The organism is Cupriavidus necator (assembly GCF_040578825.1).
Taxonomy (GTDB): Bacteria; Pseudomonadota; Gammaproteobacteria; order Burkholderiales; family Burkholderiaceae; genus Cupriavidus; species Cupriavidus necator_E.
Window position 1 is genome coordinate 1 of sequence record NZ_JBEFLI010000012.1, and the last position, 109,562, is coordinate 109,562.

Below are 109,562 nucleotides of genomic sequence, written 5' to 3' on the forward strand. Positions count from 1 at the left end.
GGAGTGGTCGGGGCGGTAGGTCTCCCGGCTTGCGGATAGGGGTCTCCGCTTGATGTGGTTCCCAGGGCCCTTGAAGGCTCCCGGTCGCGGCCTCATCTTCGAATACTCCGCCTCCTCCCCGCACCATGCCCCCTCGCACCACGATCCTCAGCGCCGCCTTCGTGACGGCACTGCTGCACGCCTATATCGGCCTGCGGCTGTTGCCCGCGATGCCAGTGCCGATGCTGGTCAAGGCACTGGCCGTGGCATGGCTGGCGATTTCCTGCGCGCTGCTGCCGGCCGGCCTGCTGGCGCGGCGCTTCAGCCAGCCGTGGTCGGACCGGGTTTCGTGGATCGGCATGCTGGCAATGGGGTTCTTCTCATCGTTGCTGGTACTGACGCTGGCGCGCGACGTGGCGCTCGGCGCCGCGTGGCTGGCCGGCAAGCTGCTCAACTGGCAGGCCCCGGGGCTGGTCGCCGGCAGCGCTGTGGCCGTGCCGCTGGCCGCACTGCTGGTGACGCTGGCGGGCTATATCAATGCCCGGCGCCTGGCGCGCGTGGTCGAAGTCGACGTGCCGGTGGCTGGCCTGCCCGAGGCCCTGCACGGCTTCACCATCGCGCAGATCAGCGATATCCACGTCGGGCCCACCATCAAACGGCCCTACATCGATCGCATCGTCGATCGCGTCAACAGCCTGCAGGTGGATGCAGTGGCCATCACCGGCGACCTGGTCGACGGCACCGTGCGCGAGCTGTCCGCCCACACTGCGCCGCTGGCGCGGCTGCAGGCGCGCCACGGCGCCTACTTCGTCACCGGCAACCATGAGTACTACGCCGGTGCCGGTCCATGGATCGAAGAACTGCGCCGGCTCGGCCTGCGCGTGCTGATGAACGAACACGTGGTGCTGCAGCATGAGGGCCACGCGCTGGTACTGGCCGGCGTGACCGACTACTCCGCCGGCCGCTTCCACGAAAGCCATCGCAGCGACCCGCACCGCGCCATCGCGGGCGCTCCGGCGCAGGCCGGCGTGCGCGTGCTGCTGGCACACCAGCCACGCACCGCGCCTGCGGCGGCCGAGGCGGGCTTCGACCTGCAGCTCTCGGGCCACACCCATGGCGGGCAGTTCTGGCCGTGGAACCTGTTCGTGCCGATGCAGCAGCCGTACACCGCGGGGCTGGTGCGGCATGGCTCGCTGTGGGTGTATGTGAGCCGCGGCACGGGGTATTGGGGGCCGCCGAAGCGGTTTGGCGCGCCGTCGGAGATTACGCGGGTGAGGTTGGTGCGGGCGTGAGACTAACGCGCGCTGACGGTTTGCTCCCCTCTCCCGCGTGCGGGAGAGGGGACCGGCCTGAGTCAGCTCAAGCGATATCGCAGCCCTCCACAGCAATAAAAAAACCAGGGCCCGCAGGCCTGGTTCCCTTTCGCATTCAGCAGCGAATCACCGCGCAATCGGCTTATACCGAATCCGCTTCGGCTTCGCCCCTTCCTCACCCAGCCTGCGCTTCTTGTCCGCCTCGTATTCCTGGTAGTTCCCCGGGAAAAACTCCACATGCGAGTCCCCTTCGAAGGCCAGGATATGCGTCGCGATCCGGTCCAGGAACCAGCGATCGTGCGAGATCACCATCACGCAGCCCGCGAACTCCAGCAGCGCGTCTTCCAGCGCGCGCAGCGTTTCCACGTCGAGGTCGTTCGACGGTTCATCGAGCAGCAGCACGTTGCCGCCGGCGATCAGCGTCTTGGCCATATGCAGGCGGCCGCGTTCGCCGCCCGACAGCGTGCCGACCTGCTTCTGCTGGTCGCCGCCCTTGAAGTTGAAGCGGCCAATGTAGGCGCGCGACGGCGTCTCGTACCTACCCACCGTCAGGACGTCCGCGCCGCCCGAGATTTCCTCGAACACGGTCTTGGTGCCGTCGAGCGCATCGCGGCTCTGGTCGACGAACGCCATCTTCACGGTCGGCCCGATCTTGATCTCGCCGCTGTCCGGCTGTTCCTTGCCGGTCAGCATGCGGAAGAACGTCGATTTACCGGCGCCGTTGGGGCCGATGATGCCGACGATGGCGCCCGGCGGCACCTTGAAGCTGAGGTTGTCGATCAGCAGGCGGTCGCCGTAGCCCTTGCTGACGCCGTCGAACTCGATCACTTCGTTACCCAGCCGCTCACCCACGGGGATGAAGATTTCCTGGGTTTCGTTGCGCTTCTGGTATTCCTGGCTGTTGAGCTCGTCAAACCGGGCCAGACGCGCCTTGGACTTGGCCTGGCGGCCCTTGGGGTTCTGGCGCACCCACTCCAGTTCCTTGTGCAGCGCCTTCTGGCGGGCCGATTCGCTGGCCTCTTCCTGCTTCAGGCGCGCTTCCTTCTGGTCCAGCCACGAGCTGTAGTTGCCCTTCCAGGGGATGCCCTGGCCGCGGTCCAGTTCCAGGATCCACTCGGCGGCGTTGTCGAGGAAGTAGCGGTCGTGGGTCACGGCCACCACGGTGCCGGGGAAGCGCGTGAGGAACTGCTCGAGCCAGTCGACCGATTCCGCATCCAGGTGGTTGGTCGGCTCATCCAGCAGAAGCATATCGGGGCGCGACAGCAGCAGGCGGCACAGTGCCACGCGGCGCTTTTCACCGCCGGACAGGTGCTCGATCTTCGCGTCCCACGGCGGCAGGCGCAGCGCGTCCGCGGCGATTTCGAGCTGCAGCTCGACATTGTTGCCGTCGCTGGCGGCCAGGATCGCTTCGTACTTGGCCTGGTCGGCGGCCAGCGCGTCGAAGTCAGCGTCCGGCTCGGCATAGGCCGCGTAGATCTCGTCGAGCTTCTTGCGCGCCTCGAACACGCCGCCAAGCGCCTCTTCCACCGACTCGCGCACGGTTTGCTCGGGATTGAGCTGCGGTTCCTGCGGCAGGTAGCCGATGTTCAGGTTCGGCATCGGCGTGGCTTCGCCCTCGATTTCCTTGTCGAGGCCGGCCATGATCTTGAGCAGCGTGGACTTGCCCGAGCCGTTCAGGCCCAGCACGCCGATCTTGGCGCCGGGGAAGAACGACAGCGAGATGTCCTTCAGGATGTGACGCTTGGGCGGAACGATCTTGCCCACGCGGTTCATGGTGAAAACGTACTGTGCCATGGGTGCGTGTTGGAGGGTTGTGCGGGAATGGCGGGAGTGTATCAGGCACGGTCGGGAAGATAGGGCATGCCGCGGCGGCTCCGGCCGGATTCCGCCCCCGCCGGTACAATGCCAGGTTTGACTTGCCGCCGATTTATTTCTCAAGCATCGCCATGAGCAAACCCGCCCTGACCCTGAAGTTCAAGTGCAAGAAGTGCACCAAACCCGTCACGCTGTATCTGCAGAAGACGTCCGCGTGCTCGCACATCACCCCGTACCAGGGCTTCTGCAAGTGCGGCGAGATGATGCGCCACGCCACCGGCGACAAGGACGCGGTCGAGTCCTTCGTCAACTCGCTCGACAATAGCTGGATGCATCACCACCATCACCACCACTGAGGCGGACAACGTCGTGCAGCAGACGTGGCAGCCCGCCGGCAAGGACCCGATGCGCTTCCTGGGCGGCTATCCACCCGGCGTGCTGGAACAGGTGCGCGAACTGATCGCCGCCGGACGCCTGGGCGACCATCTGGCGCGCCGCTACCCCGGCCGCCACACGGTACAGACCGACCGCGCGCTGTACGAGTACACCACCGACATCAAGCAGGAATACCTGCGCAGCGCGCCGCCGCTGCACAAGGTGGGCTTCGATGCGCGGCTCGATTCCGCGCAGCGCGCGCTGGGCCTGCATACCGCGATCTCGCGCGTGCAGGGCGGCAAGCTCAAGGCCAAGAAGGAAATCCGCGTGGCTGCGCTGTTCAAGGATGCGCCGCCGGAATTCCTGCGCATGATCGTCGTGCACGAGCTCGCCCACCTGAAAGAAAGCGAGCACAACAAGGCCTTCTACCGGCTCTGCGAACACATGGAGCCGGGCTACCACCAGCTTGAGTTCGACACCCGCCTGTGGCTGGCGTGGCGCGAGCTGGAGAAGCCGGGGACGGAGGCCGTCCCCGCACCGGCAATTACTTCTTCTGCCGCGGATCGTCGGCCGGATTGACGAAATGGAAGGCCCGCGGGCCGGCAATCTCCGTCCGCGCGATGACCTCAGTCGCAGGCGTAGCGATAGCTGCCATCCAGGTATGCCGGCATGACCAGAGTGCGCAGGTTCGCGGCCTTCGCCCCCGCACACAGCGCATTGCGCTGGGCCACGGTCTTGTACTTGGACCGGTATTCGATGTTGAACACCGCCTTGCCCTGGCCAGTGAAGGCCGAATAGGCATCGCACTCCTGGTACTGGTGGCACGACTCATTGATGGCGAAATCGAATTCCGCCGCCAGCACCGGCACCTGTCCCACATCGTTCTTCAACCCCACCGCCAGCCCGCGCGCATGCGCCTCGGTTGCCAGGAAGCGGTTGTAGTCGAGCTGGGTCTCGGCCGTCAGCGGCAGGCCGGGGCTGTTGGTATAGGCGTCCACGTTGTCCGGATCGACCGCATCGCAGCCCTTGCTTACCGCCAGGTCCATGCGTGCCTGCATGATCTGGCGCACGTTGGCCGAGCGCGTATCGAGCCAGCGCTCGCCCGCCCAGCCGGACAGCGGTGCGCCCATGTCGGCGGCGGTGAACTGGTTGTAGTCCGGCCGCCAGTCCTCTGCGCTGCCGGCGGAGAAATAGCAGATCACGCGCCGGCCCTGCGTCTTGAGCGTGGCAATGGTGGTCGTCGGCGTGTCGAACAGGTCGATGTCGTAGGCGACCACCGCGTAGCTGGTATTGAGCCTGCCGGTGAGCTGGATCTGCCAGGTGTCGGTGATGGCCGGCACCCAGCGCGTGGTGGCGCTGGTGGTGGTTGCCGTGACGGCGTACTTCGGTGTCGTGGTTGCCATCGTTGACGCCGATGGCGACACCATCTCAGTCTGTTCCCCGTCCCCGCCGCAGCCGCCCAGTGCGGCGGACAGCATGACCCCGGCAAGCGCAGCATATTTGCTTTTCATTTTCTCTACCCTTCCCTGTCGTGAATCCCGAGCAAAATCGGCGGCCTGTGTTGTCCCTGCTGCGTAGCCGTTGGCCTGCCGATACGGTTCAAGCACGTTAGCAGATTCCGGTGAAGGTTTGCCATGCCCCGTCGGATGAGTCGGGACCACTGTTAGCGGCGCAACACAGACAAATGGGCTACGGCATCTGGATGGTTCAGAAGTAGCCGGACCGTTCTGTGGGCTGCTTCGTCATAGCGCGCGCTGATGTGTGGGGAACAGCGTCTGCACGTTGTTTAAGTGCTCGGCTATTTCTTGGCGGAGTCTGAAGGATGCACGGCGAAGGGATGCGGCGGAAATGCTGCGAGGTTACCTCTGCGTTCCGGGGGCTGATATGGGCGTGGAGGGGAATCGACAGATTGGCGCGGCGTGGGACGTAGGAAAACAGACGTGAGCCATTGCCAGGAAACGTTGGCGATATCGCCGGCACGCTGGAACGGCGACGCGCAAATCGACAAAATTATCGAAATAGCCACGGTTACCGTTTTGTGCCTACAATTGCCGCATAACAACCTGCCTGACCGCGTCGCACCGGGTCCGCGACAACCAGCCGCTGTCAGCGCAGTTACTGAACGGGCAATAAGAGCAATAAAGCATGGCCACGCTGATTCCCGCGCCGGGTTCGGTCACTTCGCGCATGACCAGTGGAGAGAGACGCTTCGCCGAGCGTCTGGAGACGAAACTGGACGACGACTACCTATGTTGGTACGACGTCGCCATCGGCGAGAAAACCAGACACCCCGATTTCATCGTCTTCCATCCCAGCCGGGGTCTGTTGGTGCTGGAGGTGAAGGACTGGCGGCTGGATACCATCCGGGAGATTGATCAACGGGATGTCACGCTACTGACGGATCGCGGGCTGGTGCGGGAAATGAACCCGCTCGAACAAGCTCGGCAGTACATGTTCTATGTCACCAACCTGCTGCAACGCGACCCGCAATTGGTGTGGCCCAGCGGGTCACTGAAGGGAAAACCCTTTTTTCCCTACGGCTGCGGCGTTGTTCTTTCCAACATCACCCGCTCACAGTTCGACAAAACCAACCTCGGTGACGTCCTGCCACCACATCTGGTGATCTGCCAGGACGAGATGTACGAGACAGTCGACGCAGAACACTTCCAGCAGCGCCTGTGGGAGATGTTCCCGGTCAAATTCACCTTCAAGCTTTCACTGCCGCAGATCGAGCGGATTCGCTGGCACCTGTTCCCGCAGATCCGCATGCCGGAGCAACGTGCCCTCTTTCCCGAAGACGCCGCCGAGCCGATGGATATGCCCGACATTCTGCGCGTCATGGACCTGCAGCAGGAACAACTGGCTCGCAGCCTGGGCGAGGGGCATCGGGTCATCCACGGCGTCGCTGGCTCCGGCAAGACGATGATCCTCGGCTACCGGGCGGAGCATCTGGCAAAGATCGTCGCTCGGCCAGTTCTCGTGCTTTGCTACAACAAGACTCTCGCCGCCAAACTGGCGGCGACAATGATCGAGAAAGGCATCGAAGAGAAGGTCCACGTCTACAACTTCCACGCTTGGTGCTCGCGGCAGTTGGAGGCGTACAACATCGACCGTCCCAAAGGCAGGCCCAGTGATGCACTCTTCGAGGAGATGGTGAATCGGGTCATCCTGGGTGTGGATCGCAAAGCCATCCCCGCAGGACAGTACGACGCCGTGCTGATCGACGAAGGCCATGATTTCAGGCCCGAGTGGTTCAAGCTCGTTGTCCAGATGGTCAATCCGGAAAGCAATTCGCTGCTGGTGCTTTATGACGACGCGCAGTCCATCTACGGCGGTGCGAAGAAGCGTGGAATGACCTTTGCCAGCGTCGGCATTCAGGCGCGAGGACGCACAACGATCCTTAAGCTGAACTATCGCAATACCCAGGAAATTCTCGCCGTGGCGCGTAATTTCGCGGATGAATTGCTTCTGCCGACAAATACCGCCGAAGACGAAGCGCCGACCGTACAGCCCGTAGGCGCTGGGCGTCCGGGGGCGAAGCCGCTGTTGATCGAGATGCCAACCCTGGAAGCCGAGGCGGAACGTATCGCGCAAATCCTGACAGACGAAAACCGCGCGGGCACGGCGTGGTCAGAGATGGCGGTGCTCTATCGCCATTGGGACACCGTAGGTAGCGTCACCAGTGTGCTGACCCGCAAGGGAATCCCATTCGAATGCCCGCAAATCTCCAAGCGATTCACACCTGGCGCTGACAGCGTCAAAGTGATCACCATGCACAGCAGCAAGGGCCTGGAATTTCCACTGGTATGTATTCCCGCCACGGGCATGCCGCATAAGCATGACGAATCGGACGAGGATGAGGCGCGGTTGATGTATGTGGCGATGACGCGGGCTACCCGGCAATTGGTGATGACGTTTGGCGAGGGCTCGCGTTTTGCCGGGAAGCTGCGGGACGCGGTAGGAAGGCTACAGCGATAGGCCTTTCACAGGCCTGTGGTGTCACGGCAGCCTGCAAGGACCAAAACGAAACGGCCTCCCAATTGGGGAGGCCGCCTGAATTATGGTGCCGGCTGCAGGACTCGAACCCGCCACCTGATGATTACAAATCAACTGCTCTACCTGATGAGCTAAGCCGGCATGTCTGGTGCAGACCGCGATTCTACTGCATCGCGGCCTACTTTGGGATGGCTTACTTCACCACCTTCAACGCGGGCTTCTTGCCGCCGATGCGGGGCACCGGAGGCGGCGTGTCGTCGTCGCCAGGACCGCTGTCTGCTGTGGTGGTAGCTGGCGACTCGGCTTCGACGGAAGACAGCTTGGGCGGCGGATTATTTTCGCGCTCAGTGGCCGCCTGCGTTTCCGGCAGGCTGCGCTCGACCGGGAAGGCCATGCCCTGTCCGTTTTCACGCGCATAGATGGCCAGCACGTTCTCAACCGGCACGTCGATCTTGCGCGAGACGCCGCCAAAGCGCGCACTGAAGGTGATCCATTCGTTGCCCATATCCAGCCCGCTGGTGGCGTCGAAGCTCACGTTCAGCACGATCTCATTGTTCTTCACGAACTCGCGCGGCACGTTGGTATTGGCGTCGACGAAGACGGCGATGTACGGCGTGAAGCCATTGTCCGTGCACCATTCGTAGATGGCGCGGATCAGGTAGGGCTTGGTGGAGGTTTCAGGCATTGTGCTTCCAGTGCGCCGTGGCGGCCCGATGGCGGATGCCTTCGGGCCGGTGCCGGTTAGCGGCGCATCACCTTTTCGGACGGGGTGAGCGCTTCGATGTACGCGGGACGGCTGAAAATGCGCTCAGCATACTTCAGCAGCGGCGCGGCGTTCTTCGACAGCTCGATGCCGTAGTGGTCCAGGCGCCACAGCAGCGGCGCGATGGCGACGTCGAGCATGGAGAACTCTTCGCCCAGCATGTACTTGTTCTTGACGAAAATCGGTGCGAGCTGCGTCAGGCGGTCGCGGATCGCGGCGCGGGCGCGTTCATGGTTCTTTTCCGCGGCCTTGCCCTTTTCGTTTTCCAGCACGTAGACGTGCGTGAACAGTTCCTTTTCGAAGTTGAACAGGAACAGGCGGGCGCGGGCGCGCTGCACCGGGTCGGCCGGCATCAGCTGCGGGTGCGGGAAGCGCTCGTCGATGTATTCGTTGATGATGTTCGACTCATACAGGATGAGATCGCGCTCGACCAGGATGGGCACCTGGCCGTACGGGTTCATCACCGAAATATCTTCGGGCTTGTTGAACAGGTCGACGTCGCGGATTTCAAAGTCCATGCCCTTTTCAAACAGGACAAGGCGGCAACGCTGGGAAAACGGGCAAGTCGTGCCCGAATACAACACCATCATGGTTTGGATTCCTTGGGCTTAGCCGAAGCAGGGTCGGACGGTAAGGTCAGACATTCTGCCAAAATCGGGGACCGAAAAGCAAATAAGTTGCAAACAACGCACTTCTAAGTGCGTTCACTCGCAGTATCCAAAGAGAAAAGGTCAGAGCGGTGCTGCCTTCGCAACGTCCGCATCTGACCTTTTGCCGTACGGCCCTGGCTTCGGGCCGCTGACCGCGGCTTACTTGATGTCCTTCCAGTACGCGGCGTTCAGGCGCCAGGCGAAGACGGTGAACACGCCCAGGAACAGCAGCACCCAGACGCCCAGGCGCTTGCGGTGGTTCTGCGCGGGCTCGGCCATCCAGTCGAGGAAGCCGACCAGGTCGGCGGTGGCCTGGTCGAACTCGACCTTGTTCATCTTGCCCTGGCTCAGTTGCTCGAAGCCGGCGAACTTGTGGACCTTCTCGCCATGCTCTTCCACTTCGGTGAACTTGGCGGCGCGCTGGCCCTGCAGTTCCCACAGCACGTGCGGCATGCCGACGCTCGGGAATACCAGGTTGTTCCAGCCGGTGGCGCGGCTGTCGTCACGGTAGAAGGTGCGCAGGTAGGTGTAGAGCCAGTCGTCCCCACGGGCGCGCGCGATCACCGACAGGTCGGGCGGCTGCGCGCCGAAGAAGGCCTTGGCTTCCTTCGGCTGCATGGAGATGGTCATGGTCTCGCCGACCTTGTCCGCGGTGAACAGCAGGTTTTCGCGGATTTGGTCATCGGTCAGGCCGATATCCTTGAGCCGGTTGTAGCGCATCATCGACGCGCCGTGGCAGTTCAGGCAGTAGTTGACGAACAGCTTGGCGCCGCGCTGCAGCGACGACAGGTCGGCGGTGTTCACCGGTGCCGGCTCCAGGGGGAAGCCTCCCTCCGCAGCCATGGCGGGCGCGCCGGCAAAGCAGGCGCCGGCCAGCGCGATGATCGAAAGCAGCTTTTTCATCTTGTGTCCTTGTGCTCTTGTCGGGGTTCGCTTCGCTCAGTGCGGGTGGAACGTGACACGCTCCGGGACCGGCTTGAACTCGCCGACACGGCTCCACAGCGGCATGGTCAGGAAGAAGGCGAAGTACAGCAGCGTACCGAGCTGCGACACCTTCTCACCAACCGGCGACGGCGGTTGCACGCCGAGGTAGCCGAGTACCAGGAACACCACCACGAAGACGATCAGGATGGTCTTGTGGAAAGCGGGACGATAGCGGATGGACTTGACCGGCGAGCAGTCCAGCCACGGCAGGAAGAACAGGATCACGACCGAACCGCCCATCACCAGCACGCCCCAGAACTTGGCGTCGATGAAGTAGAAGCCCACGGCCAGGATCACCGCGATGGCGATGGCGCTGATCTTCACGCGTGCGTCCTTGCTGCGCAGGAACACCAGGCCGAGCAGCAGCGCGAAGAACACCCACAGGATCGGCAGGAAGCTCGACGTGGTGGCGCGCAGCATCGAGTAGTACGGCGTGAAGTACCAGACCGGCGCGATATGCGGCGGGGTCTTCAGCGGATCGGCCGGGAAGAAGTTGTTGTGTTCCAGGAAATAGCCGCCCACTTCCGGGAAGAAGAAGATCACGGCCGAGAAGAGGATCAGGAAGCCGCCCACGCCGAACAGGTCGTGCACCGAGTAGTACGGGTGGAACGGGATGCCGTCCAGCGGGATACCGTTCTCGTCCTTCTTGGCCTTGATCTCTACGCCGTCGGGGTTGTTCGAGCCCACTTCGTGCAGCGCGATGATGTGGGCGATGACCAGCGCCAGCAGCACCAGCGGCACGGCGATCACGTGGAACGAGAAGAAGCGGTTCAGCGTCGCGTCGCTGACCACGTAGTCACCGCGGATGAACAGCGACAGGTCCTGGCCGATCACGGGAATCGCTGAGAACAGGTTCACGATCACCTGGGCGCCCCAGTACGACATCTGGCCCCAGGGCAGCAGGTAGCCCATGAAGGCTTCCGCCATCAGGCTCAGGAAGATCAGGCAGCCGAAGATCCAGACCAGCTCGCGCGGCTTGCGGTACGAACCGTACAGCAGGCCGCGGAACATATGCAGGTAGACCACGACGAAGAAGGCCGAGGCGCCGGTCGAGTGCATGTAGCGCACCAGCCAGCCCCACGGGACTTCGCGCATGATGTATTCCACGCTGGCGAAGGCCACCGGAATGCCGGCGGCGTTCAGCGTGGCATCCGGCTTGTAGTTCATCACCAGGAAGATGCCGGTGACGATCTGGATCACCAGCACCAGCAGTGCCAGCGAACCGAAGAAGTACCAGAAGTTGAAGTTCTTCGGCGCGTAGTAGCGGGAGAGATGATCTTCCCACAGTTGGGTTGCCGGGAAGCGGGCGTCGATCCAGCCCATCAGGCCGGTCGTCTTGACTTGTTTTTCGGCCGCCATGATCAGGCTTCTCCTTTCTCGTCCTTGCCGATCACGATCTTGGTGTCAGTCAGGAACTGGTAGGGGGGAACATCGAGATTCTGCGGAGCCGGCTTGTTCTTGAAGACGCGCCCGGCCAGGTCGAAGGTGGAGCCGTGGCAGGGGCAGAGGAAACCGGGATCGGCGCCGAGCTGGGGATTGGCACCGGAAGCGAAGGGGCCCGAAGGCGAGCAGCCCAGGTGGGAACAGATGCCCACCACCACCAGCACTTCCTTGTGCTCGGGGCGGGAACGGGTTTCGTTCTTGCAGTACTCGGGCGTCTGCATGGTGAACGGGATTTCGGAATCGGGATCGGCGACTTCACCGTCCGTCTTCTTCAGCGACGCAAGCTGTTCCTCGGTCCGCCGCATGATCCAGACGGGCTTGCCCCGCCATTCGACGGTCATCATCTCGCCCGGTTTCAGCGCGCCGATATCCGCCTCGACTGGCGCACCCGCGGCCTTGGCCTTCTCCGATGGTGCAAACGTACTGACGAAAGGAACCGCTACCGCTACGCCTCCGACGCCGCCAGCGACGGATGTCGCGATCAACCAATTGCGGCGACCTTTATCCACGCTCTTCACGTCTTGCTGGTCACTCATTCCAAACCCCAGGGGAAGTCAATTTAGATTTTGCGTCAACCATAAAGTGTACCTTAGACACCTGCGCGCTAGATAGGCGGAAAATGCCACGAGCATGCGCGATAATCGGACACGCCGGCCGGCAATCCGCCTCCGTGCTTGCTTTCCGGGCAGTGATGCGGCAGGCTTCCCGCTTGAAACCGTTCATCGCTAGCAACAAGAAGGAGAACCCCAATGGGCATGATCTCGGAATTCAGGACCTTCGCCGTACGCGGCAACGTGATCGACCTGGCAGTCGGTGTGATCATTGGCGCGGCCTTCGGGAAAATCGTGGATTCAGTGGTCAATGACCTGATCATGCCATTAGTGGGCCGCGTTATCGGCAAACTGGACTTCTCCAGCATGTTCATCACGCTGGCGGATCCGCCACCCGGGACCCCGATGACGCTGGATGCCTTGAAGAAGGCCGGCGTACCGGTTTTTGCCTACGGCAGTTTCCTGACCATCGTTGTCAACTTTCTGATCCTGGCCTTTATCATTTTCCTGATGGTGCGCGCCTTCAACAAGATGCGCGCCCAGGAACCGCCGCCGCCGCCCGTCGCCCCGCCCGAGGAAGTGATGCTGCTGCGGGAAATCCGCGACAGCCTCAAGACGCGCTGAACTTCGCTGTCTGCCCCCGGCATCGCGAGCAGACACCGGAAGATAAAACGGCCCTGAAGGGGCCGTTTTGTTTTGCGTCAGACAGGATTCGGAATATCGATGAAAGTATGGCGCAGGCCGAAGCGCTGGGCCACATGATCACCGAGCGAGCGGATGCCGTAGCGCTCGGTGGCGTGGTGGCCGGCGGCCAGGTAGGCCACGCCGCTCTCGCGTGCCAGGTGCGTGGTCTGTTCCGAGACCTCGCCGCTCAGGTAGACATCGACACCCGCCGCGACCGCAGCGTCGAAATAACCCTGCGCCCCGCCCGTGCACCAGCCAATGGTGCGTATCATCTGTTCAGGATCACCGATGGCCAGCGGCTCACGGCCGAGCACGCCGCCCACGTGCGCGGCCAGCGCCGACAGCGGCATGGGCGCGGGCAGCGTGCCGGTCCAGCCGAGCTGGTCGTCGCTGAAGCGGCCCGTCGGCGTGAAGCCGAGTTGCAGGCCGAGTTGCGCGTTGTTGCCGAATTCCGGGTGATTATCCAGCGGCAGGTGGAAAGCGAACAGGTTGACGTCGGCGCCCAGCAGGCGCTTCAGGCGCGCATGCTTCTGCCCGACCACGCGCGCATCCTCGTTTTTCCAGAAATAGCCATGATGGACGAGGATGGCGTCGGCGCCCGCTTCGATCGCCGCATCGACCAAAGCCAGGCTGGCCGTCACCCCGGTGACGACGTGAGTGACGTCCGAGCGACCTTGCACTTGCAGCCCATTGGGACAATAGTCCTTGTAACGGGGAACTTCCAACAGGTCGTTCAAGTACAATTCAAGCTCTTTTGTTTTCATTTTCTGCTCAAAACTCCAATATGTTGCGGCGCTTTTGGCTGTTCTTTGCCCAGGCTGTCACCGTAGTGCTGGCGGTCTGGTTCGTCGTGGCAACGCTCAAGCCTGACTGGCTGCAGAGGGGGCGCGTCGCGGTCCAGTCCGGTTCGCCGATCGTGGCGCTCAAGGAAGTGGTTCCCGACATCTCCGGCCCTGCCGCCGAAGGGTCGTACAGCGGGGCCGCGCGGCAGGCCATGCCGGCGGTGGTCAATATCTTTACCAGCAAGAACGGCGCCAAGCGCTCGCCCAATCCGCAGGCCGAGGATCCGTGGTTCCGCTTCTTCTTCGGCGACCGTCTGCCCGAGCGGCAGGAGCCGGTGTCGAGTCTGGGTTCGGGGGTAATTGTCAGCGCCGAGGGTTACATTCTAACCAACCACCACGTGGTGGACGGCGCCGACGAGATCGAAGTGGCGCTGACCGATGGCCGCAAGGCTAACGCCAAGGTGGTGGGCTCGGACCCGGAAACCGACCTGGCGGTGCTGAAGGTGACGCTGAAGGACCTGCCCGCGATCACGCTGGGCCGGCTGGAGAACGTGAAGGTCGGCGACGTGGTGCTGGCAATCGGCAATCCGTTCGGCGTCGGCCAGACCGTGACGATGGGTATCGTCTCGGCGCTGGGTCGCAGCCACCTGGGCATCAACACCTTCGAAAACTTCATCCAGACCGACGCGGCGATCAACCCGGGTAACTCGGGTGGCGCGCTGGTCGATGCGCAGGGCAACCTGCTGGGCATCAACACGGCGATCTACTCGCGCTCGGGCGGCTCGCTGGGGATCGGCTTTGCGATTCCCGTGTCGACCGCCAAGCAGGTGATGGAATCGATCATTTCCACCGGCAGCGTCACGCGAGGCTGGATCGGGGTCGAGCCGCAGGACATGACGCCCGAGATCGCCGAGTCCTTTGGTCTCGATGCCAAGGAAGGCGCACTGATCGCCGCTGTCGTGCAGGGCGGGCCGGCCGACAAGGCGGGCGTGAAGCCCGGCGATGTGCTGACCAAGGTGGATGGCCTGTCGATCACCGATACCACCGCGCTGCTCAACGCGATTGCCCAGCTCAAGCCTGGCGTGGACATCAAGATGACGGTGATCCGCCGCGGCAAGCCGACGGACCTGACGGTTACAATCGGCAAGCGTCCGCCGCCGCCGCGCAGGGCGTTGCCGTTTGACGAAGAGGATTGAGGCCGGCAGCGCCTGGCCTTGATGCAGAAAACCCGCCGACACCGGCGGGTTTTTTTGTATGCGGAATGCTGGCGAAGCGTAAGCGCTAGATTCACCACGCAAATTTTGCGCTTACGGCGAAGTGAGGATGATGCCGCTGTTATAGACGCTAACCTTGGTCGAGCATCGCCCCCGTCCGGGCAGTAATCCTGGACAGGGCAACGAGTCACCAGACGTACGCCTCACCCGAACCATCACGACCGGGGCGCGGCAGGACGGAAGTCATCCTGTGAGGACACAGCTACCTGACTCTGCGGCAGCGCCTCGCTGCATCGATCCGCATTGGCAAGAGGCTACGCTGCCACTTCCCGTAACCCACCCCGCGCAAACGCCAGGCTCCAGCCTGTGCCGCACCCCAGACACGACAAAAGGCCGGCATCCTTGCGGATGCCGGCCTTTTGATTCAAGCCAATCTTAGGCGAGCTTGCGCTCGCGTCAGATTAGAACTTGTGGCGGATACCGATCACAGCACCGAACTGGTCCTTGCCCGGCTGGACATTCGTCACAGCGGCCGAGGTGGCGGTAGCCGGCGAGTTGAAGCCGCCAACGCCCAGGGTCGAGCCGTTGTCGTTCAGAGCGTACGACAGCGAGGTGTACACGTCGGTACGCTTCGACAGCGCGTAGTCGGCCGTGATCACGAATTGCCACGGATCTGCATCCGTCTTGCGGAAGTCTTGGTAGTAAGCAGCGCCCGACAGCGAGAACGCCGGGGTCAGCTGGTAACCCAGACCCAGCCAGTACAGGTTCGAGCCGGTGTTGGCAGCCGGAGCGCCCGGCAGGGACGCGCCTTCAGCAGCCTTGGCCCAACGGTAGCCAGCGTACACCTTGGCCGGGCCGAAGGCGTAGTTGGCACCAACCGAAGCGCGGCGGATGCGCTGACCGCTTTGGTCAACAAGCGCAGCGCCCGTGCCGGTCGAGCTGCCGTGGATTTCGTCATACGCAGCACCGACCGAGAACGGGCCAGCTGCATAGCTCAGCAGGGCGCCGTACTGTTGGCCGCGGCGGAATGCGCCGGCGACTTCCTGGCCGTTGTTGTTGAAGCTGTAGAACGCCGACGCGGTCAGGCCACCGAAGGTGCCGATGTACTTGACGGTGTTGTCAGCACGGCTGGCGAATTCCGGAGCGATGCCAGTGATCGAGTAGCGGGTCGAGATGGCCATCGGGTCGTATTGCAGACCGAAGTCATACATCGAGGTCTGCTGACGGCCCAGCAGCAGCGAACCGAACTGGCTTTGCAGACCGACGTAAGCTTGACGACCGAACAGGCGGCCATCCTGACCCGAACGGCCGGTGTCGACTTCGAAACCGCTTTCGAGGACGAACACGCCCTTCAGGCCGCCGCCCAGGTCTTCAACGCCACGCAGACCCCAGCGCGAACCGGACTGGTTGCCCGACGTCATGCGGAACAGGTTGTCGCCGCTGGCGCCGGAGTTGCTGTTGTACTCGAGGCCGGCATCGACCACACCGTACAGGGTTACGCTCGATTGGGCATACGCGCCACCAGCGGCCAGAGCGGCGACGGCAGCAGCAAACAGTTTCATCTTCATATCGACACTTTCCTTGTCAACTGATTGGGAAATCTTGGTTGCCCAAGTGCTTGGGCGACGTATTTACATTCACGTCTGCTGCGTATTATGTGCCAGCCCCCCCGGCCGTCAGAAGGCTTTTTCGGCGTAAACCATGCAGACCGACGGTTTTTGTTGTGATCGAACAACAGGATTTGCAGAAAAAATCCCCGTTTTGGTGCAGAACGGGGATCTGGAGGGAGCGGTGGACCTGCCTCAGTCGAATTAGTCCGGCTGAGTTTCCCCTGAAGCGGCGGACTCGGCAGCCGGTTTGCCAATGAAACGAGCCAGGATCAGCCCAAGTTCATAGAGCGCCACCAGCGGGATCGCCAGCAGTAGTTGCGACAGCACATCCGGCGGGGTCACGATGGCCGCGATGATGAAGGCTCCGACGATCACATACGGGCGGATCTGCTTGAGCTTTTCCAGTTCCACCACACCGAAGCGCACCAGCACGATCACCACCACCGGCACCTCGAAGGTGATGCCGAAGGCGAGGAAGGTGGTCATGGCAAAGCTCAGGTATTTGTCGATGTCGGTCGACATGTCCGCCCCGAGCGGCGCGTTGTATTGCGCCATGAAGTGGAACACGGTCGGGAACACCAGGAAATATGCGAACGCCACACCGCAAAGAAAGAGGATGTAGCTGCTGGAAACCAGTGGCAGGATCAGCCGCTTCTCATGCTGGTACAGGCCGGGCGCGACAAACTGCCAGACCTGGTACAGCACCCAGGGCAGCGCGATCAGAAAGGCCACCAGCAATGTGACCTTCATCGGCACGAAGAACGAGCCGGTGACGTCGGTCACGATCATCTTGCCGCCCTTGGGCAATGATTGCATCAGCGGCGCGGCAAACAGGTTGAAGATCACCGGCGCCCAGTAGACCAGGCACACGAACACCAGGATGATGCCGGCCACCGCCTTGACCAGCCGCTGGCGCAGCTCGATCAGGTGGGAAATAAAGGTTTCCTGCTGCGATTCGTCTTGGGGATCGGGGGACCGGGTGTCGCTCATGGCGTGGACCGCTCAGCCGTGCTGGCTGGCAAGGTGGAATCGATGGCGCCACTCGGCGCGGCGCGGGTGCGCGCGCACGACGGCGGCGGCCGGGATGCAGGCCGGCAAGGTATCGCCGCTGGCCATGCTCACTCGAAGAAGGAACGGGATGGCCGGGTGGCCGGGCGATGGCGCTTCACGCGCGCGGCGCCCGACTGCACCCAGACCCGGACGTTGTGCTGGCGCTTGAACCACAGCGGCCGCGCACCCTGCTTGACGCGCCAGCTCTTGCGTCCGTTGTGCGCCTTGTGCGCCGCGTCCCAGCTTGGTACGAAACTGTCGCCGGCACTGCCCGCGCCGACGCCCTCGGTACGCGCTTCCGCGCCGCCGAACGCCTCGTTCAGCGCCTGGCTCTGCTCGCTGACTTCCTTGTGGATGGTGCGCTCGACGTCGCGGGCCGCATCCTCGAATTCGGTGCGCATCTTGCGCAGTTCATCAAGTTCAACCTCGCGGCTGACTTCCGCCTTGACGTCGCTGATATAGCGCTGGGCGCGCCCGACCAGGGCGCCCACCGTACGGGCGACCTTGGGCAGCCGCTCAGGACCGATCACGATCAGTGCCACGGCGCCGATCAGCGCCAGCTTGGAAATGCCGAGATCAATCATGCGGACACGTCATGCGGACAACATGCGAAGAACAGCGGATGCGCGCACGCGCAGGCAACCACGTTTGCGAAAAGGAAATAACGCACCGCCCGATTACTGCTGGCGGGACTTTTCCTTGGCGTCGACGTCGATGGTCGTGGAGTCGCGCAGTTCCTTGGCCTGAGCCGGCTGGGCCGACTGAGCCGACTGGGCTGACTTGTCCTCGCCGTCCTTCATGCCGTCCTTGAAGCCCTTGACCGCGCCGCCCAGGTCCTGGCCCATATTGCGCAGTTTCTTGGTGCCGAACACGAGCATGACGATCACCAGCACGATCAGCCAGTGCCAAATGCTAAACGAACCCATTTCTTGCTCCTGATGAAGCCTCGGGCGCAATCATATATGCCCGGACCCGTTGTTCCGTCCCGTTATTGCCGCGCCGGGCGACGGTTGCCGGCGCAGCATCCGCCCGTGGCGTTGCCGCCGCGGACGCTCCCATGCTAAAAGCTGCCGGTCAGGGCAGCGGTCCCTTCCACTCGTGGCGCGGCCCACCCAGCACATGGAGATGCAGGTGGTAGACCTCCTGGCCGCCGTCCGGGCCAGTGTTGATCACCGTCCGGAAACCGTTGGTGCAGCCTGCCGCACGCGCCAGTTCAGGCACCTTCAGCATCATTCTAGCAAGCAGCTCCCCTTCGCCGGCGCCGCAATCGGCCAGCGAGTCGACATGCGACCTGGGAACGACCAGCAAGTGTACCGGTGCCTTGGGATGGATATCGTGGAAGGCCACCATGTCGTCGTCTTCGTAGACTTTGCGCGACGGTAGCTGGCCGGCCACGATCTTGCAGAAAATGCAATTATCCTGAGCGTTCATGAAATTTTCATTGCGATGGCCCAGGCACCCGATGCCACATCCGGGTGCCCGGCCTGACCGGCATCAAAACTGCTGATCCGGGTACATCGGCTTGCTGTCGTTCAGGTACAGCCAGCCTTTGACGATACGATACAGCATCCACAGCGACAGCACGGCCCACACGGCAAAGGCCAGCGGCATCAGCACCACCGTGGCGAACAGTATGCCGCCCAGCACGCCCCACACCACCGACCACCAGAACGAGCGGATCTGCCAGGCGAAGTGCGACGCATATAGTGAGCCGCGCGCGTCGTCGCGCTTGACGTAGTCGATCACGATGGCGATCAGCGCGGTGATGCCGCCGGTCAGCCAGAAGATCGCATACAGCGCATACAGGATGTGCAGCAGCTTGCGCAGGCTGCTGAGCTGTTCGCCGCTGGGAGTGGTGACTTGCCCGGTGTAGTCATTCGCCATATTCGCCCTTTATTTAGAGCCCGCCTTGCGGCAGGCGGAAGACCGGCCGGCGCTTCCCGCCGCGCTAGTCCTTGCGTCGGGCCTTTTCTTCCAGGCCGGACAGTCCTTCGCGCCGCGCCAGTTCGTTGACCACATCGGCCGGCGTCAGCCCGAAGTTTGCCAGCAATACCATGGTGTGGAACCACAGGTCGGCCACTTCATAGACCACCTTGCCGGCTTCGCTGCCGCTCTGTCCGGCCGCGCGCGCATCCTTGGCGGCCATCACGGTCTCGGTGGCTTCCTCGCCGATCTTCTTCAGGATGGCGTCGTCGCCCTTGCTGAACAGGCGCGCCACATAGGACTTGTCGGGATCACCGCCGTTGGCAGGCTTGCGCGATTCCAGCACTTCGGCCACGCGTGCCAGGACGTCAGTGCTGCTCAATGGGGTATCGCTCATGACTTGGTGTAGATATGGGCGGGATCCTTCAGCACCGGCTCGACCGTCTGCCAGTCGCCCGCTTCCGCATCGCCCTCGAACTTCTGGAAGAAGCAGGAATGGCGCCCGGTATGGCAGGCGATGCTGTCGACCTGCGTGACCTTCAGCAGTACCACGTCTTCGTCGCAGTCCAGGCGGATTTCATGCACCTTCTGCACATGGCCGGACTCCTCGCCCTTGTGCCACAGGCGCTTGCGCGAGCGCGACCAGAACACGGCCTCGCCCAGCTCGACGGTGCGCTGCAGCGCGTCGCGGTTCATGAACGCGAACATCAGCACGTCGTTCGAACCGACTTCCTGCACGATCACCGGCACCAGCCCGTTATCGTCCCACTTGACCTTGTTGAGCCACTTCTTTGCCATGATCAGATCCGCACGGGAATGCCCTCGCGGGCCATGAATGCCTTGGCTTCGCCCACGGTGTACTCACCGTAGTGGAAAATGCTGGCGGCCAGCACCGCATCGGCGCGGCCCTGGGTGATGCCGTTGGCGAGGTCCTGCAGGTTGCCGACGCCGCCCGAGGCGATCACCGGCACTGGCACGGCATCGCTGACGGCGCGCGTCAGTTCCAGGTCGAAGCCGCTCTTGGTGCCATCGCGGTCCATGCTGGTCAGCAGGATTTCGCCGGCGCCGCGCGTGGCCATTTCACGCGCCCATGCCACCGCATCCAGCCCGGTGGGCTTGCGCCCGCCATGAGTGAAGACTTCCCAGCGCGGTGCTTCGCCCGGGGCGGAGCTGCGTTTGGCGTCGATCGCCACCACGATGCACTGCGAGCCATAGCGCGCGGTCGCATCCGACACCAGCTGCGGATTGGCGATCGCCGACGAGTTGACACTGATCTTGTCCGCGCCGGCATTGAGCAGGCGCCGCACATCCTCGACCGTGCGCACGCCGCCCCCCACCGTCAGGGGGATAAACACCTGCGAGGCCACGTCCTCGATGATATGCAGCATCAGGTCGCGCCCGTCGCTGGTCGCGGTGATATCGAGGAATGTGATTTCATCAGCGCCCTGCTCGTCGTAGCGGCGCGCGATTTCCACGGGATCGCCCGCATCGCGCAACTCGACGAAATTGACGCCCTTGACCACCCGCCCGTTCGTGACGTCCAGGCAGGGGATGATACGTTTGGCTAGCATGAGATTCCTTGTCCATCGCCCTGGCCGCCGCTTCGTGAGAAACGGCGGGCCAGGCGTTGGCTACGCCCGCGGCGCGTTGGCTTACTGACCCTCGCGCAGCTTGTCCGCACGGGCCTGCGCGGCGGCAAAGTTGAGATCCCCGGAGTAGATCGCGCGGCCGCAGATGACGCCTTCCACGCCCTCTGGCTCGACCGCACACAGGTTGTCGATATCGGCCAGGTTGGACAGGCCGCCGCTGGCGATCACCGGGATCGACATCGACTGCGCCAGCTTGACGGTGGCATCGATATTGATCCCCTGCAGCATGCCGTCGCGGCCGATATCGGTGTAGATGATGGCCTCGACGCCGTAGTCTTCGTACTTGCGCGCCAGGTCCACCACCTCATGACCGGTCAGCTTGCTCCAGCCGTCGGTGGCCACCTTGCCGTCGCGGGCGTCCAGGCCGACGATGATATGGCCGCCGAACGCCGAGCAGGCATCCTTCAGGAAACCGGGGTTCTTGACCGCCGCGGTACCGATGATCACGAACGACAGGCCGTCATCCAGCCAGCGTTCGATGGTGTTCAGGTCGCGGATGCCGCCGCCGAGCTGCACCGGGATCTCGTCGCCGACCTCGGCGATGATGGACTTGATGGCCGCCTCGTTGCGGGGCTTGCCTACAAACGCGCCGTTCAGGTCCACCAGGTGCAGGCGCCGGGCGCCCTGCTCTACCCAGTGACGTGCCATGGCGGCGGGATCTTCGGAAAAGACGGTGGCCTGGTCCATGTCGCCTTGTTTGAGGCGTACACATTGACCGTCCTTCAGGTCGATGGCCGGAATGAGCAACATATGCGTGACGAGCGTGGTTGAGTATTAGAGAGTGAGCGAGACCGGCACTGCCGGTCAGGTCAGGTCGATCATCGAGCGGAAACTGGTCAGTAGAGTATGGTCAGTGAACGGTCGAATGATCGGTCGAAAAAAGCGAATCGGGTATCCGTCGTGCCTGGATCGCGCCGCGCGATCGGGCGGCGCTTCAGGGGTTCCAGTGGACGAAGTTCCGGTACAGCTGCAGGCCCAGGGCCGCGCTCTTCTCGGGGTGGAACTGCGTCGCAAAAATATTATCGCGCGCTACCGCGCTGGTAAATACGACTCCGTATTCCGTTTCGCCGGCGACATGGGCCGGGTCCTGCGCCTGCACATAGTAGCTGTGGACGAAATAGAACCAGCTGTCGTCCGGGATACCGGCCCACAGCGGGTGCGGCTTCGCCTGACGCACCCGGTTCCAGCCCATCTGCGGCACCTTGTAGCGCGAGCCGTCGGGCTGCGTCATGCCGTCCAGCGCAAAGCGCACCACCTGGCCGGGCATCAGGCCCAGCGCTGGCGTGCGGTCCGCACCAGCACGACTTTCGGTGCTGAACTCGAACAGCATCTGTTCGCCAACACACACACCCAGCATCGGCTTGCTGGCAGCGGCTTCGACCACCGCCTGCTGCAGCCCGGAAGCGCCCAGCGCCGACATGCAGTCCGGCATCGCGCCCTGGCCCGGCAACACCACGCGGTCCGCGCCGCGGATGCCTTCGGGCGCATCCACCACCCGCACGTCCGCTTCCGGCGCCGCGGCACGCAGCGCCTGCGCCACCGAGCGCAGGTTGCCCATGCCGTAATCCACAATTGCTATGGTAGTCATGATTTCAAAACAGGCAACAATGTCTTCAGCCCGTCCACAATGAATTCCACGGCCAGCGCCGACAGGATCAGCCCCATCAGGCGCGTGCCGATATTGATGCCGGTGCGGCCAATCACCCGGGCAATGGGGTCGGCCGCGCGAAACACCAGGTACACCACCGCCCCGATCACCACGCCCAGGCCGACCAGGATCAGCAACTGATACCAGTGCTGCGTCTTGCCGGCATAGACAATCACCGTACTGATCGAGCCCGGCCCGGTCAGCAGCGGCAGTGCCAGCGGCACCACCGCGATGCTGGACTTTACCTCCGCCTCGTCCTCTTCTTCCGGCGTGGCCCTGCTGCGGCCGGTCTGCGCGTTCAGCATGTTCATCGCCATCATGATCATGATGAGCCCGCCTCCCACCTGCAGCGACGCCACCGAGATATTGAAGAACTCGATGATCTGCTGCCCCAGCAACGCCGACACCGCCACCACGATCGCCACCGAGACCGACGCGATCTTGATGGTACGCAGTTTTTCCGCTTCGCTCTGCTGGCTGGTCAGGCTGATAAAGAACGGGATCGCCCCGATCGGGTTGATCAGCGCCAGCAGCGAGATAAACGACTTGAGCGTATCCATCGGTTGCGGTTTCGCCAGCGACGCTGGCGGATTCAGCCTGTGGGCCTGGAAAGGTCAGCGGGCGCCGCAACCAGCCGGCACGCCTACGGTTATTCGGAGTGGTCGAATGTGTTGTCGATACGTCGGCAATCGCCTCAGAGCGTACCCTTGGTCGACGGGATCGTGTTCGCCGCACGCGGGTCCAGCTCCACCGCCATGCGCAGTGCCCGGCCAAAGGCCTTGAACACGGTTTCGCACTGGTGGTGGGCATTGATGCCGCGCAGGTTGTCGATATGCAGGGTCACGCCCGCATGGTTGACGAAGCCGCGGAAGAACTCGATGGTCAGGTCGACGTCGAAACTGCCCACGCGCGCACGCGTGAACGGCACGTGGAATTCCAGGCCGGGGCGGCCGGAGAAGTCGATCACCACGCGCGACAGGCATTCGTCCAGCGGCACGTAGCTGTGGCCGTAACGGGTGATGCCCTTCTTGTCGCCGATGGCCTTTGCCACGGCCTGGCCGAGCGTGATGCCCACGTCTTCCACCGTATGGTGGTCGTCGATATGCGTGTCACCGGTGGCTTCGACCTCCAGGTCGAACATGCCATGCCGGGCGATCTGGTCCAGCATGTGGTCGAGGAACGGCACGCCGGACGCCAATTTCTGGCGGCCGGTGCCGTCGAGATTCAGGGAAACGCGGATTTGCGTTTCCGAAGTATTGCGGGTGACCTCTGCAACACGCATGGTGTTAATCCTGCAGCGACGCTGCGAATGCCTCAAGGAACTGCGCGTTTTCTTCGGGCGTGCTGACCGCGACGCGCAGACAATTGGCCAGCAACGGGTGCATTTTACTCACGTTCTTGATCAACACCTTGCGCGCCAGCAGCCGCTCGAACGTCTGTGCGGCATCCGGCACGCGCGCGAGCAGGAAATTGGCGGCGCTGGGGAACACCGTCACCCCCGCATGCGCTGCCATGCCTTCGGCCACGCGGGTGCGTTCGTCGCGCAGTTGGGCGGCCTGTTCGTCCAGCACCGACACGTGCTCCAGCGCGAACAGCGCGGCGGCTTCGGTCAGCACGTTGACGTTGTACGGCGGGCGCACCTTGTCGAGCTGCGACAGCCATTCCGGCGCGCCGGCCAGGTAGCCCAGGCGGATGCCGGCCAGGCCCAGCTTGGACACGGTGCGCATCACCAGCAGGTTGCCGAAATCCGCCAGGCGCGGCATCCAGCTTTGCTGCGCGAACGGCTGGTAGGCCTCGTCCACCACCACCAGGCTGTTGCAGACCTCGCCCTGGGCGGCGCGGACGATGGCCTCCATGTCGGCGGCGTCGAACAGGTTGCCGGTGGGGTTGTTCGGGTACGCCAGGTAGATGATGGCAGGCTGGTGCTCGGCCATCGCGGCCAGCATGGCGGCGCGATCGAGCGTGAAGTCCGCGCGCAGCGGCACGCCGACGAATTGCAAGCCGGCAAACTGCGCCGACATTGCGTACATGACAAAGCCCGGCACCGGCGCCATCACCTTGGCGCCCGGCTTGGCCGCCGCCAGCGCCAGCATGCTGATGATCTCGTCCGAGCCATTGCCGAGCAGCACATCCATGCCGGCGGGCACCTGCATCACGGTCTTCAGCTTGGCGCGCAGCGCTTCGCTGCTGGGCACCGGGTAGCGGTTCAGCGCGACCTCGCCCAGGCGCTCGGCCAGTTCGCGGCGCAGCTCGGGCGGCAGCCGGTACGGGTTCTCCATCGCGTCGAGCTTGACCAGACCGTGCGAATCCGGCACGTGGTAGGCGCCCATGGCGCGTACGTCGTCACGGATGATGCGTTCGATCAGGGAGGGCTCTACGGCTGACATGGGAACTCCTAAGTTGGCTGCGTTATCACGCAGCGTGGGTCAGTAGATCAACTGCGTTTGTTGAAGCGATATTCCGCGCTGCGGGCGTGGGCCTGCAGGCCTTCGCCGTACGCGAGTTCGGCGGCGATCTCGCCGAGCATCTGTGCCCCGCCCGCGCTCACTTCGATCAGGCTGGAACGCTTCTGGAAGTCATAGACGCCCAGCGGCGACGAGAAGCGTGCGGTGCGCGAGGTCGGCAACACGTGGTTGGGACCGGCGCAGTAGTCGCCCAGCGATTCGCTGGTATAGCGGCCCAGGAAGATGGCGCCGGCGTGGCGGATCTTCTCGCTCCACTGGCGCGGGTTCTCGGCGGAGATCTCGAGGTGCTCCGGCGCGATCGCGTTGGCAATCTCGCAAGCCTCCTCCATGTCCCGGACCTTGATCAGCGCACCGCGGCCGGAGATCGACGCGGCAATCACGTCGCGGCGCGGCATGGTGCCGAGCTGGCGCTGGATGCTGGCTTCGACGCGGGCAATGTATTCCGAGTCCGGGCACAGCAGGATCGACTGCGCCAGTTCGTCGTGCTCGGCCTGCGAAAACAGGTCCATCGCCACCCAGTCGGGGTCGGTGGTGCCGTCGCAGATCACCAGGATCTCGGACGGGCCGGCAATCATGTCGATGCCGACGGTGCCGAACACACGCCGCTTGGCCGCGGCCACGTAGGCGTTGCCCGGGCCGACGATCTTGTCGACCTGCGGCAGCGTCGCCGTGCCATAGGCCAGCGCGCCGACAGCCTGCGCACCGCCGATGGTGAACACGCGATCGACGCCGGCAATCTGCGCGGCCGCCAGCACCAGCTCATTGCGCACGCCGCCCGGCGTGGGCACGACCATGATGATTTCCTTCACGCCAGCCACGCGCGCCGGGATCGCATTCATCAGCACCGAAGACGGATACGCCGCCTTGCCGCCCGGCACGTAGATGCCGACGCGGTCCAGCGGTGTCACCTTCTGCCCCAGCATGGTGCCGTCGGCCTCGGTGTATTCCCAGCTATGGCTGCCGCATTCGATCTTCTGCTTCTCGTGGTAGGCGCGCACGCGTGCGGCGGCGGCCTCCAGCGCGGCGCGGCGCTTGGGCTCGAGGTCTTCGAGCGCGGCTTCCAACTGTTGCTGCGACACCTCCAGCGCGCCCATCGATGCCGCTTGCACGCGGTCGAAACGCTGGGTGTATTCCAGCACCGCGGCATCCCCGCGCGCCTTCACGTCGGCGAGTATCTGCGCCGCGGCGCGGTCGATGGCCTCGTCCTCGCCGGCCTCGAAGGCCAGCACGTGGCGCAGCGCATCGGCAAAGCCCGGCTCGCTGGAATCAAGCCGGCGGATCGGCAGGTTTTCCATTTCGGTTGCGTTCATGACTTCCTTCCTCTCAGGCAGCCCGGCCTCAGGCCAGCGCCGCCGAAGCGCGTTCGAATGCGTCGAGAATCGGCGCGAGCCGCTCACGCTTCAGTTTGAGCGCGGCCTGGTTCACCACCAGCCGCGACGAAATTTGCACGATCTCTTCCACTTCGACCAGGTTGTTGGCACGCAGCGTACTGCCCGTGCTGACCAGGTCGACGATGGCATCGGACAGGCCCACCAGCGGGCCCAGCTCCATCGAACCGTACAGCTTGATCAGGTCGACGTGTACGCCCTTTTTCGCAAAATGCTCGCGCGCGGTCTGCACATACTTGGTGGCTACCGCCAGGCGCGCGCCCTGGCGCACCGCGTTGGCGTAGTCAAACCCGGCGGGCACCGCCACCGACATGCGGCAGCGGGCGATATTCAGGTCGATCGGCGCGTACAGGCCGGCCATGCCGTTTTCCATCAGCACGTCCTTGCCGGCCACGCCGAAATCCGCCGCGCCATATTGCACGTAAGTCGGCACGTCCGAGGCGCGCACGATCACCACGCGCACGGCGGGATCGGAGGTCGGCAGGATCAGCTTGCGCGAAGTCTCCGGGTCTTCGGTGACCTGGATGCCGGCGGCTTCCAGCAGCGGCAGCGTCTCGGTAAAGATGCGGCCCTTGGACAGCGCCAGCGTGAGCTGGTTGGGCGAAGCGTTGAAAGTGGGGCTCATCGGGCGTCGGTCCTCGGTGCTCAGGCAATGCGGCGGATCTTGGCGCCCACTGCAGACAGCTTGTCTTCCATGCGGTCGTAGCCGCGGTCCAGGTGATAGATGCGGTCGATCACGGTTTCTCCGTCAGCCACCAGGCCGGCGATCACCAGGCTGGCCGAGGCACGCAGGTCGGTGGCCATCACGCTGGCACCGGACAGGCGCGCCACGCCGTTGACCACCGCGGTATTGCCTTCGACCGCGATGTCGGCGCCCAGGCGGTTCAGTTCCTGCACGTGCATAAAGCGGTTTTCGAAGATGGTCTCGGTGACGCGCGCGGTGCCTTCGGCCACGGCATTGAGCGCCATGAACTGCGCCTGCATGTCGGTCGGGAAGGCCGGGTACTCCGAGGTGCGGAAGCTGACGGCCTTCGCGCGGTGCGGCATCGCCAGCCGGATCCAGTCCGCGCCGGTCTCGATGCGGGCGCCGGCCTCGCGCAGCTTGTCCAGCACCGTGTCGAGGATGTCGGGCTGCACGTTGCGCAGCACCAGGTCGCCCAGCGTCGCGGCCGCGGCGCACAGGAACGTGCCGGCCTCGATGCGGTCGGCGATCACGCTGTGGCTGGCGCCATGCAGGCGCTCGACGCCCTGCACCACCAGGCGGTCGGTGCCGATGCCGTCGATCTTCGCGCCCATCTTGACCAGCAGGTGGGCCAGGTCGGTCACCTCGGGCTCGCGCGCGGCGTTTTCCAGCACGGTCTCGCCCTCGGCCAGCGTGGCGGCCATCAGCAGGTTCTCGGTGCCGGTCACGGTGATCATGTCGGTGACCACGCGCGCGCCCTTGAGCCGCCGGGCCCGCGCATGGATAAAACCGTGTTCGATGGTGATCTCGGCGCCCATCGCCTGCAGGCCCTTGATGTGCTGGTCGACCGGGCGCGCGCCGATGCCGCAGCCGCCGGGCAGCGACACGCGGGCTTCGCCGAAGCGCGCCACCAGCGGACCGAGCACCAGGATCGAGGCGCGCATGGTCTTCACCATCTCGTATGGCGCTTCGTAGGAACTGACGCTCCCGCCGTTCAGGGTCACGCGCGCGCCGTCGAGCTCGGCCTGCATGCCCATCTGGCGCAGCAGCTTGAGCGTGGTGCGCACGTCCTGCAGGTTCGGCACGTTATCCAGCGAGATGGTGTCGGCCGTCAGCAGGCCGGCGCACAGGATCGGCAACGCGGCGTTCTTGGCACCCGAAACGCGGATTTCGCCCTTCAGCGGGCCGTTGCCGTGGATCTGGAATTTGTCCATGTTTTGTTTTCTGGAGCCGGGCACACGCCCGGCGTCATTGTTCTTTTGCGCCGCGCAGTCGTTGCAGCGGCGCATGTGGCGAGGCTTACTTGCCCTCGCCTGCCTGCCATTCAGCGGGCGTCAGCGTCTTCATCGACAGCGCATGGATCTCGGCGCGCATGCGGTCACCCAGCGCCGCATACACGCGCTGGTGGCGCTGGATCAGCCGCTTGCCTTCGAACTCGGCGCTGACGATGGTGGCAAAGAAGTGCTGGCCGTCGCCCTCGACTTGCAGATGTTCGCAGGGCAATCCTTGGGCAATGTAGTCCCTGACTTGTTCCGGTGTTGGCAGCATGGGGGTTCTCTTCAGGCTCTCACTTCATGTATGGGGCGCTGCGGCTCAGTGGCGCAGCTTGTATCCGGACTTCAGCAGCCGCAGCGCCAGCGCGGCCAGCACCACGAAGGCCGATCCGACCACCGCCAGGCTGAACAGCGGCGACACGTCCGAGACGCCGAAGAAGCCATAGCGGAAGCCGTCGATCATGTAGAAGAACGGATTGGCATGGGATACCGCCTGCCAGAAGGCGGGCAGCGAATGGATCGAATAGAACACGCCGGACAGGAAGGTCGCCGGCATGATCAGGAAATTCTGGAACGCGGCGAGCTGGTCGAACTTCTCGGCCCAGATGCCGGCGATCAGGCCCAGCGTGCCCAGGATGCCCGCGCCCAGCAGCGCAAACACCAGGATCCAGCCGACATTGGCGAAATGCAGGTTGGCAAACCACGCCGTCACCAGCAGCACGCCCAGCCCCACGGTCAGCCCCCGGATCACCGAGGCCACCACGTAGGCGCCGAACATCTCCCAGTGCGACAGCGGCGGCAGCAGCACGAACACCAGGTTGCCGGTGATCTTGGACTGGATCAGCGACGACGAGCTGTTAGCGAACGCGTTCTGCAGCACGCTCATCATCACCAGGCCGGGCACCAGGAAGGCGGTGTAGCTGATCTGGTCGTAGACCTTGACGCGGTCTTCCAGCACATGGCCGAAGATCAGCAGGTACAGCACCGCGGTCAGCACGGGCGCGGCCACGGTCTGGAAGCTGACCTTCCAGAAGCGCAGCACTTCCTTGTACAGCAGGGTGCGGAAGCCTACCAGGCCGCCCACCGCCATCGGCGCCAGGTGCGCGTCGTCCAGGATTTCGATATCGCCGGGTTGCTTCATGCCGCGGCCTCCATGGCCGGGTCGGGCAGCGCGCCGGGCATATGCCCCTCCCGGCGCATGATCTGGACAAACACGTCTTCGAGGTCGGCCTTGTTGATTTCCATGTCTTCAATGTCACACCCTGCTTCGCGGCAGGCGGCCAGGATCGGCTCCACTGCCTCGTAGCCCGACAGCCGCAGCCGCACCGCGCGCTCGCCGGGGGTGGACGGCATGCGCAGCGGTTCCAGCGCCGGCGGCAGGCCGCCGCGCGCAAAGGTCAGCACCAGTTGCAGGCCGGCAAACTGCGTCAGCAGGTTGCTGGTGCGGTCCAGCGCCACCACTTCGCCGAACTTGAGCATGGCGATGCGGTCGCACAGCGCCTCGGCCTCTTCCAGGTAGTGCGTGGTCAGGATGATGGTGTGGCCTTCGCGGTTCAGGCGCGAGATGAACTTCCAAAGCGTCTGGCGCAGCTCAACGTCGACGCCGGCGGTGGGCTCATCCAGCACGATCACCGGCGGGCGGTGCACCAGCGCCTGCGCCACCAGCACGCGCCGCTTCATGCCCCCCGAGAGCTGGCGCATATTGGCGTCCGCCTTGCCGGTCAGGTCCAGGTTGGCCATGATCTCGTCGATCCAGTCGTCGTTGCGCGTGAGGCCGAAGTAGCCGGACTGCAGCCGCAGCGTCTCGCGCACCGTGAAGAACGGGTCGAACACCAGCTCCTGCGGCACCACGCCCAGCATACGCCGCGCCATCCGGTAGTCGGACACGACATCGTGGCCGAGCACACTGACGCGGCCCGAATCGGCGCGGTTCAGGCCGGCGAGGATCGAGATCAGCGTGGTCTTGCCGGCGCCGTTGGGCCCGAGCAGGCCGAAGAATTCGCCGCGTTCGACGGTGAAGCTGACGCCCTTGAGCGCCTGCAGGTTGCGGTAGCGCTTGCGAACGTCGTGGATTTCAATGGCTTTCATGGCCGATTGTTTATGGCGGGTACGCCTTTTTTGTGGGGCGGCCACCTGGAAATGGGGAGCAACTGCGGGCCCTGGCTACCCTGGCCCGGCATGGTACGGACCGGGATGGGCGGGGGATGGGCGAACAACCGGGAATTATAGGGGATGCGGGGATGGTCCCGCTTGGGTCCACTCGATCCACCTCGATCCCCGTTCGGGCGCGGCGGCCGCGCCAGGCAGCCGCCGGGGCATCGCTGGCGGCCACCATGACGGCGAGCCGGCGATGCCGGATCAATGTCGGTGGTGGTGTCCCGGTTGTTGTCCGGGCTGGGCGAAGGCCAGTTCGATGTCCGACTCGGCCTCGGGCGCCTTGGCGCGCGCGGCGCCCGGCGTCAGGCCGAGCAGGCCATCCACGCCGTACAGGCTTGCCAGTTGCGACAAATCAGCCGGCACGCCGCGCAGCGACAGCGCCAGGTTGCGTGCCGCGGCGGCGCGATGCCAGGCCAGCAGCACTGCAACGGCGGCGGAATCCACCTGGGTCAGGCCGGTGCAGTCCACCTGCACATCGCCCTGCGCGACGCGCGCCAGCCCGTCGCGCAGCACGGCGGCGGCGTTCTGGTTGGTCAGCGAGGTGCCCAGCGAAAGCATGGATGCGTTTGGTGGCCTGAGGGAGAAAGGGAGAAGCAAAACGACGGCTCCCGCACTTTGGCGGGAGCCTGTGCCGCGAACGGCTATTGTAGAGCAGATCGGCACGCCGTGCTGCATCGCAGCGGGATGCCGACGGAGGTGGCTCAGCTCTTGGCGTTGGCGAGCTGGCGGTTGCGGTCCTGCAGCGTCTTGATCACGCCCTCTACGCCCTGCTGGCCAACGATGGTGTTGAAGCTGCCCTTGTAGGCCTCGGTCAGCCACGCGCCCAGCACGTTGATGTCATACAGCTTCCAGCCTTGCGCGGTCTTCTCCAGGCGGTAGTCCATCTGGATCGGCTCGCCCTTGTTGATCACCTGGGTGCGGATGGTGGCGTCAGTGTCTTCAGGCGTGCCGCGGTAAGGGCGGTACTGCACGGTCTGGTCGCGGATCTGGGCGATGGCGCCGGCGTAGGTGCGGATCAGCAGGGTCTTGAATTCTTCGGTGATCTGCTTCTGCTGCTCGGGCGTGGCCTTGGACCAGTTGCGGCCCATCGCGATCTGCGTGGTTTTCTGGAAGTTCGCGTTGGGCATGATCTTCTGCTCGACCAGCGCCGTGATCTTGGCGATATTGCCGGCCTGCATGTCCTTGTCGGCCCTGACGGTCGACATCACGTCGTTGACCAGCACCTTGATCAGACCGTCCGGGGTAGCCGCGTCCTGGGCCGGGGCCTGGGCGTGCGCCGCGCCTGCGAAGGCAATGACGGCAAGGAAGGGGACCAACAGTCGCTTTAGCATGGATTTTCCTTCTTTATCAAAAACGTATCTCGCCGGGGGACGAACCGGCCGGCGCTGCCGGTGGCGGCGTGGGGCCTTGCGGTGATTGGAACACAGGCGCCAGCCATAGGTTGCAGCCGCACGGGCATTCCCCGCCACTTCAAAACAAATTGTTTCAGCCCTCACAGGGCATTCACAGCCTGGCGCAGGCCCTGTCCGGCCTGCGCCACCAAGGCGTTCAGCGTATCCGGATGATGCCCGGCATGATGCGCTGCATCGGCTCGACCGGCGGCACCGGCAGGCTCTGGCTTTCCGGCTGCAAGTCGCCGGCAGGCGCTTGCTGCTGCGGCGCCGGGGCGGGCGCTGGTGCCGGAGCTGCAGCGTCTGCAGGCGCCTGGGCGGGAGCCAGTTCGCCTGGCGCGGCGGGCGCAGCGGGCGCAGCCGGCACGGTAGGCGCGGTAGGTGCCGGAGGTTCCGAAGGTGCTGCAGGTCCGGACGGCGCCGCGGGCTGCTCGCCCTCGGCCGGAGCCGGCGCCGCATCGGCGTCGGCATCCTCGTCGCCATCCGGCGGGTTGCCGTCGTAGACCAGGTACTGGCGCCGCTGCAGGTAGGAATCGCGCAGGAACGAGTACTTGTCCAGCGCGGCCTGCTCCAGCAGGTTGCTGGCGCCCAGCAGCTGCGCCCGGCCGGCCACGACGCGCACGCCGGTCAGCGAATTGCGCAGCGACACCGGATACAGGTAAGCCGTCGGGTCGAACTGGCGGTCCACCAGCATGCCGCCGGTGTCGCGTACCGTGCTTGGCCCGAACAGCGGCAGCACCAGGTACGGCCCCGTGGGCACGCCCCACACGCCCAGCGTCTGGCCGAAGTCTTCCTTGTACTTGGGCAGGCCGGCCGGGGTGGCGATATCGATCAGGCCGCCGATGCCCAGCACGGTGTTCATCGCCACGCGCATCGAGTCTTCCGCCGCGCGCGTGGGCTTGCCCTGCAGCAGGTTGTTCGCCGCCGAATAGACATCGCTGATGTTGGAGAAGAAGTTCTCCACCGCGCGCTGCACCGGCGTGGGCATGTAGTCGGCGTAGAGTTCGGCGACCGGGCGCAGGATGCCCTTGTCGAAGTCCTCATTGATCTTCGCGACTTCGCGGTTGAACGGCTCCAGCGGATCCCTGGGATTGGCGTTCGGGCCCGTGGCGCAACCGGCAAACACGGTGACGGCAAAGGCCGCGGCCAGCAGCCTGGCCGCCGGGCGGCGCGCCGCGCTGCCCGGTTTGTTGGATGGCGCAGCGCTCATTTGAGCTCCCCGCCGGGCGCGGGCGCGCTGGCGCCGGGGGCCGAACCGCCGCCGCTGCCGCCGGCATCCGCCGCCTTGTTGTACAGGAACTGGCCGATCAGGTTTTCCAACACCACGGCCGACTGCGTCATGGTGATGCGCGCGCCGTCGGCCAGCATGGCGGTGTCGCCGCCGGCTTCCAGGCCGATGTACTGCTCACCGAGCAGGCCCGAGGTCAGGATCTTGGCCGAGGTGTCCTTGGGGAACTGGTAGCGCTTCTCCAGGCTCAGCTCGACGGTGGCCTGGTAGGTCTTGTCATCGAAGCGGATCGCCGCCACGCGGCCGACCACGACGCCGGCGCTCTTGACCGGCGCCCGCGGCTTGAGCCCGCCGATATTGTCGAAGCGCGCCTGCACGCTGTAGCTGTCCTGGAAGGAGAAGGCGCTCATGTTCCCCGCCTTGAGGGCCAGGAACAGCAGGGCCACGAACCCCGCCACCACGAACAGCCCCACCCAGAAATCGAGTGCGTTCTTTTTCATTGGAATCTCTTTCTTCAACCCGTTATGTCTTGTCGCTGACTTGTTGTGTTCTCGTCTTATTGCTGACATCGCCCGCGTCAGTTGCTGAACATCAGCGCGGTCAGCAGGAAATCCAGCCCCAGCACGGCCAGCGACGCGAGCACCACGGTGCGGGTGGTCGCGCGCGAGACGCCTTCCGGCGTGGGCTTGGCTTCGAAGCCCTGGTACAAGGCAATGAAGGTCACCGCAATGCCGAAGATAAAGCTCTTGATCACGCCGTTGAGCACGTCGGCGCGCACATCGACGCCGCCCTGCATCTGCGACCAGAACGCGCCTGCATCCACGCCGATCAGCTGCACGCCGACGATATAGCCGCCGAGGATACCCACCGCGCTGAAGATCGCCGCCAGCACCGGCATGGCAATCACCCCCGCCCAGAAGCGCGGCGCGATCACGCGCTGCAGCGGGTTCACCGCCATCATCTCCATCGCCGTAAGCTGCTCGCCTGCTTTCATCAGTCCGATCTCGGCGGTCAGCGAGGTGCCGGCGCGGCCCGCGAACAGCAGCGCGGTCACCACCGGCCCGAGCTCGCGCACCAGCGAGAGCGCCACCAGCAGCCCGAGCGCCTGCTCCGAACCGTAGCGGTTCAGCGTGTAGTAGCCCTGCAGCCCCAGCACGAAGCCGACAAAGAGCCCCGACACCGCGATGATCACCAGCGACAGGTTGCCGACGAAGAAAACCTGGTCGGTCACCAGCCGGAAGCGGCGCAGCAGTGCCGGCGACAGCCCGAGCAGCGCGAGGAACATGCGCGTGGCATGGCCCACGCCCGACACGTTGCGGCGCACGGCCGCGCCGATGGTAGTGAAGAAGCCGATCACCGCGCACCTCCGGCAAAGTCCTCGGCCAGCGTCGGCCCCGGGTAGTGGAACGGCACCGGGCCATCGGCCTCGGCATGGACGAACTGGTGCACGAACGGGTCGGTGGAAGCGCGCAGCGCCTCCGGCTCGCCCTGGGCGGCAATGCGCCCGTCGGCAATGAAATAGACGTAGTCGGCGATCTGGAAGGTCTCGTGCACGTCGTGCGAGACGATGATCGTGGTCGCGCCGAGCGCGTCGTTGAGACTGCGGATCAGCCGCGCGGTCAGGCCCAGCGAGATCGGGTCGAGGCCGGCGAAGGGCTCGTCATACATCAGCAGCGCCGGATCCAGCGCGATCGCCCGCGCCAGCGCCACCCGCCGCGCCATGCCGCCCGAGATCTGCGACGGCATCAGCTCGCGCGCGCCGCGCAGCCCGACCGCGTTGAGCTTCATCAGCACCAGGTCGCGGATCATCGAATCGGGCAGGTCGGTATGCTCGCGCAGAGGAAACGCCACATTATCGAACACCGACAGATCCGTAAACAGCGCGCCGAACTGGAACAGCATGCCCATCTGGCGCCGCACTGCGTACAGGCCCTTGGTATCCAGCGTATGGATATCGGTGCCGGCAAAGCGCACCGCGCCCGACTGCGGGCGGACCTGGCCGCCGATCAGGCGCAGCACCGTCGTCTTGCCACAGCCCGAGCCGCCCATCACCGCGATCACCTTGCCGCGCGGGAATTGCATGGTCAGGCCGGAGAGGATCGGCGTGCCGTGGTCCGCGTAGGCGAAATCCACCGCATTCAGTTCGACGAGGTTTTGGGAAGATTCGGTCACGTTGGCACCGGTCGGGACAGGGGCGCATTATAAGGTGTACTACCTAGCCCTGCTGGCACCCGTGTGTCTCCCGCCACATCGGATTCTGACGCCGTGGCGGGCTCAGCCCCTTCCGAGCGCAACCTGAGAGGATTCTGAGCCGTCGCGGCTCATCGCTGCTGGGACTGCGCCACGTCCCGCAGGATCACCTGCCACTGGATCGATTCGGAGCGGATGGCCGTGGCAAAGGCCTCGGGCGAGTCGCGCAGCGGCGTCAGCCCGGCGGCCAGCAGCCGGGCGCGCACCTCGCGCTCGGCCATCACGCCGTCGAGCTCCACCGCCAGCCGCGCCACGATCGCGCGCGGGGTCTTGGCCGGCGCCATCACGCCGAACCAGGACGCGGCGGCATAGCCCTCCAGCCCCGACTCCTGCAGTGTGGGCACCAGCGGCGCCAGCGGCGAGCGCGCCATGCCGGTCACGCCGACCAGCCGCAGCGCGCCGCTGCGGATATGGCTCTGCACCGCCGCGAACGAACAGAAGCAGGCGCTGATGCGGCCGGCCAGCATCTCCTGCACCACCGCAGCCTCGCCCTTGCCGGTGACCAACGGTACGCCGTTGCGGATGCCGTGCACCGCGTATTCCGCGTACAGGTGCGACGGACTGCCCGGCTGGCCGTAGCCGTAGCTGTACGAGCCCGGGCTGGACCTTACCGCCGTCATCCACTGCTCCGGCGTGCGCATCGGCAGCCGGGCATCGATGACGAGGAACAGCGGCGTGGTGGCAACCCGCGCCACCGGCGTGAAATCGCGCACGACGTCATAGGGCACCGGCTCGAGCCCCGGCTGGATCAGCATATTGGCCTGGTGGAACAGCAGCGTGTGGCCATCGGAGCTGGCCTTGGCAACCACATCGCCGGCGGTGGTGCCGGCGGCGCCCGGGCGGTTGTCGACCTCCATCGGCACGCCGAGGCGCGCCGACAGGCGCTCTGCCAGCATGCGCGCCACGGCGTCGGCCACGCCCCCGGCCGGGAATGGCACGATCAACCGCATCGGCCGCTCGGGGTAGGAGATGCTGCGCTCCAGTTGCGGGCCGGCATGGGCGGTCGCGGCGGGCACCGCGAGGGCCAGCGTGGCACACCCCAGGGCATACAGGCACAGGAAAGGTTGGAGCCAGCGCCGGACCACGGCCCAGACGGCACGCTCCGACGCAAGCGCATTACCTCGCCAAAGCCGCGACAGATTGCGCACTTCGGGCATCAATTTCCTCCGGCCGGACTCCTGAGGAGAACGGCGAACGGGTTCTGCGGAAAAAGGATTTGCGAGGCGGTTTCCGTTAATCGTTTTAGAAAATTGTAAGGACTATGCGAAGGGCACCACAGGCACGTAAACCATAGCCGGGAGAACCCTGAAGGCTTGTGCAGGCTTGCCAAAAGCGCCATCGCCCCGGGCACGGGCGACCCGCATTTATCGCCCGATATAATCGCGTGATGTCGAATTTCACCGTGCGGCCGATGGTCACTGCCGACCTGCCGGCCGTGCTGGCGGTGCAGGCCAGTTGCTATACCGGGGTATTGCTGGAGAGCGAAGCCGCGCTGGCAAGCCGGCTGGCGCTGTCCCCGCAGACCTGCTTTGTTGCGCCCGACCCGCGCCATCCCGGCGCCGTCGCCGCTTATCTGTTTACGCATCCCTGGCCAGAGGCCGGCCTGCCGCCGCTCGATGGTGTGCTGGACGATCGCTGGCGCCGCGCGGCCGCGCCGGACGCGCTGACGTGGTTTGTCCATGACATGGCGGTGGCCCCTGCCGGGCGTGGCGCCGGACTGGCGCCCCGGCTGTACCAGGCGGCACTGGCGGCGGCACGCGCCTGCGGGCTCACGCGCTCGCGGCTGATCGCGGTGCAGTCCGCCGCGTCATGGTGGCGCAGGCTTGGGTACGCGCCGGTGGCTGCCGGGACGGCGTCGCGGCATGCGGTCAAGCTGGGCGACTATGGGGCGGATGCGGTGTTGATGGAGCGGGTGTTGGCGGAGTGAGCACCGCGCACGCCACCAACAAGAAAAAAGCCCGCCGGCTTGCGCCAGGCGGGCTTTTTCATTGGATCAAGGGCAGCTCAACGCGGCAGGTCGCTATGCCCCATCAGGAACGCGTCAACCGAACGCGCGGCCTGGCGGCCTTCGCGGATCGCCCACACCACCAGCGACTGGCCGCGGCGCACGTCGCCGGCGGCGAACACCTTGGGCACGTTGGTGTGGTAGGCACGCTCGCCCTCGGTCGCGGCCTTGGCGTTCTTGCGCGCGTCGGTATCCACGCCGAATGCTTCCAGCATCGAGCCCACCGGGTTGGTGAAGCCCATCGCCAGCAGCACCAGGTCGGCCGGCAGGATGAACTCGCTGCCTTCCACTTCCTGCATGCGGCCATCCTTCCATTCGACGCGGCAGGCCTTCAGCGCGGTGACCTTGCCGTTCTCGCCGATGAATTCCTTGGTGGCGACCGACCAGTCGCGCTCGCAGCCTTCGTCGTGCGACGACGAGGTGCGCAGCTTGATCGGCCAGTACGGCCACACCAGCGGCTTGTTCTCTTCTTCCGGCGGCTGCGGCAGCAGTTCGAACTGGGTCACCGAGGTGGCGCCGTGGCGGTTGGACGTGCCCACGCAGTCGGAGCCGGTATCGCCGCCGCCGATCACGATCACGTTCTTGCCTTCGGCACGGATCTCGTTTTCACCGTCGCCCGCCACTTCTTTGTTCTGCGGGATCAGGAATTCCAGCGCGAAGTGGATGCCGGCCAGGTCGCGGCCCGGCACCGGCAGGTCGCGCGGCACTTCCGAGCCGCCCGCCAGCACCACGGCGTCGAACTGCTCCATCAGGGCCTGGGCCGAGATGGTTTCCCGCGCGTAGTTCTTGATGCCGGCCGGCAGTTCGCCGTCGGTCACCATCACGCCCGGACGGAAGGTCACGCCTTCGGCCTGCATCTGCTCCATGCGGCGGTCGATCAGCGTCTTTTCCATCTTGAAGTCGGGGATGCCGTAGCGCAGCAGGCCGCCGATGCGGTCGTTCTTCTCGAACACGGTCACATCATGGCCGGCGCGCGCCAGTTGCTGCGCGGCGGCCATGCCGGCGGGGCCGGAGCCGACCACGGCCACGGTCTTGCCGGTGCGGTGCTTGGGCGGCTGCGGCGCGACCCAGCCCTCTTCCCAGGCCTTGTCGATGATGGCGTGCTCGATCGACTTGATGCCAACCGGCAGCTCGTTGATGCCCAGCGTGCAGGCGGCCTCGCACGGTGCCGGGCAGATACGGCCGGTGAACTCGGGGAAGTTGTTGGTCTGGTGCAGCACCTCGATCGCCGACTTCCAGTCCTGGCGGTACACCAGGTCGTTGAAGTCGGGGATGATGTTGTTGACCGGGCAGCCGTTGCTGCAGAACGGGATGCCGCAGTCCATGCAGCGCGCACCCTGGATCTTCGCTTCGCTGTCGGACAGCGCGAACACGAATTCCTTGTAGTGCTTCACGCGCTTGACTACCGGTTCGTAGCCTTCGTTCTGGCGCGGAAATTCGAGAAAGCCAGTCGCCTTACCCATGTTGCGTCCTTGGTCATGCTGCGCGGGACCGGCGGCGTCGCCGGCCTCGCTGTGGGGTCAGTATCTTGTCGGGGCCGCGGCGGCTGCCGCGGCCCTTCGCTACGTTGGTGCCGAACTCAGGCCGCGATGGCTTCGCGGTCGCTGTCGCGGGCGGCCTGTTCCTTGGCGTACATCTCGCCCAGCGCGCGCTTGTACTCGGTCGGGAAGACCTTGACGAACTTGCGGCGTGCCGTGGTCCAGTCCGCCAGCAGCGCCTTGGCGCGCTCCGAACCGGTGTAGCGGAAGTGCTGCTCGATCAGGTTGCGCAGGATGACTTCATCCAGCTGGCGCTTGCCGTCGACCTTGTGCCACGAAGCCGGGCCCTGGCCCTTCTCCTGGTCGGCCGCGGCCAGCACCGCTTCCAGCGCCACCATCGAGGTGTTGCAGCGCTTGTCGAACAGGCCGTCCTCGTCGTAGACGTAGGCCACGCCGCCCGACATGCCGGCCGCGAAGTTGCGCCCGGTGCCGCCCAGCACCACTACCGTGCCGCCGGTCATGTACTCGCAACCGTGGTCACCGGTGCCTTCCACGACTGCCACGGCGCCCGAGTTGCGCACCGCGAAGCGCTCGCCGGCCACGCCGTTGAAGAACGCTTCACCGGCGATGGCACCGTACAGCACGGTGTTGCCGACGATGATGTTGCGGGTCGGATCGCCGCGGAACTCATGCGGAGCACGCACAATCACGCGGCCGCCCGACAGGCCCTTGCCGACGTAGTCGTTGCCGTCGCCCACCAGGTCCAGCGTGATGCCGTGCGCCAGGAACGCGCCGAACGACTGGCCGGCGGTGCCTTGCAGCTGGATGTGGATGGTGTCGTCGGGCAGCCCTTCGTGGCCGTACTGCTTGGCGACCACGCCGGACAGCATTGCCCCGACGGTACGGTTGACGTTCTTGACCGGCTGGATGAACGAGACGCGCTCGCCCTTCTCGATCGCCGGACGCGCCTTGGCGATCAGCACGTGGTCCAGCGCCTTGCCGGCTTCGGCCGACAGGCCGTGGTCCTGCACGTCGGTGTGGTACAGCGGCACGTCCGCGCCCAGCGACACCTGGTGGAAGATGCGGCTGAAGTCCAGGCCGCGTGCCTTCCAGTGCTCGATGCCCGGCTTGGTGTCGAGCAGGTCGGCGCGGCCGATCAGCTCGTCGAACTTGCGGATGCCCAGCTGGGCCATGATCTCGCGGGCCTCTTCTGCAACGAAGAAGAAGAAGTTCACCACGTGTTCCGGCTTGCCCTGGAACTTCTTGCGCAGTTGCGGATCCTGCGTGGCCACGCCCACCGGGCAGGTGTTCAGGTGGCACTTGCGCATCATGATGCAGCCTTCCGCAACCAGCGGCGCGGTGGCGAAGCCGAACTCGTCGGCGCCGAGCAGCGCGCCGATGACGACGTCGCGGCCGGTCTTCATCTGGCCGTCGGCCTGCACGCGGATGCGGTTGCGCAGGCCGTTGAGCAGCAGCGTCTGCTGCGTCTCGGCCAGGCCCAGCTCCCACGGCGTGCCGGCGTGCTTGATCGACGACCACGGCGAGGCGCCGGTGCCGCCGTCATGGCCGGCGATCACCACGTGGTCGGCCTTGGCCTTGGACACGCCCGCGGCCACGGTGCCGACGCCCACTTCGGACACCAGCTTGACCGAGATATCCGACGACGGGTTGACGTTCTTCAGGTCGTGGATCAGCTGTGCCAGATCCTCGATCGAATAGATGTCATGGTGCGGGGGCGGCGAGATCAGGCCGACGCCCGGCACCGAGTAACGCAGCTTGCCGATGTAGTCCGACACCTTGTGGCCGGGCAGCTGGCCGCCTTCGCCGGGCTTGGCGCCCTGCGCCATCTTGATCTGGATCTGGTCGGCCGACGCCAGGTACTCGGCGGTCACGCCGAAACGGCCCGACGCCACCTGCTTGATCCTGGAACGCAGCGAATCACCGTCGCGCAGTTCCAGGTCGTTCTCGATCACGCCGTCGCCCAGCAGGCCCTTGAGGGTATCGCCCTGCTTGATGGGGATGCCGCGCAGTTCGTTGCGGTAGCGCTTCTCGTCCTCGCCGCCTTCGCCGGTGTTGGACTTGCCGCCGATACGGTTCATCGCCAGCGCCAGCGTGGTGTGCGCTTCGGTCGAGATCGAGCCGAGCGACATGGCGCCCGTGGCGAAGCGCTTGACGATCTCCTTGGCCGGCTCGACTTCTTCCAGCGGGATCGCGCGCGATGGATCCACCTTGAACTCGAACAGACCGCGCAGCGTCATGTGGCGCTTGCTCTGGTCGTTGATGATGTTGGCGTATTCCTTGTACGTCTGGTAGGCGCCCTTGCCGTCGTCAGCGCGCACCGAGTGCTGCAGCTTGGCGATCGAGTCCGGGGTCCACATATGCTCTTCGCCGCGGATACGGAAGGCGTATTCGCCGCCGGCGTCGAGCATGTTTTCCAGCACCGGGCTGTTGCCGAACGCGTCCTTGTGCAGGCGCAGCGCTTCCTCGGCGACCTCGAAGATGCCGATGCCCTCGACGTTCGACGGCGTGCCGTGGAAGTACTTCTGCACCAGCTCGCGCGACAGGCCGATGGCTTCGAAGATCTGCGCGCCGGTGTACGACATGTACGTGGAGATGCCCATCTTGGACATCACCTTGAACAGGCCCTTGCCGATCGCCTTGACGAAGTTCTTGACCGCCTTCTCGGGCGACAGGTCGCCCGACAGGCCGCTGGCCATGTCGGCCAGGGTTTCCATCGCCAGGTACGGATGCACGGCTTCGGCGCCGTAGCCGGCCAGCAACGCGAAGTGGTGCACTTCACGCGCGGTGCCGGTCTCGACCACCAGGCCGGTGGACGTGCGCAGGCCCTTCTCCACCAGGTGGTGGTGCACGGCGGACGTGGCCAGCAGCGCGGGAATCGCGACATGGTCGGCGTCCACGCGGCGGTCGGTCACGATCAGGATGTTGTAGCCCGAGCGCACCGCATCCACGGCTTCGGCGCACAGCGAGGCCAGGCGCGCTTCGATGCCTTCCTTGCCCCAGGCAGTCGGGTAGCAGATGTTCAGTTCGTACGCACGGAACTTGCCGCCGGTGTAGTGCTCGATGTTGCGGATCTTGGCGATGTCCTTGAAGTCCAGCACGGGCTGGGACACTTCGAGGCGCATCGGCGGGTTGATGTTGTTCAGCTCGAGCAGGTTCGGCTTCGGGCCGATGAACGACACCAGCGACATCACCATGTTCTCGCGGATCGGGTCGATCGGCGGGTTGGTGACCTGGGCGAACAGCTGCTTGAAGTAGTGGTACAGCGTCTTGTTCTTGGACGACAGGATGGCCAGCGGCGAGTCGTTACCCATCGAGCCGGTGGCTTCCTCGCCGGCCAGCGCCATCGGCGCCATCAGGAACTTGACGTCTTCCTGGGTGTAGCCGAACGCCTGCTGGCGGTCCAGCAGCTTGGCCACGGGCTTCTTCTCGGCGGCGACGTCTTCCGGCTTGGCGTCGATCTCGTCCAGCTTGATGCGCACGGCATCGATCCAGCTCTTGTACGGCTTGGCGTTGGCCAGGTTGTCCTTCAGTTCCTTGTCGTCGATGATGCGGCCCTGTTCCATGTCGATCAGGAACATCTTGCCCGGCTGCAGGCGCCACTTCTCAACGATGCGCGACTCGGGGAACGGCAGCACGCCGGCTTCCGAGGCCAGCACCACGACGTCGTCCTCGGTCACGTAGAAACGTGCCGGGCGCAGGCCGTTGCGGTCCAGCGTGGCGCCGATCTGGCGACCATCGGTGAAGCAGATCGCGGCCGGGCCGTCCCACGGCTCCATCATGGCGGCGTGGTACTCGTAGAAGGCGCGACGGTTGTCGTCCATCAGCGTGTGCTGTTCCCAGGCTTCCGGGATCATCATCATCATCGCGTGGACGAGCGGGTAGCCGGCCATCGTCAGCAGTTCGAGGCAGTTGTCGAACGATGCCGTATCGGACTGGCCCGGATAGATCAGCGGCCACAGCTTGGGCAGGTCGTCGCCCAGCACCGGCGACGAGATCGCGCCGGTACGGGCGTTGATCCAGTTGACGTTGCCCTTGACCGTGTTAATTTCGCCGTTGTGGGCGACCATGCGGTACGGGTGGGCCAGTTCCCAGGCCGGGAAGGTGTTGGTCGAGAAGCGCTGGTGCACCAGGGCCAGCGCCGACACGGCGCGCGGGTCCTGCAGGTCCAGGTAGTACTCGCCGACCTGGTTGGCCAGCAGCAAGCCCTTGTACACCACGGTACGGGCCGACATCGACGGCACGAAGTATTCCTTGCCGTGCTTGAGCTTGAGCGCCTGGATGGCGTGGCTGGCGGTCTTGCGGATGACGTAGAGCTTACGTTCCAGCGCGTCCGTGGTCATGATGTCGCGGCCGCGACCGATGAAGATCTGGCGGATCACCGGCTCGGTCTTGCGCACCGTCGGGGACATCGGCATGTTGGCGTCCACCGGCACGTCGCGCCAGCCCAGCACGACCTGTCCTTCCAGGCGGACGGTGCGCTCCAGTTCCTGTTCGCAGGCCAGGCGCGAGGCGTGTTCCTTGGGCAGGAAGATCATGCCCACGCCGTATTCGCCGGCGGGCGGCAGGCTCACGCCCTGCGCAGCCATTTCCTCGCGGTAGAACTGGTCGGGGATCTGGATCAGGATACCGGCACCGTCACCCATCAGCGGGTCAGCGCCGACCGCGCCGCGGTGGTCCAGGTTCTCCAGGATCTTCAGGCCCTGGGAAATGATCTCGTGGGACTTCTTGCCCTTGATATGCGCGACCATGCCGACGCCGCAGGCGTCGTGCTCATTGCTCGGGTCGTACATGCCTTGCGCCTGGGGGCGCAAGTCGATGGCGGTGGAGGACGTGGCGATCTGCTCGCTGGTCTGCGCTTGGGCCGAAAGATTTTTCGTTTGGTCCACGGGCTGAATTCCGGTGAAGGCTGCGCGAACGACTGGGCGTACCGGAACGGGGACCGCGCGCTTTCTATATATCCAGCCGGCCGAGGTCGGCGGAGGGATTCGGGGACGAAGCTGTCTGCGGGCCGCAGCGGCGTACACGGGCGTGACGCGCCGCACAATGACTGTGGGTGGAGCAACTATATGGGAATCTTATTCGCCTCGCAAAATTTTTAAATGGGGTCAGAACACATTTATATTCGCACCGTTTCGGTGATCGCATTAAATGGGGACACATTAGTTTTGCGGACTTCCGACCACCTCTTCTGCCCGTGCTTGCACCTTTTTGGGGCGGCCCTTCGGAAGCGGCTGAACACGCCGCGTCGCGTGCCGTTCGAGTTGCGCCAGGAATGATTCGTCACCAAGGGGCCAGCCGCTATGCGCATGGGTGCGCAGCGTGGCCAACGTCCTGCCGGACAGGCCTTCCGCACTCAGCACGCGGTAGTTGGACTGCCGCTCGAACGGCGTATTGCCCAGCTCCCAGTACGCGGAGTGGTCGCTTACAAACGGGCTCGCCTCGATGCCGGCATGGTGGCGGTAACTGCTCCAGCGGTCGGCCTCAGGCGTGGTCATTTCGCCGGCGCGCTGCGCGTTGCTTTCGACGTAGAGCATTGCTGGCAGCATCCACTGGGCCGGATCGAACACCGCCGAGCGAAAGCGCCCCTCCCACAGCGTGCCGGTGCGGTTGGCAACGCGGTTGAAGTAGCGGGCGTAGCGGCGCCCGACCGCCTGCATGGTCAGGCTGAGCGAATCCTGTGCCTTGGGCGTGGCCACCAGATGGACGTGGTTGGGTCGCAGCGCATAGGCGTGGACCGCCAGGTCATGCTCGCGCGCGGCCATGCGCAGGCAGTCGAGGTAGTGCAGGTAGTCGTCGGGGCCGAGAAAGACGTCCTGGCGGTTGTTGCCGCGTTGCAACACCAGGGCGGGGAGGCCGGCGGGGGAAAAGCGGGGAAGACGGGCCATGGCAGGTCATGCGAGCATCGATGCCCGCATGATAGCCTGATCCGTCCCCAATTAATCCGGCAGCAGTGCCGGCGCCCGTCAGTCGCCCTCGCTGACGGCGAAGATACGGCGGTGTTCGCGGATCGCGTAGCGGTCGGTCATGCCGGCGATGTAGTGGGCGATCAGGCGCGGCTGGTCGGCGCCATGCCCGGCCTGGTACTGCGGCGGCAGCAGGCGCGGATCGCCCATAAAGGCTTGGAACAGGTCGCCGACGATACGCTGGGCCTTGGCTGACATCCGCATCACCAGGTAGTGCCGGTACAGGTGGCGAAACAGGAAGCGCTTGAGCGCCGCCGCTTCCTCATGGATCTGCGGGCTGAAGCCGACCAGCGGCCCGGCCGCGCGCACCGCGTCGATCGAGCGCGGGTTGGCCGCGGCGATATTGCTGCTGGTGGTCTCGATCAGGTCGACGATCAGCGTATTGATCATGCGCCGGACGGTCTCGTTGATGGCGCGGCGGCCGTTTATGCCCGGGAAGGCGTCGGCCACCTCGGCGCGGTGGCGCGCCCACATCGGCACTTCGTCAAGCTGCTCCAGCGTCAGCAGCCCGGAGCGCAGGCCGTCGTCGATATCGTGGTTGTTGTAGGCGATCTCGTCGGCCAGGTTGGCCAGCTGCGCCTCCAGCGACGGCTGCGTGCCCTCCAGGAAGCGCCGCCCCAGCTCCCCCAGCGCCGCGGCGTTGACGCGCGAGCAATGCTTGAGGATGCCCTCGCGGGTCTCGAAGGTCAGGTTCAGCCCGTTGAAGCCGCCGTAGCGCTCCTCCAGCTCGTCCACCACCAGCAGGCTCTGCAGGTTGTGCTCGAAGCCGCCGTGGTTCTTCATGCAGGTGTTGAGCGCGTCCTGCCCGGCGTGGCCAAAGGGGGTGTGGCCCAGGTCGTGCGCCAGCGAGATCGCCTCGACCAGGTCTTCATTGAGCCGCAGGTTGCGCGCGATCGAGCGGGCGATCTGCGCCACCTCCAGGCTGTGGGTCAGGCGGGTGCGGAACAGGTCTCCCTCATGATTGACGAAGACCTGGGTCTTGTACTCGAGCCGCCGGAACGCCGTGCTGTGGATCACGCGGTCGCGGTCGCGCTGGAATTCGCTGCGCGACAGCGACGCGGATTCGGCATGCACCCGCCCGCGCGTCTGCGCGGAGCGGGCGGCGTACGGGGCGAGATGGCTTTCAAAGTCGGTCATGCGGCAATCCGTTGGCTGTTGCTGGGGTTGCGAGGCATAACCGATCGATCACGCGACCGGGGCCTCGGTAGGAGGTTTCAGGACGGCGTGCTGCAGCGTGGCACGCAGGTCGGCATCCGGCACCGTGGTGATAAACGCCTCGCCGAGCTTCTTCAGCAGGATGAACTTGATGCTGCCGGCCTCGGCCTTCTTGTCGACCTTCATCAGTTCGATATAGCGATCGGTGCCCAGTTCCGGCGCCACCACCGGCAGCATCGCAGCCTGGGTCAGCGTGCGGATGCGCGCCAGCGTCTCGATATCGATAAAGCCGAGCCGGTGCGACAGGTCGGCGGCCATCACCATGCCGCAGCCCACCGCCTCGCCGTGCAGCCAGGCGCCATAGCCCATGCCGGCCTCGATCGCGTGGCCGAAGGTATGGCCGAAATTGAGGATGGCGCGCAGGCCGCCCTCGCGCTCGTCCTGCGCCACCACGCCGGCCTTGATCTCGCAGGAACGCTGCACCGCCACGGCCATCAGCTCGGGGTCGCAGTTGTTCAGCGCCTTGATGTTGCGCTCGATCCAGCCGAAGTACTGCACATCGGCGATGGCGCCGTGCTTGATCACCTCGGCCATGCCGGCGGCCAGCTCGCGCGGGGGCAGCGTGCGCAGCGTGTCGATATCGGCGATCACCGCGTTGGGCTGGTGGAACGCGCCGATCATGTTCTTGCCGAGTGGATGGTTGATGCCGGTTTTGCCGCCCACTGACGAATCCACCTGCGCCAGCAACGTGGTCGGCATCTGGATGAACGGGACACCGCGCATATAGCAGGCGGCGGCAAACCCGGTCATATCGCCCACCACGCCGCCGCCCAGCGCAACCAGCGTGGTCTTGCGGTCGGCGCCGGCCTGCAGCAGCGCGTCGAAGATCAGGTTCAGCGTTTCCCAGTGCTTGAAGGCTTCGCCGTCCGGCAGCGTCACGGTGCGCACGGTCTTGCCCAGCGCCTTGAGGCTGGCTTCGACGCGCGCCGCATAGCGCGGGCCGACGGTTTCATTGGTGACGATGACGGCGTGCTGCCCGCGCACGTGCGGACGCAGCAGCTCGGCGTTGTCCAGCAGGCCGGTACCGATATGGATGGGGTAGCTGCGCGCTCCCAGGTCGACTTCAAGCGTAATCATGGATTGGGGTCCTGCGCCGGCGGCTCCAATGCTTCCGGCGGCGTGGAGGCCGGCTGCGGGGGATCGATCGGGAAACCGGCCATTTCAAGTTGCATCAACACCATATTAGCAAGCTGCGCCACCGAGGGCTTGCCGGTTTCGATGATGAAGTCCGCGACTTCGCGGTAGAACGGGTCGCGCTCGGCGTACAGCGCCTCGAGCCGGCCCTTGGGATCTTCGGTCTGCAGCAGCGGGCGGTTGCGGTCGTGGCGGGTGCGCAGCCACAGGTCGTGCGGGCTGGCGCGCAGGTAGACCACGGTGCCGCGCGCTTTCAGCAGCTCGCGGTTCTCGGCGCGCAGCACCGCGCCGCCGCCGGTAGCCAGCACGATGCCCTGGCGCCCGGTCAGCTCGCGGATCATCGCCGCTTCGCGGTCGCGGAAGCCCGCTTCGCCCTCGTGCTCGAAGATCACCGGGATGCGGACGCCGCAGTGCGCCTCGAGTTCGTGGTCGGAATCGAAGAACGGATAATGCAGGCGCCGCGCCACCGTGCGGCCCACGGTGGTCTTGCCGGCGCCCATCAGGCCGACGAAAAAGAGGTTGGGTCGATCGGAATCCGGTCGCTCTGATGCCGGTCGATCGGACTCGGCGCGCTGTGCCGCCGGCCCTGTCGCTGAGGGTGTCACTGGACTATCGTTCGGGAGCGCGGCGCTCGGGCCGTCCTCCCCGGTTGGGAACTGCATCATCTTCTTATGTTGTGGCGCGCCCGGCAAGTAGCGGATGCGGTATAGCGCACATGACTGCGCGATGCCCTGCTCCGCCGGCCCCTCCCTGGCCGTTGCACCGCCCGGCGCGCAAAAAAAGGCCGCATCTCGCGATGCGGCCTGCCAGTCTACTGTATCCGGCCCGGTCCACGGGCCATCGCCGGCATGCGCTACTTCAGCGACACGTTGTCGTTGAGGATGCGCGGGGTCAGGAACACCAGCAGTTCGGTGCGGTTGCGCACCTTGGCATTGTTCTTGAACAGGTAGCCCAGCACCGGAATATCGCCCAGCAGCGGCACCTTGTCGGTGTCGTTGGACTCGGTCTGGGTATAGATGCCGCCGATCACCACGGTGCCGCCGTTCTCCACCAGCACCTGGGTCTGCACGTGCTTGGTGTCGATGGCGAAGCCCGAGGTGGTCTGGATGCCAACGCTGTCCTTGTTCACGTCCACGTCCAGCAGCACATTGCCTTCGGGCGTGATCTGCGGTGTCACTTCCAGCTTCAGGTTGGCCTTGCGGAACTGCACCGAGGTCGCGCCGCTGGAGGTCGCCGCCTGGTAGGGCAGCTCGGTGCCCTGCTCGATCAGCGCCTTGATATTGTTGGCCGTGACCACGCGCGGGCTGGAGATGATCTTGCCCTTGCCGTCGGCCTCCAGCGCCGACAGCTCCAGCGCCAGGAAGCGCGTGGCGGCGCTGTTGAACAGGCTCACCGCGACATTGGCCGGGTTGGTGCCATTGATCGAGGCCGCCGGCAGGCTCAGGAACGGGCCGTTGTCGGAGGTCGCGCCCGGCACCACGTTGTTGTATGTGTTGCCGACGCGGGCGTTGTTGTACTGGCCGGCAAAGCCGAGCTTCACGCCCAGGTTGCGGCTGAACGAATCGGTGGCCTCGACGATGCGCGCCTCGATGATCACCTGGCGCACCGGGATATCGATCTTGCCGATAAAGCTCTGCACCTCTTCCAGCTTGCTGGCGATATCCGACACGAAGAGCTGGTTGGTGCGCGCATCGGCGGTCAGCGAACCGCGCCTGGACAACATCCGCGTGCTGGCGCCCGCCGCGCCCGCCGCGCCCGCACCACCGATCGATGCCGCGCTGCCGTTGGCACCGGCACCCATGCCCAGCAGCATCCGGCGCACGTCCTCGGCGCGCTGGTAGTTGAGCTGGAACACCTGGCTGCGGATTGGCTCGAGGTCATTGATCTGCTGCTGCGACTCGAGCTCGAGCTTTTCCTTGGTCTGCAGCTCCGCCTTGGGCGCCACCCACAGCACATTGCCGTTGCGGCGCGAGGCCAGCCCCTTGGCATCCATCACGATCTGCAGCGCCTGGTCCCACGGCACATCCTTCAGCCGCAGGGTGATGTTGCCCTGCACGCTTTCGCTGGTGATGATGTTCAGGTTGGTGAAATCGGCAAACACCTGCAGCAGCGAGCGGATGTCGATGTTCTGGAAGTTCAGCGACAGGCGCTCGCCGCGGTAGCCCGGGCCGCTGATCAGCTTGGTCGGGTCTTCCTTGACCGGGCGCACCTCAACCACGAACTGGGTGTCGGTCTGGTACGAGCTGTACTCCCAGTTGCCGCGCGGCTCGATGGTCAGGCGCGCACTGCCATTGGCGTCGCTGGCGCGCATGCCCTGGACCGGCGTGCCGAAGTCGCTGACATCGAAGCGGCGGCGCAGGTTGTCGGGCAGCGTGGTGCCGAGGAAGTCGACCACCACGTTCTGGCCCTGTTGCGCGATATTGATGCCCGAGTCGCGCGACGACAGGTCCACCACCACGCGCCCGGCGCCGTCCGCGCCGCGGCGGAAGTCGATATTGCGCACCGACGGTCGCGCCGCGGCGGTCCCCGGCGTCATCGTCGCGGCCGGCGCAAACGTGGGCGCGGCGCTCCTGGCCGCCGGCGCCACATGATCGAGCGCCACCACGAAGTAATTGCCGCGCACTTCAGTGCGGTAGGTGGCGTTGCGGGTGAGTTCGAAGACCACCCGGGTGCGATCGCCGATCTGCACCACGTTGGCGGTCTTGACCAGCTTGCCGCCGTACTCGTACTGGGCGCGCCGCTCGGCAAAGCCGGTATCGAAGAAATCGATCGCGAGCCGTGCCGGGTTCTGCGTGGTGAAGTCCACCGGCTTCTGTGTCGGCGGCCGTTCCAGCTCGATCGTGAACACCGTCTGCTCCCCGACCGTGCTGGTTTCCACCGCCTTGAGCCGGTTGCTTTGTGCCAGCGCGGCCGGCGCGGCGATCATCAGCCACAGCGCCATCGTTGTCGTCAGGGCGCCCGCGAGCGCACGGTACCAGCGCGCGAGAATCATGCCGGCACCTCCAGCTTCAGGCTGGTCATTTTCTCTTTCCACTCTGATACCCCCTCCCGGACCAATTCGCGCAGCACGATCTCCTGATCGGTGATGCGGACCACCCGGCCATAGCTCTGGCCGAGATACTGACCCACCTTGACGTGGTGGATCTTGTTATCAACACTGACGACGCCGAAGGTTTCCCCCTGCTTCTTCATCATGCCGAGCATCTTGAAGTTCTCGAGGGGATAGTCTTCCAGCGGCTCGCGGCGCCGTCCGGCTTCAGGCGAATCCGGCAGCGTCTTGTTCAGTTCGCCGATCTTGGCCTGCGCGAACGGCTCGGGCGCGTTGGCCGCAGCGTATTCACGCGGCACATAGGGCCTGGCTTCAGGCAAAGGCTCGGGGGGCTTGGCGCGGGCGTTGCGCGTGGTATCCATCCACTGGCGCAGCGCGTCTTCATCGCTGGCGCCGCAGGCGCCGAGCAGGCCAACCGCCAGCGCCGCCAGCGCGACCGTGCGCGGCGATGCGGCCCATGGCAGGCTACGGGTACGGGCGGTGCGACTCATTTGGCACCTCCTTGCCTGGCGGCAGCAGCAGCCGCGGCGGCCTTGCGTTGCGCGGCCTGCTCTTCGGGGTCGAGCGTGCGGTAGGCCATTGCCACCGCCTCCATCGTCAGCCCGCCGTCCTTGGTGTTGGCAAGCTGCAGGTTCTGCATCGACACGATCCGCGACAGCGCGGCCACGTCGGCATTGAACTGCGCCACCTCGTGGTAGCGGCCGGTCACGCGCAGGTTCACCGGGATCTCGGCAAAGTAAGGCTTGACCACCGCCGCCTGCGGCTTGAACAGCTCGAACTGCAGCCCGCGCGCGACGCCAGCGTGGTTGACGTCGGCCAGCAGCGCGTCCATCTCGGTCTTGTTCGGCAGTTGCCGCTCCAGCAGCGCCACGCGCTGCTCGACCTGCTTCTTCTGCTCGCGCAGCGCCTCGAGGTTGGCCACCTGCGCCACTTTCAACTGGTAGGCCTGCTTCAGGTTCTCCTGCTCCAGGCGCTGGCGGTCGAGTTCGTCGAACTTGGCGCTCCAGTAGAACTGCCAGCCCAGCAGCAGCACCACTGCCGCAGCCAGCACCGCAAACAACACACGCGGCGCGGCCGGCCAGGTTTCCGGCTCGTTCAGGTTGAGCCCGCGGAACTGGCTTGTCAGGTCGGCCAGGTTGATTTCAGTATTGAGCGCCATGGTCAGGCCTTTCCGGCTGCGGGGGCTGGTGCGGGTGCGGGAGCCGGGGGAGCGGCGGGTGCGGGAACGGCCGGCACGGCGCCCGCCGGTGCGGCCTTCTTGCCGTCGGCGCCCGGCCCCTTGCCTGGCATTTCTGGCGCGCGATACGCGAAGCGCATCGAGAAATCGAACAACCGGCGCTGCTCGCGCAGGTTATTGGTCATGGTGACCGCCTTGGACTCGATCAGCTCGGCCTTGTCGAGCCAGGCCACGCCACTGAGGTTGCGCAGCAGTTCGGAAATGCGCTCGTTGGATTGCGCCACGCCGGCAATGGTGAAGGCCTCGCCGGTCTGCTTCAGGCTGGTCAGGTAGACGCCCTCGGGCACCTGACGCACCAGTTCCTCGAGCAGTTGCACCGGGCGATTGCGCTCGGTCTGCAGGCTTTCCACCGCCTTCTGCCGCTGCAGCAGCGCGTCAATGTCCTTCTTCAGGCTGTTGACCTCGCGGATCTGCCCGTCCAGCCTGGCATTCTCCGCGCTCAGCACCTGGTTGAGCGACACCACGGAGTCGATGCGCCCGTCGATATAGAAGCCGCCCAGCAACACCACCGCGGCACCAGCGGCCGCGGCCGCGCCCAGCATCGAATAGACCCGCTTGCGGCGTGCCGCCTTGCGGGCTTCGTGGTAGGGCAGCAGGTTGACCGAAGGCAGCGTGTTCGTAGACATTCGAATGCCTCCGGAGCGTTATTGCAGGCCGCGCAATGCGAGGCCTGCACTGACGATATACGCCGGCAGGTCGCGCTGCAGGTAGCGCTCGTTGACCTTGACGTTGGTCGCCATGTTGGCGAACGGATTCGCCAGTGTGGTGGTGATCTTGGTCTGCTGCTGGATCGCGGACTGCACGCCGAGCAGCGACGCATGCCCGCCGGACAGCAGGATCTCGTCGACCCGGCCCAGGCTGGAACTCGCGATAAAGTTGCCGATCGCAGCCTGCACTTCCATCGCCAGCCCCTCCAGCGACGGCTTGAGCAACTGCGTGCGCCACGCCTCGGGCAGCGTGTTCTTGCGTTTCTTGATCTCGGCCTTGAGCGCATCGAGCGTGAACATGCGCGCCGCGCTCTGCGTGAGCTGGTCGCCGTAGCTGTTCAGTGGCTGTTCGTAGAGCTCTTTCCAGCCCTGGTAGAAGATCGCCTTGGAGCGGCTGCCGCCCAGGTGGACCACCGCCACGACCGGCAGCGCGCGGGCATCGGCTTCCGACATTTCCTTCGGCACGCCCAGCATCTGCACGACCGAGCGCTGCACCGCGTACTCCTCGACGTCCATCACCTGCGGCTTGAGCCCGGCCATCTCGGCGGCGGTCACGCGCTCCTGCACGCGGTCGCTGTTGGCCGCGGTGACGCGCACGCCGATGCCGCCCTCGGTCTCGCTGGGGCCGATCACGGCGAAGTCGAAGTTGACCGCCTGCGACGGCGGATAGAGCCGGTGCGCCTCGGATTCGACCTGGGAATACAGTTCGTCTTCGGACAGGTTGTCCGGCAGGCTGACCGTCTGCGATTCGGTCAGCATGGAAGGCACGCCCAGCACTACGTCTTTCGAACGGATGCCGGCCTTGCCGAGCGCGCGCCGCAACGCGATCCCGACTGCCTCGATATTGATGACGTTGCCATCGGCAACGGCGTTGCGGTCCAGCAGTTCGCTGGCGCATTTTTCCAGTCGGTAGTCTTGCCTGTTGCCCCCTACGGACAGCTCGACTACCTTGACACTGGAAGACCCGATATCCACGCCGACCGTAGTCCGCCGCAGAAGCCCCGACAAAATGCCCCGTCGCAAGGTGACCCCCCTGACTTTTGAACTCGCCCGTGGCGTGATCGCTCTAATCGGCGAGCCGTGTTTCTTGATTGAAACGTTTGCTCTTTTATGTTGGGCGATTCTCACAAAATCCGCCAGTGGTGGCAATGTGCCTCTCAGGCCCCCATTGCTTTTTCAGACGGCTCCCCGGATACCGTTGCCAAAACCCCACGGTCGTCGGGTTCCCATCCGCAGCCACTTGCTGCATGTAACTTCGCCGTGCTCGCCGGCATCCACCGTATTACATCTTGTAACAGCGCGATAGCGGCGGGCGGGGCACTGCGCGCCCGGCTGGCCCGATGCCGGAAGATATAATCCCGGGCACCCCTGACTAGGTATTCCCTTATGGCCACAGCACAACACAAGTCCCACCCTGCCCGACGCCCCATCTGGGCGCGGCTCATGTTCTGGGCGGTCGGACTGGTTGTCGCCGGTGCCGTCATGATCGCGCTGCTACTGGGCTACGCGTTGCTGGTGGCCGCGCCCAACCTGCCTTCGCTGGACACCATCACCGACTACCGGCCGAAAATTCCGCTGCGCATCTACACCGCGGACAACGTGCTGATCGGTGAATTCGGCGAGGAGCGGCGCAACTTCGTGCCCATCGCCGAGATCCCTGACGTGATGAAAAAGGCGGTCCTGGCGATCGAGGACGACCGCTTCTATGAGCACGGCGGCGTCGACTTCGTGGGCGTGCTGCGCGCCGGGCTGGCCAACCTGCGTGGCGGGCTGTCGCAGGGTGCTTCCACCATCACCATGCAGGTGGCGCGCAACTTTTTCCTGTCGAGCGAGAAGACCTACACCCGCAAGATCTACGAGATGCTGCTGGCGTACAAGATCGAGGCCAACCTGAACAAGGACCAGATCCTCGAGCTGTACATGAACCAGATCTACCTGGGCCAGCGCGCCTACGGTTTCGACAGCGCCGCGCGCGTCTACTTTGGCAAGTCGGTGCGCGAGGTGACGCCGGCCGAGGCCGCGATGCTGGCCGGCCTGCCCAAGGCGCCGTCGGCGTACAACCCGGTCGTGAACCCGCGCCGCGCCAAGGTGCGCCAGGAATACATCCTGCAGCGCATGCACGAACTGCGCTATATCACGCCCGAGCAGTACGACCAGGCCGTGCGCGAGGAACTGAAGGTTCGCACGGAGGGCAACGAGTTCTCCACCCATGCCGAGTACGTGGCCGAGATCGTGCGCCAGCTGATGTACGCGCAATACCGTGAAGAAACCTACACGCGCGGGCTGACGGTCTATACCACGCTGACCAAGCCCGACCAGGACGCGGCCTACGAGGCGGTGCGCAGCGGCATCATGAACTACGAGCGCAAGCACGGCTACCGCGGCCCTGAAGCGTTTATCGACCTGCCTTCCGATCCGGCCGAGCGCGAGCAGGCCATCGACGATGCGCTGGTCGAGCATCCCGGCAGCGGCGACCTGCGCTCGGCGGTGGTCACCAGCGTGTCGGCCAAGCAGGTGAAGGCCACGCTGCTGTCCGGCGAAGTGGCGACCATCGAAGGCTCGGCGCTGCGCTTTATCGCACCGTCGCTGTCGGCCAACGCGCAGCCCAAGATGAAGATGCGCCCGGGCGCGATCATCCGCGTGACGCAGGACGACAAGGGCAACTGGACGGTCACGCAGCTGCCGGAAGTGGCCGCCGCGTTCGTGTCGATCAACCCGCAGGACGGCGAGATCCGGTCGATGGTCGGTGGCTTCGACTTCAACCGCAACAAGTTCAACCACGTGACGCAGGCGTGGCGCCAGCCGGGTTCCAGCTTCAAGCCGTTCATTTACTCGGCGGCGCTGGAAAAGGGCTTCTCGCCCGCCACGGTGATCAACGACGCGCCGCTGACCATCGGCCCGGATACCGGCGGCCAGGTGTGGGAGCCGAAGAACTACGACGGCCGCTTTGAGGGTCCGATGACGATGCGCCGCGCGCTGGCCAAGTCGAAGAACCTGGTCTCGGTGCGGATCCTGCGCGCGATCGGCACGCAGTACGCGCAGGACTACATCACGCGCTTCGGCTTCGAGGCCGACAAGCACCCGGCCTACCTGCCGATGGCGCTGGGCTCGGGCGCGGTGACGCCGCTGCAGATGGCAGGCGCCTATTCGGTGTTTGCCAACGGCGGCTACCGCGTCAACCCGTACCTGATCCAGAAGGTGGTGGACGCGCGCGGCAACGTGATCTCCGAAACCCATCCGCAACGCGCCGGCACCGACGCCGTGCGCGTGCTCGATGCCCGCACCGCCTTTATCGCCGATACCATGCTGCGCGACGTGGTGCGCTACGGCACCGCCAACAGCGCCAAGCAGCGCCTGGGCCGCAACGACCTGGCCGGCAAGACCGGTACCACCAACGATGCGGTCGACGCCTGGTTCGCCGGCTACACGCCCAACCTGGTGGCGATCGCCTGGATGGGCTACGACCAGCCCAAGAGCCTCGGCGTGCGCGAGACCGGTGGCGGGCTGGCGCTGCCGATCTGGGTCGGCTACATGAGCAAGGCGCTCAAGGGCGTGCCGGAATCGCCCGAGCGTCCGGCGCCCGAAGGCGTGCTGATGGTGGGCGGCGACTGGACCTTCGAGGAGAACGCGGGCGGCGCCGGCGTGGCCTCGGTGGGCCTGGGCGACCCGTGGCCGGGCAAGCCGGAGGAATCGACCACGCCGCCGGCGGATACCGAGCAGGAGAAGAAGAAGATTCTGGAGATGTTTGGCGGGGCTTGACAGCCAGCCGCCAGAAAGCAGAAAGCCGGCCATATGGCCGGCTTTTCTTTTGCTGCGCTGCGGTTCAGACCAGCTTGAGGGCTGCTCCCGCCTGCTCGCTCAAATACCCCGACAACGCCGCATACAACTCGCCGCCATTGCGCGTATCCACCCACCGCTCGCCGTCGCGGCGGAAGTGAAAGCCGCCGGCGCGCGCCGCCACCCACAGCTCCTGCATCGGCGCCTGGCTGTTGATGATGATCTTGGTGCCGTTCTCAAACTCCAGCTCCATCACATTGCCGGTGCGGCTGATTTCGATATCGGCATCGGCCGCGTCGGCGGCCGCTTCGACCGCGGCTTCGATGCGGTCCAGCTCCTGCGCGGCCAGGGCCAGGAACTCGCTTTCGCTCAAGGGGGGCATGCTAAACTCCGAGACCGCCGTTGCCGCCGCTGCCCGGACCGGGCGTACGTGGCGCAAACGGCGTTTTTTGTTGATCAGTACTGGTAAAGATTCCTTCGAATGCCTGGGCCGTGCGCGTCAGGCAATCCAATGCCTTGCCAACAGCCTAAAGGACGACCCGATGCTGCGTCGTGTTGCGATTGTATCGGCGTTTGCCGCCGCCCTTGCGATGCCCCTGCTGGGCGGATGCGGCATCCGCGGGCCGCTGACCATGCCCAAAGTGCCGCCCGAACCGGCCCGGCCGACCGTGCCCGATCCGGGCCTGGGCCGTACGGACGACATGCCGGCGCCGTTCGTGAACCCTTCGGCAGCCCCGGCCGCACAGCCGGCTGCGTCCCCAGCCGCCCCCACCACCCGATAACCATGACCGCATTTTTCCATCGCCAGGACGGCGCGCTTGCCGTCGAGCAGGTGCCCCTGGCGCGCATCGCCGCTGAATTCGGCACGCCCACCTTTGTGTACTCGCGCGCCGCGCTGACGGCCGCGTACCAGGCCTACGCCGCCGCCTGCAAGGGCCGCAACGCGCAGGTGCAGTACGCCATGAAGGCCAACTCCAACCTGGCGGTGCTGCAGGTATTTGCCAAGCTTGGCGCGGGCTTCGATATCGTGTCGGGCGGCGAACTGAAGCGCGTGCTGGCCGCCGGTGGCGATCCGCGCAAGGTGGTGTTCTCCGGCGTGGGCAAGAGCGCGGCGGAAATGGAACTGGCGCTGGCACACGACGTGCGCTGCTTCAATGTGGAGTCGATCCCCGAGCTCGACCGCCTCAATGAAGTGGCCGGCCGCGTCGGCAAGCGCGCGCGCGTGTCGCTGCGCATCAATCCCGACGTCGACGCCAAGACCCACCCGTATATCTCCACCGGGCTGAAGGGCAACAAGTTCGGCATCGCCTTCGAGGACGTGCTGCCGACCTATCGCGCCGCCGCCGCGCTGCCGCACCTGGAACTGACCGGCATCGACTGCCATATCGGGTCGCAGATCACCGAGGTCGAGCCCTATCTGGAAGCGCTGGACAAGGTGCTGGACGTGGTCGAGGCGCTCGAGCGCGAAGGCATCCGCCTGGAACACATCGACGTGGGCGGCGGGCTGGGCATCACCTATACCGATGAAACCCCGCCCGACATCACCGGCTTTGCCACCACGCTGCTGGAACGCGTGGCGGCGCGCGGCCATGGCCACCGCGAAGTGCTGTTCGAGCCGGGCCGCTCGCTGGTGGGCAACGCCGGCGTGCTGCTGACGCAGGTGGAATTCCTCAAGCCCGGCGCGGCCAAGAACTTCTGCATTGTCGATGCCGCCATGAACGACCTGGCGCGCCCGGCCATGTACGAGGCCTACCACCGCATCGAGCCGGTGGTGCTGCGCGACGCGCAGCCGGTGACCTACGACATCGTCGGCCCGGTATGCGAGTCGGGCGACTGGCTCGGCCGCGACCGTGCGCTGGCGGTGGAACCGGGGGACCTGCTGGCGGTGATGTCGGCCGGCGCCTACGGCTTCACCATGAGCTCCAATTACAACACCCGACCACGCGCCGCCGAAGTCATGGTCGATGGCGCCAGCGTGCACCTGGTGCGCGAGCGTGAACTGGTCGAGGACCTGTTCCGCGACGAGCGCCTGCTGCAGGACTAAATCTCCGGGCCCGGCCCGCCTACGCGGCGGGCTGGCGCGCCCCCGCGGCCGGCTTGCGCAGCCGCCACCAGACCCGCATCCCCAGCAGCACAAACACCACCGCTGCATAGATCGACACTTCGCCGAAGTCGTTCTTGCCCGCCTTGTGCCACCAGTAGTGCAGGATCGCCAGCACGGCGATCGCATAGACCAGCCGGTGCAGCGCCTGCCAGCGCTTGCCGCCCAGGCGCCGCACCATGCCGTTGGTCGAGGTCAGCGCCAGCGGGATCATCAGCATGAAGGCCGTGAACCCGACCGTGATAAACGGCCGCTTGTACACGTCCTTGATCATGTAGGCGAGGTCAAACCCGCGGTCCACCCCGATCCACAACAGGAAATGCTGCAGCCCGTAGAAGAACGCGAACAGGCCCAGCATGCGCCGCAACCTGATCAGCCAGTTCCAGCCAGTGAGCCGGCGCAATGGCGTGATGGTCAGCGTCAGGCAAAGCATCACCAGCGTCCACGTGCCGGTCGAGCGCGTGACGAATTCGAGCGGGTTGGCGCCGTACTGTCCGGTCGCGCCCAGGTACAGCAGCCGCACGAAGGGCAGCAGCGCCAGCAGCCAGACCGCGATCTTGACCGCGCGCACGCGTTGCGGCGCGAGCGCTGCCAGGCCGGCCAGGCCAGCCGGTTTGCGTGCGGCCGCCGCGGCCGCGCCGGTGGAGGGAGTAGCCATGCCGTCGCCTTGCCTCAAAAGAACTTCTTCAGGTCCATGCCCTGGTACAGCGCGGCCACCTGCTGGCCGTAGCCGTTGAACGGCAAGGTCTTGCGCTTGGGCGCGAACAGCGCGCCGAAGCCGCTGCCGCGCTCCTCGCCGATGCGCCGCTCGGTCGCCTGGCTCCAGCGCGGGTGGTCGACGTCGGGGTTCACGTTGGAGTAGAAGCCGTATTCCTGCGGCGCGGCCAGGTTCCAGCTGGTCGGCGGCTGCTTGTCGACAAAGCGGATCTTCACGATCGACTTGGCGCTCTTGAAGCCGTACTTCCACGGCACCACCATGCGCACCGGCGCACCGTTCTGGTTGGGCAGCACCTCGCCGTACAGGCCGAAGGTGAGCAGCGCCAGCGGGTGCATCGCTTCGTCCATGCGCAGGCCTTCGCTGTAGGGCCAGTCGAGCACGCGGCTGCTGACGCCGGGCATCTGCTTCTTGTCGGCCAGCGTGATGAACTGCACGTACTTCGCCCCGGGCTGCGGCTCGGCACGCCTGATCAGCTCGGCCAGCGGATAGCCGATCCACGGGATCACCATCGACCACCCTTCCACGCAACGCAGCCGGTAGACGCGCTCTTCCATCGGCGCGATCTTCATCAGCTCGTCCAGGTCATAGACCTTGGGCTTCTTCACCAGCCCTTCCACCGAGACCTGCCACGGACGCGGGCGCAGCGTGCCGGCGTTGCGCGCGGGGTCGGACTTGTCGGTGCCGAACTCGTAGAAGTTGTTGTAGGTGGTCACGTCCTCGTAGGGAGTGCGCTTCTCGGTGATGACGTAGGCGTTGTTGGCGGTGGCGGCCAGCTTGGGGCCATGTTGCCCCGCCTGCGCATATGCCTCGCGCATCAGCCACGGCGCCAGCGCCGAGCCGGCGGCGCCCGCGGCGGCGAGGCCCAGCAGGCGCCGGCGCGCTGCGAACACATGGCGCGGCGTGATCTCGCTGGCGGCGATGTCTTCGCCACGCAGCCACTTGGGGGACGGAATCAGCATGTTGTGCCTCGTTGCTCATACGAACCCGCGCACCACGCGCGGGCCGGCCTGCAGGTTTGACTGGCCGCGGGGGCCGATAGTGCTTGCCGATCGCGCCAGACTTGGGGAGGGGTTGCTAGCCCCCCTGGTACTGGCGATACACCGCCTGCGCCAGCGTCAGCAGGCGCGCCCGCTCCAGCGGGGCGGCCAGCGCGAAGCCCATGTCGCGGTCGATCCAGTAGAACGCCATCGGGTCGCCGCCGGCAGCGGCCCGCGCGCGCCGTTCGCGCGGCATGTGTTCGACGCGGAAGCCCGTGTCGGGCGTGCCCTGCGCCATGCGCCGCAATTGCAGCGACAGGCGCGTGCCGTCATCCGATTCATACATCAGGATCGCCGACGGGCCGCCCTCGGCCACGCCCAGCCGCCCGCCAATCAGGTGGAAGCCCTGCGGGCGCAGGTCCGGCACCTGCAGCGACATGCCCAGGCGCCTCGACAGCCAGGCGATCAGGTGGGCCTCGTCGTTGGCCGCGACTTCGACCGGGTGGCGCATCTCGGGCGCATAGACCGCGTGCGTGGCCAGCGCCTCGCGGGCAAAGCGCTCGCCCGGGGCCATCGCCACGGTGGGGCCCATGCGGCCGTGAGCGATCCAGCCCACCGCGCCGCCCACCGCCAGCAACGCCACCGATGCGCAGGTGGCGGCCAGCGCCATTGGCCAGCGCGGCCGGTGCCTGCGTGCCGACTCGCCGCGGCGCCTGTCGCCATGCAGCGCGGGCGGCAGCGCGGCCAGGGGCACCGGTTCGTTCAGCACCGGGTCCAGCGCGCCGTGCAGCGCGTCGGCCTGCCGCCGCCAGGCCGCGACCTGCGCCGCCGCCTCGGGGTGCTGCGCCAGGTACGCTTCCACGGCCGCGCGGCGCGCGCCGCTGAGCTGGCCGTCGGCGTAGGCGTGAAGGTCGGCTTCGTGGATGCCGGACATCATTTCACCCGCTGCAGGGAATTGCCGGAGGCGTTCACGGCGGCCTCCGGCGCGGAAACATGGGTGCCGTCGAGCAGCCGCCGCATCTGCTCGCGCGCCCGCGCCAGCCGCGACATCACCGTGCCCGGCGGGATGTCGAGCACGCGCGCGGCCTCGGCATAGGTCAGTTGTTCGAGGCTTACCAGCAGCAGCACCGCGCGCTGCGGCTCCGGCAGCTGCGCCAGCGCCTGTACCAGGTCACGGCGCAGGCCGGGGTCGTCTGCAGGCGCGCTGACCTCGGGCAGGATTTCGGTTGCCACCACCAGTTCCTTGCGGCGCACGGCATTGAGCCGCAGCCGGTGCATCAGCGTCAGCAGCCACGGCAGCAGGCCATCACCACCGTCGCCCCACCATGCGCCGGGGCGCAGGCGGAAGCGCCAGCGGTAGCGCAGCGCACGCTCGAGCGTGTCCTGCACCAGGTCGTCGGCTTGCGCCGCGTCACCGGTGAGGCCGCGCGCGTGGCGCCGCAGCCGCGGCGCCAGCGCAACGAGCTGGCCGTCAAACCCTTCCATGCCTGGCTGCCGCAGCGCTCGCCTTGCCGTCAGGGCTTGACGATGTGCCAGACGTTGTTGACGTTGTCGCCAGTCCGGTCGCCCGCCTTGGCGTCCTTGGCGAAGCGGTACAGCGGCATGCCGCGATACGCCCACTGCTTGCTGCCGTCGTCCCGCGTGATGATGGTGTACTGCCCTGTCGGGCTGGTGCCGGGGGCGGCCAGCAGCGGCGGCCAGTTGGTGGCACACGGGCCGTTGCAGGCGCTCTTGCCGCTGCCGGCGGCATCGCGGTCGAAGGTGTACAGCGTCAGGCCCTGCGGGTCGGTCAGCACGCCGTTGGTCACCTTCACCGTGGGCGGCATGTTGCCGGCGCCGCCGCCACCGCCCAGGCCCATGCCGGAACAGCCGGCGAGCAGGACAGCCGCACAGCCGAGCGCGAGCGCGGCGGGACGAACGAGGGATGCTGCAGTGGTAAGACGCACACGTGCCATGATGTTGTTCTCCATGCAAACCGGTGCCGCCAGCCGGCACCGTTCAACAAGTAAACACCGGATAAGGCGCATTTATTCCGTCACATCGGAAAAAAAGACGAAAAAAACCTGCCCGGAGGCAGGTTTTTTGCATCGCACCATGGCGCCGTCAGAGTTCGCCGTAGCTGTGCAGGCCCGACAGGAACATATTGACACCGAGGAAGGCGAAGGTCGTCACCAGCAGGCCCACCAGCGCCCACCAGGCCGCCACCGTGCCGCGCAGGCCCTTCATCAGCCGCATATGCAGCCACGCCGCATAGTTCAGCCAGACGATCAGCGCCCAGGTTTCCTTCGGATCCCAGCTCCAGTAGCCGCCCCAGGCCTCGGCCGCCCACAGGGCCCCGAGGATGGTAGCGATGGTGAAGAAGGCGAAGCCGACCGCGATGGCCTTGTACATCACGTCGTCGAGCAGCTCCAGCGACGGCAGGCGCTCGGCCAGGATGCCGCGCTGCTTGAGCAGGTACGCCACCGACACCATCGCCGCCAGCGCAAAGGTGCCATAGCCGATAAAGTTGGCCGGCACATGGATCTTCATCCACCAGCTCTGCAGCGCAGGCACCAGCGGCTGGATCTCCTGCGCATTGCGGCTAACCGTGTACCAGAGCAGGAAGCCCACTGCGGCGGACACCACCAGCATCACGAACGGACCCAGCGCGCGCGTGGCGTAGCGGCCTTCGTAGTACAGGTAGAACAGCGAAGTGATCAGCGTGAACAGCACGAACACTTCGTACAGGTTCGAGATGGGGATATGGCCGATGTCGGTGCCGAGCAGGTACGACTCGTACCAGCGCACCAGCATGCCGGTGAAGCCCAGCACGATCGCGCCCCAGCACAGCTTGCTGCCGATGCTGTAGCCGGTGTTCGAGCGCGTCGCCAGCCCGACCCAGTAGAACAGCGTGGACAGGAACACCAGCGCGCTCATCCACAGGATGGCCGACTGGCTCGACAGGAAATACTTGAGGAAGAACGCCTGCTCGGCACGCGCGAGCTGCCCCTGGTAGAGCTGGATGGCGAACAGCGACAGCGCCGCCAGCGCCAGCATCAGCGGGCGCACCGGCTTCCAGTGCCAGCCGAGCAGCGCGAAGGTGGGCACGGCGCCGATCAGCACCGCCTTGTCGTAGCCGTCCATCCACCGGCCGTATTGCGACAGCGCCACGCCGGCGCCGACCGCCAGCGCCACGGCGAAGAGCCAGTCCACCCAGGTCAGGCGTCGCAGGAAGGAGGGTTCGAGATAGGCCTCGTCGGCGGCGCCGGATTGGTCCTGCGTGGCGCCGCGCAGTGTGGGGTTGGCCTGTTTCACGTTTGAAGACATAGCGTACCTGCTCGTTACTTCGCTGGTTACTCGCGCGGATGGATCGCGTGATCGTTACGAGGCGGCCGAAGGCTGCGGCCCATCGCCACGGCCACCCGCGGCGCGGCCGATATCGTCACGCAGCGCGGTGAATTCCTTCTCGAAATCCAGCGTGCGGCGCTGGGTCGACATCGCCATCAGCACATGGCTGCCCGGCTCCATGCGGGGGCCTTCGGCGGGCTGGTCCTTGATCCAGACCCAGACGCGGCGCTCGCGGATATAGAACATTGCGAACACGCCCAGCACCAGCAGCAGGCAACCAAGATACACGATGTTCTTGCCCGGCGCACGGGTCATCTGGAACACACTGGCCTTGATTTCCTTGAAGTCGTCGAGCTGCAGAAACACCGGCGCGCTGTAGAAGAAACTGTCCGACAGCGCGTTGATCGCCTGCTGCAGGAACGCGCCGCTCTGTGCACTGTTGGCCACCACCGGCAGCTTGTCCTGCGCGCGTGCGAGCTGCCACAGTTCCCACATCGAGCCGTTCAGGATCTTCAGCAGCACGTCGGCAGCCTTCTGCTGCTCGGCCGACGGCACCGACTTCTCCAGGAACGCGGCAATCGCGGTAAAGCCCCCAGGCGGCGAGTCAGGCGTGGGCCGCGTGGCGCCGGCAAAGAGGTCCATCGCACGCAGCGAGCTTTCGGCAAGCTGGCGGCGCAGCTCCGCCTTGTCATCTCCCGGCATCGACGCCAGCGCGAAGCGCCGCGCGGCCTCGCTGCGCAGGCCGCGATCCTGCAGCGCGGCGCGCAACCGCATCCAGTCGGCCACGGTGCCCTGGTCGTCGGCGGGGATGCGCAGGTAGCGGAACTGCTCGCTCGGCGATTCGCGCATGCCGGCCAGGAACACCGACTGGCCCTCCATCTGCACCGGCACCATGTAGTTGTTGTACTCGCGCGCCTGCCCGTTGCGGTCGCGCAGCTTGTACTGCACCGACGGCCCGACATTGCGCAGCGTCTTGGCGCGATCCGCACTGGCCGCGGCCCCCAGGTGCTTTTCCAGCGCATCGTTGAAGGCATTGCCCGACTTGCGCGCCACGCCGCGTGCGTCGGGCTTGCCCGAGGCATCGGTGACGTTCTCGATATTCATCAGCCGGAAATCGCTGAACTCGACCGTCAGGCCCTCGCTGTCGGCGCTGGTGCCCGTGCCCGCCAGCGTCTTGTTGCTACCGACCGCGCCATCGAGAACAAAGGTACCGCGGCCGCTGCCCTGCATCGGGTAGCCGACAAACTTCAGGCGCGAGCCGCCGTCCTCGAAGCTCGACTGGTAGATGGCGATGCCGTCAACGATCAGCGGCTCGTTGACCTTGATGGTGGCCTCGGTCTGCTTGCCGGTGGCGCGGTCGGTGACGACCACGTCCGAGGCAAACAGCTTCGGCATGCCGGTCTCGTAGAAGTCGATCTTGAACTTCTTCAGCGTGATGGTGAACGGCAGGTCCTGCACCAGCGCGCCGTCGGCGACGTTCAGGATGGCGGTGGACACGCTCGCGCCCTCGGGCACGAAGGCGTTGCCGCGAAAGCCCGGGTTGCTGGCCGACAGCCGGTTCTGCGGCGGGATCTCGCTGATCACGGCGTTGCCGCTGACGGGAGTCTTGCCACCGAACCACATCTGCGCGCGGATCAGCATGTCGCCGTCCAGCAGCCCGCCGATGCAGATCACCACGATGGCGATGTGCGCCAGGATATAGCCGGCCTTGTTGGCGGCGCCGGCCTTGGCCGCCAGCAGCGTGGCGCCGTCATGCTCGACCGCCTTCAGGCGGTAGCCGCGGTTGCGCAGCAGCGCCGACAGCCGCGTCACCGCCTCGGCGCGCGGCCGTGCGCCGTCGAACTCGCCGCGGTGGTGGAAGGCGCGCAGGCTGCGCTCGCGCACATGGTCCTTCCACGAGCGCATGTCGGCCACCATCTTGGGGGCGTTGCGCACCAGGCACAGCGAGGTCGACACCACCAGGAAGGCCAGGATCAGCAGGAACCACCATGAGCCGTAGACCTTCTGCAGCGACAGCGCGTGGAAGATATCGGCCCAGAACGGCCCGAACTGGTTGACGTAGTTGGGGTACGGCTCGTTCTGCTTGAGCACGGTGCCGACCACGCTGGCGATGGAGATCACCGTCAGCAGCGCGATCGCGAAGCGCATCGAGGACAACAATTCGACCGCGTCGCGCAACACGCGGTGAGAGGTCTTCAGGTGCAGCCCTGAAGTGGAAGCGGTCGACATGTGAACGGAACCTGAAACAGCGTGCAGCTTTGAAATAAAAAAGGGTGGACATGCTTTATCAAGCAGGCCACCCTTTTTGATTGTGACGAGCGCGCCGGCGCCTGGAGGCGCCAGCGGCAGTTCGCCAGCCAGTCCTTAGCGGACGCCGGCGACGTAGTCCGCCACCGCCTTGATCTCGGCATCCGACATCTTGGCGGCGATGGTCGTCATGACCGAATTGTTCTTGCGGGTGCCCTGGCGGAATGCCACGAGCTGTGCCTCGGTATAGTCCGACCACTGTCCGCCGATGCGCGGGTACTGGGCCGGAATGCCGGCGGCGGTCGGGCCGTGGCAGGCCGCGCACGCGGGCACGCCCTTGGCGGCGATGCCGGCACGGTAAATCTTCTGGCCGGCTTCGATGGTGTCCTTGTTCTTCGCAGTGGCGGGCTTGAGCGACTGCTTGGCCAGGTAGGCGCCGATGTTCCGCATTTCCTCGTCGGTCAGCACCGATGCCATCGGCGTCATGATCGCGTTGTTGCGGGTCTTGTCCTTGAAGTTGGCCAGCTGCTTGTGGACGTACTCGGGATGCTGGGCGGCCAGCTTCGGGTTCGCGGCGGCGGCGCTGTTGCCGGCGGCGCCGTGGCAGCTCAGGCAGGCGGGCACATTGCGATCGGGAGCACCTTGCGTGTACAGCGTTTCGCCCTTGGCCGGGTCGGCCTTGGCGGCGGCCTGCTCTGCGGCAGATGCCAGTCCGGAAAGGGCGGCTGCAGGAACGGCCAGAGCCAGGACACCCAGAATCTTCGCAATGCGGTTCATTCGCACACCTTCTCTGAATTGTTTTGGATACCGTAATGCATGCCGGCCGGCAACCTGCTGGCGGTGAGGACGCGCCTGTGCAGAGGCCTGACATCGTGACGGCCCGCGCGCGGCTGACCGAGCCGCAACTGCGTCCGACTGGCGGCAGACCTCCGCCATGGCCCAACCCCGGGCACCTCGCACCTCGCACCGACAGTCCGATGCAATGCGCAATGCGGGGCAAGGCCCTGCCCACGATGGAACGACATACTCGGCTTCCCGCCCGGACAACGGCAGCCGAGGCACGCAGCCGGGGATGGCCCGCGTCACCCGGTCAGGAGACCGTAAACCGGCGTATTGTACAATAAGTTATGTGCCGGATTGATGCCTTGCGCCCCGCTGAGCCCCGTTGAACCGGCTCGGGGCTGCGCCAGATCAAGCCCCGGCCGGCGGCCATGGCCGCCTGCCATCCCACCCTGGCGGGACCCCGGCCCACACGCGCCATGCGCGCCGCCGCGGCGCCCCGCCCCACCGCTCGAGCGCATGTCCCTCCTTCACCAGGCCCGCTTCTTCATTACCGTCAACCACCTGCGCGACCTGCCCGCCACCGCCGTGCCGGAGGTGGCGTTCGCCGGCCGCTCCAACGCCGGCAAGTCCACCGCCATCAACATCCTGTGCAACCAGAAGCGGCTGGCGTTCTCGTCGCGCACGCCCGGCCGCACCCAGCACATCAACTACTTCTCGGTGGCCCCGGTGAAGGCGCCTGATCCGCTCGCCTTCCTGGTCGACCTGCCGGGTTATGGCTACGCCGAAGTGTCGGGCTCGGCCAAGTACCACTGGCAGGGCTTGCTGAGCGACTACGTGCAGAGCCGGCCGCAGCTGTCCGGCCTGATCCTGATGATGGATGCGCGGCGCCCGTTCACCGACCTCGATTGCCAGATGGTGGAGTGGTTCCTGCCGACGGGCCGGCCGATCCACGTGCTGCTGACCAAGGCCGACAAGCTGACCAACAGCGACAACGCGAAGGCGCTGCGCGAGACGCGCAAGATCCTGCAAGGCTATGCTGAGCAACTGGAAACGCCTGTGCCGCTGACGGCGCAGCTCTTCTCCAGCCTGAAGCGCCGCGGCATCGAAGAGGCGCAGGGTGTGATCGCAAACTGGCTGAACCTGCCGGAAGCGCAGAAGAACGTGAAGCAGGAAGAAACGCTGGCTGGCGCCGGCAAGACCGAGCCGCCTGCCGCCGATCCCGCAGCGTGAGTGCAACGCCCGCGCGGACATGATCCGGCGGGCGCGCAAAAAAAAGCCCCGCTGCAAGCAACGGGGACGAACTTTCCCGCCGCGTGGGCGGGTACCCGCTCAGGGAGGAGTAGCGGGGGACACCGCGCCACGCAGGGCGCAACGCAAAGTGTCCGCGAGTATGATAGCGGGCACGTTCAAAAGTTTAGTTTTTCTTCAGCCGGCATCCTTGCGCCGTGCGCGCAGTGCCATCCCGGCCCGCTTTCTTGTCCAGCCCTCCGCCAACAAGCCTGCCATGTCCACCTTCCCCGAGTACCGACCGCGCCGCATGCGCCGCGATGATTTCTCCCGCCGCATGATGCGCGAGCATCGCCTGTCCCCGGACAACCTGATCTACCCCGTGTTCATCCTCTACGGCCACAACCAGCGCCAGCCGGTGGCGTCGATGCCGGGCGTCGAGCGCGTCTCGGTCGACCTGCTGATGCCGGTGGCCGAAGACTGCGTGAAGCTCGGCATCCCGGTGCTCGCGCTGTTCCCGGTGATCGACCCGTCGCTGAAGACCCCCGATGGCATCGAAGCCACCAATGCAGAAGGGCTGGTGCCGCGCGCGGTGCGTGCGCTCAAGGACCGTTTCCCTGAACTGGGCGTGCTGTGCGACGTGGCGCTCGACCCGTACACCAGCCACGGGCAGGATGGCGTGCTCGACGACAACGGCTACGTTATCAACGACGTGACGGTCGAGATCCTGGTGCGCCAGGCGCTGGCCCAGGCCGAGGCCGGCGTGGATATCGTGGCGCCGTCGGACATGATGGATGGCCGCATTGGCGCGGTGCGCACCGCGCTGGATGACCACGGCCATATCCATACGCGCATCATGGCGTACTCGGCCAAGTATGCGTCGGCGTTCTACGGTCCCTTCCGCGATGCGGTGGGCTCGGCCGCCAACCTGGGCAAGGGCAACAAGATGACCTACCAGATGGACCCGGCCAATACCGACGAGGCGCTGCGCGAAGTGGCGCAGGACATCCTGGAAGGCGCCGACATGGTGATGGTCAAGCCGGGCATGCCGTACCTGGACATCGTGCGCCGCGTGAAGGACGAGTTCCGCTTCCCGACCTACGCCTACCAGGTCAGCGGCGAGTACGCGATGCTGAAGGCCGCCGCGCAGAACGGCTGGCTTGACCACGACAAGGTCATGATGGAATCGCTGCTGGCGTTCCGCCGCGCCGGCGCCGACGGCATCCTGACCTATTTCGCGCGCGACGCCGCGCGCCTGCTGACCGCCTGACGCCTCGATAAAGCCTGCCTATGGAACTGCTCGGCTTCTCGGCCAGCCAGGTACATCCGCTCGCCTCGCTGGCCGAGGCGGCCAGCTTCCTCGGTGGCAATGCCGCCGCGCTCTTCGTGTGGGCGGATTTCTCCACCGAGGAAGTCACCACCGCGCCCGATATCTGGCGCGAGAGCGTGCGCCAGCTTACCGGCGCGCCGATCCTCGACCTGCACCTGGCCGACGCCACCAACCCTGCGCATCCGTCCTACTTCGATACGACCCATGCGTACGACATGGTGATCTTCCGCAAGCTGACCTTCGAAACCAGCCGCGCCATTGCCGAAGCCGAGCCGCAGGAAGCCGCGGCCAGCGGCGCCGGTACGGCCAAGGCGCCCTTCGACGGCGCCGCGCGGCCCCGGCGCTATCCACCTGGCTTCCTGCCGGCGCTGGCCCGGATCGACACGCAGCCGGTCACCTTCTTCGCCTTCGATACGGTGCTGGTGACGGTGCGCTCCGGACCATCGCGCACCATCGACCAGGTGCGACAGCGCCTGCTCGAGCTGTGCCAGGCGCCGCGCCCGCAGCCGGCGCTCGTGCGCAGCAATGGCCAGCCGCTGATCCATGGCGTGCGCCCGCCGACCCGGCCCGAGGATCTGATGCTGCGGCTGCTCAATGCGATGGTGGACCGCTACCTGGAACTGCGCGCACCGTTGACACGCCAGCTCGACCGCTGGCAGCGCGCGCTGCTTAATTCGCGCCGCAGCTTCTCGAGCTGGGAAGGCTTGCTCGATGCGCGCATCCAGCTACGCAAGCTGGAGCACCTGAGCGAGGAACAGCGCGATGCGCTGCAGGAATTCCGCGACAGCCTGCTCGACAACCGCTACAGCAGCAACCAGCCCGGCGGCGCGGCCAATGCGCCCGGGCGCGACGAAGTGCTGCTGGTGCGCATCAACGACGTGATGGAGCATATCCAGCGCGTGCTGGCGCATGCGCGGCGGCTGGAGGATTCGATCGAATCGGCGGTGCAGATCCATTTCTCCGCCGTGGCGCACCGGACCAACCGCACCATGCGCACGCTGACGCTGATCACCGCGCTGTTCATGCCGCTGACGCTGATCACCGGCATCTTCGGCATGAACTTCGATCGCATGCCGTGGCTGCGCGAGCCGGAAGGGTTCTGGTGGTCGATCGGGCTGATGGGCGCCGTGGCCCTGGTGCTGGCGGCGCTGTGGGGGCTGGGGCGGCGGCTTGAGCGCTAGCGCCCCGCAGGCGCAGGTACGCCTCAGGTACTGGTGCGCGTACCGAAAGCACGCTCCAGGCTTTCCAGGAAGCGGTTGGCCGACTGGTAGCCGATCACGCGCACCGGGCGCTCGCGCCCGTCCGCGCCAAACAGAATGATGCCGGGCGGCCCGAACAGGCCGAAGCGCTTGAGCAACGCCTTGTCATCGGCATTGTTGGCGGTGACATCGGCCTGCAGCAGCACGATCTCCGACAGCCGCGCGCGCACGCGCGGATCGACGAAGGTCATGCGCTCCATCTCCTTGCAGCTCACACACCAGTCGGCATAGAAATCCAGCAGCACGGGCTTGCCCGCGGCGGCGGCCTGCGCCACGCGGGCGTCGAGTTCGGCCACGCTGCGCACGCGCTCGAAGCGCACCGCCTGCGCCCCGCCCGCCGCCTCGCCACCGCTGCGGGACACGCTCAGGTGCGACAGCGGCTGCAGCGGATCGCGCCCGCCCGAGGCCACGCCGATCAGCACGATTGCCGCGGCGATCGCGAACAGCACGCCCATGCCCTTGCCCACGCGCGCCAGGTTGCGCGGGTCCTGGCCCAACCCGTCGAAGGCGCCCAGGAACACTGCGGCCACCAGCAGCAGCGCCGCCAGCAACAGCATCGTGACCCAGGCCGGCAGCACCGGTCCCAGCATCCACAGCGCCACGCCCAACAGCAGGAAGCCAAAGAAACGCTTGGTTACTTCCATCCAGCGCCCGGCGCGCGGCAGCAGGTTGCCCGCGCCCACGCCCACCAGCACCAGCGGCACGCCCATGCCGAGCGCCATCGCGAACAGTGCCGAGCCGCCGATCACCGCGTCGCGTGTCTGTGCGATATAGGCCAGCGCACCCGCCAGCGGCGCGGTCACGCAGGGACCGACGATCAGCGCCGAGATCGCGCCCATCGCCGCCGCGCCCGCCACCTGGCCGCCCTGGCGGCGGTTGGACGATTCGGTCAGCCGCGTCTGCCAGCGCTGCGGTAGCTGCAGTTCATAGAGCCCGAACATCGACAGCGCCAGCGCTACCATCAGCGCCGCAAACAGGCCCAGCACCCACGGCGTCTGCAGCGCGGCCGACAGGCCCTCGCCCAGCAGCCCCGCGGCCACGCCGACGGCGGTGTAGACAACCGCCATGCCCAGCACATAGGCCAGCGAGACCACCAACGCACGGCTGCGCGTGACATGCTCGCCGACGACGATCGACGACAGGATCGGCACCATCGGCAGCACGCACGGCGTAAAGGTCAGCAGCAGGCCCAGGCCGAAGAACAGCGCCGCGATGACGCCGAGGTTGCGGCTGGCCAGTGCGCCGGCAATGCGGTCGCTGTCGTCGGCGCGCAGCGTCGCGGCTGTGCCCGGCGTGGCGGGGGTGGGGGCTGGAGCCGGCGCGGCCGCGGGCGCATCGGAGCGCCCGCGCTTGCCGAACAGCTCGGCCAGCGCGCCGCCTGCGCCCACCTTGAATGCGCTTTCCATCGGCGGATAGCAGAGCCCCTTGTCGGCGCAGCCCTGCGAGGTGACCGTCAGCGACCACTTGCCGTCGACCGGCGCCGACTCCACCGGCACGCGGATCGTCACGCTGTCGCGATAGGTCTCCATCTCCTTGCCGAAGGTGTCGTCGAACTTGACCTTGCCCTGCGGGAAGTCGGGCGTGCCAAGCTTCACGCCCGCCGGCTGCGCGGCGAAGGCGAAGCGCTCGCGGTACATGTAGTAGCCGGGCGCGACGTCGAAGCGCACCTCGACGCTCTTGTCGTCGAGCTGCCGCGCGGCAAAACGGAAGGCCTGCTCCGGCGGCAGGAAATCGTCTTCCGTGGCGGCATGCGCCGCGCCTGCGAGGCACAACCAGGCCAATGCCGCCAGCAGCGCTGCGGCAATATGCCGCGCCCAAACCTGGCCGCGCGAGCGCTCCGGAAGTGCCAAACCGATGTTCATGAAACTGTTTCCTGTCTGTCTTGATCTGTCGACGCTGCCGTACCTACTGCTGCGCGGCGGGCGGCGCGGCGCTGCCTGTCTCGGCATGGACCCACGCCAGATAGGGCGCGTAACCCGCTGCCAGCGGCCAGGCGATGATCTCCGGCACGTCATAGGGGTGATGTTGCCGGATCACGGCCTCCAGTGCAGCGTAGCGCGCACGCGTGGTCTTGATCAGCAGCGGCCATTCCTGCGCGCGCTCCAGCGCGCCCTGCCACCAATACTCCGATTCGACCGCCGCCAGGCGGTTCACGCAGGCGGCAGCGCGGGCATGCAGCACTGCCTGGGACAGTGTCGCCGCGGTCTCGGCATCGGGCGTATTGGTGATCACGACGATCACCTCGGCCGGATCGGTATGGGGGTCGGTATGGCTTTGCATCGACACTCTCCTTGCGGCGTCCCAAAAACAAAAGAGCCAGGCGGATGCCTGGCTCGATTGTAAAGCGGTGTGGCCGGACCCGTCGCAGCGACGGGTCGGGAAACCAACCTTATTCCGCGGCTTCTTCAGCCGGGGCTTCGGTGATTTCCGGACGGTCCACCAGTTCGACCAGCGCCATCGGCGCGTTGTCGCCCTGACGGAAGCCGAACTTCAGGATGCGGGTGTAGCCGCCCGGACGGGTGGCGTAGCGCGGGCCCAGTTCGGTGAACAGCTTGGTGACCATGTCGCGGTCGCGCAGACGGGCGAAAGCCAGGCGGCGGTTGGCAACGGTGTCCTTCTTGGCCAGCGTGATCAGCGGCTCGACAACCTTGCGCAGTTCCTTGGCCTTGGGCACGGTGGTCTTGATCAGCTCGTGCTGGAACAGCGAGTTGGACATGTTGCGCAGCATCGCGAGACGGTGCGACGAGGTGCGGTTCAGTTTCCGCAGACCATGACGGTGACGCATGATGATTCCTTTTCAGATTAGTGTTTGACCAGCTCTTCTATCGTCCGATGCGGCTGGACGCGGGCCGGTAGTCATACGGGCCCCGGCTGCGAAGCCGGGACGGTTACCGCGGTGCGGGACAGATGCCCCGCGCCACAATTACTTCTCCAGACCTGCGGGCGGCCAGTTCTCGAGCTTCATGCCGAGGGTCAGGCCACGCGAGGCGAGGACTTCCTTGATCTCGTTGAGCGACTTGCGACCCAGGTTCGGGGTCTTAAGCAGCTCGTTTTCGGTACGCTGGATCAGGTCGCCGATGTAGTAGATGTTTTCGGCCTTCAGGCAGTTGGCCGAACGCACCGTCAGCTCCAGGTCGTCGACCGGGCGCAGCAGGATCGGATCGATCTGCGGCGTGCGGCTCGAAGCGGCCTCGGCGGCCGACTCGGTGCCTTCCAGCGCGGCGAACACGGACAGCTGGTCGACCAGGATGCGGGCCGACTGGCGGATCGCTTCCTCGGGCGAGATCACGCCGTCGGTTTCGATGTTCATCACCAGCTTGTCGAGGTCGGTACGCTGTTCCACGCGAGCGGATTCAACGGCGTACGACACGCGGCGCACCGGCGAGAACGAGGCGTCCAGCACGATGCGGCCGATGACCTTGCCCGACTCGTCGCCGAACTTGCGCACGTTGCCCGGCACATAGCCGCGGCCCTGCTCGACCTTGATCTGCATGTCCAGCTTGCCGCCGGCGGACAGATGGGCGATCACGTGGTTCGGGTTGATGATCTCGACGTCGTGCGGCAGCTCGATATCGGCAGCCGTGACCACGCCTTCGCCATCCTTGCGCAGCGACACCGTGACTTCGTCGCGGTTGTGCAGCTTGAACACCACGCCCTTCAGATTGAGCAGCAGGTTGACGACGTCTTCCTGCACGCCATCGATGGTGGAATACTCGTGGACCACCCCAGCGATCGTGACTTCGGTCGGTGCATAGCCGACCATCGACGACAGCAGCACGCGACGCAGGGCGTTACCGAGCGTATGGCCGTAGCCGCGCTCGAACGGCTCCATCACGACTTTGGCGTGATGGTCGCCCAGAGGCTCGACGGCGATGATTTTTGGCTTGAGGAGTGCTGTTTGCATTAGGTTGTCCTTTTCAATACCCTCGGCTCGTTACACCGATAAGGCTGACGTTTGGAACCTGAAAATCCCATCGTGAGATGGGCGAAGCCCGACCGCGCGTATCGCGCGTCGGGCTGAAAAAGAAGCTTTGCGACGGACGCAAGCTCTGGGATCGTTCTGCTCGGTTGATTAACGCGAGTACAGTTCGACGATCAGGCTTTCGTTGATGTCACCAGCGATATCGGCACGATCCGGGGCTTGCTTGAAGGTGCCTTCGAACTTCTTGGCATCCACGGCGACCCAGGTCGGGAAGCCCGACTGCTCGGCCAGCGACAGCGCTTCAGCGATACGGACTTGCTTCTTCGACTGCTCGCGGATGGTGATGATGTCGCCCGACTTGATCTGGGCCGACGGCACGTTCAGGGTCTGGCCGTTCACCAGGATCGCCTTGTGCGACACCAGCTGGCGCGCTTCAGCGCGGGTCGAGCCGAAGCCCATGCGGTACACCACGTTATCCAGGCGCGATTCCAGCAGTTGCAGCAGGTTTTCGCCGGTGTTGCCCTTGCGGCGGTCGGCTTCGGCAAAGTAGCGGCGGAACTGGCGCTCGAGCACGCCGTAGATGCGCTTGACCTTCTGCTTTTCACGCAGCTGGTTGCCGTAGTCGGAGGTGCGGGCACCCGAGGTACGGCCGTGCTGGCCAGGCTTGCTGTCCAGCTTGCACTTGTCGGCCAGCGAACGGCGGGCGCTCTTCAGGAACAGGTCGGTGCCTTCACGGCGGGAAAGTTTGGCCTTCGGGCCGGTATAACGTGCCACGTTGTCTTCCTTTGATCGATCACGGCGCCTGTGTGGACGCGCCGCGAGTCCGCCAACGCTGTGCTACCCGGTATTCCGGGAGACCGTGACGGACGGTGGGCTTATTGAGCGCGTTCCGTTGCCGGAAACGACGCTGAAAGCATTTACCAGTGCGCCGGCATGGAAATGTGCTGTATCAGACATTCCCTCGACGCAAAACGAAAACCTGCCGCATCGAAATGCAGCAGGTCAACGCGCGATACTACCATATCCGATTCCGGCTGGTAAACCCGCCGGACCGGACACGCCAACCCTTAGATGCGGCGGCGCTTCGGCGGACGGCAGCCGTTGTGCGGAATCGGCGTGACGTCTTCGATGATCGCGATCTTGATGCCCAGCGCGTTCAGCGCGCGGACAGCCGATTCACGACCCGGGCCCGGGCCCTTGATGCGCACTTCCAGGTTCTTGATACCCTGGTCTTGCGCCACACGGCCGGCGTTCTCGGCAGCAACCTGGGCAGCGAACGGGGTCGACTTGCGCGAACCCTTGAAGCCCTGGCCACCGGCGGTCGCCCACGACAGAGCGTTGCCCTGGCGGTCGGTGATCGTGATGATGGTGTTGTTGAACGATGCGTGGACGTGCGCAATGCCGTCGGCAACGTTCTTCTTGACCTTTTTACGCGCGCGAGCGGCGTTATTCGGACCTTTTGCCATTAGTTTCTTCCTCTGCCTTCGGCTTTACTTCTTCAGAGCCACGCCGGCCTTGCGCGGACCCTTGCGGGTGCGGGCATTGGTCCGGGTACGCTGGCCGCGCATGGGCAGGCCCTTGCGGTGACGCATGCCACGATAGCAACCAAGGTCCATCAGACGCTTGATGTTCATCGTGGTTTCACGACGCAGGTCACCCTCGACCGTGACCTTGCCCACTTCGTCACGAAGCTTTTCCAGGTCGGCGTCGGTCAGATCCTTGACCTTCTTGTCAAACGGTACACCGGTGGCCTCGCAAATCTTGCGAGCGCGCGAGCGGCCGACACCATAAATGGCCGTCAGGCCGATTTCGGTGTGCTTGTGGTTCGGGATGTTAACCCCTGCGATACGTGCCATTCGTCAATCCTCTTTCCGATTAGCCTTGGCGTTGCTTGTGGCGGGGATCCGACGAGCAGATCACGCGCACGACACCGTTGCGCTTGATGATTTTGCAGTTGCGGCAAATGCGCTTAACAGAAGCCAGCACTTTCATGATTTTTCCTCTTCCTTCAATTCCTGTTCGCTCACTTCGTCCGGAAGACGATTCGTGCGCGCGACAGATCATATGGGGTCAGCTCGACCGTCACCTTGTCACCCGGAAGAATCCGGATGTAGTTCATTCGCATCTTGCCGGAGATATGGCCCAGTACTACATGGCCATTTTCCAACTTGACCCGGAACGTCGCATTGGGAAGGTTTTCCAGGACCTCCCCCTGCATCTGGATGACGTCGTCTTTTGCCATACCTAGCCTGTACCGATCCGAAGTCAGCGCAAGGTCAGATTGCCCTTGAAATTCGCCTTCTTCAGCAGCGACTCATATTGCTGCGACATCACGTAAGACTGAACCTGAGCCATGAAGTCCATCGTGACGACCACGATGATCAGCAGCGAGGTTCCGCCAAAGTAGAACGGAACGTTCCACCGCAGCACCAGGAATTCCGGCAACAGGCAGACCAGTGTGATATAGACCGCACCAGCCAGCGTCAGGCGCACCAGAATCTTGTCGATATAGCGCGTCGTCTGCTCGCCCGGACGAATGCCCGGAATGAAGGCACCGCTTTTCTTCAGGTTGTCTGCCACTTCACGGCTGTTGTACACCAGGGCCGTATAGAAGAAGCAGAAAAATACAATCGCAGCAGCGTACAGCAGGATGTAGACCGGCTGGCCCGGCGACAGCGTGGCAGCCAGGTCCTTGATGAACCCACCCACCGAGCCGGTCGCATCGGACGTGAACCAGCCCGCGATCGTCGCCGGGAACAGGATGATCGACGATGCGAAGATCGGCGGAATCACCCCTGCCATGTTCAGCTTCAGCGGCAGGTGCGACGACTGGCCGCCGTACACCTTGTTGCCGACCTGACGCTTGGCATAGTTCACCAGGATCTTGCGCTGGCCCCGCTCGACGAACACCACGGCGAAGGTCACCCCGATCACGATCGCCACGATGAAGATCGCCGCGATGATGCTCATGGAACCCGTGCGGACCAGTTCGAACAGTCCGCCGATCGCGTTGGGCAGGCCCGCCGCGATACCGCCGAAGATGATGATCGAGATGCCGTTGCCCAGACCACGCTCGGTGATCTGCTCACCCAGCCACATCAGGAACATCGTGCCGGTCACCAGCGTAATCACTGCCGTGGCCCGGAACATCAGGCCCGGATCCAGCACCAGCCCAGGCTGCGACTCCAGCGCCACCGCAATCGACAGCGCCTGGAACGTGGCCAGGACCACGGTGCCGTAGCGCGTGTACTGCGTGATCTTGCGCTGCCCTGCCTGCCCTTCCTTCTTCAGCGCTTCCAGCTGCGGCAGCACGATCGTCAGCAACTGCATGATGATCGACGCCGAGATGTACGGCATGATGCCGAGCGCGAAGACGGTAAAGCGCGACAGCGCCCCGCCCGAGAACAGGTTGAACATCCCGAGGATGCCACCCGACTGACTCTGGAAAAGCTTCGCAAGCTGCTCCGGATCGATACCGGGCACCGGAATATGAGCGCCGATGCGGTACACGATCAGGGCCAGCACCAGGAACATCAGCCGGCGCTTGAGGTCGCCGTACTTCGCCGTGTTCCTGGCTTGCGCGCTTGCATTGGGTTTCGCCGTGGCCAAACGATGCTCCGACTATAACTGCCTATGCTGCGATAAATGCCGTATCAGGCTGCGATCTGGCCGCCGGCGGCTTCGATCGCGGCCTTGGCGCCAGCGGTGGCGCCCAGACCCTTGATCGTCACCTTGCGGGTCAGTTCGCCGGCCTTGATGACCTTGGCGCTCTTGACCAGGTCGCCGACCAGGCCAGCCTGCTTCAGAACCAGCAGGTCGACTTCGGCCGCTTCCAGGCGCTCGATGTCACGCAGCGTGACTTCGGCGGTGAACGCCTTGGTCAGCGAGGTGAAGCCGCGCTTGGGCAGGCGACGATACAGCGGCATTTGACCGCCTTCGAAGCCCACCTTGTGGAAGCCGCCCGAACGCGACTTCTGACCCTTGTGACCGCGACCGGCGGTCTTGCCCAGGCCGGAGCCGATACCGCGGCCGACGCGACGCTTGGCGTGCTTCGAACCGGCGGCCGGTTTCAGGTTGTTCAGTTGCATGTTGCTCTCCGAGTTCCCGGTATCAGGCCAGAACCTTGACCAGGTACGAGACCTTGTTGATCATGCCGCGCACGGCGGGCGTGTCCTGCAGCTCCGACACCGAGTTCAGGCGGCGCAGGCCCAGGCCACGAACGGTGGCGCGATGATCCTCGCGCGTGCCGATCAGGCTGCGCACGAGTTGCACTTTTACGGTTTTCTGCGACATTTCGTTCACCTTAGCCGAGGATGTCTTCGACCGACTTGCCACGCTTCGCGGCGATTTCCGACGGCGTGCTCATCTTCTGCAGGCCATCCAGGGTTGCGCGAACCATGTTGTAGGGGTTGGTCGAGCCGTGCGACTTGGTCACCACGTTGGTCACGCCCATCACTTCGAAAATCGCGCGCATCGGGCCGCCGGCGATCACGCCGGTACCTTCCTTGGCGGGCATCATCAGCACCTTGGCGGCGCCGTGCTTGCCAACGACTTCGTGTTGCAGCGTGCCGTTCTTCAGCGCGACCTTGACCATCTTGCGACGGGCTTCGTCCATTGCCTTCTGAACGGCGACGGGCACTTCCTTGGCCTTGCCCTTGCCCATGCCGATGCGGCCATCGCCGTCACCAACCACGGTCAGCGCAGCGAAACCGAGAATCCGGCCGCCCTTCACCACCTTGGTGACGCGGTTGACCGAGATCATCTTCTCGCGGAGGCCGTCGTCGCGTTCGTCCTGCTGGACTTTTGCTTGCATCTTTGCCATGACGTATCTCTCTTTGTGCGCTTAGAACTTGAGGCCGGCTTCGCGGGCAGCGTCAGCCAGTGCCTTCACGCGACCGTGGAAGCGGAAGCCGGCGCGATCGAACGCGACGGTTTCCACGCCGGCAGCCTTCGCCTTTTCGGCGATGCGCTTGCCGACCGCGGTCGCGGCAGCGGTGGTAGCACCATTGCCGGTCAGTTCCTTGCGGACGTCTGCCTCTGCGGTCGAAGCCGAAGCCAGCACCTTGGTGCCGCACTCCGAGAAGACCTGGGCGTAAATATGCGAATTCGTACGGAACACGGTCAGACGATTGACTTTCATCTCCGCGATCTTGGCGCGGGTCTGACGTGCACGGCGCAAACGAGCGTCTTTCTTGTTCATCATTGCACCCCTTACTTCTTCTTGGTTTCCTTCAGGATGACGCGCTCGTCCGAGTAACGCACACCCTTGCCCTTGTAGGGCTCAGGCGGACGGTACGCGCGAACTTCCGCGGCAACCTGACCGACTTTCTGCTTGTCCGCACCCTTGATGATGATCTCGGTCTGCGTCGGCGTTTCCGCCTTCACGCCTTCCGGCATCTCATGGATCACGTCGTGCGAGAAACCAAGCTGGAGCTTCAGCGCAGCGCCTTGCAGCTGGGCACGATAGCCCACGCCGACGAGGTTCAGCTTGCGCTCGAAACCGGTGGTTACGCCCTTGACCATGTTGGCCACCAGAGCACGCATCGTGCCCTGCAGAGCGTTTGCTTCACGCGACTCGTCAGCCGGAGCGAAGGTCAGCGTGTCGTTCTCGACATTGACCTTGACCAGGCTGTGAATCGGCTGCGACAGCGTACCGAGCGGGCCCTTCACGGAGAGCACGCCAGCCGCCACGTTCACTTCCGCGCCTTTGGGCAGCGCGATGGGAGCCTTACCTACACGGGACATGGTTCTCTCCTTAAGCGACGTAGCAGAGAACTTCGCCGCCCACGCCAGTGGCGCGAGCCTTGCGGTCGGTCATCAGACCCTGCGGGGTCGAAATGATCGCCACGCCCAGGCCGTTCATCACTTGCGGGATGTCGCTGCGGCCCTTGTACACGCGCAGGCCGGGCTTCGAGACGCGCTCAATGCGCTCGATCACCGGACGGCCGGCGTAGTACTTCAGGCCGATGCTCAGTTGTGCCTTGCCGCCATCTTCCTGGACGGCGTAGTCGTCGATGTAGCCTTCGTCCTTCAGGACCTTGGCGATTGCCACTTTCAGCTTCGACGACGGCATGACAACCGACGCCTTCTGCACGCCCTGGGCGTTGCGGATGCGCGTCAGCATATCGGCGATAGGATCGCTCATGCTCATACTGTTTCTCCTGTAGCCTGTGCGTAATTACCAGCTGGCTTTCGTCAGACCCGGGATTTCGCCCTTGAAGGCGATTTCGCGGATCTTGTTACGCGCCAGGCCAAACTTGCGGAAGGTACCGCGGGGACGACCGGTGATCGCGCAGCGGTTACGCTGGCGAGTCGGGTTCGCGTTGCGCGGGAGCTGTTGCAGCTCGAGACGCGCGCTGTAACGCTCTTCTTCCGACTTTTCTTGGTCGTCGATAATGGCCTTGAGGTTGGCGCGCTTGGCGGCATACTTTGCCACCAGCTTGGCGCGCTTCTTCTCACGTTCAATCAGAGCCAGTTTAGCCACGGTTACCCCTTAATTGCGGAACGGGAACTTGAACGCGCCGAGGAGTGCCTTGGCTTCCTCGTCGTTCTTCGCCGTCGTCGTGATGCTGATGTTCAGACCACGCAGTGCGTCGATCTTGTCGTACTCGATTTCGGGGAAAATGATCTGCTCTTTCACACCGATGTTGTAGTTGCCACGACCGTCGAACGAACGGCCCGACACACCACGGAAGTCACGCACGCGCGGCAGGGCCACGGTGACGAAACGATCGAGGAATTCGAACATGCGCTCGCCGCGCAGGGTCACCATCGCACCGATGGGGTAGCCCTGGCGGATCTTGAAGCCGGCGATGGCCTTCTTGGCCTTCGTCACGACCGGCTTCTGACCGGCGATCTTGGTCAGGTCGCCGACGGCGTTCTCAATGATCTTCTTGTCATTGATCGCTTCGCCAAGGCCCATGTTCAGGGTGATCTTGGTGATGCGCGGCACTTCCATGACCGATTTGTAGCCGAACTGTTCAATCAGCTTCGGCACAACCTGTTCTTTGTAAAACTCTTGCAGACGTGCTGCCATGCTCAACTCCTATACGTGCCCAGAATCAAGCTGCCACGACGGCGCCGGTGGTCTTCAGCACGCGCACGCGCTTGCCGTCTTCCACCTTGATGCCGACGCGCGACGGCTTGCCATTGGCATCCACGAGCGCAACGTTGGAAATATGCAGCGGCATGACCTTGTCGACCACGCCACCGGTAGTGCCCAGCATCGGGTTCGGGCGGGCATGCTTCTTGGCGATGTTCACGCCTTGCACCGCAACCTTGTCGCCCAGGACGGCTTGCACGGTACCGCGCTTGCCCTTGTCCTTGCCGGTCAGCACAATGACTTCGTCGCCTTTGCGAATCTTGTTCATGGCGGCTCCTTACAGCACTTCCGGAGCGAGCGACACGATCTTCATGAAGCGCTCGGTACGGAGTTCACGAGTCACCGGCCCGAAGATACGGGTGCCGATCGGCTCGAGCTTGTTGTTCAGCAGGACGGCGGCGTTGCCGTCGAACTTGATCAGCGAACCGTCAGCGCGGCGCACGCCCTTGGCGGTACGCACGACGACGGCGTTGTAGATGTCGCCCTTCTTCACGCGACCGCGCGGCGCTGCGTCCTTGACGGTCACCTTGATGATGTCGCCAACGCTTGCGTAGCGGCGCTTGGAGCCACCCAGCACCTTGATGCACAGCACTTCGCGCGCACCAGTGTTATCGGCCACTTCGAGCCGGCTTTCTGTCTGAATCATGGTGTTTGTCTTCCCAACTTAATCCGCCAGGTGCGATAGCGCCCGTCGGTCAGTCTTGGTCCCGTCGGCTCCGGCCTTGCGCCAGCACCGTCTGGGTTGATCAACTTTGAAGTCGGTAGGAACCTGGCAATCCCGACAGATCGTCGAGGCCGCCTGGCCCTGGCTCGCTCAACAGGCCCGCCCGGGTGGTACAACTAAGGCGAACGCAATAAAGCGGAAGTCCAGGATTATAGCTACATAACCCTGGACTTGCAAGTCAAGCTAAGAACGTGTTGTTCTTAGATGACGCGTGCAGCCTCTACCAGCCGGGAAACCACCCAGGACTTGGTCCGCGACAGCGGACGGCCTTCCTGGATTTCGACCTTGTCGCCTTCCTTGTACTGGTTGGCTTCGTCGTGTGCGTGGTACTTCTTGGAACGCAGCACGTACTTGCCGTACAGAGGATGCTTGACGCGGTTTTCCACCAAGACCGTAACGGTCTTGTCCATCTTGTCGCTTACCACACGACCGACCAGGGTGCGGCGAAGCGACTTTTCCGTTTGTGCAGCTTCAGTCATTTCGCGTTTGCCTTTTGAGTCAGCACGGTTTGCACGCGCGCGATGTCCTTGCGGACCTTCTTCAGCTGGCTGGTGTTCTGCAGCTGTTGGGTCGCCTTTTGCATGCGCAGGCTAAATTGGGCCTTCAGCAGCTCGGAGAGCTCCTGGTTCAGCCCGGCGGCGTCCTTGCCGCGAAGTTCGGATGCTTTCATTCCTGCTCTCCTTACGTCCCGACCTGGCGCACCACGAAATTGGTGGCGATCGGCAGCTTGGCGGCCGCGAGGCGAAACGCCTCACGCGCCAGCTCTTCGCTCACGCCATCCATTTCGTACAGCATCTTGCCCGGCTGGATTTCAGCCACGTAGTACTCCGGATTGCCCTTACCGTTACCCATACGGACTTCGGCGGGCTTCTTCGAGATCGGCTTGTCCGGGAAAATCCGGATCCAGATGCGGCCGCCACGCTTGATGTGGCGGGTCATCGCACGACGTGCCGACTCAATCTGACGAGCCGTCAGACGGCCCCGGCCCATGGCCTTCAGGCCGAATTCGCCGAAAGACACGGCGTTACCACGGGTAGCCTTACCCGTGTTGCGGCCTTTCTGCTCCTTGCGGTATTTTCTGCGCTTAGGTTGCAGCATCGTTATTCTCCACTCTTCGCATCGCCAGGCGCACCGCGGCGACCGGCACCTGCACCGGCGCCACCGCGACGGTTGCCACCCGGGCGGCCTTCGCCTTCACGGCGGCGGCCTTCCGGACGACCCGGGCGACGACGACGGTCGTCCTGCGGCTCTTCCACCACCGGCGCTTCGTTGCGGCCGAGGTGATCACCCTTGTAGACCCACACCTTGACACCGATGATGCCGTAGGTGGTTTCTGCTTCGGAGAAGCCGTAGTCGATGTCGGCGCGCAGGGTGTGCAGGGGCACACGGCCTTCGCGGTACCACTCGGTACGTGCGATTTCGATACCGTTCAGACGGCCGGCGCTCATGATCTTGATACCCTGGGCGCCCAGGCGCATCGCGTTCTGCATGGCGCGCTTCATGGCGCGGCGGAACATGATGCGGCGCTCGAGCTGCTGGGTGATCGAATCGGCGATCAGCTGAGCATCGGTTTCCGGCTTGCGGATTTCCTCGATGTTCACGTGCACGGGCACGCCCATGCGACGCTGCAGTTCAGCCTTCAGCAGTTCGATGTCCTCACCCTTCTTGCCGATCACCACGCCCGGACGCGAGCTGTAAATGGTGATGCGTGCATTGCGGGCGGGGCGCTCGATCACGACGCGGCCAACCGATGCGTTCTTCAGCTTCTTCTTCAGGAAGTCCCGAACTTCGATGTCTTCCTTCAGCATGCCGGCGAACTTCGTGTTGCTGGCATACCAGCGCGAAGCCCAGTTACGGCTGACAGCCAGGCGGAAGCCAGTCGGATGAATCTTCTGTCCCATCGTGACTCCTTAGTTGCCGAGCGTCACAGTGATGTGACAGGTTTGTTTCTCGATGCGGTTGCCGCGGCCCTTCGCCCGTGCGGTGAAGCGCTTGAGCGAGGTTGCCTTGTCGACGAAGATCGATTTGACCTTCAGTTCGTCGATGTCGGCGCCTTCGTTGTGCTCAGCGTTGGCGATGGCCGATTCGACCACCTTCTTCACGATCCCGGCAGCCTTTTTCGGGCTGAACGTCAGGACATTGAGCGCGCGCTCGATCGGCAGACCACGGATCTGGTCAGCGACCAGGCGCGTCTTCTGGGCGGAGATGCGGGCACCGCGATGAATCGCTTTCACTTCCATGATGGCACCTTACCTCTTCGCTTTCTTGTCAGCCGCGTGGCCCTTGAACGTGCGGGTAATCGCAAATTCGCCGAGCTTGTGGCCAACCATGTTTTCCGTAACGTACACCGGCACGTGTTGACGGCCGTTGTGAACGGCGATCGTCAGGCCAATGAACTCCGGCAGAATGGTCGAGCGACGCGACCAAGTCTTGATGGGCTTCTTGTCCTTGCCGCTCGATGCGACTTCCACCTTTTTCAGCAGGTGGGCGTCGCAGAACGGACCCTTTTTAGCGGAACGAGTCATATCTTTAGCTCCTACCTACCGATTAACGCTTGTGGCGCTTCTGGACGATCATGCTGTCCGTGCGCTTGTTGCTGCGGGTACGGTAACCCTTGGCCGGGGTACCCCACGGCGAAACCGGATCGCGACCAGCGGCGGTCTTGCCTTCACCACCACCGTGCGGGTGGTCGACCGGGTTCATCACGACACCACGGACCGTCGGGCGGATACCGCGCCAGCGGGTCGCACCGGCCTTGCCGATGACGCGCAGGCTGTGCTCTTCGTTGCCCACTTCACCGATGGTGGCGCGGCACTCGATGTGCACGCGGCGCACTTCACCGGAGCGCAGGCGAACCTGGGCGTACAGGCCTTCACGCGCCAGCAGCACGGCGGAACCGCCGGCGGCACGTGCGATCTGCGAACCCTTGCCCGGCTGCATTTCCACGTTGTTGATCGTGGTACCGACCGGAATGTTGCGGATCGGCAGGTTGTTACCGGCCTTGATCGGCGCTTCCGAACCGTTCAGCAGCTGCTGACCGGCAACCATGCCCTTGGTGGCGATGATGTAGCGGCGCTCGCCGTCGGCGAACACGATCAGCGCGATGTTGGCGCTGCGGTTCGGATCGTATTCCAGGCGCTCGACGCGGGCGGGGATGCCGTCCTTGTCGTTGCGCTTGAAGTCGACCACGCGGTAGTGGTGCTTATGACCACCGCCCTTGTGGCGGGTGGTGATATGACCATTGTTGTTACGGCCCGACTTCTGGAATTGCTTTTCCAGCAGCGGCGCGTACGGGGTGCCCTTGTGAAGGTCCTTGTTGACCACCTTCACCATCGAGCGACGACCCGGGGAAGTCGGCTTGGTCTTGACGAGTGCCATGATTACTTGGCCTCCGCTTCAAAATTGATTTCCTGACCCGGCTTCAGCGACACGTAAGCTTTCTTCACGTGGTTGCGACGGCCCATGAAACGGCCGAAGCGCTTCTGCTTGCCCTTCTGGTTCAGGATCTGAACGGACTGCACCTCGACCTTGAACAGCAGTTCGACGGCGGCCTTCACTTCTGCCTTGTTGGCATCGCGGGCCACTTCGAACACGACCTGTTCATTCTTGTCGGCGACCAGGGTTGCCTTTTCGGAAACCACCGGCGCGAGCAGCACCTGCATCAAACGATGATCGTTCTTGGCTACTTGCGTCATTTCAGCAACTCCTCGATCTGCGCGACGGCCGCCTTGGTCACCAGCACCTTCTTGTAGTGCACGAGCGACAGCGGATCAGCCTGGCGCGGCTCCACGACTGCCACGTGCGGCAGGTTGCGCGAAGCCAGGTAGAGGTTTTCGTCGAGGCTGTCGGTGATGATCAGCACCGAGTCCAGGCCCATGGCCTTGAACTTGTCGGCCAAGAGCTTGGTCTTGGGCGCGTCGACAGTGAAACCGTCCACCACGTTGATACGACCTTCACGTGCGAGCTGCGAGTAAATCGAGCGCATGCCGGCACGGAACATCTTCTTGTTGACCTTCTGGCTGAAGTTCTCTTCCGGCGAATTCGGGAAGATACGGCCGCCCCCGCGCCACAGCGGCGAGGAAGACATACCGGCACGAGCACGGCCCGTACCCTTCTGGCGCCACGGCTTCTTGGTCGTGTGCTTGACCTCTTCACGATCCTTCTGCTTACGGTTGCCGCTGCGAGCGTTGGCCTGGTAAGCGACGACGATCTGGTGAACGAGGGCTTCGTTGTAGTCACGGCCGAACACTTCGGGCGAAGCGTCAACGCCTGCGCCGATCTGGCCATTGTCCTGGAGGAGCTTGAGTTCCATTACATGCGCTCCTTAAGCTTTGGCTTTGGCCTTGACGGCCGGGGTGACGATGACCTTGCCGCCCTTGGAGCCGGGGATGGCACCCTTGACCAGCAGCAGCTTGCGCTCTGCGTCGATCTTGGCGATCTCCAGGTTCTGCACGGTGCGGGTGACATCGCCCAGGTGACCGGTCATGCGCTTGCCCGGGAACACACGGCCCGGATCCTGCGCCATACCGATCGAGCCCGGCACGTTGTGCGAGCGCGAGTTACCGTGGGTGGCACGGCCGGAGGCGAAGTGGTAGCGCTTGATGGTACCGGCGTAGCCCTTACCGATGGTCACGCCCTGCACGTCGATCTTCTGACCGACTTCGAACAGGTCGACCGACAGCGAACCGCCAGCTTGCAGTTCGGCAGCCTTGGCTGCATCGATACGGAATTCGCGGATGATTTCGCCGGCTTCCACGCCGGCTTTGGCGAGATGACCCGCCAGCGGCTTGGTAACGCGGCTTGCGCGTCGTGCGCCGAAGGTGACTTGAACGGCGGTATAACCGTCGGTCTCGTCCGTCTTGATTTGCGTCACGCGGTTGTCGCCGACCTCGACCACGGTAACGGGAATCGAATCACCGTCGTCCGTGAAAATACGGGTCATGCCAACCTTGCGACCTACAAGGCCAAGGCTCATGGTTTGCTCCATTCCCAGCTGCGATTGGCCGGGGCTGATTGATACACGAAAACTGTGTTTGCGCATTTGCGACGCATTTGCGCTGAATAAGGGCTGCGCTAAAAGGACTGCGCGAGGCCAAAACGGCCAACCCACTACCCGGAGACACGGGTAGCCTTACACTATAACGTGCTCAGTTTGGAAGTGCAATATGCAATTGCGATTTGCCGCTGGGTGTTGTAAGCACGATTCACGCAGATGTGCGCAAAAGACGGCTTGAAGCCGGCGCGTCGCCATGTACGCGCCGGCTCCCTGATGCCTTACTTGTCCGCACTCTCCTGCCAGCGCGCCATCAGTGTGTTCGATGGCAGCGTTTCATCGAGCAGCTTGCGCGCGGTTTCTACCCCCGCCACCGGCAAACCCGCCGGGTCGAGCTTGCCGATCTGCACCAGCACGCTGGCCTGGTCCCAGTAGATGTGCTCATGGTAGAGCTTGTCGCCGCGAAACTTGACGATGGCGACCAGCGGGATCTCCACGCGCTTGCCGGTGGGCGCAACGCCGGGCAGCATCCAGTCGATCTCGCAGGTATGCGTGAAGCAGAACAGCATCTCGTCGACGATCTGCGTCGCGCCGACCGTGCGCGACAGCGGGATCAGCGTGGTGTCGGGCGGGTTGCTGTGCACGAAGTGGTGCTGGTAGAAGCGCCGCAGCTGCGCGTAGCCGACGCCGCCGGTCATGGTGGGGATATGGTTCACATAGGGCTGCGGCACCATCGTGGCCATGGTGGCATCGACGTCGCGGGTGGCGAATTCATACTCGCAGTGCTTGTCCCACAGCGCCGAGAAGTCATAGTGTGGGCCCATCTCGCGGCGCAACGCGGCGATCGAACGCTGGTGCGCCATCAGCGCCGAGGGCTTGTCGAAGTGCTCGCCGCCCACGCGTGCGAAGGCATGGTCGACGCCGGGGTAGACGTACACCTCGATGTTCTCGCGCCCGGCCAGCGCATTTCGGATCGCGGCCTGTGCCTGTGGCGGACAGAAGCCGTCCTGCTCGGCAATATGCAACACCAGCCGGCCGGCCACGTTGCCGGCCTCGGCCAGCGCATGCTCGATGCCGACGCCGTAATACGCCACCGCGCAGGCCACGTCAGGCAACCGGCAGGCCGCCAGGTAAGCCAGCTTGCCGCCCAGGCAGAAGCCCAGCACGCCGGTCTGGCCGACGCATTCCGGCCGGGCCCGCAACGCCTCGAGCGCCGCGCCCACGTCCTGCACGCCCTTGGCTTCGTCGAACTGCTGGTACAGGCCAAGCGCGCGCTGGAAATCCTCACCTCGGTCAGTCAGTTCGATGCCGGGTGCGATGCGCCAGAACAGGTCCGGCACCAGCACCGTATAGCCTTCCTCGGCGTAGTAGTCGGCCACCTCGCGCATGGTGGCGTTGACGCCGAAGATCTCCTGGCACAGCACGATGCCCGGGCCCTTGCCTGCCGCCGGCACGGCGAGATAGCCACTGAGACTGCCTGCGGGGGTCTGGATCTGGATGGTCTGGCCCATTGCCTGCTCTCCTTGTGTTTCTGTATCTCGGTCGGGTGATGCCGCTGGGCGCAGCGGCTGTCCGATTAGTGCAGGAAACGGTGGGCTCGGTCAACGCCTAGTGCGGGCCCGCCAGCTGGCGGCACAAAACAAAAACGGCGAACCGTCGGTTCGCCGTTTTGCTGCAGTAGGCCACATACGCGGCCCGAAGCATGATTACACCTTGATCTCGACGTCCACGCCTGCCGGCAGGTCGAGCTTCATCAGCGCGTCAACCGTCTTGTCGGTCGGGTCGACGATGTCCATCAGGCGCTGGTGAGTGCGGATCTCGAACTGATCGCGGCTGGTCTTGTTGACGTGCGGCGAACGCAGGATGTCGAAGCGCTGGATGCGGGTCGGCAGGGGCACCGGGCCCTTGACGATCGCGCCGGTACGCTTGGCGGTATCCACGATTTCGGCGGCCGACTGGTCGATCAGGCGATAGTCGAAAGCCTTCAGGCGGATACGGATCTTCTGGTTCTGCATGATATTTCCTTAAAAGAGCGATTGGGCAACGTGCCCAGTTAAATGGGGACATGCCCGCGGGCATGTCCCAGGAAGTGCTTAGTCGAGGATCTTTGCCACGACGCCGGCGCCGACGGTACGGCCGCCTTCACGGATAGCGAAGCGCAGGCCTTCTTCCATGGCGATCGGGGCGATCAGCTTGACGGTGATCGACACGTTGTCACCCGGCATCACCATTTCCTTGTCCGCCGGCAGCTCAATCGAGCCGGTCACGTCGGTGGTACGGAAGTAGAACTGCGGGCGGTAGTTGTTGAAGAACGGGGTGTGACGGCCGCCCTCGTCCTTCGACAGGATGTACACCTCGCCGGTGAAGTGGGTGTGCGGCTTGATCGAACCCGGCTTGCACAGCACCTGGCCGCGCTCGACGTCTTCACGCTTGGTGCCGCGCAGCAGCAGACCGACGTTGTCGCCAGCCTGGCCCTGGTCCAGCAGCTTGCGGAACATTTCCACGCCGGTGCAGGTGGTCTTCACGGTCGGGCGGATACCGACGATTTCGATTTCTTCGCCGACCTTGATCACGCCGCGCTCGATACGGCCGGTCACCACGGTGCCGCGACCCGAGATCGAGAACACGTCTTCCACCGGCATCAGGAAGGTACCGTCAACGGCACGCTCCGGCGTCGGGATGTAGGTGTCCAGCGCATCGGCCAGGCGCATGATGGCTTCTTCGCCCAGGTCGCCCTTGTCGCCTTCCAGTGCCAGCTTGGCCGAACCCTTGATGATCGGGGTGTCGTCGCCGGGGAACTCGTACTTCGACAGCAGCTCGCGAACTTCCATCTCGACCAGCTCGAGCAGTTCAGCGTCGTCCACCATGTCGCACTTGTTCAGGAACACGATGATGTACGGCACGCCAACCTGGCGGGCCAGCAGGATGTGCTCACGCGTTTGCGGCATCGGGCCGTCAGCGGCCGAGCAGACCAGGATCGCGCCGTCCATCTGGGCGGCACCCGTGATCATGTTCTTCACATAGTCAGCGTGGCCCGGGCAGTCAACGTGCGCGTAGTGGCGGTTGGCCGTTTCGTATTCGACGTGGGCGGTATTGATGGTAATACCGCGTGCCTTTTCTTCCGGCGCTGCGTCGATTTCGTCGTACTTCTTGGCGGCGCCGCCGAACTTGGCTGCCAGCACCGTGGCGATCGCTGCCGTCAACGTGGTCTTGCCATGGTCAACGTGACCAATCGTGCCAACGTTCACGTGCGGCTTGGTCCGCTCGAACTTTTCCTTTGCCATTTCTTAACTCCTGATAGGAATGCAGTCTTGTTGTTTCATCGCGCCGCCGCACCGGCAGGCGCGGCGGCAAACTTCTAATTACTTGCCCTTGGCCGTCATCACGGCTTCGGCGATGTTCTTCGGTGCTTCAGCGTAGTGCTTGAATTCCATGGTGTACGTGGCGCGGCCTTGCGTGGCCGAGCGCAGCGACGTGGAATAACCGAACATTTCCGACAGCGGGACTTCGGCCTTGATGATCTTGCCGCCGCCCACCATGTCGTCCATGCCCTGCACGATGCCGCGGCGGGACGACAGGTCGCCCATCACGGTACCCGTGTAGTCTTCCGGCGTTTCCACTTCCACGGCCATCATCGGCTCGAGCAGAACCGGGCTGGCCTTGCGCATGGCTTCCTTGAAAGCCATCGAGCCGGCCATGCGGAACGCGTTTTCGTTCGAGTCCACGTCGTGGTACGAACCGAACGTCAGCGTGACCTTCACGTCCACCACCGGGAAGCCAGCCAGGATGCCGTTCGGCAGCGTGTCGACGATACCCTTTTCGACCGCCGGGATGTATTCGCGAGGAATCACACCGCCCTTGATGGCGTCGATGAACTCGAAGCCCTTGCCCGGCTCTTGCGGTTCCAGCGTGATCACAGCGTGACCGTACTGGCCGCGGCCGCCCGACTGCTTGACGAACTTGCCCTCAACGCCTTCGGCCGTCTTGCGAATGGTTTCGCGGTAGGCCACCTGCGGCGCGCCGATATTGGCTTCCACGCCGAATTCGCGCTTCATGCGGTCGACCAGAATTTCGAGGTGGAGCTCGCCCATGCCCGAAATGATGGTCTGACCCGATTCTTCATCGGTACGCACGCGGAACGACGGATCTTCAGCGGCCAGGCGGTTCAGGGCGATGCCCATCTTTTCCTGGTCAGCCTTGGTCTTCGGCTCGACAGCCTGCGAGATCACCGGCTCCGGGAACACCATGCGCTCGAGCACGATCGGTGCAGCCGGATCGCACAGCGTGTCGCCCGTGGTGGCGTCCTTCAGGCCCACCGCAGCGGCGATGTCGCCGGCCAGCACTTCCTTGATTTCTTCGCGCTGGTTGGCGTGCATCTGCAGAATACGGCCCAGACGCTCCTTCTTCTGCTTCACCGGGTTGTACACGGTGTCGCCCGAATTGATCTTGCCCGAGTACACGCGGAAGAAGATCAGCTGGCCAACGAACGGGTCGGTCATGATCTTGAACGCCAGCGCCGAGAACTTCTCGTTATCGTCAGCCTTGCGCTCAAGCTTCTTCTCGTCGTCGCGTTCGTCCACGCCCTTGACCGGCGGAATATCGACCGGCGACGGCAGGAAGTCGATCACGGCGTCGAGCATACGCTGCACGCCCTTGTTCTTGAACGCGGTGCCGCACAGCATCGGCTGGATTTCGCAGGCGATGGTACGGTCACGCAACGCCTTGACGATCTCGGCGCGGGTCAGCTCTTCGCCGCCCAGGTACTTTTCCATCAGCTCTTCGCTGGCTTCGGCGGCGGACTCGACCATCTTCTCGCGCCATTCATCAGCGGTGGCTTGCAGCTCAGCCGGGATGTCCTGGTATTCGAACTTCACGCCCTGGCTGGCTTCGTCCCAAATGATCGCCTTCATTTCCAGCAGATCGACGACGCCCTGGAAGCCGTCTTCAGCGCCGATCGGCACCACGACGGGCACCGGGTTGGCCTTCAGGCGAGTCTTCAGCTGGTCGTAGACCTTGAAGAAGTTCGCGCCGGTACGGTCCATCTTGTTGACGAATGCCAGACGCGGCACGCCGTACTTGTTGGCCTGACGCCAGACGGTTTCCGACTGCGGCTGCACGCCACCCACTGCGCAGTACACCATGCACGCGCCGTCCAGCACGCGCATGGAACGCTCCACCTCGATGGTGAAGTCCACGTGCCCCGGGGTGTCGATGATGTTGAAGCGGTGCTCGGGGTAGTTGCCGCCCATGCCCTTCCAGAAGGCGGTGGTCGCAGCAGACGTGATGGTGATGCCGCGCTCCTGCTCCTGCTCCATCCAGTCCATGGTGGCCGCGCCATCGTGCACTTCACCGATCTTGTGGTTCACACCGGTGTAGAACAGGATCCGCTCGGTCGTGGTGGTTTTACCCGCGTCAATGTGAGCCGAAATACCGATGTTACGGTAGCGCTCAATAGGAGTCTTACGAGCCACTTTAATCCTCTATTCGTCCGTGAGGCGCCGGCATCTCATGGCCCGCGCCCCTAACACAAACGGGCGAGATGTGTAAAAACACAGCCCGCCCGGCAACCAACAAACGCTATCGCGCGCTTAGAAGCGGAAATGCGAGAACGCCTTGTTGGCTTCGGCCATGCGGTGCACTTCGTCGCGCTTCTTCATTGCGCCGCCACGGCCTTCCGATGCTTCCAGCAGCTCACCTGCCAGGCGCAGCGCCATCGACTTCTCGCTGCGTTTCTTCGCGGCCTCGCGCAGCCAACGCATCGCCAATGCCAGACGACGCGACGGACGGACTTCGACCGGAACCTGATAGTTGGCGCCGCCCACGCGACGGCTCTTCACTTCCACCACCGGCTTCACGTTGTTGATGGCAACGGAGAACACTTCGATGGGGGCCTTGCCTGCCTTCTTTTCGATCTGGTCGAACGCGCCATAGACGATACGTTCGGCAACCGACTTCTTGCCGTCCAGCATCAGCACGTTCATGAACTTGGCAACTTCAACATTGCCGAACTTCGGATCAGGCAGAACATCCCGCTTGGGGACTTCACGACGACGTGGCATCTTCTTTCCTTTAGATTCAGTTGAGAGCGCGGTCAGTTGTTTCCGCTCTCCGGCCACCAACTAGCTTGCATGCAATAGACAGCAAATTCGCCGGGTGACCACTTACTCGACGGCACGGTTGCCAAAAGGCGCTCCGTTGTACCGCCGCCTGGTGACAGCACCATGACTCGCGCCACAGGCTATCGTTTGTTGCTTCGGGTCCTTCCGACCCAGGCTGCTATAGCTTAGGCTGCCTTCGGACGCTTCGCGCCGTACTTCGAACGGGCCTGCTTGCGGTCCTTCACGCCTTGCAGATCCAGCGAACCACGGACGATGTGGTAACGCACACCCGGCAGATCCTTCACACGGCCGCCGCGGATCAGCACGACCGAGTGTTCCTGCAGGTTGTGGCCTTCACCGCCGATGTACGAAATGACTTCGAAACCGTTGGTCAGGCGCACCTTGGCAACCTTACGCAGTGCCGAGTTCGGCTTCTTCGGCGTCGTGGTGTACACGCGGGTGCACACGCCACGGCGCTGGGGGCAGTTCTCAAGCGCCGGGCTCTTGCTCTTGACGACTTCAGAGACGCGCGGCTTGCGAACCAGTTGGTTGATAGTTGGCATTGTTCAATCCAGCTTGGTTTGACGAAAAACGCCCCTCGCACCGGCATGCACCGAAAAGGAGAGGCAACTACGGGTTTTGGGCGGGAGAGGTGAGCGGACGCGCTCTGGAGACGGGACTGTGCGGTAACAGCATGCCAAAGAGCGCGAGCCGGCACCCGGATCCCGCGTCTGCCGCCTCCGTCCGTGGAACCCCTGTCCGGAAGGCTTGCCGGCAGCGACCTGAAGGCCACATGTCCGACGGGCGAGCGAAATCCAAAGCCAAAAACTCGAATCTGGCATCCTAGCAGCGTCCGCGTATACCGTCAAGTCGTATACGCGACTTGTCTACCGGACCGCGCCACTCTGCTAGACCCCACGCAGCGCCTCAAGGATGGACTGCCCGTAGCGCTCCAGCTTGGACGCACCAATTCCGGGAATGCCCTGCATCGCCGACAGCGAATCCGGCGCGCTGCGAGCGAGCTCGGCCAGCGTTGCGTCGTGGAAGATCACATAGGCCGGCACCCCATGCTTGCGCGCGGCCTCGGTGCGCCAGCGGCGCAGCGCCTCCCAGTTGGCCAGCGTGTCAGCGTCCATGTCGGCGGTATGGTCGGTGCGGGGGCCGCGCGCGGCACGCTCGCCGGACTTGCCCGGCTTGGTGGCCTGCCGGCGCAGGATGATCTGGCGCTCACCCTTGAGCACCTCGCGCGCGCCCTCGCCCAGCAGCAGCGCGCCGTGGCCGCCATGGTCGATCACCAGCAAACCCTGGGCGATGAGCTGGCGGAACACCGTATGCCACTCGTGCACCGAGCGGTCCTTGCCGATGCCGAATGTCGAAACCTTGTCGTGCCCCCACTGCCGGATCTTGTCCGACGCGTTTCCGCGCAACACGTCGATCAGGTGGGTGGCGCCAAAGTGAACGCGGCTCGCCTGCGCGGTACGGTACACGCACGACAGCGCCATCTGCGCCTCGCGCGTGCCATCCCAGGTTGCCGGCGGCTCGAGGCAGGTATCGCAGTTGCCGCAGGGTTCGCAGGTCTCGTCGAAATACGCCAGGATGCGCACGCGCCGGCAGCCGGCGGTCTCGCACAGGCCCAGCAGCGCATCGAGCTTGGCCGACGACACGCGCTTGAACGCCTCGTCCGCCTCGGACTCGTCGATCATGCGCTTCTGCTGTACCACGTCGCCCAGGCCATACGCCATCCAGGCATTGGCGGGCAGCCCATCGCGGCCGGCGCGGCCGGTTTCCTGGTAATAGCCTTCCATGCTCTTGGGCAGGTCCAGGTGGGCGACAAAGCGCACGTCCGGCTTGTCGATGCCCATGCCGAAGGCGATGGTCGCCACCATCACCAGCCCCTCTTCCACGCGGAAGCGCGCCTGGTGGTGCTGGCGCACCTGCGCATCCATGCCGGCGTGGTATGGCAGCGCGTTGATGCCCTGCGCGCTCAGCCATTGCGCAGTGTCTTCCACCTTCTTGCGCGACAGGCAATAGACGATGCCGCTGTCATGCGTACCGTCGGCGGCGGTGTGCTCGGCCTTGATAAAGGCCAGCAACTGCTGGCGCGCATTGTCCTTCTCGACGATGCGGTAACGGATATTGGGCCGATCGAAGCTGGAGATGAAGACGCGCGCATCGTCGAGCGCCAGCCGCTCGATGATCTCGTTGCGCGTGAGCGCATCTGCGGTGGCCGTCAGCGCGATGCGCGGCACGTACGGGAAGCGCTCGTGCAGCACCGACAGCTGGATGTACTCGGGCCGGAAATCGTGGCCCCATTGCGACACGCAGTGCGCTTCGTCGATGGCAAACAGGCCAACGCGCGTGCGTTCGAGCAGATCGAGGAAGCGCGGCGTCATCAGCCGTTCCGGCGCGACGTAGAGCACCTCCAACCGGCCCGCCAGCAGATCGCGCTCAACCGCGGACGCCTCCGAACTGGAGAGCGTCGAATTGAGCACCGCGGCGCGCACGCCCGCTTCGGTCAGCGCCGCCACCTGGTCCTGCATCAGCGCGATCAGCGGCGACACCACGATGCCGACGCCCTCGCCGGCACGCTGGCGCAGCAGCGCCGGGATCTGGTAGCACAGCGACTTGCCGCCGCCGGTCGGCATCAGCACCAGGCAGTCACCGCCGGTCGCGACGTGGTCGATGATTTCGGCCTGGCGCCCGCGGAAGGCGTGATAGCCGAAGACATCTTTGAGGATCGCGAGTGCGTGCGACATGGACAACGAACAATGCTGAAGCCGGAAGAGCCGTAACCATACCACTAAGAAAGCCGCCGTCCGCAGCCTGCGGGCAAACAGTCCGATCTTTCTCACGATAGCCGCCGCAGCGCTTGCTGCAGACAAAAAAAAGCCCGGCTGGATCAGCCGGGCTTCGCGCCGCCTTGCGGCGGCATACTGCTGTTACATCGAGGCCATCAGACGTTGTCGCCCTCGCCTTCGGTCGCCTGCACCACCGGCGCCGGTTCGATGAAGAGCGACTGCTCTTCTTCGGCGATCGCCTGGGCGCGTTCGCGCTCGGAGGCCTCGCGCGCCTTGCGGGCACGGTGGTAGGCCAGGCCGGTACCAGCCGGGATCAGGCGGCCGACGATCACGTTTTCCTTCAGACCACGCAGGTCGTCGGTCTTGCCCATGATCGCGGCTTCGGTCAGCACGCGCGTGGTTTCCTGGAACGATGCCGCCGAGATGAAGCTGTCGGTCGACAGCGACGCCTTGGTGATACCGAGCAGCAGGTTCTCGTACGTAGCCGGACGCTTGCCTTCGGCGATCACGCGATCGTTCTCGTCGAGCAGTTCCGAACGCTCCACCTGTTCACCCGGGATGAACTTGGTGTCGCCCACGTCGGCGATCTGCACACGACGCAGCATCTGGCGAACGATCACCTCGATGTGCTTGTCGTTGATCTTCACGCCCTGCAGACGGTACACGTCCTGCACTTCGTCCACGATGTAGTGCGCCAGCTCTTCGATGCCCTTCAGGCGCAGGATGTCGTGCGGGTCCGCCGGACCTTCCACGATCATTTCGCCCTTGTTCACCACCTGGCCGTCGTGCACCAGCACCTGCTTTTCCTTCGCGATCAGGAACTCGTGGGCATTGCCGTCCAGGTCGGTGATGACCAGGCGCTGCTTGCCCTTGGTGTCCTTGCCGAACGAGGTCGTGCCGGTGACTTCCGCCAGCACGGCGGCGTCCTTCGGCGAACGCGCTTCGAACAGCTCGGCCACACGCGGCAGACCACCGGTAATGTCGCGGGTCTTCTGCGATTCGGTCGGGATACGCGCGAGTACTTCACCCACGTGCACCTGCTGGCCGTCCTTCACGGTAATCAGCGCGCCGACCTGGAAGCCGATGGTCACGGAGTGGTCCGTGCCCGGGATCTTCACTTCCTGGCCGCTGGCGTCGAGCAGCTTCACCTGCGGGCGGATGCCCTTGGTTGCAGCCGTGCGGCGCTTGGCGTCGATCACCACCAGGGTCGACAGGCCGGTGACTTCGTCCATCTGCTTGGCGACGGTCACGCCTTCTTCAACGTTCTCGAACTTGGTCGTACCGGAGTATTCCGAAACGATCGGGCGAGTCAGCGCGTCCCACGTGGCCAGCTGCGTGCCGGCCTTGATGGCCTGGCCGTCCTGCACCAGCAGCGTGGCGCCGTACGGAATCTTGTGGCGTTCGCGCTCGCGGCCGTGGTCGTCGGTGATCAGCGCCTCGCCCGAACGCGAGATGACGATCAGTTCGCCCTTCGCATTGGTGACGTAACGCATGGTCGCCGTGAAACGCACGGTACCGGTTGCCTTGGCTTCCACGCTCGAGGCCACTGCCGCACGCGATGCCGCACCACCGATGTGGAACGTACGCATGGTCAGCTGCGTGCCCGGCTCACCGATCGACTGGGCGGCGATCACACCCACCGCTTCGCCGGAGTTCACCAGCACGCCGCGGCCCAGGTCGCGGCCGTAGCACTTGCCGCACAGGCCATAGCGCGTGTCGCACGACAGCGGGGTGCGGACCTTGACTTCGTCCACCCCGATCTCGTCGATCATTTCGACCAGGTCTTCGTCCAGCAGCGTGCCGGCTTCGATCGCGGTTTCCTGGGTTTCCGGGTTCACCACGTCGGCCACGGTCACACGGCCGAGGATACGGTCGCGCAGGGCTTCGATCACTTCACCGCCTTCGACCAGGGCCTTCATGGCCACGCCGTTGGAGGTGCCGCAATCGTCTTCCACCACGACCAGATCTTGCGTCACGTCGACCAGACGACGGGTCAGGTAACCCGAGTTCGCGGTCTTCAGTGCCGTATCGGCCAGGCCCTTACGGGCGCCGTGGGTCGAGATGAAGTACTGCAGAACGTTCAGGCCCTCACGGAAGTTCGCCGTAATCGGCGTTTCAATGATCGAGCCGTCCGGCTTGGCCATCAGGCCACGCATACCGGCCAGCTGGCGGATCTGCGCGGCGGAACCCCGTGCGCCCGAGTCGGCCATCATGTAGATGGAGTTGAACGACTCTTGCTTCACGGTCTTGCCTTCGCGGTCGACCACGTCCTCGTGCTGGAGCTGCTCCATCATCGCCTTGCCCACCTGGTCGCCGGCGGCGCCCCAGATGTCCACGACGTTGTTGTAGCGTTCCTGGTCGGTCACCAGACCCGACATGTACTGCTTGTCGTATTCCTTCACCTTGGCCGAGGCCTCGGCGATGATCTTTTCCTTCTGCGGCGGCACCAGCATGTCGTCGATGGCGATCGAGATACCGGCGCGGGTTGCCAGGCGGAAGCCCGACTGCAGCAGCTTGTCGGCGAAGATCACGGTTTCACGCAGGCCGCACTTGCGGAACGCGGTGTTGATCAGGCGCGAGATTTCCTTCTTCTTGAGCGGCTTGTTCAGCACCGAGAACGGCAGCCCCTTGGGCAGGATCTCGGACAGGATCGCGCGGCCGACCGTGGTGGCCTGCAGCGTGATCTTGGGTGCGAAACGGGCGTCGCCCTCGGCGTCCTTGTCGACCAGTTCATACTCGGTGATACGCACGTTCACGCGGGAAGCCAGTTCGACTTCCTTGTTCTCGTAGGCGCGGATCACTTCGCTGATGTCGGCAAAGGTCATGCCCTCGCCGCGGCCGTTGATCTTGTCGCGGGTCGTGTAGTACAGACCCAGCACCACGTCTTGCGACGGCACGATCGACGGATCGCCGTTGGCCGGGAACAGCACGTTGTTGGAGGCCAGCATCAGCGTGCGGGCTTCCATCTGCGCTTCCAGCGACAGCGGCACGTGGACAGCCATCTGGTCACCGTCGAAGTCGGCGTTGAATGCCGCGCAGACCAGCGGGTGCAGCTGGATGGCCTTGCCTTCGATCAGCACCGGCTCGAACGCCTGGATACCCAGGCGGTGCAGCGTCGGCGCACGGTTCAGCATCACCGGGTGCTCGCGGATCACCTCTTCGAGGATGTCCCACACCACCGGGGTCTGGCTTTCCACTTCCTTCTTCGCCGCCTTGATGGTGGTGGCGATGCCCATCGTTTCCAGCTTGTGGAAGATGAACGGCTTGAACAGCTCGAGCGCCATCAGCTTGGGCAGGCCGCACTGGTGCAGCTTGAGCGTCGGGCCCACCACGATGACCGAACGGCCCGAGTAGTCGACGCGCTTGCCCAGCAGGTTCTGACGGAAACGGCCGCCCTTGCCCTTGATCATTTCGGCCAGGGACTTCAGCGGACGCTTGTTGGCGCCCGTCATCGCCTTGCCGCGACGGCCGTTGTCCAGCAGCGAATCAACCGCTTCCTGCAGCATGCGCTTTTCGTTGCGCACGATGATTTCAGGCGCCTTCAGCTCCAGCAGGCGCTTCAGGCGGTTGTTACGGTTGATGACGCGGCGATACAGGTCGTTCAGGTCCGAGGTCGCGAAGCGCCCACCGTCCAGCGGCACCAGCGGACGCAGCTCGGGCGGCAGCACCGGCAGCACTTCGAGGATCATCCACTCGGGCTTGATGCCCGAACGCTGGAAGGCCTCGAGCACCTTCAGGCGCTTGGCGAACTTCTTGATCTTGGCTTCGGAGCCAGTGGCCTGCAGCTCGGCGCGGATCTGTTCGATCTGCTTCTCGATGTCGATGCCGCGCAGCAGTTCACGGATGCCCTCGGCACCCATCATGGCGACGAACTCGCCCTCGCCGTACTCGTCGCACTTCGCCAGGTAGTCGTCTTCGGACATGATCTGGCTCTTCTTGAGCGGGGTCATGCCGGGTTCGAGCACCACGAATGCTTCAAAGTACAGCACGCGCTCGATGTCGCGCAGCGTCATGTCCAGGACCATGCCCAGGCGCGACGGCAGCGACTTCAGGAACCAGATGTGCGCGGTCGGCGCGGCCAGTTCGATATGGCCCATGCGCTCGCGGCGCACCTTGGCCAGCGTCACTTCAACGCCGCACTTCTCGCAGATCACGCCACGGTGCTTCAGGCGCTTGTACTTGCCGCACAGGCACTCGTAGTCCTTGATCGGGCCAAAGATCTTGGCGCAGAACAGGCCATCACGTTCCGGTTTGAAAGTACGGTAGTTGATCGTTTCCGGCTTCTTCACTTCGCCGTACGACCACGAACGGATCTTCTCGGGCGAGGCCAGGCCGATCTTGATCGCGTCGAACTGCTCTTCCTGCTGTACCTGCTTAAAGAGATCGAGCAATGCTTTCATTGCAACTCCTTGTTTCGCCACCGCCCCGGAGTCTGTCCGGGTCGATGGCATTCATCCTGTGGGAAATCCTGCGCCGCTGTGGTGTCAACAGGGAGCCGGCCGCAACCGGCTCCCCTCACCTGCCCGATCAGTAGCGATCGAGGTCGATGTCGATACCCAGCGAGCGGATTTCCTTCACCAGCACGTTGAACGATTCCGGCATGCCGGCGTCGATCGAGTGCTCGCCCTTGACGATGTTCTCGTACACCTTGGTACGGCCGTTCACGTCATCGGACTTGACCGTCAGCATTTCCTGGAGCACGTACGATGCGCCGTAGGCTTCCAGTGCCCACACTTCCATCTCACCGAAACGCTGACCACCGAACTGGGCTTTACCACCCAGCGGCTGCTGCGTCACCAGCGAGTACGGGCCGGTGGAACGTGCGTGCATCTTGTCGTCCACCAGGTGGTGCAGCTTCAGCATGTGCATCACACCCAGCGTGACCGGACGCTCGAACGCTTCGCCGGTGCGGCCGTCGAACAGCGTGACCTGCTGCTTGGAAGCGGTCAGGCCCTTCTCCTTCGCGATCTCTTCCGGATAGGCGAGGTCCAGCATGCGGCGGATTTCGTCCTCATGCGCACCATCGAACACCGGCGTCGCGAACGGCACGCCCTTCTTCAGGTTCTCGGCCAGTTCCAGGACTTCCGAATCCGACAGGCTGTCGAGGTCTTCGACCTTGCCGCTCTCGTTGTAGATCTGCGTGAGCAGGTTGCGCACTTCGGCTGCCTTGGCTTGCGCCTTCAGCATGTTGCCGATGCGCTCGCCCAGACCGCGCGCGGCCCAGCCCAGGTGTGTCTCGAGAATCTGACCCACGTTCATCCGCGAAGGCACGCCCAGCGGATTCAGCACGATGTCGGCAGGCGTGCCGTCGGCCATGTAGGGCATGTCTTCGATCGGGGTGATCTTCGACACCACACCCTTGTTACCGTGACGGCCGGCCATCTTGTCGCCAGGCTGCAGGCGGCGCTTGACGGCCAGGTACACCTTGACCATCTTGATCACGCCCGGCGGCAGTTCGTCGCCCTGCGTGAGCTTCTTGCGCTTCTCTTCGAAGGCCAGGTCGAACTCGTGGCGCTTCTGCTCGATGGCTTCCTTGACGGCTTCCAGCTGGGCAGCCACTTCCTCGTCGGCCGGACGGATGTCGAACCAGTGGTACTTGTCGATGTCCGCCAGGTACTCCTTGGTGATCTTCGCACCCTTGGCCAGCTTCTTCGGACCGCCGTTGACGGTCTTGTCGATCAGCAGGCGCTCCAGACGCTGGAAGGCATCGCCTTCCACGATACGCAGCTGGTCATTCAGGTCCAGGCGGTAGCGCTTCAGCTCGTCGTCGATGATCGACTGGGCACGCTTGTCGCGGGTCACGCCTTCGCGGGTGAAGACCTGGACATCGATCACGATGCCGCTCATGCCCGAGGGCACGCGCAGCGAAGTGTCCTTCACGTCCGACGCCTTCTCGCCGAAGATCGCGCGCAGCAGCTTCTCTTCCGGCGTCAGCTGGGTTTCGCCCTTCGGCGTGACCTTGCCCACCAGCACGTCGCCGGCTTCGACTTCGGCGCCGATGTAGGTGATGCCCGACTCGTCCAGGCGAGCCAGCTGGGCTTCGGCCAGGTTCGAGATATCGCGCGTGATTTCTTCCGGTCCCAGCTTGGTGTCGCGGGCAACGACCGACAGTTCCTCGATGTGGATCGAGGTATAGCGGTCTTCGGCCACCACACGCTCCGAGATCAGGATCGAATCCTCGAAGTTGTAGCCGTTCCACGGCATGAACGCCACCAGCATGTTCTGGCCCAGTGCCAGTTCACCCAGGTCAGTCGAGGCGCCGTCGGCGATCACATCGTTGCGGGCAACGATATCGCCAACCTTGACCATCGGACGCTGGTTGATGTTGGTGTTCTGGTTCGAGCGCGTGTACTTGATCAGGTTGTAGATGTCCACGCCGACTTCACCGGCCACGGCTTCGTCGTCGTTCACGCGGATCACGATACGCATCGCGTCGACGTAGTCGACCACGCCGCCACGCATCGCCTGCACGGCAGTACCCGAGTCGACCGCAACGGTGCGCTCGATACCGGTACCGACCAGCGGCTTGTCCGGACGCAGGCAAGGCACGGCCTGACGCTGCATGTTCGCGCCCATCAGTGCACGGTTCGCGTCATCGTGTTCCAGGAACGGCACCAGCGAGGCAGCGGCCGACACGATCTGCGACGGCGCCACGTCGATGTACTGCACGCGGTCCGGCGTCACCATACGGGTTTCACGCTCGGAGCCTTCGCGGGCCGACACCAGTTCGTCGATCAGGTTGCCTTCGGCATCGACGGTCGCGTTGGCCTGCGCCACCACGTACTTGCCTTCCTCGATCGCGGACAGGTAGTCGACCTGGTCAGTCAGCTTGCTGTTCTCGACCTTGCGGTACGGGGTTTCCAGGAAGCCGTACTCGTTCAGGCGCGCATACAGTGCCAGCGAGTTGATCAGACCAATGTTCGGACCTTCCGGCGTTTCGATCGGGCACACGCGGCCGTAGTGGGTCGGGTGCACGTCACGGACTTCAAAGCCGGCGCGCTCGCGCGTCAGACCGCCCGGGCCCAGTGCGGAGACACGGCGCTTGTGCGTGATCTCGGACAGCGGGTTGGTCTGGTCCATGAACTGCGACAGCTGCGACGAACCGAAGAACTCGCGGATCGCCGACGAGATCGGCTTCGAGTTGATCAGGTCGTGCGGCATCAGGTTCTCGGTCTCTGCCTGGCCCAGACGTTCCTTGACGGCGCGCTCCACGCGCGAGAGGCCGGCGCGGAACTGGTTCTCGGCCAGTTCGCCGACGCAACGCACGCGACGGTTGCCCAGGTGGTCGATGTCATCGACCTCGCCCTTGCCGTTGCGCAGGTTCACCAGGATCTTGATGGTCTCGAGGATGTCCTCGTCCTGGAGCACCATGGCGCCTTCGCCGCTGGGGCGGCCCAGGCGGCTGTTGACCTTCATGCGGCCCACGCGCGACAGGTCGTACGACTCTTCGCTGTAGAACAGGCGCTGGAACAGCGCTTCCACGGCTTCTTCGGTCGGCGGCTCGCCCGGGCGCATCATGCGGTAGATCGCGATACGCGCAGCGGTCTGGTCGGCGGTCTCGTCCACGCGCAGGGTCTGCGACATGTACGGGCCCTGATCCAGGTCGTTGGTGTACAGGGTCTGGATCTGCTTGACGCCGGCTTCGCGCAGGTTTTCCAGCAGCGTTTCGGTCAGCTCGTCGTTGGCGTTGGCAATCACCTCGCCGGTATCCGGGTCGATGATGTTCTTGGCCAGCACGCGGCCCAGCAGGTAGTCTTCCGGCACGCTGATCAGCTTGGTGCCCGCCGAGTCCAGGTCGCGGATGTGCTTGGCGTTGATCCGCTTGTCCTTCTCGACCACCACGCGGCCGTTCTTGTCGGCGATGTCGAAGCGCGCGACTTCACCGCGCAGGCGCTCGGGCACGAACTCCAGCTGCGCGCCTTCCGACTGCAGCGTGAAGTTGTCGAACACGAAGAAGTGCGCGAGGATCTGTTCCGGGGTCAGGCCGATCGACTTCAGCAGGATCGTCACCGGCATCTTGCGGCGGCGGTCGACGCGGAAGTACAGGATGTCCTTCGGATCGAATTCGAAGTCCAGCCACGAACCGCGGTAGGGAATGATACGTGCCGAGAACAGCAGCTTGCCCGAGCTGTGGGTCTTGCCCTTGTCGTGCTCGAAGAACACGCCCGGCGAGCGGTGCAGCTGCGAGACGATGACACGCTCGGTGCCATTGATCACAAACGAACCGGTGGAAGTCATCAGCGGGATTTCGCCCATGTAGACTTCCTGCTCCTTCACTTCCTTGACCTTGCCAGGATTCTCGCGATCGTTGATGATCAGGCGAACCTTGGCGCGCAGCGCCGAGTGGAAGGTCAGGCCACGCTGTTGACATTCCTTGACGTCGAACGGCGGGTTGGAAAGGTGATACGAGACGAACTCCATACGGGCAAGCCCGTTATGCGAGGAGATCGGGAAAATTGCGTTGAAAGCGGCCTGAAGGCCTTCGGTCTTGCGACGCGCGGTCGGCGTTTCCGCTTGCAAGAACTGGGTGTAGGATTCAATCTGGGTGGCAAGCAGGAATGGAACCTGATGTACCGTCGCGCGCTTCGCAAAGCTTTTGCGAATGCGCTTCTTTTCGGTGAAGCTGTACGCCATGGGATCTCCGAATCATCGCAGGACGGCTGGACCTGGCCGCGCCTGAGGTGTTCAGCGACTGGGAGGGGATTTGGCGGTTGGCCGCTACCAACCTCTGGCTGACGGTGTCCGCACGCTGCGGGCGGTGTGGTCGTCGCATCAGCGCAACGCCTGTACTCGCCCGGGGGACACCCGACCAAACTTGTCTTCTGCAGTCGGTTCAGAAGACAAACATCAGCAGCAACCACCTAGTGTGCCACTGATGTTTGGCCTCTGCTGAAACGCTGACAAATCAAAGCCTGCCGCGAATCGCAAACATCACTTTTTACGACCTTGCCGCTGTGCAGAGTGGTGACTAAAACACAATCGCACAAGCGCAAAAAGGCTGGCGCCGGGAAATTTCCCTTTGCCAGCCCCATTCGCGTGCCCAGGGGCACGCGAGTACAGCTTTACTTGACGTCGACCTTTGCGCCAGCGTCTTCCAGCTTCTTCTTGGCTTCGGCAGCAGCGGCCTTGTCCACGCCTTCCTTGACGGGCTTCGGTGCGCCATCGACCAGGTCCTTGGCTTCCTTCAGGCCCAGACCGGTGATTTCGCGAACAGCCTTAATCACGCCAACCTTGTTGGCGCCGACTTCGGCCAGGATCACGTTGAATTCGGTCTGCTCTTCGGCAGCAGCAGCGCCGCCAGCGCCCGGGGCAGCAGCCACGGCCATGGCAGCGGCCGACACGCCAAACTTCTCTTCGAACGCCTTGACCAGGTCGTTCAGTTCCATCACGGACATCGCGCCAACGGCTTCCAGGATGTCGTCTTTGGTGATTGCCATTTGAAATACTCCTACTAGATTTGATTCGGTATCGGTAATGCGATCTTTCGATGCGCGACCTGGATTGCCTTAGGCGCCGGCGGCTTCCGCTTCCGCGGGAGCACCTTCGGCGTTCTTGGCGGCCAGTGCAGCCAGCAGACGGGCGAAGCCCGACACCGGTGCCTGCATCACGCCCAGCAGCTGAGCAATCAGTTCGTCGCGGCTCGGGATCGAGGCCAACGCCTTCACGGCGGCAGCGTCGAGAACCTTGCCGTCATACGACCCGGCGCGCAGGACCAGCTTGTCGTTGGTCTTGGCGAAGTCGTTCAGAACCTTGGCCGAGGCCACTGCATCTTCGGAAATACCGTAGATCAGCGGACCGGTCATCTGCTCTGCGAGGCCTGCAAACGGCGTACCTTCGACGGCACGGCGGGCCAGCGTGTTCTTCAGAACACGCAGGTACACGCCTTGCTGACGAGCAGTAGCACGCAGCTTGGTCAGATCGCCAACCGCAATGCCGCGATATTCGGCCACGACGATGGTCTGGGCCTTGGCGACTTGCGCCGAGACCTCAGCAACGACGGCCTTCTTATCTTCAATATTGAGTGGCACGGTTAAGCTCCAAAATGACGCTGTCTCTCCGGCAATACCGGAGCCTTCACGTCAGCACAAACGAACGGCGTCCGATTGGCCCGAATCACCCGGGGCAGTGCCCGGCTTCTTCAATCCCTTCGGGTGCGCCATCTGCGCTGGCTGGCCGGACGACGTCGCTGAGGCTGGAAGCCTTCGCGCACGCACCGACCGATTAAGCCCTTTCCGCATTACTGCCGCGGACAAGGACACCAGCGGTCTTTGATAACCAGCGGTGCCGCCGGAGGCTTTCGCCTGCGGCCGGCACCACTGCCCAAAGCCTTGCTCCATTCCTTGCGGTCCGGAGACGACCCCCGCCGTGGCGAGGATCTTCAATTCTTGTTGCCGACCGGTGTTATCGGGTGCCGGTCAGCAATTTGCCGTCAGCTCAGGCTGCCAGCGTAGCCTGGTCGACACGCACGCCCACGCCCATGGTCGACGAAACGGCGACCTTGCGCAGGTACACGCCCTTGCTGGTGGCCGGCTTGGCCTTGACCAGCGCGTCCAGCAGCGCCGACAGGTTGCTCTTCAGCGCGGCGTCTTCGAACGAACGGCGGCCGATGGTGGCGTGGATGATACCGGCCTTGTCGACACGGAACTGGACCTGACCAGCCTTGGCGTTCTTCACGGCCTGGGCCACATCGGGGGTCACGGTGCCAACCTTCGGGTTCGGCATCAGGCCGCGCGGGCCCAGGATCTGGCCCAGCGTACCGACGATACGCATCGTGTCCGGCGAAGCGATCACGACGTCGAAATTCAGGTTGCCGGCCTTGACTTGCTCAGCCAGGTCTTCCATGCCGACGATGTCGGCACCAGCGGCCTTGGCGGCCTCGGCCTTCTCGCCCTGGGCGAACACAGCCACGCGCACCGACTTGCCGGTACCGGCGGGCAGCACCACCGAACCACGAACCACCTGGTCCGACTTCTTGGCGTCGATGCCCAGTTGCACGGCCACGTCGATGGACTCGTCGAACTTCGCCGAGGCGCAGCCCTTCACCAGGCCCAGGGCCTCGTCGATCGGGTAGAACTTGGTACGCTCGATCTTCGCCTTGTTGGCGGCGACGCGCTTGGAAACCTTAGCCATTTACAGACCCTCCACGGTGATGCCCATCGAACGAGCCGAACCGGCGATGGTACGCACGGCGGCGTCCAGGTCGGCGGCGGTCAGGTCAGCGTTCTTGGCCTTGGCGATTTCTTCAGCCTGGGCGCGGGTGATCTTGCCAACCTTGTCGGTGTGGGGCTTCGGCGAACCCTTGGTGATGCCGGCTGCCTTCTTGATCAGCACGGTCGCCGGCGGCGACTTCATCACGAAGGTGAAGCTCTTGTCGGCGAAGGCGGTAATCACCACCGGCACCGGCAGACCGGGTTCCATACCCTGGGTCTGGGCGTTGAACGCCTTGCAGAACTCCATGATGTTCAGACCACGCTGACCCAGTGCGGGACCAACGGGCGGGGAGGGATTTGCCTTACCAGCCGGAATCTGCAGCTTGATAAAGCCAATGATCTTCTTGGCCATCTCTACTCCAATCCGGATCGCTCTTTCGGGATGCGATCCTGTTGAGTCGTAACGCGCTGTCGCCGCACCTGTGGCACGGCCTCACGCTCCTCTTGGCGCCGCCACCGGGGCGACGCCGTTGCCCGTTGCCGCCCTTTCAGGCCGCAACCGGCAAATTCCTTAAACCTTCTCGACCTGGCCGAACTCAAGTTCGACCGGCGTGGCACGCCCGAAGATCGTGACCGAGACACGCAGGCGCGACTTCTCGTAATTCACTTCTTCCACGTTGCCGTTGAAATCGGTGAACGGGCCGTCCTTGACGCGCACCATTTCGCCCACTTCAAACAGCGTCTTGGGACGCGGCTTCTCGACCCCTTCCTGCATCTGGGTCATGATCTTGTCGACTTCGCGCTGCGAAATCGGGCTCGGGCGGTTGCGGGCGCCGCCCACGAAACCGGTGACCTTGCTGGTGTTCTTCACCAGGTGCCAGGTCTCGTCGGTCATTTCCATTTCCACCAGCACGTAGCCCGGGAAGAAACGGCGCTCGGTGACCGACTTGTGGCCGCCCTTGATTTCCACGACTTCTTCGGACGGCACCAGGATGCGGCCAAACTTGTCCTGCATCTCGGCGCGCTCGATGCGCTCCTGCAGCGCGCGTTGCACGCTCTTCTCCATACCGGAGTAGGCATGAACGACATACCAGCGCTTCTTCGACGAAGGCGATTCCGGCGCGGTGGTTTCCTGCTGAGCGTTATCCGTCATGTGCTACCTCTTATTTCCAGCCCAGCACGAGCGAGAAGACGACCCACTCGATGAGCTTGTCCGCCGACCACAGGAACAGTGCCATGATGACGACAAAGACGAAGACCAGCCCCGTCATCTGCCCGGATTCCTTGCGCGTCGGCCAGACGACCTTGCGAACTTCCCGGTACGATTCCTTGGCGAACCCGATAAAGTCCTTGCCTGGTGCCGACACCAGCGCAACGACGATACCCAGTGCAATGCCGCCGAACAGCGCAGCGCCACGTACATAAGACGGTTGCTGTGCCAGTGCATAGAAACCGATGACGCCGGCAACCACCAGCAGCACCGCGACGCCGAGCATCCACTTGCCGCTGTTGGCGTTCACGGTTTCAACATTGGGATTGGCCATGTTTCGCAAACGAGACTAAGCCGCGTCACGATTGTTCTTCGCGACGCGGCTGATTGATTTGGCAGGGGCAGAGGGAATCGAACCCCCAACCTTCGGTTTTGGAGACCGACGCTCTGCCAGTTGAGCTATACCCCTAAAACAACTGGGGGCCGACGCATGCGCCAACCCCTTCTGGCAACGAACGCGGCCGGTTGGTGCCGCGTTCGCTATCGAACAGCTTAGTCGAGGATCTTTGCCACGACGCCGGCGCCGACGGTACGGCCGCCTTCACGGATAGCGAAGCGCAGGCCTTCTTCCATGGCGATCGGGGCGATCAGCTTGACGGTGATCGACACGTTGTCACCCGGCATCACCATTTCCTTGTCCGCCGGCAGCTCAATCGAGCCGGTCACGTCGGTGGTACGGAAGTAGAACTGCGGGCGGTAGTTGTTGAAGAACGGGGTGTGACGGCCGCCCTCGTCCTTCGACAGGATGTACACCTCGCCGGTGAAGTGGGTGTGCGGCTTGATCGAACCCGGCTTGCACAGCACCTGGCCGCGCTCGACGTCTTCACGCTTGGTGCCGCGCAGCAGCAGACCGACGTTGTCGCCAGCCTGGCCCTGGTCCAGCAGCTTGCGGAACATTTCCACGCCGGTGCAGGTGGTCTTCACGGTCGGGCGGATACCGACGATTTCGATTTCTTCGCCGACCTTGATCACGCCGCGCTCGATACGGCCGGTCACCACGGTGCCGCGACCCGAGATCGAGAACACGTCTTCCACCGGCATCAGGAAGGTACCGTCAACGGCACGCTCCGGCGTCGGGATGTAGGTGTCCAGCGCATCGGCCAGGCGCATGATGGCTTCTTCGCCCAGGTCGCCCTTGTCGCCTTCCAGTGCCAGCTTGGCCGAACCCTTGATGATCGGGGTGTCGTCGCCGGGGAACTCGTACTTCGACAGCAGCTCGCGAACTTCCATCTCGACCAGCTCGAGCAGTTCAGCGTCGTCCACCATGTCGCACTTGTTCAGGAACACGATGATGTACGGCACGCCAACCTGGCGGGCCAGCAGGATGTGCTCACGCGTTTGCGGCATCGGGCCGTCAGCGGCCGAGCAGACCAGGATCGCGCCGTCCATCTGGGCGGCACCCGTGATCATGTTCTTCACATAGTCAGCGTGGCCCGGGCAGTCAACGTGCGCGTAGTGGCGGTTGGCCGTTTCGTATTCGACGTGGGCGGTATTGATGGTAATACCGCGTGCCTTTTCTTCCGGCGCTGCGTCGATTTCGTCGTACTTCTTGGCGGCGCCGCCGAACTTGGCTGCCAGCACCGTGGCGATCGCTGCCGTCAACGTGGTCTTGCCATGGTCAACGTGACCAATCGTGCCAACGTTCACGTGCGGCTTGGTCCGCTCGAACTTTTCCTTTGCCATTTC

General features: G+C 64.5%; 114 protein-coding genes and 2 tRNA genes. 13 read left to right on the top strand and 103 right to left on the bottom strand.

All coding sequences use genetic code 11. The features are described from left to right. Positions 1–125 precede the first annotated feature (125 nt). Complete coding sequence (locus AB1I47_RS08575) at positions 126–1,271, top strand: metallophosphoesterase (RefSeq protein ID WP_354683351.1); 1,146 nt, start codon at positions 126–128, stop codon at positions 1,269–1,271. A 147-nt stretch (positions 1,272–1,418) separates the two neighbouring features. On the opposite strand, the gene ettA is transcribed toward AB1I47_RS08575, so the two are convergent. Beyond that, positions 1,419–3,086 carry an energy-dependent translational throttle protein EttA gene (gene ettA / locus AB1I47_RS08580; protein ID WP_354683352.1) on the bottom strand — a complete coding sequence of 556 codons (1,668 nt, stop codon included), beginning with the start codon at positions 3,084–3,086 and terminating at the stop codon, positions 1,419–1,421. 152 nt (positions 3,087–3,238) lie between these two features. On the opposite strand from ettA, the gene AB1I47_RS08585 reads away from it, so the two are divergent. Together AB1I47_RS08585 and AB1I47_RS08590 are read left to right on the top strand one after the other, a co-directional pair. Next, positions 3,239–3,463 (top strand): hypothetical protein, encoded by a 225-nt coding sequence (locus AB1I47_RS08585; protein ID WP_010812270.1) that lies wholly within the window; start codon positions 3,239–3,241, stop codon positions 3,461–3,463. Positions 3,464–3,512: 49 nt separating this feature from the next. Then, complete coding sequence (locus AB1I47_RS08590; protein WP_354683424.1) at positions 3,513–4,061, top strand: M48 metallopeptidase family protein; 549 nt, start codon at positions 3,513–3,515, stop codon at positions 4,059–4,061. A gap of 47 nt (positions 4,062–4,108) precedes the next feature. On the opposite strand, the gene AB1I47_RS08595 is transcribed toward AB1I47_RS08590, so the two are convergent. After that, positions 4,109–4,993: an endo alpha-1,4 polygalactosaminidase gene (locus tag AB1I47_RS08595; protein WP_354683353.1), complete on the bottom strand. Its 885-nt coding sequence runs from the start codon at positions 4,991–4,993 to the stop codon at positions 4,109–4,111. A gap of 634 nt (positions 4,994–5,627) precedes the next feature. Here AB1I47_RS08595 and AB1I47_RS08600 point away from each other — a divergent pair. Further along, a complete protein-coding gene (locus tag AB1I47_RS08600; RefSeq protein ID WP_354683354.1) occupies positions 5,628–7,460 on the top strand; it encodes a DEAD/DEAH box helicase in 1,833 nt (610 codons plus the stop codon). Positions 7,461–7,543: 83 nt separating this feature from the next. On the opposite strand, the gene AB1I47_RS08605 is transcribed toward AB1I47_RS08600, so the two are convergent. From AB1I47_RS08605 to petA, 6 genes are all read right to left on the bottom strand, one after another. Next, positions 7,544–7,619, bottom strand: a tRNA-Thr gene (locus AB1I47_RS08605). A gap of 52 nt (positions 7,620–7,671) precedes the next feature. Further along, positions 7,672–8,163, bottom strand: a complete 492-nt coding sequence (locus tag AB1I47_RS08610) for a ClpXP protease specificity-enhancing factor (RefSeq protein ID WP_354683355.1) — start codon at positions 8,161–8,163, stop codon at positions 7,672–7,674. Between the two features lie 56 nt (positions 8,164–8,219). Beyond that, positions 8,220–8,831 (bottom strand): glutathione S-transferase N-terminal domain-containing protein, encoded by a 612-nt coding sequence (locus tag AB1I47_RS08615; protein ID WP_008643086.1) that lies wholly within the window; start codon positions 8,829–8,831, stop codon positions 8,220–8,222. A 219-nt stretch (positions 8,832–9,050) separates the two neighbouring features. After that, complete coding sequence (locus AB1I47_RS08620) at positions 9,051–9,794, bottom strand: cytochrome c1 (RefSeq protein WP_354683356.1); 744 nt, start codon at positions 9,792–9,794, stop codon at positions 9,051–9,053. A 36-nt stretch (positions 9,795–9,830) separates the two neighbouring features. Continuing rightward, a complete protein-coding gene (locus tag AB1I47_RS08625) occupies positions 9,831–11,234 on the bottom strand; it encodes a cytochrome b (RefSeq protein WP_354683357.1) in 1,404 nt (467 codons plus the stop codon). Positions 11,235–11,236: 2 nt separating this feature from the next. Continuing rightward, positions 11,237–11,854 carry a ubiquinol-cytochrome c reductase iron-sulfur subunit gene (gene petA, locus AB1I47_RS08630; protein WP_354683358.1) on the bottom strand — a complete coding sequence of 206 codons (618 nt, stop codon included), beginning with the start codon at positions 11,852–11,854 and terminating at the stop codon, positions 11,237–11,239. 213 nt (positions 11,855–12,067) lie between these two features. On the opposite strand from petA, the gene mscL reads away from it, so the two are divergent. Then, positions 12,068–12,493, top strand: a complete 426-nt coding sequence (gene mscL / locus AB1I47_RS08635; protein ID WP_354683359.1) for a large conductance mechanosensitive channel protein MscL — start codon at positions 12,068–12,070, stop codon at positions 12,491–12,493. Positions 12,494–12,570: 77 nt separating this feature from the next. Here the strand turns inward: mscL and AB1I47_RS08640 are convergent, their stop codons facing one another. After that, on the bottom strand, positions 12,571–13,317 hold the full coding sequence (locus tag AB1I47_RS08640) for a Nif3-like dinuclear metal center hexameric protein (protein WP_354683360.1): 747 nt from the start codon (positions 13,315–13,317) through the stop codon (positions 12,571–12,573). Positions 13,318–13,337: 20 nt separating this feature from the next. Here AB1I47_RS08640 and AB1I47_RS08645 point away from each other — a divergent pair, with 20 nt between their 5' ends. Beyond that, a complete protein-coding gene (locus AB1I47_RS08645) occupies positions 13,338–14,531 on the top strand; it encodes a Do family serine endopeptidase (protein WP_354683361.1) in 1,194 nt (397 codons plus the stop codon). Between the two features lie 479 nt (positions 14,532–15,010). Here AB1I47_RS08645 and AB1I47_RS08650 read toward each other — a convergent pair whose 3' ends face one another. From AB1I47_RS08650 to AB1I47_RS08780, 27 genes are all read right to left on the bottom strand, one after another. Next, a complete protein-coding gene (locus tag AB1I47_RS08650) occupies positions 15,011–16,117 on the bottom strand; it encodes a porin (RefSeq protein ID WP_354683362.1) in 1,107 nt (368 codons plus the stop codon). A gap of 243 nt (positions 16,118–16,360) precedes the next feature. Further along, the gene (tatC, locus tag AB1I47_RS08655; RefSeq protein WP_354683363.1) at positions 16,361–17,149 is read right to left on the bottom strand and encodes a twin-arginine translocase subunit TatC; all 789 of its coding nucleotides are present in this window, start codon (positions 17,147–17,149) and stop codon (positions 16,361–16,363) included. A gap of 128 nt (positions 17,150–17,277) precedes the next feature. Further along, positions 17,278–17,793: a Sec-independent protein translocase protein TatB gene (gene tatB, locus AB1I47_RS08660; RefSeq protein ID WP_354683364.1), complete on the bottom strand. Its 516-nt coding sequence runs from the start codon at positions 17,791–17,793 to the stop codon at positions 17,278–17,280. Positions 17,794–17,886: 93 nt separating this feature from the next. After that, the gene (gene tatA / locus AB1I47_RS08665) at positions 17,887–18,135 is read right to left on the bottom strand and encodes a Sec-independent protein translocase subunit TatA (RefSeq protein ID WP_354683365.1); all 249 of its coding nucleotides are present in this window, start codon (positions 18,133–18,135) and stop codon (positions 17,887–17,889) included. 148 nt (positions 18,136–18,283) lie between these two features. Continuing rightward, entirely contained in the window at positions 18,284–18,640 is a 357-nt protein-coding gene (locus AB1I47_RS08670) for a histidine triad nucleotide-binding protein (protein WP_354683366.1), read from the bottom strand. A 63-nt stretch (positions 18,641–18,703) separates the two neighbouring features. Beyond that, on the bottom strand, positions 18,704–19,093 hold the full coding sequence (locus AB1I47_RS08675) for a DUF4870 family protein (RefSeq protein WP_354683367.1): 390 nt from the start codon (positions 19,091–19,093) through the stop codon (positions 18,704–18,706). Between the two features lie 64 nt (positions 19,094–19,157). Next, a complete protein-coding gene (locus tag AB1I47_RS08680) occupies positions 19,158–19,529 on the bottom strand; it encodes a phosphoribosyl-ATP diphosphatase (protein WP_354683368.1) in 372 nt (123 codons plus the stop codon). After that, positions 19,526–19,930, bottom strand: coding sequence for a phosphoribosyl-AMP cyclohydrolase (gene hisI / locus AB1I47_RS08685; protein WP_354683369.1), 405 nt, complete (start codon positions 19,928–19,930; stop codon positions 19,526–19,528). Before hisI ends, AB1I47_RS08680 begins: the two co-directional genes overlap by 4 nt. 2 nt (positions 19,931–19,932) lie before the next feature. Beyond that, entirely contained in the window at positions 19,933–20,703 is a 771-nt protein-coding gene (hisF, locus tag AB1I47_RS08690; protein ID WP_354683370.1) for an imidazole glycerol phosphate synthase subunit HisF, read from the bottom strand. 81 nt (positions 20,704–20,784) lie between these two features. After that, the gene (gene hisA, locus AB1I47_RS08695) at positions 20,785–21,531 is read right to left on the bottom strand and encodes a 1-(5-phosphoribosyl)-5-[(5-phosphoribosylamino)methylideneamino]imidazole-4-carboxamide isomerase (protein WP_354683371.1); all 747 of its coding nucleotides are present in this window, start codon (positions 21,529–21,531) and stop codon (positions 20,785–20,787) included. A gap of 184 nt (positions 21,532–21,715) precedes the next feature. Then, positions 21,716–22,369: an imidazole glycerol phosphate synthase subunit HisH gene (hisH, locus tag AB1I47_RS08700; protein WP_354683372.1), complete on the bottom strand. Its 654-nt coding sequence runs from the start codon at positions 22,367–22,369 to the stop codon at positions 21,716–21,718. After that, positions 22,366–22,989: a YchE family NAAT transporter gene (locus AB1I47_RS08705; RefSeq protein WP_354683373.1), complete on the bottom strand. Its 624-nt coding sequence runs from the start codon at positions 22,987–22,989 to the stop codon at positions 22,366–22,368. Before AB1I47_RS08705 ends, hisH begins: the two co-directional genes overlap by 4 nt. Before the next feature lie 134 nt (positions 22,990–23,123). Beyond that, on the bottom strand, positions 23,124–23,711 hold the full coding sequence (gene hisB, locus AB1I47_RS08710; protein WP_011299252.1) for an imidazoleglycerol-phosphate dehydratase HisB: 588 nt from the start codon (positions 23,709–23,711) through the stop codon (positions 23,124–23,126). Between the two features lie 4 nt (positions 23,712–23,715). Further along, complete coding sequence (hisC, locus tag AB1I47_RS08715) at positions 23,716–24,816, bottom strand: histidinol-phosphate transaminase (protein WP_354683374.1); 1,101 nt, start codon at positions 24,814–24,816, stop codon at positions 23,716–23,718. Positions 24,817–24,863: 47 nt separating this feature from the next. After that, positions 24,864–26,204: a histidinol dehydrogenase gene (hisD, locus tag AB1I47_RS08720; protein WP_354683375.1), complete on the bottom strand. Its 1,341-nt coding sequence runs from the start codon at positions 26,202–26,204 to the stop codon at positions 24,864–24,866. A gap of 28 nt (positions 26,205–26,232) precedes the next feature. Then, positions 26,233–26,907 carry an ATP phosphoribosyltransferase gene (gene hisG, locus AB1I47_RS08725; protein ID WP_354683376.1) on the bottom strand — a complete coding sequence of 225 codons (675 nt, stop codon included), beginning with the start codon at positions 26,905–26,907 and terminating at the stop codon, positions 26,233–26,235. 20 nt (positions 26,908–26,927) lie between these two features. Next, positions 26,928–28,178: a UDP-N-acetylglucosamine 1-carboxyvinyltransferase gene (gene murA, locus AB1I47_RS08730; RefSeq protein WP_354683377.1), complete on the bottom strand. Its 1,251-nt coding sequence runs from the start codon at positions 28,176–28,178 to the stop codon at positions 26,928–26,930. Between the two features lie 85 nt (positions 28,179–28,263). Beyond that, the gene (locus tag AB1I47_RS08735; RefSeq protein ID WP_010812335.1) at positions 28,264–28,512 is read right to left on the bottom strand and encodes a BolA family protein; all 249 of its coding nucleotides are present in this window, start codon (positions 28,510–28,512) and stop codon (positions 28,264–28,266) included. Positions 28,513–28,557: 45 nt separating this feature from the next. After that, positions 28,558–29,379 carry an ABC transporter permease gene (locus AB1I47_RS08740; protein ID WP_407935812.1) on the bottom strand — a complete coding sequence of 274 codons (822 nt, stop codon included), beginning with the start codon at positions 29,377–29,379 and terminating at the stop codon, positions 28,558–28,560. Beyond that, positions 29,376–30,326, bottom strand: coding sequence for an ABC transporter ATP-binding protein (locus AB1I47_RS08745; protein ID WP_354683378.1), 951 nt, complete (start codon positions 30,324–30,326; stop codon positions 29,376–29,378). Before AB1I47_RS08745 ends, AB1I47_RS08740 begins: the two co-directional genes overlap by 4 nt. A gap of 270 nt (positions 30,327–30,596) precedes the next feature. Beyond that, a complete protein-coding gene (locus AB1I47_RS08750; protein WP_354683379.1) occupies positions 30,597–30,953 on the bottom strand; it encodes an STAS domain-containing protein in 357 nt (118 codons plus the stop codon). Positions 30,954–31,096: 143 nt separating this feature from the next. After that, complete coding sequence (locus AB1I47_RS08755; RefSeq protein ID WP_354683380.1) at positions 31,097–31,726, bottom strand: MlaC/ttg2D family ABC transporter substrate-binding protein; 630 nt, start codon at positions 31,724–31,726, stop codon at positions 31,097–31,099. A 217-nt stretch (positions 31,727–31,943) separates the two neighbouring features. Further along, positions 31,944–32,996, bottom strand: coding sequence for an MlaA family lipoprotein (locus tag AB1I47_RS08760; protein ID WP_354683381.1), 1,053 nt, complete (start codon positions 32,994–32,996; stop codon positions 31,944–31,946). After that, positions 32,993–33,514: an outer membrane lipid asymmetry maintenance protein MlaD gene (gene mlaD / locus AB1I47_RS08765; RefSeq protein ID WP_354683382.1), complete on the bottom strand. Its 522-nt coding sequence runs from the start codon at positions 33,512–33,514 to the stop codon at positions 32,993–32,995. Before mlaD ends, AB1I47_RS08760 begins: the two co-directional genes overlap by 4 nt. Positions 33,515–33,591: 77 nt before the next feature. Then, on the bottom strand, positions 33,592–34,371 hold the full coding sequence (gene mlaE, locus AB1I47_RS08770; RefSeq protein ID WP_354683383.1) for a lipid asymmetry maintenance ABC transporter permease subunit MlaE: 780 nt from the start codon (positions 34,369–34,371) through the stop codon (positions 33,592–33,594). After that, complete coding sequence (locus tag AB1I47_RS08775; RefSeq protein ID WP_354683384.1) at positions 34,368–35,186, bottom strand: ABC transporter ATP-binding protein; 819 nt, start codon at positions 35,184–35,186, stop codon at positions 34,368–34,370. The genes mlaE and AB1I47_RS08775 overlap by 4 nt, the downstream gene beginning before the upstream one ends. Positions 35,187–35,335: 149 nt before the next feature. Next, a complete protein-coding gene (locus tag AB1I47_RS08780) occupies positions 35,336–36,421 on the bottom strand; it encodes a Bug family tripartite tricarboxylate transporter substrate binding protein (protein WP_354683385.1) in 1,086 nt (361 codons plus the stop codon). 230 nt (positions 36,422–36,651) lie between these two features. On the opposite strand from AB1I47_RS08780, the gene AB1I47_RS08785 reads away from it, so the two are divergent. After that, entirely contained in the window at positions 36,652–37,191 is a 540-nt protein-coding gene (locus AB1I47_RS08785; protein WP_354683386.1) for a GNAT family N-acetyltransferase, read from the top strand. 77 nt (positions 37,192–37,268) lie between these two features. On the opposite strand, the gene AB1I47_RS08790 is transcribed toward AB1I47_RS08785, so the two are convergent. From AB1I47_RS08790 to pilM, 11 genes are all read right to left on the bottom strand, one after another. Further along, complete coding sequence (locus AB1I47_RS08790) at positions 37,269–38,732, bottom strand: glutamate synthase subunit beta (protein WP_354683387.1); 1,464 nt, start codon at positions 38,730–38,732, stop codon at positions 37,269–37,271. 116 nt (positions 38,733–38,848) lie between these two features. Then, positions 38,849–43,558, bottom strand: coding sequence for a glutamate synthase-related protein (locus AB1I47_RS08795; RefSeq protein ID WP_354683425.1), 4,710 nt, complete (start codon positions 43,556–43,558; stop codon positions 38,849–38,851). A 369-nt stretch (positions 43,559–43,927) separates the two neighbouring features. Next, positions 43,928–44,653 carry a transposase gene (locus AB1I47_RS08800; RefSeq protein WP_354683388.1) on the bottom strand — a complete coding sequence of 242 codons (726 nt, stop codon included), beginning with the start codon at positions 44,651–44,653 and terminating at the stop codon, positions 43,928–43,930. A gap of 78 nt (positions 44,654–44,731) precedes the next feature. After that, a complete protein-coding gene (locus AB1I47_RS08805) occupies positions 44,732–45,868 on the bottom strand; it encodes a deoxyguanosinetriphosphate triphosphohydrolase (protein ID WP_354683389.1) in 1,137 nt (378 codons plus the stop codon). A gap of 48 nt (positions 45,869–45,916) precedes the next feature. After that, a complete protein-coding gene (gene aroB, locus AB1I47_RS08810) occupies positions 45,917–47,023 on the bottom strand; it encodes a 3-dehydroquinate synthase (RefSeq protein WP_354683390.1) in 1,107 nt (368 codons plus the stop codon). Beyond that, positions 47,020–47,580, bottom strand: coding sequence for a shikimate kinase (locus AB1I47_RS08815; protein WP_354683391.1), 561 nt, complete (start codon positions 47,578–47,580; stop codon positions 47,020–47,022). The genes aroB and AB1I47_RS08815 overlap by 4 nt, the downstream gene beginning before the upstream one ends. Before the next feature lie 353 nt (positions 47,581–47,933). Continuing rightward, a complete protein-coding gene (locus tag AB1I47_RS08820; RefSeq protein ID WP_354683392.1) occupies positions 47,934–50,072 on the bottom strand; it encodes a type IV pilus secretin PilQ in 2,139 nt (712 codons plus the stop codon). Next, positions 50,069–50,620, bottom strand: a complete 552-nt coding sequence (locus tag AB1I47_RS08825; protein WP_354683393.1) for a pilus assembly protein PilP — start codon at positions 50,618–50,620, stop codon at positions 50,069–50,071. Before AB1I47_RS08825 ends, AB1I47_RS08820 begins: the two co-directional genes overlap by 4 nt. Further along, a complete protein-coding gene (locus tag AB1I47_RS08830; protein ID WP_354683394.1) occupies positions 50,617–51,288 on the bottom strand; it encodes a type IV pilus inner membrane component PilO in 672 nt (223 codons plus the stop codon). The genes AB1I47_RS08825 and AB1I47_RS08830 overlap by 4 nt, the downstream gene beginning before the upstream one ends. Before the next feature lie 2 nt (positions 51,289–51,290). After that, on the bottom strand, positions 51,291–51,992 hold the full coding sequence (locus AB1I47_RS08835) for a PilN domain-containing protein (RefSeq protein ID WP_354683395.1): 702 nt from the start codon (positions 51,990–51,992) through the stop codon (positions 51,291–51,293). A gap of 18 nt (positions 51,993–52,010) precedes the next feature. Then, entirely contained in the window at positions 52,011–53,081 is a 1,071-nt protein-coding gene (gene pilM / locus AB1I47_RS08840) for a type IV pilus assembly protein PilM (protein ID WP_354683426.1), read from the bottom strand. Between the two features lie 378 nt (positions 53,082–53,459). Between pilM and AB1I47_RS08845 the strand changes: the two genes are divergently transcribed. Beyond that, positions 53,460–55,832 (top strand): penicillin-binding protein 1A, encoded by a 2,373-nt coding sequence (locus AB1I47_RS08845; RefSeq protein WP_354683396.1) that lies wholly within the window; start codon positions 53,460–53,462, stop codon positions 55,830–55,832. Between the two features lie 64 nt (positions 55,833–55,896). Here the strand turns inward: AB1I47_RS08845 and cyaY are convergent, their stop codons facing one another. Next, on the bottom strand, positions 55,897–56,232 hold the full coding sequence (gene cyaY / locus AB1I47_RS08850; RefSeq protein WP_354683397.1) for an iron donor protein CyaY: 336 nt from the start codon (positions 56,230–56,232) through the stop codon (positions 55,897–55,899). Between cyaY and AB1I47_RS08855 the strand changes: the two genes are divergently transcribed. Both AB1I47_RS08855 and lysA read left to right on the top strand, forming a co-directional pair. Continuing rightward, positions 56,231–56,632, top strand: coding sequence for a hypothetical protein (locus AB1I47_RS08855; protein ID WP_354683398.1), 402 nt, complete (start codon positions 56,231–56,233; stop codon positions 56,630–56,632). The two genes, cyaY and AB1I47_RS08855, sit on opposite strands and share 2 nt — an antisense overlap. A 2-nt stretch (positions 56,633–56,634) precedes the next feature. After that, positions 56,635–57,894, top strand: a complete 1,260-nt coding sequence (gene lysA, locus AB1I47_RS08860) for a diaminopimelate decarboxylase (protein WP_354683399.1) — start codon at positions 56,635–56,637, stop codon at positions 57,892–57,894. Positions 57,895–57,913: 19 nt separating this feature from the next. Here lysA and msrQ read toward each other — a convergent pair whose 3' ends face one another. From msrQ to AB1I47_RS08900, 8 genes are all read right to left on the bottom strand, one after another. Continuing rightward, positions 57,914–58,609, bottom strand: a complete 696-nt coding sequence (gene msrQ, locus AB1I47_RS08865) for a protein-methionine-sulfoxide reductase heme-binding subunit MsrQ (protein ID WP_354683400.1) — start codon at positions 58,607–58,609, stop codon at positions 57,914–57,916. A 14-nt stretch (positions 58,610–58,623) separates the two neighbouring features. After that, the gene (gene msrP / locus AB1I47_RS08870) at positions 58,624–59,628 is read right to left on the bottom strand and encodes a protein-methionine-sulfoxide reductase catalytic subunit MsrP (RefSeq protein WP_354683401.1); all 1,005 of its coding nucleotides are present in this window, start codon (positions 59,626–59,628) and stop codon (positions 58,624–58,626) included. A 115-nt stretch (positions 59,629–59,743) separates the two neighbouring features. Continuing rightward, entirely contained in the window at positions 59,744–60,583 is an 840-nt protein-coding gene (locus tag AB1I47_RS08875; protein ID WP_354683402.1) for an anti-sigma factor family protein, read from the bottom strand. Then, positions 60,580–61,131: an RNA polymerase sigma factor gene (locus tag AB1I47_RS08880; RefSeq protein WP_354683403.1), complete on the bottom strand. Its 552-nt coding sequence runs from the start codon at positions 61,129–61,131 to the stop codon at positions 60,580–60,582. The genes AB1I47_RS08875 and AB1I47_RS08880 overlap by 4 nt, the downstream gene beginning before the upstream one ends. Before the next feature lie 29 nt (positions 61,132–61,160). Then, the gene (locus AB1I47_RS08885; protein WP_354683404.1) at positions 61,161–61,601 is read right to left on the bottom strand and encodes a COG4315 family predicted lipoprotein; all 441 of its coding nucleotides are present in this window, start codon (positions 61,599–61,601) and stop codon (positions 61,161–61,163) included. Positions 61,602–61,749: 148 nt separating this feature from the next. Further along, positions 61,750–62,952: a c-type cytochrome biogenesis protein CcsB gene (gene ccsB, locus AB1I47_RS08890; protein ID WP_354683405.1), complete on the bottom strand. Its 1,203-nt coding sequence runs from the start codon at positions 62,950–62,952 to the stop codon at positions 61,750–61,752. Positions 62,953–63,006: 54 nt separating this feature from the next. Then, positions 63,007–65,202 carry a cytochrome c biogenesis protein ResB gene (locus AB1I47_RS08895; protein ID WP_354683406.1) on the bottom strand — a complete coding sequence of 732 codons (2,196 nt, stop codon included), beginning with the start codon at positions 65,200–65,202 and terminating at the stop codon, positions 63,007–63,009. Between the two features lie 135 nt (positions 65,203–65,337). Next, the gene (locus AB1I47_RS08900) at positions 65,338–65,997 is read right to left on the bottom strand and encodes a c-type cytochrome (protein ID WP_354683407.1); all 660 of its coding nucleotides are present in this window, start codon (positions 65,995–65,997) and stop codon (positions 65,338–65,340) included. 522 nt (positions 65,998–66,519) lie between these two features. Here AB1I47_RS08900 and yihA point away from each other — a divergent pair. From yihA to AB1I47_RS08915, 3 genes are all read left to right on the top strand, one after another. Further along, positions 66,520–67,233, top strand: a complete 714-nt coding sequence (gene yihA, locus AB1I47_RS08905) for a ribosome biogenesis GTP-binding protein YihA/YsxC (RefSeq protein WP_354683408.1) — start codon at positions 66,520–66,522, stop codon at positions 67,231–67,233. A gap of 274 nt (positions 67,234–67,507) precedes the next feature. After that, positions 67,508–68,500, top strand: coding sequence for a porphobilinogen synthase (hemB, locus tag AB1I47_RS08910; protein WP_354683409.1), 993 nt, complete (start codon positions 67,508–67,510; stop codon positions 68,498–68,500). Positions 68,501–68,520: 20 nt separating this feature from the next. Continuing rightward, complete coding sequence (locus AB1I47_RS08915) at positions 68,521–69,741, top strand: magnesium transporter CorA family protein (protein WP_354683410.1); 1,221 nt, start codon at positions 68,521–68,523, stop codon at positions 69,739–69,741. 23 nt (positions 69,742–69,764) lie between these two features. On the opposite strand, the gene dsbD is transcribed toward AB1I47_RS08915, so the two are convergent. The 47 genes from dsbD to tuf (AB1I47_RS09150) all read right to left on the bottom strand — a co-directional run bounded on the left by dsbD (position 69,765) and on the right by tuf (AB1I47_RS09150) (position 109,559). Beyond that, entirely contained in the window at positions 69,765–71,681 is a 1,917-nt protein-coding gene (dsbD, locus tag AB1I47_RS08920) for a protein-disulfide reductase DsbD (protein ID WP_354683411.1), read from the bottom strand. 43 nt (positions 71,682–71,724) lie between these two features. Then, complete coding sequence (cutA, locus tag AB1I47_RS08925) at positions 71,725–72,099, bottom strand: divalent-cation tolerance protein CutA (RefSeq protein WP_354683412.1); 375 nt, start codon at positions 72,097–72,099, stop codon at positions 71,725–71,727. 109 nt (positions 72,100–72,208) lie between these two features. Continuing rightward, positions 72,209–72,604 carry a 50S ribosomal protein L17 gene (gene rplQ / locus AB1I47_RS08930; RefSeq protein ID WP_010812373.1) on the bottom strand — a complete coding sequence of 132 codons (396 nt, stop codon included), beginning with the start codon at positions 72,602–72,604 and terminating at the stop codon, positions 72,209–72,211. A gap of 138 nt (positions 72,605–72,742) precedes the next feature. Then, positions 72,743–73,723 (bottom strand): DNA-directed RNA polymerase subunit alpha, encoded by a 981-nt coding sequence (locus tag AB1I47_RS08935; protein WP_010812374.1) that lies wholly within the window; start codon positions 73,721–73,723, stop codon positions 72,743–72,745. Between the two features lie 168 nt (positions 73,724–73,891). Continuing rightward, the gene (gene rpsD / locus AB1I47_RS08940; RefSeq protein WP_354683413.1) at positions 73,892–74,515 is read right to left on the bottom strand and encodes a 30S ribosomal protein S4; all 624 of its coding nucleotides are present in this window, start codon (positions 74,513–74,515) and stop codon (positions 73,892–73,894) included. Positions 74,516–74,808: 293 nt separating this feature from the next. Further along, entirely contained in the window at positions 74,809–75,207 is a 399-nt protein-coding gene (gene rpsK, locus AB1I47_RS08945; RefSeq protein WP_010812376.1) for a 30S ribosomal protein S11, read from the bottom strand. 24 nt (positions 75,208–75,231) lie between these two features. After that, positions 75,232–75,597, bottom strand: coding sequence for a 30S ribosomal protein S13 (gene rpsM, locus AB1I47_RS08950; RefSeq protein ID WP_010812377.1), 366 nt, complete (start codon positions 75,595–75,597; stop codon positions 75,232–75,234). Between the two features lie 19 nt (positions 75,598–75,616). Beyond that, entirely contained in the window at positions 75,617–75,733 is a 117-nt protein-coding gene (rpmJ, locus tag AB1I47_RS08955; protein ID WP_008642959.1) for a 50S ribosomal protein L36, read from the bottom strand. A 31-nt stretch (positions 75,734–75,764) separates the two neighbouring features. Beyond that, positions 75,765–75,983 (bottom strand): translation initiation factor IF-1, encoded by a 219-nt coding sequence (gene infA, locus AB1I47_RS08960; RefSeq protein ID WP_010812378.1) that lies wholly within the window; start codon positions 75,981–75,983, stop codon positions 75,765–75,767. A 23-nt stretch (positions 75,984–76,006) separates the two neighbouring features. Next, positions 76,007–77,350, bottom strand: a complete 1,344-nt coding sequence (gene secY / locus AB1I47_RS08965) for a preprotein translocase subunit SecY (protein WP_010812379.1) — start codon at positions 77,348–77,350, stop codon at positions 76,007–76,009. A 44-nt stretch (positions 77,351–77,394) separates the two neighbouring features. Further along, positions 77,395–77,829 carry a 50S ribosomal protein L15 gene (gene rplO, locus AB1I47_RS08970; protein ID WP_012354135.1) on the bottom strand — a complete coding sequence of 145 codons (435 nt, stop codon included), beginning with the start codon at positions 77,827–77,829 and terminating at the stop codon, positions 77,395–77,397. Between the two features lie 22 nt (positions 77,830–77,851). Further along, entirely contained in the window at positions 77,852–78,034 is a 183-nt protein-coding gene (rpmD, locus tag AB1I47_RS08975) for a 50S ribosomal protein L30 (protein ID WP_008642953.1), read from the bottom strand. A 10-nt stretch (positions 78,035–78,044) separates the two neighbouring features. Continuing rightward, positions 78,045–78,563, bottom strand: a complete 519-nt coding sequence (rpsE, locus tag AB1I47_RS08980; protein WP_039007559.1) for a 30S ribosomal protein S5 — start codon at positions 78,561–78,563, stop codon at positions 78,045–78,047. Between the two features lie 21 nt (positions 78,564–78,584). Beyond that, positions 78,585–78,941 (bottom strand): 50S ribosomal protein L18, encoded by a 357-nt coding sequence (rplR, locus tag AB1I47_RS08985; RefSeq protein ID WP_026201241.1) that lies wholly within the window; start codon positions 78,939–78,941, stop codon positions 78,585–78,587. An 11-nt stretch (positions 78,942–78,952) separates the two neighbouring features. Then, positions 78,953–79,486, bottom strand: coding sequence for a 50S ribosomal protein L6 (rplF, locus tag AB1I47_RS08990; protein ID WP_354683414.1), 534 nt, complete (start codon positions 79,484–79,486; stop codon positions 78,953–78,955). Between the two features lie 10 nt (positions 79,487–79,496). Further along, positions 79,497–79,892: a 30S ribosomal protein S8 gene (gene rpsH / locus AB1I47_RS08995; RefSeq protein WP_010812384.1), complete on the bottom strand. Its 396-nt coding sequence runs from the start codon at positions 79,890–79,892 to the stop codon at positions 79,497–79,499. Positions 79,893–79,919: 27 nt separating this feature from the next. After that, entirely contained in the window at positions 79,920–80,225 is a 306-nt protein-coding gene (rpsN, locus tag AB1I47_RS09000) for a 30S ribosomal protein S14 (protein WP_010812385.1), read from the bottom strand. A 9-nt stretch (positions 80,226–80,234) separates the two neighbouring features. Then, on the bottom strand, positions 80,235–80,777 hold the full coding sequence (rplE, locus tag AB1I47_RS09005; protein ID WP_010812386.1) for a 50S ribosomal protein L5: 543 nt from the start codon (positions 80,775–80,777) through the stop codon (positions 80,235–80,237). 25 nt (positions 80,778–80,802) lie between these two features. Next, entirely contained in the window at positions 80,803–81,111 is a 309-nt protein-coding gene (gene rplX / locus AB1I47_RS09010; protein WP_010812387.1) for a 50S ribosomal protein L24, read from the bottom strand. A gap of 9 nt (positions 81,112–81,120) precedes the next feature. After that, the gene (rplN, locus tag AB1I47_RS09015) at positions 81,121–81,489 is read right to left on the bottom strand and encodes a 50S ribosomal protein L14 (RefSeq protein WP_010812388.1); all 369 of its coding nucleotides are present in this window, start codon (positions 81,487–81,489) and stop codon (positions 81,121–81,123) included. Between the two features lie 278 nt (positions 81,490–81,767). Then, entirely contained in the window at positions 81,768–82,046 is a 279-nt protein-coding gene (gene rpsQ / locus AB1I47_RS09020) for a 30S ribosomal protein S17 (RefSeq protein WP_010812389.1), read from the bottom strand. Then, positions 82,043–82,237: a 50S ribosomal protein L29 gene (rpmC, locus tag AB1I47_RS09025; protein ID WP_010812390.1), complete on the bottom strand. Its 195-nt coding sequence runs from the start codon at positions 82,235–82,237 to the stop codon at positions 82,043–82,045. Before rpmC ends, rpsQ begins: the two co-directional genes overlap by 4 nt. Positions 82,238–82,248: 11 nt before the next feature. Next, positions 82,249–82,665: a 50S ribosomal protein L16 gene (gene rplP, locus AB1I47_RS09030; RefSeq protein WP_006576240.1), complete on the bottom strand. Its 417-nt coding sequence runs from the start codon at positions 82,663–82,665 to the stop codon at positions 82,249–82,251. A gap of 2 nt (positions 82,666–82,667) precedes the next feature. Continuing rightward, positions 82,668–83,468, bottom strand: a complete 801-nt coding sequence (gene rpsC, locus AB1I47_RS09035; RefSeq protein WP_022536860.1) for a 30S ribosomal protein S3 — start codon at positions 83,466–83,468, stop codon at positions 82,668–82,670. Positions 83,469–83,477: 9 nt separating this feature from the next. Continuing rightward, positions 83,478–83,807: a 50S ribosomal protein L22 gene (rplV, locus tag AB1I47_RS09040; protein ID WP_010812393.1), complete on the bottom strand. Its 330-nt coding sequence runs from the start codon at positions 83,805–83,807 to the stop codon at positions 83,478–83,480. 9 nt (positions 83,808–83,816) lie between these two features. Then, on the bottom strand, positions 83,817–84,092 hold the full coding sequence (gene rpsS / locus AB1I47_RS09045) for a 30S ribosomal protein S19 (RefSeq protein WP_010812394.1): 276 nt from the start codon (positions 84,090–84,092) through the stop codon (positions 83,817–83,819). Between the two features lie 22 nt (positions 84,093–84,114). Further along, entirely contained in the window at positions 84,115–84,945 is an 831-nt protein-coding gene (rplB, locus tag AB1I47_RS09050; protein WP_354683415.1) for a 50S ribosomal protein L2, read from the bottom strand. Positions 84,946–84,947: 2 nt separating this feature from the next. Beyond that, positions 84,948–85,262, bottom strand: a complete 315-nt coding sequence (rplW, locus tag AB1I47_RS09055; RefSeq protein WP_006576245.1) for a 50S ribosomal protein L23 — start codon at positions 85,260–85,262, stop codon at positions 84,948–84,950. Next, positions 85,259–85,879 (bottom strand): 50S ribosomal protein L4, encoded by a 621-nt coding sequence (gene rplD, locus AB1I47_RS09060; protein ID WP_022536862.1) that lies wholly within the window; start codon positions 85,877–85,879, stop codon positions 85,259–85,261. Before rplD ends, rplW begins: the two co-directional genes overlap by 4 nt. Before the next feature lie 12 nt (positions 85,880–85,891). Beyond that, positions 85,892–86,542, bottom strand: coding sequence for a 50S ribosomal protein L3 (rplC, locus tag AB1I47_RS09065; protein WP_224081394.1), 651 nt, complete (start codon positions 86,540–86,542; stop codon positions 85,892–85,894). A 299-nt stretch (positions 86,543–86,841) separates the two neighbouring features. Continuing rightward, entirely contained in the window at positions 86,842–88,071 is a 1,230-nt protein-coding gene (locus AB1I47_RS09070) for a dienelactone hydrolase family protein (RefSeq protein WP_354683416.1), read from the bottom strand. Between the two features lie 195 nt (positions 88,072–88,266). Continuing rightward, entirely contained in the window at positions 88,267–88,575 is a 309-nt protein-coding gene (rpsJ, locus tag AB1I47_RS09075; RefSeq protein WP_006160488.1) for a 30S ribosomal protein S10, read from the bottom strand. A 78-nt stretch (positions 88,576–88,653) separates the two neighbouring features. Next, positions 88,654–89,844, bottom strand: a complete 1,191-nt coding sequence (tuf, locus tag AB1I47_RS09080; RefSeq protein ID WP_354683417.1) for an elongation factor Tu — start codon at positions 89,842–89,844, stop codon at positions 88,654–88,656. Positions 89,845–89,922: 78 nt separating this feature from the next. Continuing rightward, the gene (gene fusA, locus AB1I47_RS09085) at positions 89,923–92,031 is read right to left on the bottom strand and encodes an elongation factor G (RefSeq protein WP_354683418.1); all 2,109 of its coding nucleotides are present in this window, start codon (positions 92,029–92,031) and stop codon (positions 89,923–89,925) included. A 117-nt stretch (positions 92,032–92,148) separates the two neighbouring features. Continuing rightward, positions 92,149–92,619, bottom strand: coding sequence for a 30S ribosomal protein S7 (gene rpsG / locus AB1I47_RS09090; protein ID WP_010810459.1), 471 nt, complete (start codon positions 92,617–92,619; stop codon positions 92,149–92,151). A 224-nt stretch (positions 92,620–92,843) separates the two neighbouring features. After that, entirely contained in the window at positions 92,844–93,221 is a 378-nt protein-coding gene (gene rpsL / locus AB1I47_RS09095; protein WP_010810460.1) for a 30S ribosomal protein S12, read from the bottom strand. A 345-nt stretch (positions 93,222–93,566) separates the two neighbouring features. Beyond that, positions 93,567–95,414, bottom strand: coding sequence for a DNA helicase RecQ (gene recQ / locus AB1I47_RS09100; RefSeq protein WP_354683419.1), 1,848 nt, complete (start codon positions 95,412–95,414; stop codon positions 93,567–93,569). A 197-nt stretch (positions 95,415–95,611) separates the two neighbouring features. Beyond that, on the bottom strand, positions 95,612–99,856 hold the full coding sequence (rpoC, locus tag AB1I47_RS09105) for a DNA-directed RNA polymerase subunit beta' (protein ID WP_354683420.1): 4,245 nt from the start codon (positions 99,854–99,856) through the stop codon (positions 95,612–95,614). 127 nt (positions 99,857–99,983) lie between these two features. Continuing rightward, positions 99,984–104,090, bottom strand: a complete 4,107-nt coding sequence (gene rpoB, locus AB1I47_RS09110; protein WP_354683421.1) for a DNA-directed RNA polymerase subunit beta — start codon at positions 104,088–104,090, stop codon at positions 99,984–99,986. Positions 104,091–104,518: 428 nt separating this feature from the next. Beyond that, on the bottom strand, positions 104,519–104,893 hold the full coding sequence (gene rplL, locus AB1I47_RS09115; RefSeq protein ID WP_010810464.1) for a 50S ribosomal protein L7/L12: 375 nt from the start codon (positions 104,891–104,893) through the stop codon (positions 104,519–104,521). Between the two features lie 69 nt (positions 104,894–104,962). Beyond that, positions 104,963–105,484 carry a 50S ribosomal protein L10 gene (gene rplJ, locus AB1I47_RS09120; protein ID WP_354683422.1) on the bottom strand — a complete coding sequence of 174 codons (522 nt, stop codon included), beginning with the start codon at positions 105,482–105,484 and terminating at the stop codon, positions 104,963–104,965. A 406-nt stretch (positions 105,485–105,890) separates the two neighbouring features. Continuing rightward, positions 105,891–106,586, bottom strand: coding sequence for a 50S ribosomal protein L1 (rplA, locus tag AB1I47_RS09125; protein ID WP_063242124.1), 696 nt, complete (start codon positions 106,584–106,586; stop codon positions 105,891–105,893). Beyond that, complete coding sequence (gene rplK / locus AB1I47_RS09130) at positions 106,587–107,018, bottom strand: 50S ribosomal protein L11 (protein ID WP_010810467.1); 432 nt, start codon at positions 107,016–107,018, stop codon at positions 106,587–106,589. It lies immediately after the preceding gene. 159 nt (positions 107,019–107,177) lie between these two features. Further along, positions 107,178–107,759: a transcription termination/antitermination protein NusG gene (gene nusG / locus AB1I47_RS09135; protein WP_010810468.1), complete on the bottom strand. Its 582-nt coding sequence runs from the start codon at positions 107,757–107,759 to the stop codon at positions 107,178–107,180. A 10-nt stretch (positions 107,760–107,769) separates the two neighbouring features. Next, positions 107,770–108,150: a preprotein translocase subunit SecE gene (gene secE, locus AB1I47_RS09140; protein WP_354683423.1), complete on the bottom strand. Its 381-nt coding sequence runs from the start codon at positions 108,148–108,150 to the stop codon at positions 107,770–107,772. A gap of 59 nt (positions 108,151–108,209) precedes the next feature. Then, positions 108,210–108,285: transfer RNA gene (locus tag AB1I47_RS09145), tRNA-Trp, on the bottom strand. An 83-nt stretch (positions 108,286–108,368) separates the two neighbouring features. Further along, positions 108,369–109,559, bottom strand: coding sequence for an elongation factor Tu (gene tuf / locus AB1I47_RS09150; protein WP_354683417.1), 1,191 nt, complete (start codon positions 109,557–109,559; stop codon positions 108,369–108,371). Positions 109,560–109,562: the final 3 nt, after the last annotated feature.

Excerpts from the sequence above, each read along its gene's own strand:
- rplQ (WP_010812373.1), bottom strand. The coding sequence starts at position 72,604 with ATGCGTCACCGTCATGGTCTGCGGAAACTGAACCGCACCTCGTCGCAC.
- AB1I47_RS08825 (WP_354683393.1), bottom strand. The coding sequence starts at position 50,620 with ATGAGTCGCACCGCCCGTACCCGTAGCCTGCCATGGGCCGCATCGCCG.
- AB1I47_RS08735 (WP_010812335.1), bottom strand. The coding sequence starts at position 28,512 with ATGCTGCCAACACCGGAACAAGTCAGGGACTACATTGCCCAAGGATTG.
- AB1I47_RS08670 (WP_354683366.1), bottom strand. The coding sequence starts at position 18,640 with ATGAACGCTCAGGATAATTGCATTTTCTGCAAGATCGTGGCCGGCCAG.
- rplF (WP_354683414.1), bottom strand. The coding sequence starts at position 79,486 with ATGTCCCGTGTAGGTAAGGCTCCCATCGCGCTGCCCAAAGGCGCGGAA.
- lysA (WP_354683399.1), top strand. The coding sequence starts at position 56,635 with ATGACCGCATTTTTCCATCGCCAGGACGGCGCGCTTGCCGTCGAGCAG.
- AB1I47_RS08575 (WP_354683351.1), top strand. The coding sequence starts at position 126 with ATGCCCCCTCGCACCACGATCCTCAGCGCCGCCTTCGTGACGGCACTG.
- rplW (WP_006576245.1), bottom strand. The coding sequence starts at position 85,262 with ATGACGCAAGTAGCCAAGAACGATCATCGTTTGATGCAGGTGCTGCTC.
- rplK (WP_010810467.1), bottom strand. The coding sequence starts at position 107,018 with ATGGCCAAGAAGATCATTGGCTTTATCAAGCTGCAGATTCCGGCTGGT.
- AB1I47_RS08790 (WP_354683387.1), bottom strand. The coding sequence starts at position 38,732 with ATGGGTAAGGCGACTGGCTTTCTCGAATTTCCGCGCCAGAACGAAGGC.
- yihA (WP_354683408.1), top strand. The coding sequence starts at position 66,520 with ATGTCCCTCCTTCACCAGGCCCGCTTCTTCATTACCGTCAACCACCTG.
- rplP (WP_006576240.1), bottom strand. The coding sequence starts at position 82,665 with ATGCTGCAACCTAAGCGCAGAAAATACCGCAAGGAGCAGAAAGGCCGC.
- rpoC (WP_354683420.1), bottom strand. The coding sequence starts at position 99,856 with ATGAAAGCATTGCTCGATCTCTTTAAGCAGGTACAGCAGGAAGAGCAG.
- hisG (WP_354683376.1), bottom strand. The coding sequence starts at position 26,907 with ATGAGCCCCACTTTCAACGCTTCGCCCAACCAGCTCACGCTGGCGCTG.
- AB1I47_RS08830 (WP_354683394.1), bottom strand. The coding sequence starts at position 51,288 with ATGGCGCTCAATACTGAAATCAACCTGGCCGACCTGACAAGCCAGTTC.
- AB1I47_RS08740 (WP_407935812.1), bottom strand. The coding sequence starts at position 29,379 with ATGAAGCAACCCGGCGATATCGAAATCCTGGACGACGCGCACCTGGCG.
- rplB (WP_354683415.1), bottom strand. The coding sequence starts at position 84,945 with ATGGCACTCGTCAAGACCAAGCCGACTTCCCCGGGTCGTCGCTCGATG.
- recQ (WP_354683419.1), bottom strand. The coding sequence starts at position 95,414 with ATGTCGCACGCACTCGCGATCCTCAAAGATGTCTTCGGCTATCACGCC.
- AB1I47_RS08780 (WP_354683385.1), bottom strand. The coding sequence starts at position 36,421 with ATGCCCGAAGTGCGCAATCTGTCGCGGCTTTGGCGAGGTAATGCGCTT.
- AB1I47_RS08785 (WP_354683386.1), top strand. The coding sequence starts at position 36,652 with ATGTCGAATTTCACCGTGCGGCCGATGGTCACTGCCGACCTGCCGGCC.
- AB1I47_RS09070 (WP_354683416.1), bottom strand. The coding sequence starts at position 88,071 with ATGGGCCAGACCATCCAGATCCAGACCCCCGCAGGCAGTCTCAGTGGC.
- AB1I47_RS08815 (WP_354683391.1), bottom strand. The coding sequence starts at position 47,580 with ATGGGCGCCGGCAAGACCACCGTGGGCCGCACGGTGGCGCGGCGCCTG.
- cyaY (WP_354683397.1), bottom strand. The coding sequence starts at position 56,232 with ATGCCCCCCTTGAGCGAAAGCGAGTTCCTGGCCCTGGCCGCGCAGGAG.
- rplN (WP_010812388.1), bottom strand. The coding sequence starts at position 81,489 with ATGATTCAGACAGAAAGCCGGCTCGAAGTGGCCGATAACACTGGTGCG.
- rplV (WP_010812393.1), bottom strand. The coding sequence starts at position 83,807 with ATGGAAGTGAAAGCGATTCATCGCGGTGCCCGCATCTCCGCCCAGAAG.
- ccsB (WP_354683405.1), bottom strand. The coding sequence starts at position 62,952 with ATGTCTTCAAACGTGAAACAGGCCAACCCCACACTGCGCGGCGCCACG.
- AB1I47_RS08645 (WP_354683361.1), top strand. The coding sequence starts at position 13,338 with ATGTTGCGGCGCTTTTGGCTGTTCTTTGCCCAGGCTGTCACCGTAGTG.
- cutA (WP_354683412.1), bottom strand. The coding sequence starts at position 72,099 with ATGCAAAGCCATACCGACCCCCATACCGATCCGGCCGAGGTGATCGTC.
- AB1I47_RS08745 (WP_354683378.1), bottom strand. The coding sequence starts at position 30,326 with ATGAAAGCCATTGAAATCCACGACGTTCGCAAGCGCTACCGCAACCTG.
- msrP (WP_354683401.1), bottom strand. The coding sequence starts at position 59,628 with ATGCTGATTCCGTCCCCCAAGTGGCTGCGTGGCGAAGACATCGCCGCC.
- AB1I47_RS08625 (WP_354683357.1), bottom strand. The coding sequence starts at position 11,234 with ATGGCGGCCGAAAAACAAGTCAAGACGACCGGCCTGATGGGCTGGATC.
- AB1I47_RS08590 (WP_354683424.1), top strand. The coding sequence starts at position 3,513 with ATGCGCTTCCTGGGCGGCTATCCACCCGGCGTGCTGGAACAGGTGCGC.
- rpmD (WP_008642953.1), bottom strand. The coding sequence starts at position 78,034 with ATGTCGCAGAAAACCGTAAAAGTGCAACTCGTGCGCAGCCTGATCGGC.
- hemB (WP_354683409.1), top strand. The coding sequence starts at position 67,508 with ATGTCCACCTTCCCCGAGTACCGACCGCGCCGCATGCGCCGCGATGAT.
- hisC (WP_354683374.1), bottom strand. The coding sequence starts at position 24,816 with ATGTCAGCCGTAGAGCCCTCCCTGATCGAACGCATCATCCGTGACGAC.
- AB1I47_RS08680 (WP_354683368.1), bottom strand. The coding sequence starts at position 19,529 with ATGAGCGATACCCCATTGAGCAGCACTGACGTCCTGGCACGCGTGGCC.
- AB1I47_RS08675 (WP_354683367.1), bottom strand. The coding sequence starts at position 19,093 with ATGGCGAATGACTACACCGGGCAAGTCACCACTCCCAGCGGCGAACAG.
- AB1I47_RS08935 (WP_010812374.1), bottom strand. The coding sequence starts at position 73,723 with ATGCAAACAGCACTCCTCAAGCCAAAAATCATCGCCGTCGAGCCTCTG.
- AB1I47_RS08885 (WP_354683404.1), bottom strand. The coding sequence starts at position 61,601 with ATGGCACGTGTGCGTCTTACCACTGCAGCATCCCTCGTTCGTCCCGCC.
- tatC (WP_354683363.1), bottom strand. The coding sequence starts at position 17,149 with ATGAGCGACACCCGGTCCCCCGATCCCCAAGACGAATCGCAGCAGGAA.
- AB1I47_RS08805 (WP_354683389.1), bottom strand. The coding sequence starts at position 45,868 with ATGACCGACTTTGAAAGCCATCTCGCCCCGTACGCCGCCCGCTCCGCG.
- petA (WP_354683358.1), bottom strand. The coding sequence starts at position 11,854 with ATGAGTGACCAGCAAGACGTGAAGAGCGTGGATAAAGGTCGCCGCAAT.
- tatB (WP_354683364.1), bottom strand. The coding sequence starts at position 17,793 with ATGATTGATCTCGGCATTTCCAAGCTGGCGCTGATCGGCGCCGTGGCA.
- AB1I47_RS08650 (WP_354683362.1), bottom strand. The coding sequence starts at position 16,117 with ATGAAGATGAAACTGTTTGCTGCTGCCGTCGCCGCTCTGGCCGCTGGT.
- tatA (WP_354683365.1), bottom strand. The coding sequence starts at position 18,135 with ATGGGTTCGTTTAGCATTTGGCACTGGCTGATCGTGCTGGTGATCGTC.
- rpsC (WP_022536860.1), bottom strand. The coding sequence starts at position 83,468 with ATGGGACAGAAGATTCATCCGACTGGCTTCCGCCTGGCTGTCAGCCGT.
- AB1I47_RS08615 (WP_008643086.1), bottom strand. The coding sequence starts at position 8,831 with ATGATGGTGTTGTATTCGGGCACGACTTGCCCGTTTTCCCAGCGTTGC.
- rplC (WP_224081394.1), bottom strand. The coding sequence starts at position 86,542 with ATGAGCCTTGGCCTTGTAGGTCGCAAGGTTGGCATGACCCGTATTTTC.
- rplA (WP_063242124.1), bottom strand. The coding sequence starts at position 106,586 with ATGGCTAAGGTTTCCAAGCGCGTCGCCGCCAACAAGGCGAAGATCGAG.
- AB1I47_RS08620 (WP_354683356.1), bottom strand. The coding sequence starts at position 9,794 with ATGAAAAAGCTGCTTTCGATCATCGCGCTGGCCGGCGCCTGCTTTGCC.
- rpsG (WP_010810459.1), bottom strand. The coding sequence starts at position 92,619 with ATGCCACGTCGTCGTGAAGTCCCCAAGCGGGATGTTCTGCCTGATCCG.
- rplR (WP_026201241.1), bottom strand. The coding sequence starts at position 78,941 with ATGAACAAGAAAGACGCTCGTTTGCGCCGTGCACGTCAGACCCGCGCC.
- rpsJ (WP_006160488.1), bottom strand. The coding sequence starts at position 88,575 with ATGCAGAACCAGAAGATCCGTATCCGCCTGAAGGCTTTCGACTATCGC.
- rpmJ (WP_008642959.1), bottom strand. The coding sequence starts at position 75,733 with ATGAAAGTGCTGGCTTCTGTTAAGCGCATTTGCCGCAACTGCAAAATC.
- hisF (WP_354683370.1), bottom strand. The coding sequence starts at position 20,703 with ATGCTAGCCAAACGTATCATCCCCTGCCTGGACGTCACGAACGGGCGG.
- AB1I47_RS08895 (WP_354683406.1), bottom strand. The coding sequence starts at position 65,202 with ATGTCGACCGCTTCCACTTCAGGGCTGCACCTGAAGACCTCTCACCGC.
- AB1I47_RS08820 (WP_354683392.1), bottom strand. The coding sequence starts at position 50,072 with ATGATTCTCGCGCGCTGGTACCGTGCGCTCGCGGGCGCCCTGACGACA.
- AB1I47_RS08835 (WP_354683395.1), bottom strand. The coding sequence starts at position 51,992 with ATGTCTACGAACACGCTGCCTTCGGTCAACCTGCTGCCCTACCACGAA.
- rplX (WP_010812387.1), bottom strand. The coding sequence starts at position 81,111 with ATGAACAAGATTCGCAAAGGCGACGAAGTCATTGTGCTGACCGGCAAG.
- AB1I47_RS08750 (WP_354683379.1), bottom strand. The coding sequence starts at position 30,953 with ATGCTTTCGCTGGGCACCTCGCTGACCAACCAGAACGCCGCCGCCGTG.
- AB1I47_RS08855 (WP_354683398.1), top strand. The coding sequence starts at position 56,231 with ATGCTAAACTCCGAGACCGCCGTTGCCGCCGCTGCCCGGACCGGGCGT.
- infA (WP_010812378.1), bottom strand. The coding sequence starts at position 75,983 with ATGGCAAAAGACGACGTCATCCAGATGCAGGGGGAGGTCCTGGAAAAC.
- dsbD (WP_354683411.1), bottom strand. The coding sequence starts at position 71,681 with ATGAACATCGGTTTGGCACTTCCGGAGCGCTCGCGCGGCCAGGTTTGG.
- AB1I47_RS08705 (WP_354683373.1), bottom strand. The coding sequence starts at position 22,989 with ATGGATACGCTCAAGTCGTTTATCTCGCTGCTGGCGCTGATCAACCCG.
- hisH (WP_354683372.1), bottom strand. The coding sequence starts at position 22,369 with ATGACTACCATAGCAATTGTGGATTACGGCATGGGCAACCTGCGCTCG.
- rpsE (WP_039007559.1), bottom strand. The coding sequence starts at position 78,563 with ATGGCAAAGATGCAAGCAAAAGTCCAGCAGGACGAACGCGACGACGGC.
- AB1I47_RS08595 (WP_354683353.1), bottom strand. The coding sequence starts at position 4,993 with ATGAAAAGCAAATATGCTGCGCTTGCCGGGGTCATGCTGTCCGCCGCA.
- AB1I47_RS08915 (WP_354683410.1), top strand. The coding sequence starts at position 68,521 with ATGGAACTGCTCGGCTTCTCGGCCAGCCAGGTACATCCGCTCGCCTCG.
- AB1I47_RS08640 (WP_354683360.1), bottom strand. The coding sequence starts at position 13,317 with ATGAAAACAAAAGAGCTTGAATTGTACTTGAACGACCTGTTGGAAGTT.
- AB1I47_RS08610 (WP_354683355.1), bottom strand. The coding sequence starts at position 8,163 with ATGCCTGAAACCTCCACCAAGCCCTACCTGATCCGCGCCATCTACGAA.
- rpoB (WP_354683421.1), bottom strand. The coding sequence starts at position 104,090 with ATGGCGTACAGCTTCACCGAAAAGAAGCGCATTCGCAAAAGCTTTGCG.
- rpmC (WP_010812390.1), bottom strand. The coding sequence starts at position 82,237 with ATGAAAGCATCCGAACTTCGCGGCAAGGACGCCGCCGGGCTGAACCAG.
- rplO (WP_012354135.1), bottom strand. The coding sequence starts at position 77,829 with ATGCAACTGAACAACCTGAAACCGGCCGCCGGTTCGAAGCACGCCAAG.
- AB1I47_RS08880 (WP_354683403.1), bottom strand. The coding sequence starts at position 61,131 with ATGGAAGGGTTTGACGGCCAGCTCGTTGCGCTGGCGCCGCGGCTGCGG.
- mlaD (WP_354683382.1), bottom strand. The coding sequence starts at position 33,514 with ATGAAAAAGAACGCACTCGATTTCTGGGTGGGGCTGTTCGTGGTGGCG.
- mscL (WP_354683359.1), top strand. The coding sequence starts at position 12,068 with ATGGGCATGATCTCGGAATTCAGGACCTTCGCCGTACGCGGCAACGTG.
- tuf (WP_354683417.1), bottom strand. The coding sequence starts at position 109,559 with ATGGCAAAGGAAAAGTTCGAGCGGACCAAGCCGCACGTGAACGTTGGC.
- rpsS (WP_010812394.1), bottom strand. The coding sequence starts at position 84,092 with ATGACTCGTTCCGCTAAAAAGGGTCCGTTCTGCGACGCCCACCTGCTG.
- murA (WP_354683377.1), bottom strand. The coding sequence starts at position 28,178 with ATGGACAAATTCCAGATCCACGGCAACGGCCCGCTGAAGGGCGAAATC.
- rpsQ (WP_010812389.1), bottom strand. The coding sequence starts at position 82,046 with ATGACTGAAGCTGCACAAACGGAAAAGTCGCTTCGCCGCACCCTGGTC.
- nusG (WP_010810468.1), bottom strand. The coding sequence starts at position 107,759 with ATGACGGATAACGCTCAGCAGGAAACCACCGCGCCGGAATCGCCTTCG.
- rplD (WP_022536862.1), bottom strand. The coding sequence starts at position 85,879 with ATGGAACTCAAGCTCCTCCAGGACAATGGCCAGATCGGCGCAGGCGTT.
- msrQ (WP_354683400.1), bottom strand. The coding sequence starts at position 58,609 with ATGGCTACTCCCTCCACCGGCGCGGCCGCGGCGGCCGCACGCAAACCG.
- AB1I47_RS08755 (WP_354683380.1), bottom strand. The coding sequence starts at position 31,726 with ATGCTAAAGCGACTGTTGGTCCCCTTCCTTGCCGTCATTGCCTTCGCA.
- aroB (WP_354683390.1), bottom strand. The coding sequence starts at position 47,023 with ATGATTACGCTTGAAGTCGACCTGGGAGCGCGCAGCTACCCCATCCAT.
- rpsH (WP_010812384.1), bottom strand. The coding sequence starts at position 79,892 with ATGAGCATGAGCGATCCTATCGCCGATATGCTGACGCGCATCCGCAAC.
- AB1I47_RS08800 (WP_354683388.1), bottom strand. The coding sequence starts at position 44,653 with ATGGCCCGTCTTCCCCGCTTTTCCCCCGCCGGCCTCCCCGCCCTGGTG.
- rplL (WP_010810464.1), bottom strand. The coding sequence starts at position 104,893 with ATGGCAATCACCAAAGACGACATCCTGGAAGCCGTTGGCGCGATGTCC.
- secE (WP_354683423.1), bottom strand. The coding sequence starts at position 108,150 with ATGGCCAATCCCAATGTTGAAACCGTGAACGCCAACAGCGGCAAGTGG.
- AB1I47_RS08585 (WP_010812270.1), top strand. The coding sequence starts at position 3,239 with ATGAGCAAACCCGCCCTGACCCTGAAGTTCAAGTGCAAGAAGTGCACC.
- hisD (WP_354683375.1), bottom strand. The coding sequence starts at position 26,204 with ATGAACGCAACCGAAATGGAAAACCTGCCGATCCGCCGGCTTGATTCC.
- AB1I47_RS08795 (WP_354683425.1), bottom strand. The coding sequence starts at position 43,558 with ATGTACGACCCGAGCAATGAGCACGACGCCTGCGGCGTCGGCATGGTC.
- AB1I47_RS08760 (WP_354683381.1), bottom strand. The coding sequence starts at position 32,996 with ATGAGCGCTGCGCCATCCAACAAACCGGGCAGCGCGGCGCGCCGCCCG.
- hisA (WP_354683371.1), bottom strand. The coding sequence starts at position 21,531 with ATGTTGCTCATTCCGGCCATCGACCTGAAGGACGGTCAATGTGTACGC.
- AB1I47_RS08900 (WP_354683407.1), bottom strand. The coding sequence starts at position 65,997 with ATGAACCGCATTGCGAAGATTCTGGGTGTCCTGGCTCTGGCCGTTCCT.
- tuf (WP_354683417.1), bottom strand. The coding sequence starts at position 89,844 with ATGGCAAAGGAAAAGTTCGAGCGGACCAAGCCGCACGTGAACGTTGGC.
- AB1I47_RS08600 (WP_354683354.1), top strand. The coding sequence starts at position 5,628 with ATGGCCACGCTGATTCCCGCGCCGGGTTCGGTCACTTCGCGCATGACC.
- rpsL (WP_010810460.1), bottom strand. The coding sequence starts at position 93,221 with ATGCCAACTATCAACCAACTGGTTCGCAAGCCGCGCGTCTCTGAAGTC.
- hisB (WP_011299252.1), bottom strand. The coding sequence starts at position 23,711 with ATGCGTGTTGCAGAGGTCACCCGCAATACTTCGGAAACGCAAATCCGC.
- AB1I47_RS08845 (WP_354683396.1), top strand. The coding sequence starts at position 53,460 with ATGGCCACAGCACAACACAAGTCCCACCCTGCCCGACGCCCCATCTGG.
- rpsK (WP_010812376.1), bottom strand. The coding sequence starts at position 75,207 with ATGGCAAAAGGTCCGAATAACGCCGCTCGCGCGCGTAAAAAGGTCAAG.
- ettA (WP_354683352.1), bottom strand. The coding sequence starts at position 3,086 with ATGGCACAGTACGTTTTCACCATGAACCGCGTGGGCAAGATCGTTCCG.
- hisI (WP_354683369.1), bottom strand. The coding sequence starts at position 19,930 with ATGGCAAAGAAGTGGCTCAACAAGGTCAAGTGGGACGATAACGGGCTG.
- rpsM (WP_010812377.1), bottom strand. The coding sequence starts at position 75,597 with ATGGCACGTATCGCAGGGGTTAACATCCCGAACCACAAGCACACCGAA.
- rplE (WP_010812386.1), bottom strand. The coding sequence starts at position 80,777 with ATGGCAGCACGTCTGCAAGAGTTTTACAAAGAACAGGTTGTGCCGAAG.
- AB1I47_RS08875 (WP_354683402.1), bottom strand. The coding sequence starts at position 60,583 with ATGATGTCCGGCATCCACGAAGCCGACCTTCACGCCTACGCCGACGGC.